The 115,343-nt window shown below is 59.8% G+C and carries 97 protein-coding genes, 4 tRNA genes and 3 pseudogenes (1 of these 104 running past the window's edge); 64 read left to right on the top strand and 40 right to left on the bottom strand.

Annotated features, from left to right (window positions below; translation table 11 throughout):
• The 5 genes from clpB to Q4B98_RS04200 form a co-directional block, all read left to right on the top strand.
• Nucleotides 1–1,714: the 3' portion of an ATP-dependent chaperone ClpB gene (gene clpB, locus Q4B98_RS04220; RefSeq protein WP_303195847.1), read on the top strand. 860 nt of this gene lie to the left of the window's left edge; only the last 1,714 of its 2,574 coding nucleotides appear in the window; its start codon lies off the left edge, out of view; the stop codon is at nt 1,712–1,714.
• Nucleotides 1,715–1,948: 234 nt separating this feature from the next.
• Nucleotides 1,949–3,376: an MFS transporter gene (locus Q4B98_RS04215; RefSeq protein WP_303196107.1), complete on the top strand. Its 1,428-nt coding sequence runs from the start codon at nt 1,949–1,951 to the stop codon at nt 3,374–3,376.
• Between the two features lie 99 nt (nt 3,377–3,475).
• Nucleotides 3,476–4,027 carry a glycine betaine ABC transporter substrate-binding protein gene (locus tag Q4B98_RS04210; RefSeq protein WP_303195846.1) on the top strand — a complete coding sequence of 184 codons (552 nt, stop codon included), beginning with the start codon at nt 3,476–3,478 and terminating at the stop codon, nt 4,025–4,027.
• An 11-nt stretch (nt 4,028–4,038) separates the two neighbouring features.
• Complete coding sequence (locus Q4B98_RS04205) at nt 4,039–4,842, top strand: spermidine synthase (RefSeq protein WP_303196106.1); 804 nt, start codon at nt 4,039–4,041, stop codon at nt 4,840–4,842.
• A 98-nt stretch (nt 4,843–4,940) separates the two neighbouring features.
• Nucleotides 4,941–5,426, top strand: a complete 486-nt coding sequence (locus Q4B98_RS04200; protein ID WP_303196105.1) for a hypothetical protein — start codon at nt 4,941–4,943, stop codon at nt 5,424–5,426.
• A gap of 120 nt (nt 5,427–5,546) precedes the next feature.
• On the opposite strand, the gene Q4B98_RS04195 is transcribed toward Q4B98_RS04200, so the two are convergent.
• Entirely contained in the window at nt 5,547–6,275 is a 729-nt protein-coding gene (locus Q4B98_RS04195) for a DedA family protein (protein WP_303195845.1), read from the bottom strand.
• 113 nt (nt 6,276–6,388) lie between these two features.
• On the opposite strand from Q4B98_RS04195, the gene Q4B98_RS04190 reads away from it, so the two are divergent.
• The 5 genes from Q4B98_RS04190 (at nt 6,389) to Q4B98_RS04170 (ending at nt 12,140) form a co-directional block, all read left to right on the top strand.
• A complete protein-coding gene (locus Q4B98_RS04190) occupies nt 6,389–6,985 on the top strand; it encodes a TrmH family RNA methyltransferase (RefSeq protein ID WP_303195843.1) in 597 nt (198 codons plus the stop codon).
• 140 nt (nt 6,986–7,125) lie between these two features.
• Nucleotides 7,126–7,602 carry a hypothetical protein gene (locus Q4B98_RS04185; protein WP_303196104.1) on the top strand — a complete coding sequence of 159 codons (477 nt, stop codon included), beginning with the start codon at nt 7,126–7,128 and terminating at the stop codon, nt 7,600–7,602.
• Nucleotides 7,603–7,711: 109 nt separating this feature from the next.
• On the top strand, nt 7,712–8,737 hold the full coding sequence (gene fbaA / locus Q4B98_RS04180; protein ID WP_303195841.1) for a class II fructose-bisphosphate aldolase: 1,026 nt from the start codon (nt 7,712–7,714) through the stop codon (nt 8,735–8,737).
• A 305-nt stretch (nt 8,738–9,042) separates the two neighbouring features.
• Nucleotides 9,043–10,401, top strand: coding sequence for an aerotaxis receptor Aer (locus tag Q4B98_RS04175; protein ID WP_303195840.1), 1,359 nt, complete (start codon nt 9,043–9,045; stop codon nt 10,399–10,401).
• A gap of 107 nt (nt 10,402–10,508) precedes the next feature.
• Nucleotides 10,509–12,140 (top strand): ABC transporter ATP-binding protein, encoded by a 1,632-nt coding sequence (locus Q4B98_RS04170; protein ID WP_303195839.1) that lies wholly within the window; start codon nt 10,509–10,511, stop codon nt 12,138–12,140.
• Nucleotides 12,141–12,371: 231 nt separating this feature from the next.
• On the opposite strand, the gene Q4B98_RS04165 is transcribed toward Q4B98_RS04170, so the two are convergent.
• From Q4B98_RS04165 to Q4B98_RS04160, 3 genes and pseudogenes are all read right to left on the bottom strand, one after another.
• The gene (locus Q4B98_RS04165) at nt 12,372–12,803 is read right to left on the bottom strand and encodes a hypothetical protein (RefSeq protein ID WP_303196103.1); all 432 of its coding nucleotides are present in this window, start codon (nt 12,801–12,803) and stop codon (nt 12,372–12,374) included.
• Nucleotides 12,751–13,152: pseudogene (locus Q4B98_RS10540) on the bottom strand (amidase domain-containing protein); the annotation flags it as partial. The pseudogene Q4B98_RS10540 and the gene Q4B98_RS04165, both read right to left, overlap by 53 nt.
• 60 nt (nt 13,153–13,212) lie before the next feature.
• Nucleotides 13,213–13,773 (bottom strand): hypothetical protein, encoded by a 561-nt coding sequence (locus Q4B98_RS04160; protein ID WP_303195837.1) that lies wholly within the window; start codon nt 13,771–13,773, stop codon nt 13,213–13,215.
• Nucleotides 13,774–14,244: 471 nt separating this feature from the next.
• Here Q4B98_RS04160 and Q4B98_RS04155 point away from each other — a divergent pair, with 471 nt between their 5' ends.
• The 4 genes from Q4B98_RS04155 to Q4B98_RS04140 are packed head-to-tail and all read left to right on the top strand — an operon-like array spanning nt 14,245 to nt 17,975.
• Entirely contained in the window at nt 14,245–15,738 is a 1,494-nt protein-coding gene (locus Q4B98_RS04155; RefSeq protein ID WP_303195835.1) for a methylmalonyl-CoA carboxytransferase subunit 5S, read from the top strand.
• Between the two features lie 15 nt (nt 15,739–15,753).
• Nucleotides 15,754–17,328 carry an acyl-CoA carboxylase subunit beta gene (locus tag Q4B98_RS04150; RefSeq protein WP_303195833.1) on the top strand — a complete coding sequence of 525 codons (1,575 nt, stop codon included), beginning with the start codon at nt 15,754–15,756 and terminating at the stop codon, nt 17,326–17,328.
• Nucleotides 17,329–17,354: 26 nt separating this feature from the next.
• Nucleotides 17,355–17,597 carry a hypothetical protein gene (locus Q4B98_RS04145; protein WP_303195831.1) on the top strand — a complete coding sequence of 81 codons (243 nt, stop codon included), beginning with the start codon at nt 17,355–17,357 and terminating at the stop codon, nt 17,595–17,597.
• A 15-nt stretch (nt 17,598–17,612) separates the two neighbouring features.
• Entirely contained in the window at nt 17,613–17,975 is a 363-nt protein-coding gene (locus Q4B98_RS04140; protein WP_303195829.1) for a biotin/lipoyl-containing protein, read from the top strand.
• A 178-nt stretch (nt 17,976–18,153) separates the two neighbouring features.
• Here Q4B98_RS04140 and Q4B98_RS04135 read toward each other — a convergent pair whose 3' ends face one another.
• The 4 genes and pseudogenes from Q4B98_RS04135 to Q4B98_RS04125 all read right to left on the bottom strand — a co-directional run bounded on the left by Q4B98_RS04135 (nt 18,154) and on the right by Q4B98_RS04125 (nt 22,220).
• A complete protein-coding gene (locus Q4B98_RS04135) occupies nt 18,154–18,507 on the bottom strand; it encodes a L,D-transpeptidase (protein ID WP_303196102.1) in 354 nt (117 codons plus the stop codon).
• An 846-nt stretch (nt 18,508–19,353) separates the two neighbouring features.
• Nucleotides 19,354–19,869: pseudogene (locus Q4B98_RS10535) on the bottom strand (SH3 domain-containing protein); the annotation flags it as partial.
• 170 nt (nt 19,870–20,039) lie between these two features.
• A complete protein-coding gene (typA, locus tag Q4B98_RS04130) occupies nt 20,040–21,902 on the bottom strand; it encodes a translational GTPase TypA (protein ID WP_303195826.1) in 1,863 nt (620 codons plus the stop codon).
• Between the two features lie 126 nt (nt 21,903–22,028).
• The gene (locus Q4B98_RS04125) at nt 22,029–22,220 is read right to left on the bottom strand and encodes a hypothetical protein (RefSeq protein WP_303195825.1); all 192 of its coding nucleotides are present in this window, start codon (nt 22,218–22,220) and stop codon (nt 22,029–22,031) included.
• Between the two features lie 100 nt (nt 22,221–22,320).
• Here Q4B98_RS04125 and Q4B98_RS04120 point away from each other — a divergent pair, with 100 nt between their 5' ends.
• From Q4B98_RS04120 to Q4B98_RS04080, 9 genes are all read left to right on the top strand, one after another.
• On the top strand, nt 22,321–22,833 hold the full coding sequence (locus Q4B98_RS04120; protein ID WP_303195822.1) for a DUF3151 family protein: 513 nt from the start codon (nt 22,321–22,323) through the stop codon (nt 22,831–22,833).
• A gap of 163 nt (nt 22,834–22,996) precedes the next feature.
• Entirely contained in the window at nt 22,997–24,634 is a 1,638-nt protein-coding gene (locus Q4B98_RS04115; protein ID WP_303195820.1) for an ABC transporter substrate-binding protein, read from the top strand.
• A 152-nt stretch (nt 24,635–24,786) separates the two neighbouring features.
• Nucleotides 24,787–25,752 carry an ABC transporter permease gene (locus Q4B98_RS04110; RefSeq protein ID WP_303195817.1) on the top strand — a complete coding sequence of 322 codons (966 nt, stop codon included), beginning with the start codon at nt 24,787–24,789 and terminating at the stop codon, nt 25,750–25,752.
• Nucleotide 25,753: 1 nt separating this feature from the next.
• The gene (locus tag Q4B98_RS04105) at nt 25,754–27,808 is read left to right on the top strand and encodes a dipeptide/oligopeptide/nickel ABC transporter permease/ATP-binding protein (RefSeq protein ID WP_303195814.1); all 2,055 of its coding nucleotides are present in this window, start codon (nt 25,754–25,756) and stop codon (nt 27,806–27,808) included.
• Nucleotides 27,805–28,644 (top strand): ATP-binding cassette domain-containing protein, encoded by an 840-nt coding sequence (locus Q4B98_RS04100; RefSeq protein ID WP_303195812.1) that lies wholly within the window; start codon nt 27,805–27,807, stop codon nt 28,642–28,644. Before Q4B98_RS04105 ends, Q4B98_RS04100 begins: the two co-directional genes overlap by 4 nt.
• Nucleotides 28,645–28,818: 174 nt before the next feature.
• Nucleotides 28,819–30,426: an MFS transporter gene (locus tag Q4B98_RS04095; protein ID WP_303195810.1), complete on the top strand. Its 1,608-nt coding sequence runs from the start codon at nt 28,819–28,821 to the stop codon at nt 30,424–30,426.
• Between the two features lie 11 nt (nt 30,427–30,437).
• The gene (locus tag Q4B98_RS04090) at nt 30,438–31,340 is read left to right on the top strand and encodes a DUF4862 family protein (RefSeq protein WP_303195807.1); all 903 of its coding nucleotides are present in this window, start codon (nt 30,438–30,440) and stop codon (nt 31,338–31,340) included.
• A gap of 35 nt (nt 31,341–31,375) precedes the next feature.
• Nucleotides 31,376–32,296, top strand: a complete 921-nt coding sequence (locus Q4B98_RS04085) for a dihydrodipicolinate synthase family protein (protein ID WP_303196101.1) — start codon at nt 31,376–31,378, stop codon at nt 32,294–32,296.
• Nucleotides 32,297–32,321: 25 nt separating this feature from the next.
• A complete protein-coding gene (locus Q4B98_RS04080) occupies nt 32,322–33,011 on the top strand; it encodes an N-acetylmannosamine-6-phosphate 2-epimerase (protein WP_303195794.1) in 690 nt (229 codons plus the stop codon).
• An 85-nt stretch (nt 33,012–33,096) separates the two neighbouring features.
• Here Q4B98_RS04080 and Q4B98_RS04075 read toward each other — a convergent pair whose 3' ends face one another.
• Nucleotides 33,097–33,327, bottom strand: coding sequence for a hypothetical protein (locus Q4B98_RS04075; protein ID WP_303195792.1), 231 nt, complete (start codon nt 33,325–33,327; stop codon nt 33,097–33,099).
• Entirely contained in the window at nt 33,324–34,064 is a 741-nt protein-coding gene (locus Q4B98_RS04070; protein WP_303196100.1) for a FadR/GntR family transcriptional regulator, read from the bottom strand. The genes Q4B98_RS04075 and Q4B98_RS04070 overlap by 4 nt, the downstream gene beginning before the upstream one ends.
• Nucleotides 34,065–34,180: 116 nt before the next feature.
• Between Q4B98_RS04070 and Q4B98_RS04065 the strand changes: the two genes are divergently transcribed.
• From Q4B98_RS04065 to purB, 4 genes are all read left to right on the top strand, one after another.
• Nucleotides 34,181–35,104 carry a GNAT family N-acetyltransferase gene (locus Q4B98_RS04065; protein ID WP_303195790.1) on the top strand — a complete coding sequence of 308 codons (924 nt, stop codon included), beginning with the start codon at nt 34,181–34,183 and terminating at the stop codon, nt 35,102–35,104.
• A gap of 137 nt (nt 35,105–35,241) precedes the next feature.
• A complete protein-coding gene (locus tag Q4B98_RS04060) occupies nt 35,242–36,540 on the top strand; it encodes an adenylosuccinate synthase (protein ID WP_303195788.1) in 1,299 nt (432 codons plus the stop codon).
• A 107-nt stretch (nt 36,541–36,647) separates the two neighbouring features.
• Complete coding sequence (gene purD / locus Q4B98_RS04055) at nt 36,648–37,967, top strand: phosphoribosylamine--glycine ligase (protein WP_303196099.1); 1,320 nt, start codon at nt 36,648–36,650, stop codon at nt 37,965–37,967.
• On the top strand, nt 37,964–39,397 hold the full coding sequence (purB, locus tag Q4B98_RS04050; RefSeq protein ID WP_303195786.1) for an adenylosuccinate lyase: 1,434 nt from the start codon (nt 37,964–37,966) through the stop codon (nt 39,395–39,397). The genes purD and purB overlap by 4 nt, the downstream gene beginning before the upstream one ends.
• A gap of 74 nt (nt 39,398–39,471) precedes the next feature.
• Here the strand turns inward: purB and Q4B98_RS04045 are convergent, their stop codons facing one another.
• The 3 genes from Q4B98_RS04045 to ahpC form a co-directional block, all read right to left on the bottom strand.
• Nucleotides 39,472–40,449 carry a hydrogen peroxide-inducible genes activator gene (locus Q4B98_RS04045; protein ID WP_303195784.1) on the bottom strand — a complete coding sequence of 326 codons (978 nt, stop codon included), beginning with the start codon at nt 40,447–40,449 and terminating at the stop codon, nt 39,472–39,474.
• Between the two features lie 6 nt (nt 40,450–40,455).
• Nucleotides 40,456–42,030 carry an alkyl hydroperoxide reductase subunit F gene (ahpF, locus tag Q4B98_RS04040; RefSeq protein WP_303195782.1) on the bottom strand — a complete coding sequence of 525 codons (1,575 nt, stop codon included), beginning with the start codon at nt 42,028–42,030 and terminating at the stop codon, nt 40,456–40,458.
• A gap of 89 nt (nt 42,031–42,119) precedes the next feature.
• Nucleotides 42,120–42,683 (bottom strand): alkyl hydroperoxide reductase subunit C, encoded by a 564-nt coding sequence (gene ahpC, locus Q4B98_RS04035; protein ID WP_303195780.1) that lies wholly within the window; start codon nt 42,681–42,683, stop codon nt 42,120–42,122.
• Between the two features lie 134 nt (nt 42,684–42,817).
• On the opposite strand from ahpC, the gene Q4B98_RS04030 reads away from it, so the two are divergent.
• Both Q4B98_RS04030 and purQ read left to right on the top strand, forming a co-directional pair.
• The gene (locus tag Q4B98_RS04030) at nt 42,818–44,125 is read left to right on the top strand and encodes a phosphoribosylaminoimidazolesuccinocarboxamide synthase (RefSeq protein ID WP_303195778.1); all 1,308 of its coding nucleotides are present in this window, start codon (nt 42,818–42,820) and stop codon (nt 44,123–44,125) included.
• A gap of 2 nt (nt 44,126–44,127) precedes the next feature.
• A complete protein-coding gene (purQ, locus tag Q4B98_RS04025; protein WP_303195777.1) occupies nt 44,128–44,802 on the top strand; it encodes a phosphoribosylformylglycinamidine synthase subunit PurQ in 675 nt (224 codons plus the stop codon).
• Between the two features lie 157 nt (nt 44,803–44,959).
• On the opposite strand, the gene Q4B98_RS04020 is transcribed toward purQ, so the two are convergent.
• Nucleotides 44,960–45,922, bottom strand: a complete 963-nt coding sequence (locus Q4B98_RS04020; RefSeq protein WP_303195776.1) for an N-acetylglucosamine kinase — start codon at nt 45,920–45,922, stop codon at nt 44,960–44,962.
• Nucleotides 45,923–45,934: 12 nt separating this feature from the next.
• On the opposite strand from Q4B98_RS04020, the gene Q4B98_RS04015 reads away from it, so the two are divergent.
• The 9 genes from Q4B98_RS04015 (at nt 45,935) to Q4B98_RS03975 (ending at nt 58,043) form a co-directional block, all read left to right on the top strand.
• Nucleotides 45,935–46,267: a hypothetical protein gene (locus tag Q4B98_RS04015; protein ID WP_303195774.1), complete on the top strand. Its 333-nt coding sequence runs from the start codon at nt 45,935–45,937 to the stop codon at nt 46,265–46,267.
• 148 nt (nt 46,268–46,415) lie between these two features.
• Nucleotides 46,416–48,950, top strand: coding sequence for an aminopeptidase N (pepN, locus tag Q4B98_RS04010; protein ID WP_303196098.1), 2,535 nt, complete (start codon nt 46,416–46,418; stop codon nt 48,948–48,950).
• Nucleotides 48,951–49,089: 139 nt separating this feature from the next.
• Entirely contained in the window at nt 49,090–51,348 is a 2,259-nt protein-coding gene (gene purL, locus Q4B98_RS04005; RefSeq protein WP_303195772.1) for a phosphoribosylformylglycinamidine synthase subunit PurL, read from the top strand.
• Nucleotides 51,349–51,394: 46 nt separating this feature from the next.
• Nucleotides 51,395–52,738: a dipeptidase gene (locus Q4B98_RS04000; protein ID WP_303195770.1), complete on the top strand. Its 1,344-nt coding sequence runs from the start codon at nt 51,395–51,397 to the stop codon at nt 52,736–52,738.
• Nucleotides 52,739–52,899: 161 nt separating this feature from the next.
• Nucleotides 52,900–54,135 (top strand): MFS transporter, encoded by a 1,236-nt coding sequence (locus Q4B98_RS03995; RefSeq protein WP_303196097.1) that lies wholly within the window; start codon nt 52,900–52,902, stop codon nt 54,133–54,135.
• Between the two features lie 55 nt (nt 54,136–54,190).
• Nucleotides 54,191–55,678 carry an amidophosphoribosyltransferase gene (purF, locus tag Q4B98_RS03990; protein ID WP_303195768.1) on the top strand — a complete coding sequence of 496 codons (1,488 nt, stop codon included), beginning with the start codon at nt 54,191–54,193 and terminating at the stop codon, nt 55,676–55,678.
• Nucleotides 55,675–56,742 (top strand): phosphoribosylformylglycinamidine cyclo-ligase, encoded by a 1,068-nt coding sequence (gene purM, locus Q4B98_RS03985; protein ID WP_303195766.1) that lies wholly within the window; start codon nt 55,675–55,677, stop codon nt 56,740–56,742. The genes purF and purM overlap by 4 nt, the downstream gene beginning before the upstream one ends.
• A 125-nt stretch (nt 56,743–56,867) precedes the next feature.
• Entirely contained in the window at nt 56,868–57,071 is a 204-nt protein-coding gene (locus tag Q4B98_RS03980) for a DUF3073 domain-containing protein (RefSeq protein ID WP_303195765.1), read from the top strand.
• 15 nt (nt 57,072–57,086) lie between these two features.
• Complete coding sequence (locus Q4B98_RS03975; RefSeq protein WP_303195764.1) at nt 57,087–58,043, top strand: alpha/beta hydrolase; 957 nt, start codon at nt 57,087–57,089, stop codon at nt 58,041–58,043.
• A 264-nt stretch (nt 58,044–58,307) separates the two neighbouring features.
• On the opposite strand, the gene Q4B98_RS03970 is transcribed toward Q4B98_RS03975, so the two are convergent.
• From Q4B98_RS03970 to Q4B98_RS03950, 4 genes and pseudogenes are all read right to left on the bottom strand, one after another.
• Nucleotides 58,308–58,381: transfer RNA gene (locus Q4B98_RS03970), tRNA-Phe, on the bottom strand.
• Nucleotides 58,382–58,442: 61 nt separating this feature from the next.
• A tRNA-Asp gene (locus tag Q4B98_RS03965) sits at nt 58,443–58,516 on the bottom strand.
• Nucleotides 58,517–58,780: 264 nt separating this feature from the next.
• A tRNA-Glu gene (locus Q4B98_RS03960) sits at nt 58,781–58,853 on the bottom strand.
• Between the two features lie 648 nt (nt 58,854–59,501).
• Nucleotides 59,502–60,455: pseudogene (locus Q4B98_RS03950) on the bottom strand (SH3 domain-containing protein); the annotation flags it as partial.
• A 458-nt stretch (nt 60,456–60,913) separates the two neighbouring features.
• Between Q4B98_RS03950 and Q4B98_RS03945 the strand changes: the two are divergent.
• Together Q4B98_RS03945 and Q4B98_RS03940 are read left to right on the top strand one after the other, a co-directional pair.
• A tRNA-Lys gene (locus Q4B98_RS03945) sits at nt 60,914–60,987 on the top strand.
• Nucleotides 60,988–61,134: 147 nt separating this feature from the next.
• Complete coding sequence (locus Q4B98_RS03940; protein ID WP_303195762.1) at nt 61,135–61,914, top strand: HAD-IIA family hydrolase; 780 nt, start codon at nt 61,135–61,137, stop codon at nt 61,912–61,914.
• Nucleotides 61,915–61,956: 42 nt separating this feature from the next.
• On the opposite strand, the gene Q4B98_RS03935 is transcribed toward Q4B98_RS03940, so the two are convergent.
• Entirely contained in the window at nt 61,957–63,459 is a 1,503-nt protein-coding gene (locus Q4B98_RS03935) for a patatin-like phospholipase family protein (RefSeq protein WP_303195760.1), read from the bottom strand.
• A gap of 71 nt (nt 63,460–63,530) precedes the next feature.
• Here Q4B98_RS03935 and Q4B98_RS03930 point away from each other — a divergent pair, with 71 nt between their 5' ends.
• Together Q4B98_RS03930 and Q4B98_RS03925 are read left to right on the top strand one after the other, a co-directional pair.
• Entirely contained in the window at nt 63,531–64,466 is a 936-nt protein-coding gene (locus Q4B98_RS03930) for a cation diffusion facilitator family transporter (protein WP_303195758.1), read from the top strand.
• A 111-nt stretch (nt 64,467–64,577) separates the two neighbouring features.
• Entirely contained in the window at nt 64,578–65,036 is a 459-nt protein-coding gene (locus Q4B98_RS03925) for a deaminase (RefSeq protein ID WP_303195755.1), read from the top strand.
• Between the two features lie 153 nt (nt 65,037–65,189).
• Here the strand turns inward: Q4B98_RS03925 and dhaM are convergent, their stop codons facing one another.
• From dhaM to Q4B98_RS03905, 4 genes are all read right to left on the bottom strand, one after another.
• The gene (gene dhaM, locus Q4B98_RS03920; RefSeq protein WP_303195753.1) at nt 65,190–65,615 is read right to left on the bottom strand and encodes a dihydroxyacetone kinase phosphoryl donor subunit DhaM; all 426 of its coding nucleotides are present in this window, start codon (nt 65,613–65,615) and stop codon (nt 65,190–65,192) included.
• Complete coding sequence (gene dhaL, locus Q4B98_RS03915) at nt 65,615–66,265, bottom strand: dihydroxyacetone kinase subunit DhaL (protein WP_303195751.1); 651 nt, start codon at nt 66,263–66,265, stop codon at nt 65,615–65,617. The genes dhaM and dhaL overlap by 1 nt, the downstream gene beginning before the upstream one ends.
• Nucleotides 66,253–67,254, bottom strand: a complete 1,002-nt coding sequence (gene dhaK, locus Q4B98_RS03910; RefSeq protein ID WP_303195750.1) for a dihydroxyacetone kinase subunit DhaK — start codon at nt 67,252–67,254, stop codon at nt 66,253–66,255. The genes dhaL and dhaK overlap by 13 nt, the downstream gene beginning before the upstream one ends.
• Nucleotides 67,255–67,327: 73 nt before the next feature.
• Nucleotides 67,328–68,605 carry an MFS transporter gene (locus Q4B98_RS03905; RefSeq protein ID WP_303196096.1) on the bottom strand — a complete coding sequence of 426 codons (1,278 nt, stop codon included), beginning with the start codon at nt 68,603–68,605 and terminating at the stop codon, nt 67,328–67,330.
• Nucleotides 68,606–68,820: 215 nt separating this feature from the next.
• On the opposite strand from Q4B98_RS03905, the gene Q4B98_RS03900 reads away from it, so the two are divergent.
• Nucleotides 68,821–69,702, top strand: a complete 882-nt coding sequence (locus Q4B98_RS03900; protein WP_303195748.1) for a 1,4-dihydroxy-2-naphthoate polyprenyltransferase — start codon at nt 68,821–68,823, stop codon at nt 69,700–69,702.
• Nucleotides 69,703–69,979: 277 nt separating this feature from the next.
• On the opposite strand, the gene Q4B98_RS03895 is transcribed toward Q4B98_RS03900, so the two are convergent.
• Together Q4B98_RS03895 and Q4B98_RS03890 are read right to left on the bottom strand one after the other, a co-directional pair.
• Entirely contained in the window at nt 69,980–71,734 is a 1,755-nt protein-coding gene (locus Q4B98_RS03895; protein WP_303195747.1) for a TM0106 family RecB-like putative nuclease, read from the bottom strand.
• A gap of 1 nt (nt 71,735) precedes the next feature.
• Complete coding sequence (locus tag Q4B98_RS03890) at nt 71,736–72,515, bottom strand: demethylmenaquinone methyltransferase (protein ID WP_303195745.1); 780 nt, start codon at nt 72,513–72,515, stop codon at nt 71,736–71,738.
• On the opposite strand from Q4B98_RS03890, the gene Q4B98_RS03885 reads away from it, so the two are divergent.
• On the top strand, nt 72,514–73,158 hold the full coding sequence (locus tag Q4B98_RS03885; RefSeq protein WP_303195743.1) for an ABC transporter ATP-binding protein: 645 nt from the start codon (nt 72,514–72,516) through the stop codon (nt 73,156–73,158). The genes Q4B98_RS03890 and Q4B98_RS03885 overlap by 2 nt on opposite strands.
• Entirely contained in the window at nt 73,155–74,876 is a 1,722-nt protein-coding gene (locus Q4B98_RS03880) for a DUF6297 family protein (protein ID WP_303195741.1), read from the top strand. Before Q4B98_RS03885 ends, Q4B98_RS03880 begins: the two co-directional genes overlap by 4 nt.
• A 127-nt stretch (nt 74,877–75,003) precedes the next feature.
• On the opposite strand, the gene Q4B98_RS03875 is transcribed toward Q4B98_RS03880, so the two are convergent.
• Nucleotides 75,004–76,191 (bottom strand): isochorismate synthase MenF, encoded by a 1,188-nt coding sequence (locus Q4B98_RS03875; RefSeq protein WP_303196095.1) that lies wholly within the window; start codon nt 76,189–76,191, stop codon nt 75,004–75,006.
• 234 nt (nt 76,192–76,425) lie between these two features.
• Here Q4B98_RS03875 and Q4B98_RS03870 point away from each other — a divergent pair, with 234 nt between their 5' ends.
• From Q4B98_RS03870 to Q4B98_RS03780, 19 genes are all read left to right on the top strand, one after another.
• Nucleotides 76,426–77,703 (top strand): NAD(P)/FAD-dependent oxidoreductase, encoded by a 1,278-nt coding sequence (locus Q4B98_RS03870; RefSeq protein ID WP_303196094.1) that lies wholly within the window; start codon nt 76,426–76,428, stop codon nt 77,701–77,703.
• Between the two features lie 96 nt (nt 77,704–77,799).
• The gene (locus Q4B98_RS03865) at nt 77,800–78,183 is read left to right on the top strand and encodes an NADH-quinone oxidoreductase subunit A (protein WP_303195739.1); all 384 of its coding nucleotides are present in this window, start codon (nt 77,800–77,802) and stop codon (nt 78,181–78,183) included.
• Between the two features lie 90 nt (nt 78,184–78,273).
• Nucleotides 78,274–78,831 carry an NADH-quinone oxidoreductase subunit B family protein gene (locus Q4B98_RS03860; protein ID WP_303195737.1) on the top strand — a complete coding sequence of 186 codons (558 nt, stop codon included), beginning with the start codon at nt 78,274–78,276 and terminating at the stop codon, nt 78,829–78,831.
• Nucleotides 78,828–79,658 carry an NADH-quinone oxidoreductase subunit C gene (locus tag Q4B98_RS03855; RefSeq protein WP_303195735.1) on the top strand — a complete coding sequence of 277 codons (831 nt, stop codon included), beginning with the start codon at nt 78,828–78,830 and terminating at the stop codon, nt 79,656–79,658. The genes Q4B98_RS03860 and Q4B98_RS03855 overlap by 4 nt, the downstream gene beginning before the upstream one ends.
• Nucleotides 79,658–80,959, top strand: a complete 1,302-nt coding sequence (locus tag Q4B98_RS03850) for an NADH-quinone oxidoreductase subunit D (protein WP_303195733.1) — start codon at nt 79,658–79,660, stop codon at nt 80,957–80,959. Before Q4B98_RS03855 ends, Q4B98_RS03850 begins: the two co-directional genes overlap by 1 nt.
• Nucleotides 80,956–81,741 (top strand): NADH-quinone oxidoreductase subunit NuoE, encoded by a 786-nt coding sequence (nuoE, locus tag Q4B98_RS03845; RefSeq protein WP_303195731.1) that lies wholly within the window; start codon nt 80,956–80,958, stop codon nt 81,739–81,741. Before Q4B98_RS03850 ends, nuoE begins: the two co-directional genes overlap by 4 nt.
• Complete coding sequence (nuoF, locus tag Q4B98_RS03840; protein ID WP_303195729.1) at nt 81,738–83,072, top strand: NADH-quinone oxidoreductase subunit NuoF; 1,335 nt, start codon at nt 81,738–81,740, stop codon at nt 83,070–83,072. Before nuoE ends, nuoF begins: the two co-directional genes overlap by 4 nt.
• On the top strand, nt 83,069–85,507 hold the full coding sequence (locus tag Q4B98_RS03835; RefSeq protein ID WP_303195727.1) for an NADH-quinone oxidoreductase subunit G: 2,439 nt from the start codon (nt 83,069–83,071) through the stop codon (nt 85,505–85,507). The genes nuoF and Q4B98_RS03835 overlap by 4 nt, the downstream gene beginning before the upstream one ends.
• Nucleotides 85,504–86,826, top strand: a complete 1,323-nt coding sequence (gene nuoH / locus Q4B98_RS03830) for an NADH-quinone oxidoreductase subunit NuoH (RefSeq protein WP_303195725.1) — start codon at nt 85,504–85,506, stop codon at nt 86,824–86,826. Before Q4B98_RS03835 ends, nuoH begins: the two co-directional genes overlap by 4 nt.
• Nucleotides 86,826–87,392 (top strand): NADH-quinone oxidoreductase subunit NuoI, encoded by a 567-nt coding sequence (gene nuoI, locus Q4B98_RS03825; RefSeq protein WP_303195724.1) that lies wholly within the window; start codon nt 86,826–86,828, stop codon nt 87,390–87,392. The genes nuoH and nuoI overlap by 1 nt, the downstream gene beginning before the upstream one ends.
• Nucleotides 87,392–88,246: an NADH-quinone oxidoreductase subunit J gene (locus Q4B98_RS03820; protein ID WP_303195722.1), complete on the top strand. Its 855-nt coding sequence runs from the start codon at nt 87,392–87,394 to the stop codon at nt 88,244–88,246. The genes nuoI and Q4B98_RS03820 overlap by 1 nt, the downstream gene beginning before the upstream one ends.
• Complete coding sequence (gene nuoK / locus Q4B98_RS03815) at nt 88,243–88,542, top strand: NADH-quinone oxidoreductase subunit NuoK (RefSeq protein WP_271417788.1); 300 nt, start codon at nt 88,243–88,245, stop codon at nt 88,540–88,542. Before Q4B98_RS03820 ends, nuoK begins: the two co-directional genes overlap by 4 nt.
• A gap of 10 nt (nt 88,543–88,552) precedes the next feature.
• Nucleotides 88,553–90,439 (top strand): NADH-quinone oxidoreductase subunit L, encoded by a 1,887-nt coding sequence (nuoL, locus tag Q4B98_RS03810; protein WP_303195719.1) that lies wholly within the window; start codon nt 88,553–88,555, stop codon nt 90,437–90,439.
• Nucleotides 90,440–90,456: 17 nt separating this feature from the next.
• Entirely contained in the window at nt 90,457–91,950 is a 1,494-nt protein-coding gene (locus Q4B98_RS03805; protein ID WP_303195717.1) for an NADH-quinone oxidoreductase subunit M, read from the top strand.
• A complete protein-coding gene (gene nuoN / locus Q4B98_RS03800) occupies nt 91,947–93,563 on the top strand; it encodes an NADH-quinone oxidoreductase subunit NuoN (protein WP_303195715.1) in 1,617 nt (538 codons plus the stop codon). Before Q4B98_RS03805 ends, nuoN begins: the two co-directional genes overlap by 4 nt.
• Nucleotides 93,564–93,751: 188 nt before the next feature.
• Entirely contained in the window at nt 93,752–94,726 is a 975-nt protein-coding gene (locus Q4B98_RS03795; protein WP_303195714.1) for a polyprenyl synthetase family protein, read from the top strand.
• Nucleotides 94,727–94,752: 26 nt separating this feature from the next.
• Entirely contained in the window at nt 94,753–95,529 is a 777-nt protein-coding gene (cobF, locus tag Q4B98_RS03790) for a precorrin-6A synthase (deacetylating) (protein ID WP_303195712.1), read from the top strand.
• Between the two features lie 72 nt (nt 95,530–95,601).
• Nucleotides 95,602–96,468, top strand: a complete 867-nt coding sequence (locus Q4B98_RS03785) for a CoA ester lyase (protein WP_303195711.1) — start codon at nt 95,602–95,604, stop codon at nt 96,466–96,468.
• Nucleotides 96,469–96,518: 50 nt separating this feature from the next.
• Nucleotides 96,519–97,085, top strand: a complete 567-nt coding sequence (locus Q4B98_RS03780; RefSeq protein WP_303195708.1) for an LURP-one-related/scramblase family protein — start codon at nt 96,519–96,521, stop codon at nt 97,083–97,085.
• 173 nt (nt 97,086–97,258) lie between these two features.
• Here the strand turns inward: Q4B98_RS03780 and Q4B98_RS03775 are convergent, their stop codons facing one another.
• From Q4B98_RS03775 to Q4B98_RS03715, 14 genes are all read right to left on the bottom strand, one after another.
• A complete protein-coding gene (locus Q4B98_RS03775) occupies nt 97,259–97,603 on the bottom strand; it encodes a hypothetical protein (RefSeq protein ID WP_303195707.1) in 345 nt (114 codons plus the stop codon).
• 175 nt (nt 97,604–97,778) lie between these two features.
• Nucleotides 97,779–98,084, bottom strand: coding sequence for a hypothetical protein (locus Q4B98_RS03770; RefSeq protein WP_303195705.1), 306 nt, complete (start codon nt 98,082–98,084; stop codon nt 97,779–97,781).
• A complete protein-coding gene (locus Q4B98_RS03765) occupies nt 98,081–99,475 on the bottom strand; it encodes an ABC transporter permease (RefSeq protein WP_368492302.1) in 1,395 nt (464 codons plus the stop codon). The genes Q4B98_RS03770 and Q4B98_RS03765 overlap by 4 nt, the downstream gene beginning before the upstream one ends.
• Before the next feature lie 106 nt (nt 99,476–99,581).
• Nucleotides 99,582–100,418 (bottom strand): ATP-binding cassette domain-containing protein, encoded by an 837-nt coding sequence (locus tag Q4B98_RS03760; protein WP_303195702.1) that lies wholly within the window; start codon nt 100,416–100,418, stop codon nt 99,582–99,584.
• Nucleotides 100,418–100,660 (bottom strand): hypothetical protein, encoded by a 243-nt coding sequence (locus Q4B98_RS03755; protein WP_303195701.1) that lies wholly within the window; start codon nt 100,658–100,660, stop codon nt 100,418–100,420. The genes Q4B98_RS03760 and Q4B98_RS03755 overlap by 1 nt, the downstream gene beginning before the upstream one ends.
• A 442-nt stretch (nt 100,661–101,102) precedes the next feature.
• Nucleotides 101,103–106,370 (bottom strand): G5 domain-containing protein, encoded by a 5,268-nt coding sequence (locus tag Q4B98_RS03750; RefSeq protein ID WP_303195699.1) that lies wholly within the window; start codon nt 106,368–106,370, stop codon nt 101,103–101,105.
• 741 nt (nt 106,371–107,111) lie between these two features.
• Entirely contained in the window at nt 107,112–109,091 is a 1,980-nt protein-coding gene (locus Q4B98_RS03745) for a M13 family metallopeptidase (RefSeq protein WP_303195697.1), read from the bottom strand.
• Between the two features lie 19 nt (nt 109,092–109,110).
• Entirely contained in the window at nt 109,111–109,710 is a 600-nt protein-coding gene (locus tag Q4B98_RS10530; protein WP_368492301.1) for a hypothetical protein, read from the bottom strand.
• Nucleotides 109,704–110,861, bottom strand: a complete 1,158-nt coding sequence (locus tag Q4B98_RS03740) for a hypothetical protein (RefSeq protein WP_368492312.1) — start codon at nt 110,859–110,861, stop codon at nt 109,704–109,706. The genes Q4B98_RS10530 and Q4B98_RS03740 overlap by 7 nt, the downstream gene beginning before the upstream one ends.
• Before the next feature lie 50 nt (nt 110,862–110,911).
• The gene (locus Q4B98_RS03735) at nt 110,912–111,649 is read right to left on the bottom strand and encodes an ATP-binding cassette domain-containing protein (RefSeq protein WP_303195695.1); all 738 of its coding nucleotides are present in this window, start codon (nt 111,647–111,649) and stop codon (nt 110,912–110,914) included.
• A 379-nt stretch (nt 111,650–112,028) separates the two neighbouring features.
• Entirely contained in the window at nt 112,029–112,292 is a 264-nt protein-coding gene (locus tag Q4B98_RS03730; protein ID WP_303195693.1) for a hypothetical protein, read from the bottom strand.
• Between the two features lie 335 nt (nt 112,293–112,627).
• Nucleotides 112,628–113,209, bottom strand: a complete 582-nt coding sequence (locus tag Q4B98_RS03725; protein ID WP_303195691.1) for a hypothetical protein — start codon at nt 113,207–113,209, stop codon at nt 112,628–112,630.
• A gap of 189 nt (nt 113,210–113,398) precedes the next feature.
• A complete protein-coding gene (locus tag Q4B98_RS03720) occupies nt 113,399–113,956 on the bottom strand; it encodes an adhesin (RefSeq protein WP_303195689.1) in 558 nt (185 codons plus the stop codon).
• A partial coding sequence (locus Q4B98_RS03715; RefSeq protein ID WP_303195687.1) for a PKD domain-containing protein occupies nt 113,953–115,343 on the bottom strand: 1,391 nt, incomplete at its 5' end. The genes Q4B98_RS03720 and Q4B98_RS03715, both read right to left, overlap by 4 nt.

Here is a 115,343-nt window from a genome sequence, read left to right as displayed (position 1 = left end):
AGCTTCCGGCGAAGGAGCGATGGACGCTGGAAATATGCTCAAGCCCATGCTGGCTCGAGGTGAGTTGCGGATGATCGGCGCTACTACCCTCGACGAGTATCGGGAACACATCGAGAAAGACCCCGCTCTGGAGCGTCGTTTCCAGCAGGTCTTCGTCGGTGAACCCTCGGTGGAGGACACCATCGCCATCCTGCGCGGTTTGCGGGAACGTTACGAGGCCCACCACAAGGTGCGCATTACCGACGGTGCGCTGGTCGCGGCTGCCAGTCTGTCGAACCGGTACATCACCGCTCGTCAGCTTCCTGACAAGGCTATTGACCTTATTGACGAGGCAGCGTCGCGACTCCGTATGGAAATTGACTCCTCCCCGGAGGAGATCGACACTCTGCGTCGTGAAGTTGACCGTATGAAGATGGAGATTTTTGCCGTCGAAAAGGAGGAAGACCCAGCCAGCAAGCAGCGTCTGGAGAGGCTGCGCGCCGAGATGGCCGACAAGGAGGAGACCTTGCGCGGGCTCGAGAACCGGTGGGAGGCTGAGAAAACCAGCCTCAACCAGGTCGGTGAGCTCAAAACTCGCATTGACCAGCTGCGTACCACGGCTGAGAAATACCAGCGTGAGGGGGACTTCGGGAAAGCCTCTGAGATTCTGTACGGCCAGATACCGGCCTTGGAGAAGGAAGCCGAGGCCGCTCACAAGGCGGAAGAAGAAACACCTCGGATGGTCTCGGAGGAGGTCGGCACCTCTGACATTGCTGAGGTCGTCTCCTCGTGGACAGGCATTCCAGTGGGTCGGATGATGCAGGGCGAGCAGGAGAAGTTGCTGCACATGGAGCAACGCCTTCACGAACGTCTCATTGGTCAAGATCGGGCCGTCAAGACGGTCTCGGACGCGGTGCGTCGCTCCAGGGCTGGTATCTCGGACCCGAATCGTCCCACTGGCTCCTTCCTGTTCCTTGGGCCTACTGGCGTCGGTAAAACCGAGCTGGCCAAGTCGCTGGCGGAGTTCCTCTTTGACGACGAAACTGCCATGGTCCGTATCGACATGAGTGAGTACATGGAAAAGCACTCTGTCTCGCGTCTGGTCGGTGCCCCTCCGGGCTACGTCGGGTACGAGGAAGGTGGCCAGCTCACGGAGGCCGTCCGGCGACGCCCGTATTCGGTCATCCTGCTCGACGAGGTGGAGAAGGCCCATCCGGACGTCTTCAACATCCTGCTGCAGGTCCTTGACGATGGCCGCCTCACCGATGGTCAGGGACGCACGGTTGACTTCCGCAACACCATCCTGGTGCTGACGAGCAACCTCGGTAGCCAATTCCTCTCGGACCCGAAACTCGACGACGACGCCAAACATGAAGGCGTGATGAATGCTGTGCGGGCGGCATTCCGTCCGGAGTTCCTCAACCGACTGGACGACGTCGTGATGTTCGACCCGTTGTCGCGCGAGGATTTGGCCCGGATCGTCGAGACGAACCTGGCCAAGTTGAACTCGAGGCTCGCTGATCGCAGGATCACCGTCGAGACCACTGCTGCTGCGAAGGAGTGGCTCGCGACCACGGGATTCGATCCGGTTTACGGTGCCCGACCGTTGCGTCGGTTGGTGCAGACGACCATCGAGGACCAGCTGGCTCGCAAGGTGCTTGCCGGTGAAGTCGTAGAAGGCGACACCGTCACCTTTGATGTTAATGAGGGCAAAGACGGAATCGTCATTCTCTAAAAGCGAACGGAGGGTTTTGGCCGCATTGTGGCGGTTTGAAGTGGCGTTGGTGATGTCGACCAACGCCACTTTTGTTATTTTTCACACGATTGTGTGCAAGGTGTGCGTATAGCCTGCTGAAGTCATTCCACCCCACAGGAGGACACCGTGCCCAAGGCCCCAACAGCTGATCGAACGATCACGTCACTCGTTCCAGCCCGCATTGATCGGCTGCCGTGGTCGAAATTTCACACCATGGTCATCGTTGGACTCGGAACGGCATGGATTCTCGACGGTATCGAGGTCCAAATTGTTGCAGCGAATGGCTTCGCTAAACCGCTGGGAATGTCGACGGCTGAGGTCACTGCGGCAGCCACCTTCTACCTTCTCGGCCAAGTGCTCGGCGCACTGTTTTTCGGCAAACTCACCGACCGCATTGGCCGCAAGAAACTGTTCACCCTGACTCTGCTGGTGTACTTGCTGGGGTCCGGTATCGCTGGGTTGTCCTTCTCAATGTGGTTCCTTTACCTGTTTCGTTTCATCGCCGGAGCAGGTATCGGCGGGGAGTACTCGGCGATCAACTCGGCCATCGATGAACTCATCCCGGCCCGCTATCGAGGCCGAGTGGACTTGGCCGTCAACGGCACCTACTGGGGCGGCGTCATGCTCGGTTCGGTGGCGACGATCTACCTGCTTGACCCAACCAAGGTCGCGGAGTTCTGGGGCTGGCGTATCGGCTTCTTCATTGGTCCGGTCCTCGGCATTGTGCTGATCTTCATCCGCAAGCACATCCCGGAGTCCCCGCGCTGGATGCTGTCTCACGGCTACGGCAACGAGGCCGAGGCCATCGTCTCGGGAATCGAGAAGGACGTTGAGGAATCCGGTCACCAGCTGGAGCCCGTCAGTGATGACCAGGCGATCACCCTGGAACCTGAGGTACGGCGTCAAGGGCACAGGAGCTTCGCACAGTGGTGGGCGGAGTTCAAGGAGGCCGGTTCACAGCTGTTCGAGGTTTTCATCAAGCGTTACTGGAAACGCACGGTGCTGGGCGTCACCCTCATGGTCACTCAGTCCTTCCTCTACAACGCCATTTTCTTCACCTACGAGATTGTGCTGTCGAAGTTCTATGCGGTGGCCAAGTCCGATGTCGGCTTGTACATGATCCCGTTCGCTGCCGGAAATCTGCTCGGCCCGCTGCTGTTGGGGCGATTTTTCGACACCATCGGTCGGCGCAAGATGATTTTTGCTACCTATGGCATTTCGGCGCTGGTCCTCGCCACCAGCGCTGTGCTCTTCCAGCGCGACGCTTTGACCCCGACAACCCACACGGTCTTCTGGTGCGTGGCCTTTTTCTTCGCCAGCGCCGGGGCGTCCTCGGCCTATCTGACGGTTTCGGAGATCTTCCCGTTGGAGGTACGCGGTCAGGCCATCAGCTACTTCTTCTCGATCGCTCAGATTGCCGGAGCCATCGCCCCGCTGATCTTTGGCAACCTCATTGGTGACGGGTCCACTCGTGGTCCGCTGGTCGTCGGATACTTCATGGGTGCCGGCATTATGCTCGTCGGTGGCCTGGTTGCTCTGGGTATGGGAGTTGACGCGGAGGGTAAGGGTCTGGAAGCCATTACGGATCCCCTCAGCCGGGAGCGTGCCAAGAAAACCGCTGCGGTTCACGAAGCGGCGTGAGCACCGCCTCATCGGCCCCACACGAGCGGCATACGCGAATTGGTCGGAGGCGGACCTGTGTCCGCGCAGATATGTGCGTTCCAAGCGCGTGAAAGGAGAATGATGTCGCACAAGACGGTGGCCGTGGCGTTCCTAGCGGGTTTTATCGGGCTGAGCGTGGCAGGGTGCTCGGGGACAGCAGGGTTCTACAACAGCAGTGAGGACGCTGCTAACGGGTCCCGTTCCTCGGGCAGCGAGGTGACCCCGGTAGCTCACGTCGGCGCGACCCCAGACCAGAAGTGGACCCATTGCACCCCTGGATCGCATTCCGGCGACATCACCGCCATGAAATCCGACGCAAAAACCCACCTGACCATCGGGGCCTACGACGCGTATCCGGTGCGCGACCTCGACGATCCCAAGAACGCCATCTCCAATGCCGAGCTGATATACAGTTTCGGTCGGCCTGGGTTCGAGAAGGATCATCCTAAGGCCGCCCAACTCGTCCGGAACCTTGCGGTCGACGATGAGCACTTGTCGAGTTTGGAGCACCTCATCGTCGAGACCACGGACAAGGGTGGGCAGCAGGACACTGCCATCGCGGCGTGGATGAAGGACAACGCCAGGTGGGTGGATGACTGGCAGGCCGGGAAGCTGGGGGATGATCGATGACGGGGGAACCGATGAACCGCCTCATCCCGGATAGGGACACCCCGGGGGCATGGATTGTGCGCGTCGGCGGGGCCGATCAGTCATGGATTGACCCAGACGATCCCACTCGTCTGGAGTTTGACTATATGCAACGTATCGCAGACCACCTCGACCTCCATCGCCCGTCGGGGGAGAGGATGCGGGTCATTCACCTCGGCGGGGCTGGAATGTGCTTGGCACGGTATGTGGCATTCACCCGTCCCACCAGTCCGCAAATCGTCTGTGAACCTGACGTCAAGCTCACCGAGGAAGTGCGTCTCAAAGCCCCGCTTCCGCCCCGTTCTGGAATCAAGGTGCGCCCCGTTGACGGACGCTCAGGAATCGCCGCAATGCGCAAGGATTTTGCTGACGTTGTGATTGTGGACGCCTTCGACGGTGCCAGAGTGCCCGCCGATCTCGTGACCGTCGAGTTTTTCACCGATGTTTTTCGCATTCTCCATGACGACGGAATCGTCGTGGCGAATCTGGCCGATTCGGCCCCGCTGATGTGGACCAAGAGGGTAGTCAGAGCTGCTGAAGACGTCTTTACCAACGTCTGCCTGGCCGCAGAATCGTCGACCCTCAAGGGGCGTCGCTACGGCAATATCATTCTGGCTGGCTCTAATGGACCGTTACACGAGCCGGAATTGACGAGACGGTGCAGCGGTGCCGCCTTCCCGTTCCGGCTCATCACAGGAGACGCTCTAGCGAAACTCCTCGCAGACGCCACGCCCTTCCGTGATGACGATGTTGAGCCTTCCCCCGGGCCTGCGGGGGGAGCGACGTTCTTCTCCTGAGACCATCACTCGTCGGAGCGGGATGACATCATGGAAATATGGCCACATCCAGTTCTGACAGTAACCCCCAGTACGGCCATCTGCCGCCGCTGCCAAATATGCCAACAGCAATTACGGTGGCGCGGGTCATCGTCATGGGGTTCTCGGCGCTGTGGGCACTCATCATCGGCGGATTGTGGGCGGCTGGACGCAGCGAGAGTCAGACGGGGTTTGGCCCGATCTTGACGACCTTCGCCCTGGGGATGGATTCGGGCAGGTGGGTGGAATACCTGCTTATCCCGCTGGCAGGTTGTGTCCTGACGATAACGATGGGTCGAGGCCACGCGATTGACCGTTACCTATTCACAGCCCTGTCCTTACTGTGGATGTGGAAGTTGTCTCGGGCCATCGCGCTCGTCGGGGGCTTGGACCTCATGGGAGTCATGGCGGTGGCAGTGGTGCTGGCAGCGGTGTGGAGCGGTCCAGTCAACTCGTGGGTGAGGGCCATCGCAGAACGCGACAAGATTATTGCCAACCCTCCGGAACAAGGCTGGCTGGAGACGGGACAGAGCCAGCCCTGGCAGACAACGGCTCGGGGCAGATGACTTGGTAGGCAGGTCATGTGGCCTGTGGCATGGGGAAGATGGCGTCGTAGGCAGGTGACGTGGAGCGATATGGGCTCGTGAGAGTCCGGGCAGCACGGCGCTGGCTAGCCTTGCCACGTATCACTTGACGCTGGAACGTTCTGCTGACTGAGGACGGCTGGCCTGACCCTTGCGACGAGCCTTGAGCCACTCGAAGAACATCGGCAGCACCGACACCACAATGATGAGGATCAGAGCCGCCTCGAAGTTGTTGCGGATGACGGGAATCTGTCCCAGGAAGTGCCCAGCCTGAACAGCGATGAGTACCCAGAGGACGCCGCCGACAGCCGTATAGGTGATGAAGTTACGGAAGTTCATCCGGCCCACACCAGCAATCATTGTCACGAAGGTACGGACAACTGGGACGAAGCGGGCGAGAATGAGGGCCACCGACCCGTGCTTGCGGAAGAAGTCGTGAGTGGTGTCAACGTGCTTGGGTGAAAACACCTTGCCCATGAACCCTTCTCGCTCCCGGAAGAGTTTGGGTCCGACCACGTATCCAATCCAGTAACCGCAGATATTTCCCGCGATGGCGCAGATGATGAGGACAAGGTTGACGATGATGAGGGTCGTCGTGGTAGAGCCGTAATGGATTAACGGCACGGAGGAGTTGACTCCCACGGCGGTGAACATTCCCAAGGCGAAGAGCAGAGAGTCTCCGGGCATGAAGAACACGGCTAGCCCGCATTCAGCGAAGACGATCAGCGCGACGATCCACAGTGCTGCCGCACCGGCCCCCTGGATGATGGCCTGTGGGTCCATCCAGGCGGGAGTGAGCAGGGCAGGGAGGGTCATAAGGAGACTCGGCATGGAGTCAAGACTATCTTTAGTTCGTGTGTGCCCCGACCAACGATGACCTCGTAGAGGCCCCCTCGCTGCAAATCCCTGGCCAGAAAACGACCACGGTCGTAGGTGTTGGGCCTATGCCCGAACCGTGGCCTGATGACCCGAGACTTGATCCAGAACTGTTGGCGTCAGGAGATCGACGCAATGTTGTTGATCGGTATCGGTATTGGACGATGGAGGCCATTGTCGCTGACCTCGATACGCAGCGCTGTCGGCTGCACGTGGCCATTCAGAATTGGGAGCACGATTTCAACATTGGTTCAGTGGTGCGCACTGCAAATGCCTTCAACGTTGCTGGCGTGCACATCTTGGGACGGCGGCGCTGGAATCGCCGCGGCGCAATGGTGACTGATCGGTACTTGCACGTTTACCACCACCCTGATGTCCCTACCTTCCTGACATGGCTCGATGAGCATGACGTCACCCCAGTTGGTGTGGACAACCTGCCTGGATCGGTGCCTTTGGAAACGGCACAGCTCCCGCAGGACTGCTGCTTGGTCTTCGGGTCAGAAGGGCCTGGGCTGACCAACGAGGTCGTCGCAGGGTGTGACCAATTGGTCGCTATCACGCAGTACGGATCGACGCGCTCGATGAATGCCGGAGCCGCTGCCGCAATCGCGATGTACGCCTGGACGACGCAGTGGCGCGACGCGCCAAAATCACCCACCGACTGATCGAGGAAACCAAGACCCCGTAGGCTCGTCCCATGAGCACACAACCCACCGAGGATTCGGCGCACCTGGTGGTGGCATTCAATCCAGTGCCCAGTGCTTCCCGGGTTGCCCACCATTACGCGACGAGGTTCCGTCTTGCGATACAGACTCTCGGGGTTGTCATCATCGGTGGTCTGCTGTGGGGGTTGACAGCTGACGCCTTTGAACTGTCAACCCTGATGTGGATGCTTGGCGCCTGGGTGGTGTTGTTTCTGGTGCTCTTCATCATCCAGAATCTTCGACTGCACGCTGCTCGTAAGGACCTCCTCGACGTCGGGGAAGGGCCTGCTCTCATCGTCGCTCCCGGTGGTTTGAGTCTGCGACGAATGCTGCGCGCCGGTGACGACGATTCCGCCGCGCCGGACATGGATGAGATCGGCTGGAATGACGTGGCATCCATCAAGGTGGGTGGGTCGTCCATCGGCTCGGGTCCTGGCCTCGTGGTCAATGGTCACGACGGCCGCCAATGGGAGGTTCCGCTGTCGTGGCTGGATCGTCCGCCAGCTGACATTGACGCCGCAGTTTCTACAGCCTCCAAGGGTCAGGTACGTGTCGAGCAGGTGGGGGCCGCAGAGTGAGGCGCGTTGCGCAACCCCGTTGAGCGCCCCGGGGGTCTGGACTGACATCACTGGACCGAATGGGGAAGAATAGGTCTCGTCATCGCGATTTCATAAAGGAAGGCGCAATATGCCCATCGCAACACCCGAGGTTTACGGCGAGATGATCGACCGCGCGAAGGAGAAGGGCTTCGCGTACCCGGCTATCAATGTGACCTCCTCCCAGACCCTCAACGCCGCTCTCCAGGGCTTCACCGAGGCTGGTTCCGACGGTATCGTCCAGATCTCCACCGGCGGCGCTGAGTACCTGTCGGGCCAGAAGGTCAAGGACATGGTTACCGGTGCAGTCGCTCTCGCCGAGTACGCCCACGTCGTCGCCAAGAAGTACCCGATCAACGTGGCTCTGCACACGGACCACTGCCAGAAGGAGAAGCTGGACAAGTACGTCAATCCGCTCATCGCTATCTCGCAGGAGCGCGTCGACAAGGGCCAGGACCCGCTGTTCAACTCCCATATGTGGGACGGTTCGGCTATCGAGGTCGAGGAGAACCTGAAGATTGCCGAGGAACTGCTTTCGCGTACCTCGAAGGCCAAGCTCATCCTCGAGATTGAGGTTGGCGCTGTTGGTGGCGAGGAAGACGGCGTTACCGGTGAGATCAACGAGAAGCTGTACACCACCGTTGCTGACGGTATGCGTACCCTTGAGGTTCTCGGCTTGGGCGAGAAGGGCCGCTACATCACCGCTCTCACCTTCGGCAACGTCCACGGTGCCTACAAGCCCGGCTACGTCAAGCTGCGTCCGCAGATCCTCAAGGAAATCCAGGACGAGTGCGGCAAGAAGTACGGCAAGGACAAGCCGTTCGACCTCGTCTTCCACGGTGGTTCCGGCTCGACCGCGCAGGAAATCGCCGACGCGGTGTCCTACGGCGTCATCAAGATGAACGTTGACACCGACACCCAGTACGCGTTCTCCCGTCCGGTCGTCGACCATATGTTCTCCAACTACAACGGCATGTTGAAGATCGACGGTGAGGTCGGCAACAAGAAGATGTACGACCCGCGTTCGTGGGGCAAGAAGGCCGAGGCCGGCATGGCGGCTCGCGTCGTCGAGGCTTGTGAGCGTCTCGGCTCGAAGGGCACCGCGCTCAACGCCTGAGTTCAAGAATCCCGGCCAGTCCCGTGCAGCGGGTTGGCCGGGATTTTGACGTCATCGGTGTGACGGGTGGGGGCGCTGGCATACGGACGCCATTCCAGTCTGCGAACTGCGTATCAGTGGGTCCTGAAGACCGTCGTCAGGGGTTTTACTGCCGTTTTTGGTTGGGCGGCCCTCGCCGTCAAGTTGACAGCGTGTCTCTTTTGGATGACTATTCGCGGGGGACGTTCTTTGGCCGTTGGTATGTAGCTGGTGAGATGGCGGAGGCTTCCTTGAACGACACAGAGACACACTTATCAAGGAGGGCCATGTCTCGACCTGAACCGACCGGGGAGAACCGCGTCGTCCAGCCGGAAGAGATCTTCTTCTCTACCACTGACTCCAGAGGGGTCATCGAGAAAGCCAACTCTGTCTTCGTGGACATCTCCCGGTACTCCTGGGACGACCTCATCGGAGCGCCTCATAACATCATTCGTCACCCGATGATGCCCGGCGCAGCCTTCCTCGCCATGTGGACGACGATTCAAAGCGGGCAGCCATTCTGCGCCTATGTCCATAATCTCGCTGCTGACGGCGCGACCTATACGGTACTGGCCACCATCGTGCCGTTGGGAGAGGGATACCTGTCGGTGCGCGTTACCCCGCAGGTCCCTGAGATGCTTCAGGCTGCCGAGACCGTGTACCAGGCGGGTCGTGACGCCGAGTGGATAGCCGGGGAACACGGATGTGGCGCGCCGGAACGGGCTCGCCGTGGTCTGGATGCGGTCCAGACTGCCTTGGAGCAGTCGGGATACCCCGATTATGGGTCTTTCATGCGCAAGGCGTTGGTTCAGGAGGTGGCGGTACGCCGCCAGCAGCACCACGCGTCTCACGGCATGGCGGACGATACGGCTTTGGGACAGCTGTCGAACCAAGTGAATCGGGCACGTGAGCTGGTTGAGACGTGGTTGAGTACTTTCGACGGCCTGAGCGATCTGTCGGCCAAGGCCGGTCGAACCGCGCGCACCCTGCGTGAGGCCATGACTGAATCGCAGCGCACTGCTGACGCCATTACTGATTCTCGGGAAGCCACTGAGGTGTCACTGAAGCCTTTGGTGACCGTCCTTGGCTTGTGGACTCGAATGGACGCTGAGATAGAACCGCTGGTCACTGGGGTAGTGGCCGATCTTGACGCTATGGCCATCAGTGCGGATCTTACGAGTTTCAGGTTGGCTGTGGCTTACATCCAGGTCGAGTCGACCCACAGTTTTGTTTCCGAGCTGTGGGCCAAGGTGGATGGCTGGGAACATGCTCTGCCGGCCATTAATGACCTTTCCCGGGCCGTCGAGGAAGCCATGGTGGAGGCGAACCGTCGCCTCGACGAGGTACGAGATTTGGCCGACCGTGCCGCTTCTCGTATTCAAGAGCTGGCGGACCTGATGGCGATGCCAACCGCCTTGCTCACTAGCTGGCAGCAGATGGCCAGTCAACGGGAGTTGTCGGCTGGGGTGGCTGATCTTGTTCCCCGGGTGGAGGAGCAAATCGGTGCCAGTCGAGCGATGGCCGCTGAACTGACCGATGTCGTCGGTGGTTTGCACAAGCTCATGGACGCTTCGAGTAAGGAGTTGAACGTTTCGGTGCTGGCTGAAATCCGGCGTCTCAGTGCCGCAGTAGCGGCTGGCAACTGACGATCGTCTTTAGGGTGGGGCGGGCCGTCGCCAAGCGCAGACGGCAGCTTTGCGAGGGCTTGTCTTGGCCGATTTATCAGGGGTGCAAGGACCGCTAGGGAAAACGCATGAAGCATGGCAAGCACCGAGACTCGTTTGTGAGACCTGTTTTTCGCTCGGCGGCACCGTATGCTGTTGTGGCTGTCATCAGTGGGATTCTGGAAGCGGTGTTTTTGGCATGGCAGCCGGGGATAATCCAGGAGTTTGTTGACTCACTCGCATCAAATGCTATATACCCTTCCGTGATCTATAAGTACCTTGGCTCTGTCGCCGGTATACTGGTTTTTGAACTAGCTTATCAATGCGCTATGGTTTCGTATAAAAGCCGGGCGATTCGAGAGCTGCGAGACCAGGTTATAAGATCGAAATGCGAGTCATTTCGTGGCGCTCAAACAGATACCCAAGTTGCTCAGACGACTGCGATCATTACCAATGACGTCCCGATTATATATAGTGAGTACTTTCAGCAGATTATTGTAATCTCGATATGTCTGGCAAAAGTGGTAGCTTTCGCTACTGCCTTGATAACGCTCGGGTGGCAGTATCTTCTGGTAGTAGTCGTTATGGCAATGCTTGCGCTCGTGGTACCCATGGTGTTCAAGAAGCACATATCAGCTGCGAGAACTGGGTCTTTGAGAACGACGCGCGACTATGTATCGTCTGCGAGTGAGTACCTTTCTGGGCTATTCTTACTGAGAATATACGGCCAACATCAAAAATGGTTTTCTCGCCTTTCAAAAAGCAATGATATAGCGACGAGGGTAGAGGCTCATCATGGTTATATCATGGCCCATTCGAATGTAACAGTAGGCGCTATTCAGTTTGGTGGCCGAATTGCTCTTCTCGTCGTTGGTGCAATATTGGTCCAGTCCCAGCGTGGCACTATTGGAGGTTTGGTGGCGTCATTTCAGTTGGCCGACCTCTTCGTTCAGCCACTGCTCTCCTTGGTGAATGCAATTATCGTTTTTACAGGCGGTGTCAGCGCCGTCAAGTCTCTGGCTCGTGGCCACCGCTTGGGGTCAGCCGTTTATAACGAGGGGATTCCAAATTCTGCAAGTAGTCATGCGGATAAGGTCCCGGCTAACAGCGTCGGAAAGATTCTGGTGAAATCAGGTACAGTAACGTGTTCGGACGGTCATGAGATTCCTATTCCCGAGGTGGTATTCGATACGAGGCTCAAGACCCATCTGCGTGGCCCCAATGGATCAGGGAAATCGACGGTGCTGAAAATCCTCTCCAGGCAGCTGGATTATGCTCCAGGTTTCGAGTTAGACGGTGTTCAGGCAACACAGGAAGACCTTGTACCGTGGCTGTACGGAGTTGCGTTAGTGCCGCAGTATCCAGTGCTGTTCACTGCTTCGCTGCGTGAAAACATCACATTGGGGCGATCTATTCCCGACGCTCAGGTGATGGAGGTGCTACAGGTTGTTAGGGGAACAAGTCCGTCGATGCTCAACGAGTCGCTAGACAAGATCCTCGACCCAGAAGCCATGTCGGGTGGAGAGCGGCAGCGTGTTGCGCTCGCGCGTGCGTTGGCCGGAAACCCCTCGTTTTTGCTACTCGACGAACCGCTATCAATGGTAGACGTCGCCAGTCGACGTACGATTCTTCAGCGCCTTATGGCTGATCGTCGTTTCGGCATGTTGTATATCAGTCACGACGAGACGGGTGTCACTGCGGATGCCGTCGTCTCGATGTGACGGTGTCTTTTGTTGTCTTTCCGTTCCGTACAGGTGAACACGGGTGGACACCGTGGTTGTGAACGGTGGATGAGTGGCGCTTCGAGCCTGAGGGTTTCGCGCTTGGGAGTGATGACGGGTGGTGCTGGGAAACCCGGCCTACGGCATCACGGTCGCTGAAGGATGTCGGGGGATTCAGACACTTATCCATTCTTGTCCATGAAGAACCAGTATTGGCCGGAATCCATGCGGTTATCGATGCGATGGCAATGCTGGGAGCGGAGTATTGTTGGCCCGCACTGTTGCGTTCCAGTCAACGAGCCACTTTCCATCAACGGGAGTCATGATGACGGACAGGATTGGTTCTGCTGTAGAACGTGAATAGATATCAACTGAGCCTGTGGGAAGAGGCCCCTCGGAAAGAAGGATTCCTTCGTTTGTTTCAGCTTTGTCATCGTGGTAGGCCTTGAAAATGGCTCGGCCCCACTCTTCGGCTTTCTTGGAATGATTATCCCAGCCGGTATTGGGTGCGACGAGGTCCTGAACGCGGTCGTTGTCAATAGTGTCAGGGGTTGAAATGGCCTGGGCGAAGTAGGCTGCTATAGTGACCTCACTTGGCTGGAGTTCGTCATCATGATGCTGCAGTAGAAGGGTGGCTCCAATTCCGGCAGCAGCGGCTACTATGGCACACACAAGATGCGTTGAAACAGTTTTGATGTTCATTGATATCTCCAACTAGTGGCTGTTTTCCGCTTCTTCCTGTGACAATCATGCTATGATACCATGCGCTCTGGTATCCGTATTGAACGACGTTTCCGTGCCACATGTCATAGTAGTGTGATGCGAGCCGAGTCCGTTTATTTGCTAATGCAAATGATCGGAATTTTCCGACGTTGACCCATGATGCTGAGTTGTACCGAGGCCATTTAAGGTAGAACCACGATCTATCTGTATTTTTCCATGCTAGGTTTCCGGTGTATCCCCAACCAGATGCCTTCATGCATTGAGAGACGAAGTTTGTGCAGTCTCCGCCCCGCCCGGAGCCATCAAAGCGGCGATAGGCGCTGTTGTAGTGTGACCAGTATTTGTTGGCTTATGCGGCTGCTTTGAAACGGCCTGATTTGCCAGCTGATCTTTCGCTTAGCTCCGGATTGGTTCGCGCCTCCATCTCGTAAAGTTCAGCAGCCGACGGTGTTGGATCGGGGAGTTCGCCGCGGTGGATGTCTTTTTGAGGTGTAAGGGTGGCTTGGTAAAGAGTTTTTGGCAAGGTGTTGATGTCATCGGCTGAGGGGATGATGATGTTGTGGATCTGAGGCCCGTCGAGCGTCAGGATGACGGGAATAGTATCGGCCCAGGTGTGATTGTCATCAATGGCGTAACGGAGAGTGAGATTGACTATTTGGAAACGGCCTTGGCGGGTAGCAGTATTTTGACTTCCCGTAAGGACGACTTCGTTGAGTCCAAGAAACTGTCCCAGCGCATCCGGGGCCTCAGTGCCAATCGATGCTTGGGTGGATGCATAGTCGTTAAGTGATTGTCTTGCTTTAGCCCCGAGTGGCACATCTCTGGCGAGACGATCGATAGCTGCTACGCACCCTTGAATGGCTGAAGTGTCATTCGTCGTGCCAAACGAGCTGTGCCTAATATCACTCATCGCTTCGGTAATGGCCTCGGCGTAGTCGGATGGCCTCGGGAGTGGTTCCTTCGGCGGTGTCCTGGGAACGGGGCTAGCGGCGGCGTTTGCGGCATGAGTGGTAGCTATTGAGGTGGCTGCCGTTAGGGCGAGGAAGGTTCTTCTGCGCAGGGCCATCGTTTTCCCCTAAAGGAGTTCGTCCTCCATGGGTAATACGTAAGGTTAGCATAACCTATGCTTGCATACCAAGTGTCAAACAGTGCTATTGATATTCGGCAACGACGATAAAAGCGGTGTGAGAGCTGTTTCCATGCGGGTCTACGGACGGGACAAGGGAATGAGGCACACGGTCTCAGCCAGAGTTACATGATGTTGCAGACGGTTTCATCCAGAGATACCCACAACGGGCAAGTGGTCAGTTGAACACGGTTCAAGCTTGAAAAAGAGGCCCACCTGCCCCAAACCTTGTCGACAAGTGGAATCATGGACTCCATGAGTCCGCGAAAGATTGGCGTTACCGAGCTCGTGCTCCGCGACGCGCATCAGAGCCTGCTTGCCACCCGCATGGCCATGGAAGACATGGTCGATGCCTGTGCCGACATTGATGCGGCAGGTTTCTGGTCCGTTGAGTGCTGGGGTGGAGCTACCTTCGATTCCTGTATCCGATTCCTCAACGAAGACCCGTGGGAACGTCTGCGCACCTTCCGTAAGCTGCTGCCGAACTCCCGGCTGCAGATGTTGCTGCGTGGTCAGAACCTCCTGGGCTACCGCCACTACAACGATGAGGTCGTCGACAAGTTCGTCGAGAAGTCTGCTGAAAACGGCATGGACGTGTTCCGTGTTTTCGACGCTCTGAATGACCCACGTAACCTTGAGCACGCTATGGCGGCCGTCAAAAGGAGCGGCAAGCACGCTCAGGGCACCATCTGCTACACCACCTCCCCGATTCACACCCCGGAGAGCTTCATCAAGCAGGCTGATCGCCTGATCGATATGGGCGCTGATTCGATCGCCTTCAAGGACATGGCGGCCCTCCTCAAGCCTCAGCCCGCCTTCGATATCATCAAGGGCATCAAGGAGAACCATCCCGACGTGCAGATCAATCTGCACTGCCACTCCACCACGGGTGTCACCCTGGTTACCCTGCAGAAGGCAATTGAGGCTGGTGTCGACGTCGTTGACACTGCTATCTCCTCCATGTCGCTCGGTCCGGGCCACAACCCAACTGAGTCCCTCGTCGAGATGCTCGAGGGCACCGAGTACACCACCGATCTCGACATGGATCGCCTCATCAAGATCCGCGATCACTTTAAGAAGGTCCGTCCGAAGTACAAGAAGTTCGAGTCGAAGACGCTGGTCAACACCAACATCTTCCAGTCCCAGATTCCGGGCGGAATGCTCTCCAACATGGAGTCCCAGCTTGCGGCCCAGGGCGCTGCTGATCGCATGGATGAGGTCATGAAGGAGGTGCCGCGCGTCCGTAAGGATGCCGGTTACCCGCCTCTGGTCACCCCGTCGTCCCAGATCGTCGGTACCCAGGCCGTGTTCAATGTCCTGATGGGCAATGGGGAGTACAAGAACCTCACCGCAGAATTTGCTGACCTCATGCTCGGTTACTACGGCAAGCCGATTGGGGAGCTGAACCCCGACATCGTAGAGATGGCCAAGAAGCAGACCGGCAAGGAGCCGATCGACTGCCGTCCAGCCGATCTGCTCGATCCTGAATGGGATGAGCTGGTTGAGCAGGCCAAGGGTCTTGAGGGCTTCAACGGTACCGATGAGGATGTTCTCACCAACGCCCTGTTCCCGGGAGTTGCCCCGAAGTTCTTCAAGGAGCGCCCGGAGGGTCCGAAGAGCGTCGCGATGACCGAGGCACAGCTCAAGGCTGAGAAGGAAGGTACCGGCGCTGCCGGGATCGCTGGACCGGTCAACTACAACGTGACGGTCGGTGGCAACAGCCACCAGGTGACCGTCGAGCCTGCGTGAGGATGATCGCCAACTATGGCTGAGAAGAAACCAATCAAGCTGGCCAACACCATGGTCGGCCGCGTCGAGCAGCTTGCTGACGAGCGCCACAAGGTGGAACTCGGAGGCGGCGAGGCTCGACTTCAGAAGCAGCGTGACAAGGGTAAGCAAACCGCTCGTGAGCGTATCGAGCATTTGGTTGACGCCTACTCCTTCGACGAGGTAGGTGCGTTCCGTAAGCATCGCACCACCCTCTTTGGCATGGACAAGGCGGAGGTTCCCGCTGACGGTGTTGTCACCGGTCGTGCGACCATTCACGGTCGTCCGGTACACGTCGCCTCTCAGGACTTCAGCGTCATGGGTGGTTCCGCCGGTGAGACCCAGTCCACCAAGGTCGTCGAGACGATGGAGCAGGCCTTGGTGACCGGTACTCCGTTCCTGTTCTTCTACGACTCGGGTGGTGCTCGAATCCAAGAAGGCATCGACTCGCTGTCCGGTTACGGCAAGATGTTTTATGAAAACGTCAAGCTGTCGGGCGTCGTACCGCAGATTGCCATCATCGCCGGCCCGTGCGCTGGCGGCGCCTCCTACTCCCCGGCATTGACCGACTTCATCATCATGACGAAGAAGGCCCATATGTTCATCACGGGTCCCGGAGTCATCAAGTCGGTCACTGGTGAGGAGGTCACCGCTGATGATCTGGGCGGTGCCGACGCACATATGTCGACCTCCGGCAATATTCATTTCGTGGCTGAAGATGACGACGCCGCAGTGCTCATTGCGCAGAAGTTGCTGAGCTTCCTGCCGCAGAACAACACTGAGGACGCCCAGATCAGCAATCCCAACAATGATGTTTCCCCGCAGCCTGAGCTGCGCGACATCGTTCCGCTCGATGGCAAGAAGGGCTACGACGTCCGCGACGTCATCGCCAAGATCGTCGACTGGGGTGACTATCTGGAGGTGAAGGCTGGTTGGGCGACCAACATCGTCACCGCTTTCGCTCGAGTCAACGGTCGTACCGTCGGTATTGTGGCCAACCAGCCGAAGGTTATGTCGGGATGCCTCGATATCAACGCCTCTGACAAGGCTGCCGAGTTCATCACGTTCTGCGACTCGTTCAACATTCCGTTGGTGCAGTTGGTTGACGTCCCCGGCTTCCTGCCCGGTGTTCAGCAGGAGTACGGCGGCATTATTCGTCACGGTGCGAAGATGCTCTACGCCTACTCTGAGGCGACTGTCCCGAAGATCACCGTGGTACTGCGCAAGGCATACGGTGGCTCCTACCTGGCCATGTGTAACCGGGATCTGGGTGCCGACGCCGTCTATGCCTGGCCGAGCGCTGAGATTGCGGTGATGGGCGCTGATGGCGCTGCCAACGTCATCTTCCGTCGTGAGATCAAGAACTCCGAGGACCCCGCAGCCACTCGCGCTGCCAAGATCGAGGAGTACCGCAACGCCTTCAACACGCCCTATGTGGCAGCCGCCCGTGGACAGGTTGATGACGTGATCGATCCCGCCGACACTCGTCGCAAGATCACCGCCGCACTGGAGATCTACGCCACCAAGCGTCAGTCCCGTCCGGCCAAGAAGCATGGCGTCATGCCGTGCTGAGTGAAGAAGGCTGATGGGAGGACAAGATGAGTGAGAAGAATGAACTCGTCATTGAGACGCTGAATAAGCGACTCGCGGCGCTGGAGGCCGAGGTTTCCCGGCTCAAGAAGGCCAGCAAGGATGTTCCTGAGGACGTTCTTGCCGTCATCTGCGCCGCCGTTTCGGCTTACCTGGGCAACGACGGAAAGGTTCAGGCCGTCCGTTTCGCCCCGAGTGAGACCTGGGTCCGTCAGGGACGCAGGGCTCAGCAGAACCATTCGATTCGTTGACCTGGAGAAACTGATATGAAGCTCAAGGTGACCGTCAATGGCGTCGCTTACGACGTTGACGTTGACGTTGACAAGACCCCTAATGCGCCAATGGCACCGATCCTCTTCGGAGGCGGTTCCGGAGGCCCGATGAAGGCGTCCGGCGGTGGTGCCGGTAAGGCTGGAGAGGGTGAAGTTCCCGCTCCGCTGGCTGGCACCGTTGCCAAGATCCTCGTGGCCGAGGGTGATGCCGTGAAGGCTGGTCAGGTGCTCCTGACCCTGGAGGCCATGAAGATGGAGACCGAGATCAATGCCCCGGCGGATGGAACCGTTAAGGGCATCCTGGTGGCTGTCGGTGACGCCGTTCAGGGTGGTCAGGGCCTGGTGGCTCTGGGCTGAACCCCGAGGACACTGATATAAGAACCACAGTGGCGCTGCACTTTCGGGTGCGGTGCCACTGTTGTGTGTCATGGGATTGGGTTTTGTGGGCCATTCACAAGACATCCAGCAGTGCCAGACCACCTTGCTACGCGAAACGGCCCGCCTCTATACAGAGACGGGCCATTCGTAATCTAGATCACTTGTAGACGACGACCTTACGACCGATGGGGGTCTTATTCCACAGCCACTTCAGACCAGTCATGTTCCGGATATTGATGCAGCCGTGTGAGGCACCATTCCACCCATCACGGGCGAAGCCCGACGAATAGTGGATTGCCTCGCCAGCGTGGAAGAACATCGAGTACGGCATTGGAGAACCGAACTGTCCCGATATGTGGTCCTTGTCTTTTTTGTACACGGTGTGGACGCCCTCGGTGGTGGGATTAGTGGTGCTTCCGAACCGAGCGTCCAAGGTGAGGACAATGCGTCCGTTTTCAACCATCCATAGCTTGCGCTGGTTCTTGGATGCGCAGATCACGGTTCCCTTCATGCAGCGGCTGTCAAGACGAGCACCCGAGTTGTCAATCGGGAGACCCACCGGCGCTGCGACGGGAGTGGAGGACAGCGCTGAGGCCGGGAACCAGCTCTGGGTCTTGTTGTTGACGAAGATCGGCATCCAGCCATTCTGATTTGGGCCGCGACGAACCATGGCGGTTGTGGCTTTTGTTTTTCCCATGGAGCGGTAGGAGTTCGAGGCTCCGGTGCGCAGGTCAGCCGCGACATAAACCCATTGGGTGACGGGATGGTAGGTGCTGACTGTGTTGGCGGGAAGCCAGCCTTGGACGTTTTTGTATAGAACGGGAGTCCAGCCGTTGAGGTCGGGTCCGCGGCGTGTCAGGGCTTGGGTGGAATCGGTGCGGCCCATGGAGCGGTAGGAGGTGGCGGCGCCGGTTCGTAGGTTGGAGGACAGGTATACCCACATTGTTTGTGGGCGGGTAGTAGTGAGGGTATTGGCTGGTAGCCAGCCCTGCTTGCCCTGGTAGAAAACTGGAACCCAGCCGTCGCTGCGGTTCGGGCCGCGACGAACCATGGCGGTCGTGGCTTTTGTTTTTCCCATGGAGCGGTAGGAGTTCGAGGCTCCGGTGCGCAGGTCAGCCGCGACATAAACCCATTGGGTGACGGGATGGTAGGTGCTGACTGTGTTGGCGGGAAGCCAGCCTTGGACGTTTTTGTATAGAACGGGAGTCCAGCCGTTGAGGTCGGGTCCGCGGCGTGTCAGGGCTTGGGTGGAATCGGTGCGGCCCATGGAGCGGTAGGAGGTGGCGGCGCCGGTTCGTAGGTCGGAGGACAGGTATACCCACATTGTTTGTGGGCGGGTAGTAGTGAGGGTATTGGTGGGGACCCAGGCATTCGTGTTTCCGTGGCGAATCGGGGTCCATCCGTTGCGCTCTTCTCCGTGGATAACGACCTGAGTGGTGGCCTTGATCGTTCCCATGGAGCGGAAGCTGGTGGAGGCTCCGGTGCGCAGCTGCGTGGCGATGTAGATCCATGCAGTTTTATTGATCTGGGCGCGCTGAGCGCTCACGGAAGGTGTCGTCGAGGGCGTCGACTCGGTAGACGCTTCCCGGGTGACTCGTGCGCTCCGGGTTTCTTCTTGGACGGCCGAAGCGGTCGTCTCGGCAGAGGGGGTTGTCTTAAGTGCGGGGCTTTCCGCTGTGGCGGCAGGAGTCTTTCCTGGGGCGGCAGAGGCCTTAGAGACAGTTGGGGTCTCAGAGGCGGCATTGGCTGACTCAAGCTGTGATGAGGACTCCGTAGCGGGGGGAGTGGGTTCTGCGTGAGCGGTATCGACGGCTCCGACGGACAAGGACACAACCAGTGCGGCTGCCAGTCCGGCAGTGCGGGAAGTCTGCATAGGTGAAACGCCTTTCAAGGATACGGCGGCAACATGCTACGCCGGTTTGTTAATGCCGCTAATGTGGGTCTCCGGTATCCCCTGGAGGCGAGGTTCCTCAGCGGTGTTTTTGTCACGAGATAACGATGGCGCCGTAACTGCCGAATCGCGGCGTCACCGAAACGTCATCATCAACTGGTCTTTGCGCGGATGCGAGCTTTAGCGCGTTCGTGGGCATTGAGTTCGGTCTTGCGAATGCGAACCACATCTGGGGTGACCTCAAGACACTCATCCTCCCGGCAGAACTCAAGCTGCTGCTCCATGGAGAGCCTGGTGGCCGGAATGAGGCGCTCCAGTTCATCACCGGTGGAAGAACGCACATTGGTGAGGTGCTTTTCCTTGGTTGGATTGACATCCATGTCGTCGGGGCGAGAGTTCTCTCCGACGACCATGCCCTCGTAGGTTTCATCACCGGGAGAGACAAACATCGTGCCACGCTCCTGCAGGTTGAACAGAGCATAGGAAGTGACGATTCCCTGACGGTCGGCGACCATCGAGCCAGTCTGACGGGTGCGCAGCTCGCCTACCCAAGGTTGGAAGCCCTCGAGGATCTGATTCATGATCCCTTGGCCGCGGGTCTGGGTGAGGAATTCAGTGCGGAAGCCGATGAGGCCGCGAGCTGGCACCACGAACTCCATGCGTACCCATCCGGAACCATGGTTGACCATGTGCATCATCTGACCCTTGCGCAGGCCCATCATTTGGGTGACGGCACCCATGAACTCCTCCGGGGAGTCGATGGTGACGCGCTCAAAGGGTTCATGCAGCTTGCCATTAATCATCTTGGTGACGACTTGCGGCTTGCCGACGGTCAGCTCGAACCCCTCACGACGCATTTGCTCGACGAGGATAGCCAGTTGTAGCTCACCGCGACCCTGAACCTCCCACATATCCGGACGATCGGTATCTGCCACCTTGATGGACACATTGCCGATAAGTTCCTGATCGAGCCGGGCCTTGAGGAGGCGGGCGGTGAGTTTGTCGCCGGAACGACCCGAGAGCGGCGAGGTGTTGATACCAATGGTCATGGACATCGACGGCTCGTCGACATGGATGAGGGGCAGCGGATCGGGGTTCTCTGGATCCGAGAGGGTTTCGCCGATGGTGATGTCAGGAATGCCGGCAATGGCGACGATGTCGCCCGGTCCGGCCTTCTCGGCGGGGACACGCTCGAGGGCTTCGGTCATAAGCAGCTCGGACAGCTTGACGTTCTGAACTGAACCATCGCGCTTGCACCAGGCCACCGTCTGCCCCTTCCGGATCTCACCAGAGACGATTCGGCACAGGGCCAGACGACCGAGGTACGGAGAGGCGTCCAGGTTGGTGACGTGGGCGCGCAGCACCCCGCCCTCTTCGTAGCTGGGGGCCGGGATGTTCTCAAGAATGCAGTCGAACAGCGGCTGAAGGTCGGGGGAATCGGGCATTTCGCCGTCACCGGGCTTGTTGAGGGAGGCTCGTCCGGCCTTGGCAGAGGCGTAGACAACCGGGACGTCAAGTAGGGAAGCGTCGTCATCGTCGGAAAGATCCATGAACAGGTCGTAGGTCTCTTCGACAACCTCGTCTATGCGAGCGTCGGAACGGTCGACCTTGTTGAGGACAAGGATAAGCGGGAGTTTCTTGGCCAGGGCCTTGCGCAGCACGAACCGGGTTTGGGGGAGGGGCCCCTCAGAGGCGTCGACAAGGAGGATAACCCCGTCGACCATTTCGAGACCGCGCTCGACTTCGCCGCCGAAGTCAGCGTGTCCGGGGGTGTCAATGATATTGAGGGTGATTTCCTCGCCATCGCTCATGACGTGCTTGACGGCGGTGTTCTTGGCGAGAATGGTGATACCTTTTTCGCGCTCAAGGTCCATCGAGTCCATGACGCGCTTCTCGACCTCGGCACCCTCGCGGAAGGCTCCCGACTGCCACAACATCGCGTCGACCAGGGTGGTCTTTCCATGGTCAACGTGGGCCACGATGGCGATGTTGCGCAGATCTTTGCGTACGGGCATGCAGAACTCCGGTTCAGATCGAGGATGGGGACACCGCGACGAGGCCGCGGGATGTCGGCAGGCGCAAACGCGCCATCGTGAAGTGTAGGTCAGGGCAGGGGTGACGTGCGAATGAGCGAGTCAGCGTCATATTCCGAAGCGCTGACGCGGCATTCCCAAGTGCTGACGTGGTGGTTGGTCTCCCGATTTCTCGGCGGCAGTGTGATTGCCGTCGCACCACTGAGCGGGTGGGACCTGTGCCTTGACCTGGGCGATGTGTTCGCCGCACCCGGCCCAGGTCGTCTTGCCGCAGACGTCACACCTGACAGGTCGGCACATGATGGTGATCCTTTCGTGAGACGGAACAAGTTTATGTCACATGGTGGTTGCGGCTGGCCTGAAGAAGCGCTGTCGCGGGTTTGGCCTTAGGCTTGGGAGTATGGCTGAGGAGCAGAACACCGATCTGACCGCTGAGATCGAGGAGCAGGATTATGGCGTGCGCCTGCCGCCGGACCCAGCTATTCGCAAACTCGCCAAGCGAGGACGCGACGAGTTCATGGCGGTCGTCAAGGAGAATCCGTCCTCGACGCTGTGTTGGGCCTTACTGGCTGAGGGGTCGCTGCTGAGTAATACCGATGCTGCCGACGTTGCTGCGTATGCCTATGCCCGTACCGGCCGTGATCTTGGTCTCGAGCAGCTTCGGGAGGCTGGTTGGGATGGCGAGGGACCCGTGGATTGGGGATATCTGCCGAACCAGGGGGTGTTCCGTTGCTTACACGCTCTCGCGATGGCTGCAGAACGGCTGGGATTCGGCGACGAGTCTGATGACGCCGACACCCTGCTGAGGGAACTGAGCGACGAGGCTTGGCGGGCACTGCGTGGCGACGATGTGCCCTCCGACAGAGCTGTAGACGTCGAGGTTGATGAGGGAGAATTCGATCATCAGGAGTGAGGGCGCTGCGCCGACTGCTCCGCAGACGCCCTTGTCAGGAAGCCGATGGTTGGCAATCTCGCTCAAGTTGGCGAACGGTGTTTCCGGTGGGGCTGAATGTGTGTTAAATTACCGGTAGTCGGACATCCAATGTCGGATGTCCCTACACATGGAGGCTTCGACGATGACCACTCCCATGGGCAGTAAGTTTGACCGCCGCGGATTCATGAAGTTGACCGGCAGCATTGCGATGGCTGCTGGTCTTACCGCCAGTCTATCGGCATGTGGCGGAGACAACCCGAACAAGAAGACCAGCCCTGGTGGTGGTGGAGCGTCGAGTGCGGCAGGAAATAGTAACGGGACAATTACCGCCGCCATTTCCTACGAACTAGGTACTTCTGGTTATGACCCCATGACGACGAGTGCAGCACTGACTGTGGCTGTCAACTGGCACACATTTGAGGGTCTTTATGAGGTTGAGCCGACCGAGCCAACCAAGGTTTACGCTGCTTTGGCCGCCGATGATAAGCCAAAGAAGATCGATGATAAAACCTACGAGGTCACGTTGCGTGATGGGGCAGCTTTCTCGGACGGAAGCAAGCTCACCGCAGAAGATGTGGTCTACAGCTTTGAGCGGGTCATGGACCCCAAGAACAATTCAATGTACAACCAGTTCATTGGGTTCGTCATCGATTCAGTCACGAAGAAAGATGACTCTACTGTCGTCATCAAGCTGAAGTTCCCGTTCGAGGAATTGTTGGCGAACCGTCTGGCGACTATCAAGATTGTTCCTAAGGCGATTGTCGAGAAGGATCAGAAGAAGTTTGATTTCAATCCCGTCGGCAGCGGTCCGTGGAAGATGACTGCCAATGGCGCTGGCGGCACCGTGAAGTTCGAGAAGAACGAGCACTACAACGGGCCTCGTCCAGCCAAGGCTGCCAAGATGGTCTGGAACATCATGCCGGACCCCGACGCCCGGACCAATGCGCTCACCTCTGGAACTGTCCAGGCTATTGACGCTCTGCCGTACACCAAGATCCCCACTGTGAAGTCCAACGGATTCGAGCAGTACTCGGAGCAGGGATTCGGGCTGGCCTTCGTGATGTTCAACGGTTCGGCCAAAAACCCGTTTAGCAACCTCAAGAACCGTCAGGCCTTTATGTACGCGATGGACATTGAGAAAGCCTGCAAAGTTGCGATGTCCGGGCAGGCCACCCCGGCATCCTGCTTCGTCCAGCAGGGTCATCCCGCATATCAGAAGGCCAAAGTCGTCTATAAACGCGACCTCGAGAAGGCGAAGGCCCTGTTCAACGAGACGGGATTGAAGAAGTTCCGCGTTATCGGCACCGACCACGATTGGATGAAATCCGTCGAATCGATCATCGTTGATTCCGTGCAAGAGGCCGGAGTCACTATCGAGTTTTCTCAGCGGCAATCAGCAGATGCGTACAACGAGATTACCGATAAGCCGGATGCCTACGACGTCTTCCTCGCTCCCGGTGACCCCTCCACCTTTGGTTCTGACGCCGACCTCCTGATGCGCTGGTGGTTTGTCGGGGATGTGTGGGACTCCCGTATGCATTGGAAGGGTCAGCCTGCTCAAAAGAAGTTCACCGAAACTCTCGAAAAGGCTGCCCAGGCCGTTGGTGATGAGCAGATGAAGGGATGGCATGAGTGCTTCGACATCCTTTCCGAGGAGATTCCGCTTTACCCACTCTTCCACCGCAAAGCTCCGTCAGCATGGGATGGCAAGACTCTGATTGGATTCAAGCCAATTTCCCTGACTGGACTCGATTTTCTTGATGTCGGTACCACTAAGTGAGTGGTGCTGTCTGACCGTGAGGGTGGTTTGCTGAGAGGTATCGACGCCACTATTAGGTGCTCCCGATACCTTTCGGCAACCCCCTCGAGGCGGCGTGGCTCCACTAGGTCACGTCTCTATTAATTTTGCTTTCAACCTTGGGAGAAGCACTGATGTCTAATCTCCTTCGAGTCATCGGGAAGAGATTGATCGCTTTGCCGATCATGGTGCTCGGTGTCGTCCTGCTTGTCTTCATTGTCATGTCGTTTTCACCGCGTGATCCCGCGATCATGGCATTGGGCGAGTCGGCTAGTCCAGAAGCCTTAGAGGAGTACCGCGAGTTAAATGGGCTCAACTCGCCGCTGATTGTGCGCTACGGACGATTCCTGGCCGGAATGGTGCATGGCGACCTCGGTACGAGTGCAGGCGGCACTCCGGTTATCGATATGGTGAGTCGGGCTTTTCCCATCACCCTGCAGCTGACAGCCTGGGCGTTGCTCCTGGCGGTCATCATCTCCCTGATTCTGGGAGTCATCGCAGCCCTGTATCGGGATCGCTGGCCCGATCAGGTCATCCGCGTCATCTCGATCGCGAGCTTGGCAATAGCCTCCTTCTGGCTCGCCATCCTCTTGGTTCAGGCATTCGGTGACATCCCAGGCGGCAGCGGTGCCTTCCCGGCCGTCGTCTCGTCGTGGATACCGTTGTCAGAGAACCCGGCGGCCTACTTCAACTCCATTGCCCTACCCGTCATCTCGTTGGCGATCCCAGTGAGCGGCTCGCTGACGCGGGTGGTGCGCACCTCCGTTGTTGAGGAGCTCGACAAGGATTATGTGCGAACTGCCATCGGCTCAGGGATTCCTTACCGCACCGTGGTCGCCCGCAATGTGTTGCGTAACGCCCTCATCAACCCGCTGACAGTCATTGGCCTCAAGTTTGGTTATGCCATGGGCGGCGCAGTGGTCGTCGAGATCATTTTCAACATCAAAGCGATGGGTCAGTTGATTTTGGACGGAGTGAACCGAAACGACGTCTTCCTGGTTCAGGGCGTCACCCTCACCGTTGCCATTGCCTTTATCGTCATCAACATCGTGGTCGATCTGCTGTACGTGCTGGTCAACCCGAGGATCAGGAGTGTGTGATATGCGTCGCAATCTCACTCGTCGCCTTGAGCGCCCCGGTCTGCGGTTCGGTCGGTTGTCGGTCAGCTCTCGCATCTGCTTGGTCATCCTGGCGCTCGTCGCCCTCGCTGCGATTTTCGCTCCCGTGCTGGCGCAGTACAGCCCCACTCAGACCGGCGTCTCGGAGCCAACCGTTGTAGACGGTGTCGGTTTCCCATTCCATGCCCCCAACGGGGATTTCTGGTTCGGCACCGACAACTCGGGTCGCGACATCTTCTCCAGGGTGCTCTACGGAGCTAGAGGATCGCTGGTTATTGGTCTGGGGGCGGTTGTGCTGGCCTTGGCCGTCGCAGCGGTTCTCGGGTCGATTGCTGCAACTTCCGGCAAGGTTGTCTCGGAAGTCCTCATGAGGATCATGGACATCATCATGAGTTTCCCAGGAATTGCCCTGGCAGCGGTCTTTGTGTCGGTGTTCTCCCAATCCCTGCCCTCGATCCCGCTGTTGATTATTACCATCGCATTCCTTTATGTTCCACAGCTCACCCGTGTCGTTCGCGCCAATGTGCTGGAACAGTATGGCGAGGACTACGTGGCCGCAGCTCGGGTGATGGGAGCGCCCACCTGGTGGATCATCATCAAGCAGGTGGCCCGCAACGCCATCGCCCCTGTACTGGTGTTCGCAGCTGTGCTGGTCGCTGACGCGATCGTCTTCGAGGCGTCACTGTCCTTCATCAATGCCGGAATCAAACCGCCGTCTCCGTCGTGGGGCAACATCCTTTCTGACGGCAAGGCCATCATCTCCTCGGGAGCTTGGTGGGCGACTTTCTTCCCCGGCGTCATGATTCTCATCACGGTTCTGTGCCTGAACGTTCTTTCCGAGGGACTCACCGATGCCATGGTTGCCCCTCCGCCCCGCGTCCGCATCGCGGACCCGGCCGAGGAAGTCGCTGGCGATAAGGCCGCTGCCGATGTCGCTGCGGTCGACGAGGATGACAATGCAGATTCGATGTCGATTCACGTCATTCAAGGCGGTTCTGAAGCCGACTTGGAGGCTCGGTTGGCACAGCTTCATCGCTCCGAGATCGCTCGTTCTGACCGATTGGTACTTCCCGCTGATCTCGCGGCTTCAAAGCCGGTGCTGGAGGTCAAGGATCTTTCCATCGCGTTCCCGCAGGCTCATGGAGACGTCGACATCGTGGACCAAGTGTCCTTCTCGGTACGTCCGGGGGAGACGATGGGATTGGTTGGTGAGTCTGGCTGCGGTAAATCAATTAGCTCCTTTGCCATCATGGGGCTGCTTCCAAAGAGCGCCGACATTCGTGGCTCGATTCTTTTCGATGGTCAGGAGCTGCTGACCATGAATCCCAAGCAGCGCAACTCCCTGCGTGGCCATGAGATGAGCATGATCTATCAGGACGCCCTTAGCGCTTTGAACCCCTCGATGCTTGTTCGATCCCAGCTGGCCCAGTTGACCAAGCGTGGCGGTACTCGTAGTGCCGAGGATCTGCTGGAGTTGGTTGGTTTGGACCCGGTGCGCACCTTGAGGTCCTACCCACACGAGCTGTCGGGCGGGCAGCGTCAGCGCGTGCTCATTGCGATGGCTTTGACTCGTGACCCCCAGCTCCTCATTGCCGACGAGCCGACGACGGCTTTGGACGTCACCGTTCAGCAACAGGTGGTGGAGCTGCTCAAGCGGCTGCAGGACGAACTGGGTTTTGCCATGGTCTTCGTGTCTCATGACCTGGCTCTAGTGGCCCAGCTGGCCCATCGCATAACAGTGATGTATGCCGGTCAGGTTGTCGAGACGGGAACGACCACCGAGGTGATGTCTGATCCTCGCCATGAGTACACCCGTGGCCTGCTGGGGTCGGTGCTTTCCATTGAGGCGAGTCAGGGACGTTTGCATCAGGTTCCCGGTGTGGTGCCGTCGCCATCTGAATTCGTGGCAGGAGACCGGTTCTCACCGCGATCTTCTCATCCGGAGATTGGACGAGACGTCAAAGCCACCATGACAACCGTGTCCGGAACTACCCATTCGTGGGCGCACCATCCTGAGGCCGAGGAGGCGCTTCGATGAGCCACACAATAAGTCCCCGTAGAGCTGAGACAGACAAAGCTGAAACAGACACCCCGGTCATCGAGCTTCGCGACGTCACGATGATTCATCGGGCGCGCGGCGGGAAACTCTTCCACCCGACCAAGGTGGTTGCCATGGACAAGGTGAACCTCTCGGTTTACCGAGGCAAAACGCTTGGAATTGTTGGCGAGTCGGGCTGCGGCAAGTCGACGACGGCGCGTGTGATGGTAGGTCTGCAGGTACCGACCTCCGGTGAGGTGCTCTTCAAGGGCAAACCACTGGGTCGACACGCCCGTGATCGTAAGGCCCTTGGTCGGGCGGTTTCGGTGGTCTTTCAGGACCCGGCGACTGCTCTTAACCCGAGGCTTCCGATCCGACAGGTGCTGATGGATCCCCTGAATGTCCATGACATTGGGACCAAGTCCGATCGTGAGGAGGCGGTGCGTGATCTGCTTGGCATGGTTGGTCTGCCTTCCTCAGTGATGAACGTGTTGCCACGACAGATTTCCGGTGGTCAGCGGCAGCGCGTTGCGGTTGCCCGTGCCCTTGCCTTGGGTCCGGATGTCATTGTCGCGGATGAGCCAACTTCTGCCCTGGACGTGTCGGTGAGGGCCCAGATCCTCAACCTTTTCGACGACTTGCAGGAGAGACTCGGCTTGGGATTGGTTTTCATCTCTCACGATATGAATACGGTCCGCCATATTTCCGACAGGATCGCCGTGATGAATTCTGGGAGAATCTTGGAAATCGCGGACACCGAGGAGATTTTCAACAACCCGAAGGACCCTTACACGAAGAAATTGTTGAGCGCAGTTCCGTCTTTGTTGGTGAACTAAGTTGCACAGGCCGGTGGTGTCAACGCCGGTAGTGTCACGGCAAGATCGTGCTGGGCACTGCCGGCGTCGGCGTAAACGGCTTGACAACGGGATACGGTCGGTTCATCCTGGACATAGGACATCGGATGTCCAATGTTAACGGTAGGTTTCTGACCGATCAATGGAGATGAACGTATGAGTAATGTCGAAGCCACGACAGTCAAGAGGTCATGGCGTGACGAGCTGACCGGCACGCAGTGGAAGTCCTTCTGGGCCGCATGGATTGGGTATTTGCTCGACGGATTCGACTTCGTGATGATCACTCTGGTGCTCACAGAAGTCGGGCGGACCTTCCATGTCGGCGCGGCGCTGACGGCTACGTTGGTTTCTGCTGCCTTCATTGCCCGGTGGTTCGGAGGTTTACTGCTGGGGGCCATTGGTGATCGCGTAGGCCGCAAGGAGGCCATGGTCCTGTCGATCCTGCTGTATGCGGGTGGGTCGGTCGTCTGCGCGATTGCGCCGGCCTTCTGGGTCATCTTCCTCGCTCGGGTCTGTATCGGCATGGGCATGGCTGGTGAGTATGGTTCCTCGGCCACCTACGTCATTGAGTCGTGGCCCGTGCGTCTACGTAACAAGGCCTCGGGATTCCTCATTTCCGGATACTCGATCGGCGCGGGTGTAACAGCTCAGGTGTATGCCCTGATTGAGCACCTCACCCGGGGGACTTCTGCTGAGCCGTATACCTGGCGAATCCTTTTTGCCCTCGGCATTATTCCGATCGTATTGGCGCTGTGGCTGCGGCGTGCCCTGCCGGAGGCTTCTGATTTCGCAAAGATGCGTGAGGAACAGGAAGCGCGAGCGGCGGCCGGTGAAACCGTCGAGAAGACCGACATGTTCACGATCTTGTTCGCGCGCACCCCGAAGCGCAGCGTCGTCAATATCGTGCTTGCTCTGGCTGCCTTCGGAAGCCTCATCGTTATCTACCTCTTTGACAGTAAAGTTTCTGGCTTCGTCCTCGCTCTACTGTGGATCGTTGTCGCAGCAGTCATGGTGAGTTTCATGGTCCAGTTCGAGGGACCACGGTGGCCCACCGGTGTCGCAGTGATGATTACGGTGTTCGTCGCCTTCCTCTATTCGTGGCCGTTGCAGGCCCTGCTGCCGACCTACTACCGCCAGACTTTGGGACTGGCTAGCGACACTGCGTCGAACCTGGTGACGGCGACCTCCTTCGGTGCTGCCGCCGGTTGCATTATGGCAGGGTTCATCGGCGACAAGTTTGGTACCCGTAAGGCTTATTGGACGTCCCTGCTTATCTCAGAGGTTCTCGTCCTGCCGGTGTTCCTCATCAGCCGTGACATGGTGCATTCCTCGGTAGCATGGATTGTGCTGCTCGGCGTCTTCATCTTCGTCCAGCAGATGTTCGGACAGGGTATCGCTGGGTTGTTGCCCAAGTTCATTTCAAACTACTTCCCAGTTGAGAAGAGGGCCGCTGGTTTGGGCTTCTCGTACAACGTCGGTGCTCTCGGCGGTGCCATTGCCCCGGTCCTCGGTATCTCTTTGGCAGGTGATCCGGCAACCGGCGTCGGTGGCGTCTTGCCGTCCAGCTGGGGTCTGGGATGGACCCTGTTCATTCTGTCCTTCGCTTTCACCGCAGTAATCATCATTCTGATCGGGATCAATTTCCCGTACCGAATGCAGAAGCTGTTCGGTCCCGGTCATGTCCGTTCTGCCGACCGGATGGATCAGGCGGATGACGAGTTTGCTCCATCGGACAACCCCGACGTCGGCACGGCGTCTAAATGAGGAGACCAGGGATGAGTATTCCAACGATTGTGGGAGCCTACGCCGCTATGCCGCAGGCGGTTGCTGAGCGGGAGGCATTCTATCGCGGTTTGGCCGACACTGGGTGGGTCGACGGGATCGAGATTCCGTATCGCGATGGACTCGACGCCGACCCGCGATGGCTGGCAGACCAACTGCGCGACCGGTTCACCGACTGTGCCGTGACGGCCATTCCGGGGACGATGGGACATCTGGCTGACGATCCAGAATTTGGGCTTGCCTCGCCTGATGAGGGGGGACGCCAGCGAGCGATGGCGTGGATCGCGGGCTTGGTCGACGATGTGCGCTCCCTGCACACGATGGTCGGTCACCGGGTGGTTCGCTTCGTCGAGATCCACTCGGCACCCAGTAATCACGCCGAACCGACCGCGCTCAAGGCCTCTCTTGCTGAGCTGTCCACCGTGTTCGACGACGCTGGACTGATTCCCGTCCTCGAACACTGCGACGCTACCGGCGGAGTCGGCCCGGGGGAGAAGGAATTCCTCAGCCTCGATGACGAGATCACCGCCATTTCTGGCAGTGACGTCCGGGTGACTATCAATTGGGGGCGCAGTGTTGTCGAGTCCCATGACCCAAATCTGCCAACTCGCCACGTCGCTCGCCTTGTCGATGCCGGTCTGCTGGGCGGAGTGATGGTTTCGGGAGCCGGCCCCGCCGCCACCCAGTACGGGCCAGCCTGGGGAGACGCCCATCTGCCGCTAAAAGATGACGAGTCCACCAGCCTGCTGACGACCGAACTCGTCGGTGCCTTCATATCTGCCGCCCACGGCCAGCAGTCCTATCAAGGCATCAAGATCCAGACCCCTGCGCACGCCAGTGTTGAGCAGCGGTTGGCCACGATCACCACTATTCACGACGCCATGGTCTCTGCGTGACGTCGGCTCTGAGATAACTAGGAAAGGACAACATGATGACCACCAAATTCCACGGAGTCATTCCTCCTGTCGTCACCCCGCTGACGACCGATCGCAAACTTGACGTGCCATCGTATGAAAGGCTCATTAATCGTCTTATTGAGCAGGGTGTGAACGGCCTTTTCGTCCTCGGATCGTCCTCTGAGGTCGCTTATCTTGACGACGAATCTCGTGGGCGAGTCTTGGCTGAGGCCAAGCGGATTAACGACGGCCGAGTCCCACTGTTGGCTGGGGTTATTGACACCGAAACCCAGCGCGTCATCAGCCACATTCGCCAGGCTGAAGAGATTGGCGTTGACGCCGTCGTCGCCACCGCGCCTTTCTACGCGGTTACCGGACTGACCGAGGTCGAAAACCACTTCCGGGCGCTGCATGAGGCCACCTCGTTGCCGGTGTTTGTCTACGACATTCCGATATGCGTACACATCAAGGTCCCCGTGGACCTCATGATGAAACTGGGCCGCGAAGGGATTATCGCCGGCTGCAAGGACTCCTCTGGAGATGACGTTTCCTTCCGTCGTCTTGCCATGGCCAACCGAGCCGCCGGTTCCCCGCTGTCGCTGTTCACTGGACACGAGGTTGTCGTCGACGGCGCGTATATGTCGGGCGCTGACGGCGTCGTCCCTGGGCTGGGCAACGTCGACGCGACGAACTACGTCGCTATGTACAAGGCATACCGCAAGGGAGATTGGGAAACCGTCCGTACTGAGCAGGACAAGGCTGCCGCGCTGATGGAAATCGTGAACGCACCTCAGGGTGTCGTCGGCCCGGCTGCCGGTGTGGGTGCGTTCAAGACGGCGTTGCAGCTTCTCGGCGTCATCGAGACCAACACGATGAGCGTGCCCATGCCGACTCTGACAGGCGAAAATGTCGAGAGAGTGGCCGAGGTGCTGCGTCGTGTCGGCTTGCTGGCGTGAATCCTCGAGGTGAGGAGGACCAAAGATGAGTGAATTCACCACCAAGATCATCGCCTCCATGGCGGGAGGACTCGTGGTCTCGTGTCAGGCTTACCCGGGAGAACCCTTGCGTCACCCGGAGACCATGGCCCAGATGGCGGCCGCTGTTGAGGCTGGGGGAGCAGTCGCGGTGCGTGCCCAGGGACTCTCTGACGTTTCCGCTGTGAAGGGGCGCGTCAGTGTGCCCGTGATCGGTATCTGGAAGGAGGGTGAGGAAGGCATCTATATCACCCCGACTCTTCGTCACGCGCGGTGCGTGGCAGCTGCCGGTGCTGACGTCATTGCTCTCGATGGCACCCGCCGTAAGCGCGCTGACGGGCTGAGCCTGGCCCAGACCATTGCGGGACTCAAGGAGGAGTACGACGTCGTCGTGATGGCTGACTGCGGGTCGGTCGATGACGGTCTTGCCGCAGCTGAGGCCGGAGCTGACCTCATTGGCACGACGCTATGCGGCTACACCGGTGAGCGTCCCAAGACCGACGGGCCTGATTACGAGGTCATCGAGACTCTCGTCAAGCAGCTCGACGGCAACCGTCCCGTGATTGCCGAGGGACGTATCCATACCCCCGAGCAGGCTCGACGGGCGATAGATCTAGGTGCCCATGCCGTCGTGGTGGGAACTGCGATTACTCACCCGACCTCGATCACGGGCTGGTTCCGCGACGCTCTGAAATGATCGACGAAGGGGCGTCCTGTCGTGTTTTCAGGACGCCCCTTGTGTGATTCGTGGCGAGAATGTGATGGTGCCCGGCTGCTCCTCCTCAGGAACAATCGGGCACTGATGTCATCGAGGAGTGAACCACGGAGTCGTCAACACCGAGTGCGTCCTCGGCATCAAGGACTCGGGACTCGCCGTCGACCGAGACGCTGCCGAAGAGGCGACCGCCAGTGACCTCGACCTCGATGGAGTCGTTGATCGCCGATGCTGGACCGTCAAGCTCCAGTACCGGTACAAGGCGAGATGTAGGAGTCATTGAGATCTTCTCGATCATGCGTCGCGATTATCGCCTGCCCTGCCAAGTCGCTCCCGGATAGCACCAAAGTGATTCCACATGGCCTCACGGCTGGCCTCGGGATCGTTGCCGACAACGCAGTCAGCGATGAGGTCGTGGTCGGCACGGGTAGCAGTGACGGTGTTGGCTGGCGGCAGTCGGAGACCAGCGAGGTTGAGGGAATCCCAAAACACGTCGATGAGTTCGCGGGCCAGCTGATTCTCCACTCCGGCGTAGAGCGTTCGGTGGAATTGTCGATCCGCCGCCGTAGAGTCCTTGGGATTGTCCATTCGCGCCGCCAGGGTGTGCAGTTCGCGACCGGTTTCCTCGCTGACAAGACCGGTCACCTGGGCTACCAGCGAGCATTCCAGGAGTGCGCGAACCTCGACCATTTCCCGCAGCCCCGTGAAGTGCTTGTTCCCGGCAACATCGGTGCTGATTTGCTTGGCGCTGCGATAGACGAGTCCTGGGCGAATCGTCGACGCGGAGGCCGTCGAGAGGTAGGTGCCTAAACCGCGTCGGACCTCCAGGATTCCCAGGGCACGCAATTCGCGCACCGCTTCTCTGACGGTACCTCGGGCCATTCCAAATTGAGTCGCCAAATCTTGCTCGATCGGAATGGGATCTCCTGGGGCTAGCTCCGAGGAAAGAATCCACTCAAACATCCGTTGGGCTGCCGGGTTGAGGTTATCGGCCAGGTGGACAGCATTGTTCGGATCTGACATGGCATTAATTATCTCATGATGAGCATGATCGCGACACTGGAAACCCCCTACCTGACGAAGGTTTGCACAAGGCGGGACAATAGGAGACACAGCGACGTCAAAGACGCCGCCCGACCCAGGAGCACGACATGAGTGAACACGTTGTTTTCCGCGACATGCGTCCCGAAGACGTCAAGGTGATTACCTTCGGTGAGCCAGGTTCCTTAATTGATCGGGTTGATCGTCCCGACGTCGTTGCCCGGGTCGCCCGCTACGAGAACCGCATTGTTGGATACGCAGTTTCTTGGCTTGCGGTGGTCCACCGCACCCGTCGCTTCATCGACGTCGAGATTCATCCGGATTCTCGTGAGCGCCGGATCGGCACCCGGCTGGTGCGCCAGATCCAGCAGAGAGTGGAGCGTCCATTGGCAACGAAGGCTATTGCCGGTTCTGACGCCGAGAACTTCATCCTCTCCCTGGGTGGCGAAGTTTACGCATCCTGCCCGCCTTTCGAGCTTCCGCGTCGTCACTTCGGCCGTGCCATCGAGTCCCTCGCGAAGGTCAGCCGTGGGCCGGGCGGAGCCATTTCGGGCGCTGCGTTGGCCCCTGGTGTGCTTGAGGCGTTGTGGGAACAGATCTACGTGTGGCTGCACGATTCGTGGTCACCGGTCGATGACAGTGAGGCAGCACACGAGGCGCTGCGTCAGGAACTCGAGGACCTTGACGCTGAAGCGACCCGGGTCGCCCTCATCGACGGCCAGCCGGCAGCGGTCGCCTTTGTTTTCGTCGATGAGAACCCAACCGTGGTCGCCGAGACTGTGCAGCCTGATACTCCTGATGGTGACGCCGCCGTCGCCTCAGCGATGTCGTCGGTCATCAGCTGGGCCGATGACGCTGGCTACAAGCGGGTCAACTTCGACGGGCATCGTGAGGACCCGCACTTTGGTCCGCTGGCCTCTCGCCTGCCCCTCGAGGGGGCGAGCCTCAACCTGCTGGAGATTCCGGTCCTGCCTGCCGAAAGTGACGACCGTGGCGAAGCAGCTAGTGGTGAAGGCGGTGCGACTGTCGCCTAATGAGGCTCAAGGCGGGCAGTACTCCCCGGGTCCTGGTCGGATGCCGGTGATGTCATAGCAGCCACGTAAAATGTGCCAGGCTGCGGAGCGGCAGGTGCCCTGGCAGCCGGAGACAACCCGCACACGGGTGCGAGGAAATGGAGGAACAGATGCCTGGAATCGTCGTCATGGGTACCCAGTGGGGTGACGAGGGCAAGGGCAAGGCGACTGACCAGATGTCCGAGCGCGTTGATTACTGCGTGCGGTATTCGGGAGGCAATAACGCTGGACACACCGTCGTTGTCGGTGACGAGAAGTTCTTCATGCATCTTCTGCCCTCTGGTGTTCTCAACCCGAATTCCACTGCGGTCATCGGCAATGGTGTCGTCCTCAACCTCGACGTGCTGGCGGACGAAATCGATACGCTGCGCAGTCGCGGTATCGACATCCCGCACCCTCTTATCAGCGCCAATGCGCACCTCATCACCCCCTACCACCAGACCCTTGACAAGGTAACTGAGCGTTTCCTCGGAAAACGCCGTATCGGCACGACGGGTCGTGGTATCGGGCCGGCCTACTCCGACAAGATCAACCGGATGGGAATCCGGGTCCAGGACCTGTTCGACGAGTCGATCCTGCGTCAGAAGGTGGAGGCCTCCCTGGATCAGAAGAATCAGATTCTGGTAAAGATCTACAACCGGCGTTCCATTGATCCGGAGCGGGTTGCAGATGGTCTGCTGGCCCATGCCGAACGTATCCGTCCGTATGTTGTCGACGTTGCCCGGGTGCTCAACAAAGGCCTGGACGAGGGCAAAGTCGTACTGTTCGAGGGAGCTCAGGCCCATCACCTCGACGTCGACCACGGCACGTATCCCTACGTCACCTCGTCGAACCCGATTGCCGCAGGTGCCTGCACGGGGTCGGGTGTCGGGCCGACGCGCATTGATCGCATTGTCGGCATTGCCAAGGCCTACACCACCCGAGTCGGCGAGGGTCCCTTCCCGACCGAGCTGTTCGATGAGGACGGCGAGCGGTTGCGCAGCGAGGGTGGCGAGTACGGTGTGACGACCAAGCGCCCGCGTCGCTGCGGCTGGTTTGACGCCCTTGTGGTGCAGCAGGCCGTCATGATTAACTCGGTGACGGACTTGTTCCTGACCAAGCTCGACGTGTTGTCCGGCTGGGATCGTATCCCGGTGTGCGTGGGATACGACATTGACGGCGAGCGCACCGACATCATGCCCGTCACCCAGTCTGATCTGCACCATGCCAAGCCGGTCTATGAGTTCATGGACGGCTGGAGCGAAGACATCTCGAAGGCCCGTTCCTTCGATGAGTTGCCACGCAACTGCCAGGCTTATGTGCGGCGTCTTGAGGAACTGGTCGGTACCCGGATTTCCGGTATCGGTGTCGGCCCAGGCCGTGACCAGTCCATCATGCTCAACGACCTCATCGACTGAGATGTGACGACGCTGTGCCCCGTTCTGATCGCAAGGTCGGACGGGGCCGCGTGAGACCGACCGGGAAACGGTCGGAGGCACCCTCTACTCTTGAGGTCGTGCCCAGCATTGTTCTCGTTCTCGGATCTGGTGGTCGCGAGCACGCCCTCGCCTTGGCGTGTCAGCGTGACCCACAGGTTGCCGCCGTCCATGCCGCTCCCGGTAACCCCGGTACGGCGTCTTTCGCCACCAACCATCCCGTCGACCCATGTGACAAAGAAGCCGTCGTCGCTCTGGCGCGCGAGATAGCAGCTGATCTGGTCGTTGTCGGCCCGGAAGCCCCGCTGGTCGCCGGGGTGGCAGACGCCCTGCGTGAAGCCGGTATAGATTGCTTTGGCCCGAGTGCGCAGGCGGCTCGACTGGAAGGGTCCAAAGCCTTCGCCAAAGAAGTCATGGCCTCTGCCGGGGTTCCCACCGCCGATTCTCGCTCCTGCCGGGATCTCGATTCGGTGGCAGCAGCCCTCGACGAATTCGGAGTTCCCTACGTCGTCAAGGATGACGGCCTGGCAGGCGGCAAAGGAGTTGTCGTCACCGAAGATCGTGACGCAGCTGTGGCCCATGCCGAACACTGCCTCAACTCCGGTCACCAGGTGGTCATCGAGGAGTACCTCGACGGCCCCGAGGTGAGTCTTTTCGCAATCTGTGACGGCGAGCGCGCTCTTCCCATGCAGCCGGCTCAAGACTTCAAGCGGGTCGGAAACGGCGGAACCGGCCCTAATACCGGAGGAATGGGCGCATACACGCCTTTACCATGGGCGCCCGAGAACCTTGTCGAAACGGTGTCGAACACGGTGATTTCCCCGACGCTGGCAGCTATGCGAGATCGCGGCACCCCATTCATCGGCTTGCTGTACGTGGGATTGGCCCTGACCTCCGACGGTCCGAAGGTTGTCGAGTTCAACGTCCGCTTCGGTGACCCGGAAACTGAGCCGCTGCTCAGCATGGTGGAATCCCCGCTGGCGCACATTATGCAGGCGGCTGCCCGGGGAGATCTGTCTGGAGTCGAGGGGCTGCGATTCCGTCGCGGAGCTGCTGTTGGAGTCGTGATGGCCAGTGAGGGGTATCCGGCCTCGCCGGTGAAGGGACGCCGAGTCGTTGCTCCAGTTGACGATGAGGACGTTCTGCACGCCGGAACTCGTGTTGAAGGGGACGGGCTAGTTACCAGTGGCGGTCGTGTCCTCGTCGTGCTTGGCCATGGCGAGACGCTTGCTGGCGCGCGTACCGATGCCTACAGCAGGGTCGAGCAGCTTGAGGTGAGCGGTGGATTCCATCGCACAGACATTGCCCTGCGAGCAGCTGAGCTCGAGGCCGTCGATGAAATGACCGATGAACTCGCGCCGCAACTCGAGAACAATTCCAGCAACTCGACCGCCGGGGAGAACTCATGAGCGTTCCTAACATCCTTGCCACCCGTTATGCCTCTGCGGCGATGCGCTCCATCTGGACGCCGGAGAACAAGATTCGCGCCGAACGCAGGCTGTGGCTGGTCGTCCTCGAAGCTCAGGCAGATCTTGGGGTGAGTTTCGGGGGTGACGACCCCGAGGAGGTGTTGGCCGACTACCGGGCTGTCCTCGATGACGTCGACCTGGACTCCATTGCCGAGCGTGAAGCCGTGACCCGGCACGACGTCAAGGCGCGAATCGAGGAGTTCAACGCCCTAGCCGGTCATGAGCACATCCACAAGGGCATGACGAGCCGCGACCTTACCGAGAACATCGAACAGATGCAGGTGCTGGAGTCGCTGAAGCTGGTGCGTGACAAGATGGTCGCCACCTTGAACCAGCTCGCTCGACTGGCAGCCCAGTACTCCGATCAGCCGATCGCCGGACGATCCCACAACGTTGCCGCCCAGGTGACGACTCTGGGCAAGAGATTCGCAACCGCCATCGACGAGATGTTGGTGGCATGGGAGCACGTCAATGAGCTCATCGAGCGTTACCCGGCGCGCGGTATCAAGGGGCCTATGGGAACTTCCCAGGATATGCTCGACCTCCTTGGGGGCGATGCGTCAAAGCTTGACGACCTCGAGCGGCGGGTTGCCGATCATCTGGGCTTTAACCAGGTGTTGACGTCGACTGGTCAGATCTACCCGAGGTCCCTGGATTTCGAGGTCATCTCGGCGTTGGTGCAGGTGCTTTCGGGTCCGTCGAACTTAGCGACGTCGATTCGTCTGATGGCGGGTAATGAGCTTGTCACCGAGGGATTCAAGCCTGGCCAGGTTGGGTCCTCGGCAATGCCGCACAAGATGAATGCTCGTTCCTGTGAGCGTGTCAATGGTTTCCTCGTCGTTCTGCGCGGGTATCTGGCCATGGCCACTGGCCTTGCTGGGGTGCAGTGGAATGAGGGTGACGTCTCCTGCTCGGTGGTGCGGCGCGTCGCTTTGCCGGATTCCTTCTATGCCATTGACGGAGCTTTCGAGACCTTCCTGACGATTCTCGGCGATTTCGGGGCTTTCCCCGCAGTCATCGAGGCTGAACTTGAGCGCTACCTGCCATTCCTGACGACAACGAAGGTCTTGATGGCGTGCGTGCGGGCCGGAGTTGGTCGTGAAGACGCCCATGAGGCCATCAAGGAGCACGCGGTGGCCGTCGCCTTGGAGATGCGCGAGACCGGTCAGACGGAGAATGATCTGTTCGCTCGTCTGGCTGCTGACCCGCGTATTCCGCTGACCAAGGAGCAGCTGCGCGGTCTGGTCTCCTCCCCGCTGGACCTCACAGGTGGAGCACAGGACCAGGTTGAGGCACTGTGCGCCAAGGTTGAAGACATCGTGCGGGAATATCCGGAGGCTGCCAGCTACCTGCCTGGTCTCGTGTTGTGACGACTGGCTCATTGAGCTGGCCCCAGTGAGCCAGTTCTGCTACGGCTCGTAGCTTCAGTGCTAAGACGCGAGCGTTACGGAAGCGGCATTCGGAGGTCGGACTGTGCTCCCAGCCCGTGAGAGCACGATGTCGCCCCATCGACGCCCAGCGGTTCCACGATGTCGCCAGGCAGAGTGCGCAGGATGTTGACCAGGGCCAGAACCGATGGCCGCGTCATGGCGGTAGGCCTGCCGCACACCACGATGTCGCGGTGAGGCCGGGGTTGGGTGAATTCCCGGATGACGATACGGGGGTCCTGCGGGGTGGGGGCCGAGACTGCGCTGCGAGGCATAAGCGTTCGTCCTGCGCCCACCGAGACCAGCTCGCGAATCGTCGCGAGAGATCCTACTGACAGAGCGTCCGGTGGCCCCGGGTGCGATGGACTGCACACCTCGAGCACCTGGTCGCGTAAGCAGTGCCCTTCGGACATCAAGATCAGCCCATCGGTGGAGACCTCATGGGGATCGATCGGCCCCTTCTCGCGGGCCAACTCATCGTCGGCCCCCGTCACCAACAGAAACTCCTCCCGAAAAACCGGAATTGCCGTCAGCGTCTCGTCCTGGACAGGAGCAGCGACCACCGCGACATCGAGGTCTCCTTGATGGACGGCCTCCAGCAGCTGCGCCGTGCGTTGTTCGACGACATGGATGCTGACCCTCGGTTGGTGCTGGTCGAAGCGGGCAATAACGCGAGGCAAGAGGAACGGCCCCAGGGTCGGGAAGACACCAACCGTGAGCTGCCGGGTCGTCCGGTCGTACTCCTCGGTGGCCAATGTTCGAATGTCATCGGCCAGCGCCAGCATTTCGCGAGCAGTCTGGGTAATACGCTCGCCCACTGGAGTCATTTCGATACGCCGTCCCACCCTGACGGCCAGCGGCACGCCGAGCTCATTCTCAAGCCGGTGGATTTGAGTCGACAGGGTTGGTTGGCTGACGCCGCACGACGCCGCCGCTCGACCGAAGTGGTGTTCTTCGGCCAAGGCGACGAGGTATCTCAGATCGCGAAGATTCACGCAAACTCAGTCCTGTGCGGGGTTCTGACGAATGAGGTGGTCAAAAGCCCCGAGAGCCGCAGTCGCCCCGGCCCCCATTGAGATGATGATCTGCTTGTAGGGCTGGGTGGTGCAGTCTCCGGCCGCGAACACGCCAGGCACCGATGTCGTACCGCGCTCGTCGATGACAATCTCACCACGTTCGGTGCGCTCTACGGCACCGTCGAGCCACTCGGTGTTGGGCAACAGACCAATCTGGACGAAAACCCCAGCCAGTTCGATACTCCTGATCTCACCGCTGATGCGGTCCTCGTACTCCAGCCCGGTCACCTTGGAGCCGTCTCCCAAGATTCGCGTAGTGCGGGCCGAGGTGATGACGTCGACATTCGGCAGGGATGTGAGGGTACGCAGCAGCACGTCGTCGGCCTTGAGGACGTCGAGGAATTCAACGACGGTCACGTGGTCGACGACCCCGGCCAGGTCGATTGCCGCCTCAATGCCGGAATTTCCACCCCCGACGACGGCAACCTTCCTGCCTTTGAACAGTGGCCCGTCGCAGTGAGGGCAGTAGGTCACGCCCTTGGTGCGGTACTCCTCCTCGCCTGGTACGCCGAGGTTGCGCCAGCGTGCGCCAGTCGCGATGACGACCGAGCGGGCGCGAAGATCTCCGTCGGTCAGATGTACCGTTGTCATGCCATCGGTGGTTTCCAGGCCACTCGCATTTTGCCGCTCAACGACGTCAATGTTGTAGTCATTGACGTGGGTGCGTAGGGCGTCAGCCAGTTTGGGTCCGGTGGTGTGAGGCACCGAGATGAGGTTGTCGATGGCCTCGGTGTCGAGGACTTGGCCGCCGATTCGGGACCCAACCATGGCGGTGCGAATACCTTTGCGGGCGGCATAGATAGCAGCTGCAGCACCAGCCGGGCCAGCGCCGACAACGAGTACGTCGTAGGGATCGCGTTCGGACAAGTTCTCCTTGGCTCCCTGAGCCGCGTTGGCGTCAAGACGTTCCAAGATCTCGGCCATGTCCATACGGCCCGACCCCCAGTCTTCACCGTCCAGGTAGATGGCCGGCACCGAGGCGATTCCCTTGGCCTCCACCTCGTCGGTGTGGGTGCCGCCATCGACGGCAGTGTGGTGGATGTTCGGGTTGAGGACGGCCATCGCGTTGAGGGCCTGAACTACCGTCGGGCAGTTCTGGCAGGTCAAGGACATATAGGTGACAAAGTGGTGCTCACCCTTGACGGCGCGCACGGCGTCGATGAGAGCCGCGTCCTCCTTGACGGGGTGACCGCCAACCTGGAGCAAGGCCAGCACCAGGGAAGTGAACTCGTGTCCCATCGGCAGACCGGCGAAGCGGATGTCGATCTGGGAACCGGGGCGGGTGATGGCGAAAGAAGGAGTGCGGTCGTTGTCGACGGGTTCACCGACGCTCACCTTGTCCGACAGTGCGGCGATCTCGGCGAGTAGCTCGTTCATCTGCGATGACTTTGACGACTTCGTGGCGTCATTCCCCCGGTAGGGAGAGGGCACCAGGACGACGGGTTCGCGCACCATCTCGAGGTAGCTCTTGAGCTGAGTGGTCAGGGCGTTGTCAAGCATGATTCTCCTGAGTGGGGGATGTGGACGGGCCGGTCCGGGGACCCGTCGCAGGGACGATGACCCCTGCGACAGGTGCTCGGGTCGGAGCCTCAGATCTTGCCGACGAGATCGATCGACGGTGCGAGGGTGTCAGCCCCCTCTTCCCACTTGGCGGGGCAGACCTCGCCCGGGTGGGTGTAGATGTACTGGGCGGCCTTGACCTTGCGGACCAGCTCGGTAGCGTTGCGGCCAATTCCCTCGGCGGTCAGCTCATAGAACTGGATGACGCCGTCCGGATCGACGAGGAAGGTAGCGCGGTCGGCCTGCCCAGCGCCCACTCGCTCGACGTCGAAGTTGCGGGTCAGCTGGAGGTTCGGGTCGCCGATCATCGTGTAGTTGACCTTGCCGACGGTGTCGGAGTCGGAGTGCCAGGCCTTGTGGACGAAATGCGAGTCGGTGGACACCGAGAACACCTCGACGCCCATAGCCTGCAGCTCCTCGTAGTGGTCAGCGAGATCGCCCAGCTCGGTGGGGCAGACGAAGGTGAAGTCACCGGGGTAGAAGAAGAAGATGGCCCACTTGCCGTTGATGTCGGCGTCGGAAACCTCAATGAACTCCCCATTGCGGAAGGCGTTCGACGTGAAAGGGAGGATCTTGGTGTTGATGAGACTCATGTGAGTCCTCTCTGGTCGACGACGTGATAGTTAAACCCTATCACGGGGTGATTCACTATAGCCAATGCCTATTATCCACCTGAATCCGGCCACTCAACATCGTCGAGGGGCAACAACCGTGGCATTATGCTGCCATGGTCACTCCGCACCTCGATCTCCCGTTGCTCGCTGAGGGTAAGGTCCGTCGTCTCTATCGTCTTCCCGATCAGCCGGGCCACCTTCTCATGGTTGCTACTGACCGAATCAGCGCTTACGACCACGTTCTGACTCCGGGCGTTCCTGGCAAGGGAGCCATCCTGACGAATATGTCGCTGTGGTGGTTTGACCAGCTGGCCGACATCGTTGACAACCACCTCGTTAGTCTGGATGTCCCCGCTGAGGTTGCTGGACGAGCGATGATCGTCGAGGAGCTGGAGATGTTCCCCGTCGAATGTGTGGTGCGCGGGTATCTCACCGGCTCCGGCTGGGCGGAATACCAGCGCAATCAGGCGGTGTGCGGAATTCGACTGCCCGAGGGGCTGCAGGACGGCTCTCGGCTTGAGGACCCCATCTTCACGCCTGCCTCCAAGGCTCCCCAGGGTGAACATGACGAGAACATTGATTACCTGCACCTGGTGAAGCTTGTCGGTTCCGAGAACGCCGCGCGGCTGCGTGATCTTTCGCTGCGGATCTATCAACGCGCCGAGAAGATCGCCCGTGAGCGCGGCATTATCCTTGCTGACACCAAGTTCGAATTCGGTCGGCGTGCCGACGGCACTATCGTCCTTGCCGACGAAGTTCTCACCCCTGACTCCTCACGGTTCTGGGATGAGGAGACCTGGCAGCCAGGTAAGGGCGCTGACTCCTTTGACAAGCAATACGTCCGGGACTGGCTGACCCAGCAGTCCGGGTGGGATCGCACTAGCGACACCGAACCCCCGGCTCTGCCTCCGGAGGTCGTCGAGGCCACCAGCCGTCGCTACGAGGAAGCCTGGGCACGTCTGACCGGCGAGCAGATTCCTGAGACATTCAACGCTCCTGATACTGGGCAGGAGGTAGCTGATACCGGGCAGGAGGCAGCCGTTAGGTCCGAGGGTGATACTGCTGAGGATGTGATTTCGGCTTCCGCTGCTGACGTTCCTGGCACTGCTGACGTTCCCGACACTCCTGGCGCAGCCGGCGTTCCCGACGAGCCTGATCTCCATGGTGCCGATAGGATTGCTGGCATGTCACATGTAGTGGTGGAGGTCATGCCTAAGCCGGAGATCCTCGATCCCCAGGGCAAGGCCATCACGTCGGTGCTCGCTCGGCTTGGCCATAATGGTCTGACGGTGCGTCAGGGCAAGCGGTTCGAGATCACCGGCGAGGGTCTGGAGGACCGTCTCGACGAAATCCGCCAGGTCGCCTCCGATCTGTTGGCCAACACCGTCATTGAGTCCTTCGACGTGCGCGTGGAGGACTGACGATGGCACGTATCGGAGTCGTCACCTTCCCCGGAACCCTTGACGATCAGGATGCCGCGAGGGCGGTGCGCCTTGCCGGGGCTGAACCCGTATCGCTGTGGTACGCCTCAACCGATTTGGCCGGGGTCGACGCCGTGATTCTCCCGGGTGGTTTCTCCTACGGTGACTACCTGCGCGCCGGTGCCTTGGCTGCGGCCTCACCGGTGATGTCGTCCATCCGCCGAGCAGTGGACGCTGGGCTGCCAGTGCTCGGTATCTGCAATGGATTCCAGGTGCTCTGTGAGTCGCACTTGTTGCCCGGCACCCTGATGCGCAACGAGAAGCGACGTTTCCACTGTTCAGTACAGCAGCTGCAGGTGGCTAGCGTCGACACCGTATGGACTTGCGCCTTTCGACCCAGCCAGCGCATTCACATCGCGGCCAAGCACGGTGAGGGCAACTATGTTGCTGACGATGCAACCTTGGCGGCGTTGGAAGCTAATAAGCAGGTTGTCTTTCGTTACACCGTTAACCCGAATGGTTCGGTCCACGACATCGCTGGTATCACCAATGAGGCGGGAAATGTCGTCGGTTTAATGCCCCATCCGGAGCATTCCGTCGAGGAACTCACCGGCGCTGGTACTGACGGGCTGGGGTTCTTCCGGTCGTTGCTGGCTTTCTTGGCGGCTCAGCTGTAAGTCTCTCCAGACGGTCGGTGAGAGGCACTCGTCGGTACCTAAGCCCTCGGTCGTCACTGCGATTGCTCGTGACTCAGGTTGCTACTGTGCAAGTCGGTTGTTATTGCGCAAGCCGGTTGTGACTGCGCAAGCAGGTCGCTACTGAGCGAGACGGTCGTTATTGAGCAATGTGGATGCGGTGACTGAGCGGGGAATCTGGGCTGACGGTTGTCAGTGCTGCGGCCCCGTCGAGGCCTTCTCCCAGAGGTTTGATGATACGCGCTCCCGGCATCGCCACGGAGATCTCCTCGACAATCGCTGCATGGATGAGCTGGGACCTCATGACGCCACCTAGCAGGCCAACAGCGGGGCTGTCCGAGTCAGTCAGATGGGTCTGACGCAGGCCCGTGACGGTCGAATGGGCGAGCTCGTGAGCGGCGCGTACGCAGATACCACGAGCGACGTGATCGCCCTCCTCGGCGGCAGCGGTGACCTTGGCAGAGTAGGCGGCAATATGTGAGACCATGAGTGGGTCTGCGTGGAGTTCCAGGTAAGCAGACTCGATGTCGTCGAAGTCACCGCCAATAGTGTCACTGAGGATGGTTTGTTCGCCGCGACCGTCATGTGCTCGCATGACGGCGTCGAGGGCATGACGGCCCAGCCAGAAGGCCGATCCGGCGTCGCCAATGACGTAACCCCAGCCATCGACGCGGGCGACATTGTGGTGGCCGACGGCGAGGGTAATGACGCCGGTTCCCGATGCCGTCACCACACCGAGCTGATCGCCCAAGGCACCGAGGTAAGAGGTAACGGAGTCATGGGCCAGCAGTACCCGGGCGGCACCGTAGGGTTTGAGGGCTTCCAGGATGGAAACAGGATCTTCATCGTCGCGGGCTCCCGACGACCCAATGGCCACCGTGCAGTCGGAACCGATGACCTCAGGGTGGGCCGTCACAACGTCAGCCATGACTGTCGCAAACTGTCGGGCGAGGGGGATGGCAGTACGTACGCCGGATGAAGTGACCATCCAACCCTGGCCCCAAGGACCCGGTTCGCAGCGGACACGGGTGCTGGATTGTCCGGCATCGACGGCGAGGACGGGACCGGTGGGGGTGGAATCGCTTCGCGTGACATCACTCATGGGTCTAAGAGTATGGGGAGAACTGACGTCATGGTCATCGGGGACCGAGATCGCGTGGGAGACGAGGACGGTCAGGTAGTTCGATCAGACGCAGTGGGCATGAGTTTCGACCGGAAGGGGTTCACTCACGGTGGGCGTGCTACCGGGTGCGTCGGCGGGATTGACGGCGGGGTTGATGTCGCCCGCCGCTGGCCAGTTGCGCCACGTTTGTACACCTGCGTCGTGCAAACGTGGCGCAACTGCACAAAATTGGCGCAGCTGCCACTGGAGTGTTCGGTTTCTGGCGCAACTGCGCAAATCTGGCGCAACTACCACTGGGACGTCCAGATTTGGCGCAAGTTCTGACGCAAAGCGTGGGGTTGGGTCGTGACGAGACACCGAAACACAGGCCTGCGGATTCAGGTCGTGCTGGCGAACAGGTCAACTCCTACGGTCCGCTGTGCTCGTTACCGGCGCATTGCCCATTCCACCAACTACCCTGGAAGCCGTGAGCATGAATCTGACCCGCGAGGAAGCCCGTCACCGGTCCGAGATCATCAAGGTCGAGCGGTACCACGTCCGCATTGACGTGCGGGGAGCCGACGCTGATGGGGCTACCCACTTCGCCTCCAACACTAGGTTGCGATTCTCCTCCAAGGAGTCTGATACCTTCGTGGACCTGCTTGACGCCGACATCGAATCGGTGATCGTCAACGGTGAGGAGGTCGAACCGGAGTACGACGGCTCGCGCATTCAGCTCCACGGGCTGCGCACCCACCGCAAGAACCTCGTCATCGTCACCGCCAAACTGCCTTACCAGCACACCGGTCAGGGGTTACACAGGTTCGTTGACCCAGCCGACGGCAAGGTCTATCTCTACACCCACTTTGAGGCCGCCGATTCCCGACGTATGTACACCGTCTTTGAGCAACCTGACCTTAAAGCCAAAGTCGACTTCGACGTCGTGGCTCCAAAGGGATGGCGAGTCGTCTCCAACCAAGTCCATGAGGATTCCAGGGAGGAGGAAGACGGTATCCTGCACGACTTCGCCCTCACACCACGGATGTCGACCTACCTCACCGCCATCGCCGCTGGACCATACGTCCGATTCGAGGATGAGTGGCACTGTCGCGACGGTTCAGAGTCCGTCCAGCTAGGAATCCTCGCCCGCGCTTCGCTGGCCAAGTACGTGGACTACAAGGCGATCTTCAAGATCACCAAGCAGGGACTAGCCTTCTACCACGACGCCTTCGGCTACCCGTATCCGTGGGGCAAGTACGACCAGATCTTTGTTCCTGAGTACAACCTTGGTGCGATGGAGAATCCGGGACTGGTGACCTTCACTGAGGACTACATTCACCGTGGCCCGGCTACTCGATCCGAGCTTGCCGGGCGTGCCAACACCATCCTTCACGAGATGGCACATATGTGGTTCGGTGATCTCGTCACCCCGAAGTGGTGGGACGACCTGTGGCTAAAAGAGTCTTTCGCCGAATACATGGGCGCTCACGCTTCGGTCAACGCCACCGAATACCGCGAGGCGTGGACGAATTTCGCCGTCGGTCGCAAGGCTTGGGCCTACACTGCGGACCAGCAGTCGACCACCCACCCGATTGTCGCCGATATCGTCGACTTGGAGGCCGCACGCCAGAACTTCGACGGCATTACCTACGCCAAGGGCGCGTCTGTACTCAAACAGCTTGTTGCTCACGTCGGCGTCGACAAGTTCTTCAGCGCGGCCCGTCACTACTTCCGAGAGCTGGCCTTTTCGTCAGCCACCCTCGACGACCTCATTCGCCATCTGGAGAAGGCGTGTGGTCGGGACTTGACCTCGTGGGTGGACGCCTGGCTCAAGACCGCCGGCCCCGACGTCCTGCTGCCAGAACTCACCGCTGACGACGGTGTTGTCCAGGAACTCGCGGTGGTGCGTGATTCTGTTGACGTGCGTACCGGTCGTGACGTCAGCCGTCCCCACACCCTGCGCGTCGGTCTGTACTCCCTGCGGGGAGACGATCTGGTGCGCACCGACCTCATTGATGTGACCTTGTCCTCGCCGCGTACTCCGGTGCGCGAGGCAGTTGGAAAGCCCGTTCCGGACCTTGTCCTCATCAACGACGACGACTTCACCTACGCCAAGGTGCGTCTGGGGGCCACTGGTACTCAGACCGTGCTCGCGCACCTGTCTGGATTGTCGAACCCGCTGGCCCGCGCCCTGGTGTGGTCCATGCTGTGGAACGCTGTTCGCGACGCCAAACTCAAGGTTCAGGACTACCTCGACGCCGCCGCCTTGCACGGCCCCAAGGAGACCGAGCCGGCCATCCTCACCACTGTCTTGCAACAGCTGCGGTCGGCTGTGGAGACCTATCTGCCCGATTCCGCCCGTGACACCGCGCGTCGGACCGAGGCTGCCCGGGCTTGGCAGGGTCTTGACGGGGCTGAGCCTGGCAGCGATCTGCAGCGCATTTGGGTTCGCCACGCGCTGGCCCTCTCAGCAGCTGATCCGCAGTCGGCTGATCGAGTTCGTGACCTGCTCGACGGCAACGTCGCGGGTCTGGTCGTCGATCCTGAGCTGAGATGGCAGGCGTGGATGGCCCTGGCGGCCCTTGGTCAAGCCAGCGTCGAGGACCTGAATGCTGAGCTGGAGCGTGACCACACCAAGACCGGTGTCGCTCACCACATGGCTGCCCTGACAGCCCGCCCCGACGACGATGCTAAGCAGCAGGCGTACCGGCGCTTGCGCACTCCTGGCGAGTTGTCCAATGAGCACTGCTTGGCTCTGATCGAGGGTCTGCGCACCCCGCTGGGAACCCAGACCTTTGCCGGTCTCAATGGCTCCTACTTTGACGACCTCGAACAGATCTGGCAGGAGTTCCCGATCGAGATGGCCCAGCGTCTGGTCGTCGGGTTGTTCCCGGATGGCGATGTCGCAGAGAAGGCTGATCGGTGGTTGGCGGATCATCCGTCGGCCTCGGGTGGCTTGGCGCGGATGGTCAAGGAGCGTCGTGACGCGGCTGCTCGTGCCGAGACTGCCCGCCACTACAACAGCTGATGGAAGGTTGCTCAGTGGCGAATCGTCCGGCGTTGCGACAACGACGGGACGGTTGACGGGGGTACGTGCTGAAGTTCTCAAGGTGTGTGGCATACGTGGTTGGGCGGCAATGGCGTCAGTAAACGGCTAGATTTGTCCTGTGGCAGACACAGTTGAGAACGCCGTCAGCACTCCCGACGTCGAACAGCCATGGGCTGAATTGGGGTTGTCGGCCGACGAGTACCAGCACATCCGGGAGATTCTGGGACGCCGCCCGACCGGCGGTGAGCTCGCCATGTACTCAGTGATGTGGTCCGAGCACTGCTCGTACAAGTCGTCGAAGAAGTACCTGCGACGTTTCGGTGACCTGCCTCAGCGCACGCCACTCGGTCCGTTGCTGGCAGGCATCGGAGACAACGCCGGTGTCGTGGACATCGGCAATGGGTTGGCTGTCACTTTCAAGGCGGAGTCTCACAACCACCCGTCCTATGTCGAACCTCACCAAGGCGCAGCGACCGGAGTTGGCGGCATTGTTCGCGACATCATGGCCATGGGTGCTCGGCCGATCGGTGTTATGAATGCGCTGGCCTTCGGACCCCTCGACCGCCCTGATACTGCCCGAGTACTGCCCGGTGTCGTCTCCGGCATTGCCGACTACGGTAACTGCTTAGGCCTGCCGACGATCGGCGGCCAAACCCTCTTCGACCCCACCTACTACGGAAATCCGCTGGTCAACGCGCTGTGCGTCGGTGTGCTTCGCCACGAAGATCTGCAATTCGCGAAAGCGTCCGGCGTCGGTAATCTCGTCATCCTCTTCGGTGCTGCCACCGGTGGCGACGGTATCGGCGGCGCGTCGATTCTGGCCTCCGAGTCTTTTGCCGCTGGCGGTGAGTCCAAGCGACCCAGCGTCCAGGTGGGTGACCCCTTCATGGAGAAGCTGCTCATCGAATGCACCCTTGACCTGTTCAACGCCGGTGTCGTCGAGGCCCTGCAGGACTTCGGTGCGGCTGGAATCTCGTGTGCCACCTCCGAACTCGCCAGTGCCGGTGACGGGGGTATGCACATCGAACTTGATCGCGTTCCGCTGCGAGACCCGAACCTCGCCCCCGAGGAAATCCTCATGAGCGAGTCCCAAGAGCGGATGGCCGCCGTGGTGCGTCCGGACCAGCTCGACAAGTTCATGGAGATCTGCGAACACTGGGGAGTGGCTGCCACCGTCATTGGTGAGGTCACTGACACTGGTCGTCTCCACGTTGATTGGCATGGTGAGCGGATTGTTGACGTTGATCCGCACACTGTCGCCCATGACGGGCCGGTCCTCGATATGCCGTCGGCTCGCCCGTGGTGGATCGACGAACTCAATGGGAATGACGCCAACAGCCTTCCGCGTGACAACTCAGGGGAGGGACTGGCAGGCGCTCTGCTGGCTCTGGTCGGTTCCCCCCACCTGTGTGACCGTTCCTGGATCACCGACCAGTACGACCGTTTTGTGCGCGGCAACACGGTGCTGGCCCAGCCCAATGACGCCGGCATGATTCGGGTTGACGAGGAGACCAACCTCGGAATCGCACTGTCGGTGGACGCCAATGGCCGCCAAACCACCCTCAACCCCTACCTGGGGGCCCAGTTGGCGCTGTGCGAGGCCTATCGCAACGTCGCCGTCAGCGGGGCTACCCCGGTGGCCGTCACCGACTGCCTCAACTACGGCTCCCCCTACGATCCCGACGTCATGTGGCAGTTTGACGAGACTGTCCTTGGTCTGGTCGACGGCTGCCGTGAACTCGGAGTGCCGGTCACCGGCGGCAACGTCTCACTGCACAACCGCACTGGTGACGAGTCCATCCGGCCTACTCCGTTGGTCGGGGTGCTCGGTGTCATCGACGACGTCCGCACCCGTATCCCCTCAGCTTTCGGTCACGACGGTGACGCCATCCTGCTGCTCGGGGTCACGAAGTGTGAGTTTGGCGGATCGGTCTACGACGACGTCATCCACGCCGGACATCTAGGTGGTATGCCGCCTATGCCCAACCTGCCTGCCGAGAAGGCCTTGGCCGCAGTCATGGGGGAGGCCGCCAAGCGCGGTCTGCTATCCAGCGCCCACGACCTGTCTGACGGCGGCTTGTCTCAGGCCCTCGTGGAGAGTTCTCTGTTGGGCGGGCTAGGGGTGTCGATCACCCTGCCCGAGGGAGAACCCTCGGTGGTGCTGTTCTCGGAGTCTCCGGCTCGCGCCATCGTCTCGCTGTCTGGTGCCGACTACCGGGAATTCACCGATCTGTGTCAGGAGCACGGCGTGCCGGTTGTCCGCATTGGCGAGGTCATCGATCACGGCAAGTTGGAGGTCAACGGACTGTTCAGTCTGTCCCTCGATGAGATCGACCGCACCTGGCGCAAGCCGATTCCGGCTGCCATGGGGGAGTGACCCCTTGACCGTGATCGTGACGGGTTGTGGGCCGTAGACTCTCAGTATGGATCTTTCGCGTGTTCTCCATGATCTGTCCGCCAAAGTGGATGCTGGTTTCGACGGTGCCGTCGAGCAGCTGACTCGTCACGTCGCGGTGCCGTCGATCAGTTCGCAAAACCCCGACGATGTGAGGTCCGGAGCCGAATTCGTCGCGGCTGCCGCTAAGGAGGCTGGCGCGGCTGAGGTCAACGTCATCACTGAGAACGACGGCCTGCCTGCAGTCATCGCCCATTGGCCGGCCCCCGAGGGCAAACCTACTGTTCTGCTGTACTCCCACGGCGACGTCCAGCCCACCGGCAACCTGGACGAATGGCATACTGACCCCTTCGTCGCCACCACTAAGGGTGAGCGTCTCTTCGGTCGCGGCACTGCAGACGACAAAGGCGGCGTGGCAGCTCATCTGGCTGCAATTCGTGCCTTCGACGGCAAGCCTCCGGTCGGCGTCACCCTGTTCGTTGAGGGTGAGGAGGAGATTGGCTCTCCGTCGATGGAAGCCATTATCGCCAATCACAAGGAGGAATTGTCCGCTGACGTCATCGTTATCGCGGATTCTGTCAACTGGACCCAGGGGGTGCCTTCCCTGACAACCACCCTGCGCGGTGTCGTTGACTGTGTTGTGGAGGTTTCCACCCTTGACCATGCCCTGCACTCCGGCCAGTTCGGCGGAATCGTCCCGGACGCCTTGACGACGCTGTGCCGTCTCATTGCCACACTGCACGACGAGACCGGTGAGGTGACCGTCGACGGGCTGAAAGGGTTTGCCGGACCGCAGCTGGACTACCCGGAGGATCGACTGCGTGAGGAGACGGCTGTTCTCGATGGAGTGCAGTGGGTTGGTCAAGGACGCGCCGTCGAGAAGATGTGGACCAAGCCGTCGGTTACCGTCGTTGCTATCGACGCCACTCCGGTCAAGGACGCCATCAATGTCCTGCCTGCGAGTGCCCGCGCCAAGATCAGCTTGCGCGTTGCCCCTGGTCAAGACGCCGGTGAGGCCATGGAGGCCCTCGTCAAACATTTGGAGTCTCATGTCGAGTTCGGTGCCCACATCACAGTGACTCCTGGCCAGCTTGGTCAGCCCGGAATCGTTCCCTTCACCGGTGACAAGGCCGAGGTCGCCAACGAGGCCTTCAAGCTGGCTTGGGGGCGGGAGCCAGTGGAAATGGGTACCGGCGGTGCCATCCCGCTGGTGACTGACTTGCAGAATGCCTTCCCACAGGCCACTGTCCTGGTGACAGCCGTCACTGACCCGCAGTCACGTATGCACGGCATTGACGAGTCCTTGCACCTGGGAGACTTCCGTCGGGCTATCCTCACCGAAGCTCTCATGCTTGCCGGCTTGGCCGAGTGAGTCCCAAGTTCCACTGAAAGACGTTCCCGCGTAGAGTGATCCTGCCTCCGGTTGTTCCGGTAGGCAGGGTCCGGGACGTCTGGTACGAGGAACGATCACCGGGGCCCGCGTCAGAAGGGTGGGCAGACGCGGACAGGTACGTGTCCCCGTCATCGAGAGGTCTGTCCATGTCCTCTGTGAGCTATCGAACGCTGTTTTCCTTACCAGGCGGCACATTTGTCACCGTCTCGGCCATGGCTCGGTTACCCCTGGCCATGAGCCAGCTGGGCACTCTGCTGCTTGTTTCCAGCCCACAGGTGTCCGGGCGTCTGGGGCCTGGTGGGGTGGCTGCCGGGATTGTCGCACTGGCCATCGCTGTCGGGTCTCCCTTCTTCGGTGCCCTGACCGACCGTCACGGTCAGCGCACGGTGTTGTTGGTGCAGTCCCTGGTCGGTGGTATCGCCCTCATCGCCGAAGGAGTGGCAGCTGCAGTGGGAGCCGCATGGCCGCTGGTGGCCGTCATCGGTGGCATTGCGGGGTTTTTCCTACCTCAGATCGGCACTATGGCAAGGGTCCGCTGGCGAGCCATGGGGGCGGCGAATCCCGGGATCGAGGCGGGGGTGCTCGAGACCTCCTTCGCCTGGGAGGGGGCCATTGACGAGGCCTCCTTTGCGATTGGACCGGCCTTGGTCGGAATCCTCGCGGTGCTGGCTGGTCCGGTCCCAGGCCTCATCGTGGCAGGTGTCATGTTATTGGTGCTGGGCAGCTGGTTCGCGGTGGACCCGACGTCAAAGCTCGTCGAGACTCATCGGGATAGGACGAATCAGCGCGGGACACCATCAGGGCGGCTGGATTCCGGCCCGTTGTTGACCCCCGGGGTGTTGGCCACCTGTGTCGGCATGATCTTGATGGGCATGGTTTTCGGGTCGGTCCAAACGGGGACGACCAGTCTTGCCACACAGGCAGGACGACCGGGTCTGGCGGGTCTGCTGCACGCCCTGCTGTCGGTCGGCAGCGCGGCGGCCGGGCTGGCCTTGCCAAGACTGGCGCGTCGTTTGGGTCTGGTGTCGAGATGGAAGCTTTTCGCCGTGGGACTGGCAGTATTCGCAACCCCGCTGCTCGTCGTCAATCATCTTGGGCCGCTGGTTCCCGCCTTGATTGTCCTCGGTATGGCCGCTGCGCCCTACATGATTACCCTCTACAGCGTTGCGGAACGCTCGGCTTCAGCCGGACGAATCGGGACCGTGATGACGCTCATGGCTGCGATGACAAGCCTCGGATATGCCTTCGGGACGACGATGGCCGGACGTCTTGCCGACTGGGGAGGTGCCACCCCGGCATACGCGGTGACCTTCGGTGTTGGCGTGGCCGCAACCATGTTGGCCCTCTCGGTGGCCCGAAAGGTCACTCCGGCCTGAACCGTCACGCACCGTTCCAAACGCGCCTTCGGCCGGTCTGCGATACCGTTGGCTTGTGCCGCGCGCAGACGGAAAGCTCACTGCAGACCTCAACCCCCAGGACCACGGACCCCAGGACGCTTGTGGCGTCATCGGGATCTACGCTCCCGGTGAAGAGGTGTCCAAACTCACCTATTTCGGTATGTATGCCCTGCAACACCGAGGCCAGGAATCGGCTGGCATGGCGGTGTCAGACGGTCGCCGAATGATGGTTTTCAAGGACATGGGGTTGGTGTCCCAGGTCTTTGACGAGGCCACCCTCAACTCCCTGCGGGGACACATGGCCGTCGGCCACACGCGTTATTCGACGACGGGGGCGAGTGTGTGGGACAACGCTCAGCCGACGTTCCGTTCCCGTCAGGGCGGCGGTGGTCTGGCTCTGGCACACAACGGCAACCTCACGAATACCGACTCCCTTGAGGCCCTCATCGCCGAGCGTGCCCCCAATGCCGATATTCCGCACAAGGACCGGATGGATTCCAGCAACGACACTTCGCTGGTGACCGCCTTGATGGCGACCTACGACGGCACCCTTGAAGAGGTCGCGGCCCAGGTGCTGCCTCATCTGAAGGGGGCTTTCAGTCTCGTCTTCATGGACGACCACACCCTGTGTGCCGCCCGGGACCCGCAAGGTATCAGGCCGCTCGTGCTGGGGAGGCTGTCGAGCGGATGGGTGGTCGCCTCAGAGACCGCCGCCATCGACATCGTTGGGGGCACCTTCGTCCGTGAGGTCGAGCCTGGCGAGATGATCGCCATTGACGACGCTGGCCTTCGCACCAGTCGATTCGCCGAAGCACGTCCCAAGGGTTGTATCTTCGAGTACGTTTACTTGGCCCGCCCCGATACCGTCATTGCTGGACGACGTATCCACAATGTCCGCGTCAAAATCGGCAAGATTCTGGCCCAGGAACACCCCGTCGACGCCGATCTCGTCATTCCGGTGCCAGAATCGGGCACTCCAGCTGCCATCGGATATGCCGATGAATCCGGTATTCCCTACGGCATGGGGCTGGTGAAGAACTCATACGTGGGCAGAACCTTCATCCAGCCCTCTCAAACGCTGCGGAACCTCGGTATTCGTCTCAAACTCAACCCGCTGCGTGACGTCATCGAGGGACGGCGCATTGTCGTCGTCGACGATTCCATCGTGCGTGGCAACACCCAGCGTCAGTTGGTGCGAATGCTGCGAGAGGCTGGTGCCGCCGAGGTACACGTGCGCATTTCCTCCCCGCCGGTGGAATGGCCCTGTTTCTACGGCATTGACTTTGCCACCCGGGCCCAGCTCATCGCTCCCGGCCTGGACGTTGAGGACATCTGCCGTTCGATTGGCGCTGATTCTCTGGGCTACGTCAGTTTGGATGGTCTCATCCGAGCCACTCACGTCGAGGCCGACAATCTCTGCCGGGCTTGTTTTGACGGCGTTTATCCGGTGCAGGTGCCAGCGTCCGCCCGAGACGTTGTCGCCGACGCCACCCATACCGATCCCGATGAGGAGAAGCAGTGAGTAACGAGTCCGCATACGCCCGCGCCGGGGTCGATATTGAAGCCGGTGAACGTGCCGTCGACCTCATGAAAGCCCACGTGGCAGCCACTCGTCGACCAGAGGTTCTGGGTGGGCTAGGCGGCTTCGCAGGTTTCTTCGACGCCTCAGCACTGCGGGCATACCGTCATCCGGTGCTGGCTACCTCCACCGACGGTGTTGGTACCAAGGTCGCCATTGCGCAGGCCATGGACGTCCACGACACCATCGGTTTCGATCTGGTCGGCATGTTGGTCGACGACCTCGTGGTGGTGGGGGCGGAGCCATGGTTTGTCACTGACTACATCGCATGTGGTCACGTGGATCCTGACCGGATTGCCAATGTGGTCAAGGGCGTTGCTGCTGCTTGTGCCAAGGCGGGCTGCTCCCTTCTCGGGGGTGAGACGGCGGAGCACCCTGGTCTGTTGGCCCACGACGAGTACGACGTGGCTGGAGCGACGACGGGGGCTGTCGAGTATGACGAGATCCTCGGCCCCCAGCGGGTTCAGGAGGGGGACGCGCTGCTGGCAGTTGCATCGTCAGGCCTGCATTCCAACGGTTACTCCTTGGTACGCAAAGTGTTGCTGGCTGACGCCGGTTGGACTCTCGACCGTCATATCGACGAGCTGGGGCGCACCCTCGGCGAGGAGTTGCTGGAACCCACCACGGTTTACGCCTCCGATTTGTTGGCCCTGGTACGTCAGGTCGAGGTTCACGCCATGAGCCATATCACCGGCGGGGGATTGGTCAACAATCTCGCTCGCGTCATTCCCGACGATCTGGTGGCCACCGTTGACCGCTCGACGTGGACTCCTGCCCCAATCTTTAACCTCGTCCAGCAGGTGGGCGATGTCTCACAACGTGACATCGAGGCAACCCTCAACATGGGTGTCGGAATGGTCGTCGTCATTCCAGAAGCGAACATCTCCGAGGGGATCGAAGTCCTAGCTCAGCGCGGTCTTTCCGCATGGCAATGCGGTTGTGTTTCCCATCGTGGCGGGGTCAACGACCCAGGGGCAGTGCTGGTTTCAAACCATCCTTGTCGCTAGGCCGACGAGGCGGTGCCGGTTCACTTTTTGGCACCATGGTCATCGCTCGGGTAGCCTGTGTCTTACGACAGTTGATGATTTTGGGCGGCAAAGCCGCTACTGATGAAGCGAGGGGGTCGACCCATATGGGGCGCGGCCGTGCAAAGGCGAAACAGACCAAGGTTGCCCGCGATTTGAAGTATCGCTCGGTGAACATGGATCTCGAGTCACTGGAGCGAGAGCTAAGAGGTGGCAAGCGTCAGCAGGAGGATTCTCATGGCGAGGATGGCCTGTCTGACGAGTACGCCGATATCGCCGAGAAGTACGCCCACTACGGCGAGGACGAATGAGCCGGTAATGCGGCCATGAGGTGGCTCAGCGACCCTCTGATCGACGGGTTTGAATACGCCCGGATTGGTCTTCCACATGCAGCCAAGGCCGCCGGTGACCCCGACGGACTCCTGACTGCCAGTGTGGTGCGTCGTCATGAGCCACGTCATCGCCGTGCCATGCTCTACGTCCACGGTTGGTCAGACTGCTTCTTCCAGGCTCATCTTGCCGAGGCAGTGGAGAGCTGGGGATATGACTTCCTCGGTCTCGATCTGCGTCGGTACGGACGAAATCTTGTCCCTGGCCAGATGGCTGGCTGGGTGCGCGATCTTGCCGAGTATGACGAGGAAATTGGCGCAGCTGTGTCATTGCTGCGCGCTGACCACGATTCGGTGACGATCATGGGTCACTCCACCGGGGGGCTCACGGCGCCGTTGTGGGTGTCACGTAACCCAGGACGGGTCAACGGGGTGATTCTCAACTCCCCGTGGATTGATCTGCAAGGGTCATTCTTGACGCGGGCGCTGGCTGGGCCGCTGGCTCGGTCAGTGCGTATCGCGGAACCCACCACGGTTTTGCCGATTCCGTCGCGCGACAACTTCGGTCATTCCATCCGTCGCGAGTTCGGTGGGGAATGGGACGTTCCTGAGGTTAAGGACCCGTCATGGGCGCCATTCGTCACTCGTGCCGGCTGGTTGGCTGCCATCCTTGACGGCCATCAGAAGGTGGCTCAAGGGCTTCACATCGACGTCCCGGTGCTGGTGCTCATTTCCGACCGCAGCGATCTTTCTGCGACCTGGAAGCCGTCGATGAAGTCCGCCGACACTGTTCTCGACGTCGAGAGGCTGGCCCGTGCCTCGGTCAATCTGGGGAGTCATCTCACCCTGATCCGTATTCGGGGCGGACTGCACGATTTGGTGCTGTCTGCGCCGTCAGTGCGTGCCACCGTTTTTGCACAGATGGAGCGGTGGGTAGGCGCGTATCTAGCGTGACCTCTCATCGCGGCTTTGGGGGCGGTTACGACACGTTCCTGTCCTGACCGGTGTAGCTTTACTGCGGCGTACCGAGGGTTGAGAGCCGTGAGGCCGAGTTGAGGCCGTGATAGGCGGTTGGAGCTGCCTACGACGCGGCGGTGAAGTCCCAGGGGTAACCGTACTGGTGAGCTGTACAGGTGAACCGTACAAGAGATCTAGCAAATAGCAGTAGGAATCAGGACGGGGCCGTCAGGCCCTGGTGAATCGCAGGAATTTCTGAGGTGGCCGGGACCGGGGTCGAACCGGTGACCTTTCACTTTTCAGGCGAACGCTACTACCAGCTGAGCTACCCGGCCAACGTGTCCATGTAAAGGTCTCATGAACACGAAAGCGGTGATGCCCTCATCACCGCCTCAGCGACCCCGATGGGACTTGAACCCACGACCTCCGCCGTGACAGGGCGGCGCGCTAACCAACTGCGCTACGGGGCCTTGGCTCTTTCGAGCTTTGACCGCTGCCTCAGGCAGCTCGAAAAATATAGCAAGGTTTTGGGGTGTAAGGGAAATCGAGTCCAGGCTTGGCATTCAAAGACCTGCTGACTAGGGAGTTTAGCTTTTTTGAAGACGCTGGGTGGCAGACTCTTGTGTTCACCTCAAGCGAACAGGGTACGGATGGTGGCGAGGGTCTCACGCGAAATAGCCGCCGCAGGACATGAAAAGATCCCGTACCGGACTGGGTACGGGATCTTCGTGACGTATCCCGGACGGGATTCGAACCCGCGTTGCCGCCTTGAAAGGGCGGTGTCCTAGGCCTCTGGACGACCGGGACTCGACGAAGGCACATCAGTGATGGCGATCAGTCGAACTGGGCCATCATATCCGGGTGGTGCCGTTCGCAGGAAATCCTGGGGGTTCAGGTGGCTCGGAGCGGCCTTGTAGCGGCGGATTTTGGGGGTAGAGGAGGAGATCGGGCGGGAACCTGCTCGCTCCCGCCCGATCGTCACGTCAAGGAATTATCGGCTCATCAGTCCGATATCGAGGTGATGTGGACGTGATCCATGTGGTTGGCAGTGTCGCCGCCACGATCCTCCATGGGCCGCCATCCCTCGCTGTCACGGGACACGTTCCAGATCTTCTGGTGGAAGATGATGTACTGCACGCCAAGCTCATCGGCGTGGGCTTTGTAGTAGTTGGCGATCTTGTAGCCGAGGTCCTGGTTGCTCTTGTAGTGCGGGAGCATGAGGTCGACGGCGTGGCCGGACGGATGGTCCGGGTAGGGATCTGAGCGCACACCGTAGATCGTCGAGATCTGTGGGAAGTGCCGCACGACGTCGTTGACGATGCGCACCGAGCTGGGCCGAAGGCCGATGAGACCTTGGGAATCGCCCTTAATGAGGCGGCTCCATGAATTAGGGATCGACTTAAGAGAGCCGGTGGACGCCGTGTTGCTTCTGGCCTTGGAGGTGCTCAGGTATTGGTTGGAGGCCCACAGGGTGTGGCCTTTGTAGGTGATTTGGGTCCATCCGGAGGTGGTGCGTCCGGTGGTTGTGAGGGCTGTGCCTTTGGGGGCGGTGGTGTAGATGGCGGCGCTGGTTGAGGAGCCTTTGCGTAGGTTGAGGTTGGCGGTGGTGTAGACGGTCTTGGTGTGGGTCTTCTTGGCGCTGCTGGTGGCCTTGGAGGTGCTGAGGTATTGGTTGGAGGCCCACAGGGTGTGGCCTTTGTAGGTGATTTGGGTCCATCCGGAGGTGGTGCGTCCGGTGGTTGTGAGGGCTGTGCCTTTGGGGGCGGTGGTGTAGATGGCGGCGCTGGTTGAGGAGCCTTTGCGTAGGTTGAGGTTGGCGGTGGTGTAGACGGTCTTGGTTTGGGTCTTCTTGGCGCTGGTCGTGCCGCCGGAGGTGCTGAGGTAGCGGGACGCTACCCAGCGGTGCGCGCCGTTGTAGACCACCTGACTGAATCCCTGGGAGGTCTGGCCAGTGAGGCTGACCTTCTGACCAGGGCTGAGTAGGCCCACTTTGGCGGAGTTGACCGAGTGCCCGGCTCGCACGTTGACGTAGGTCGTCGCCTGAGCGATACCGACCGACGACTGTGACGCCGAGGACGAAGAGGAACTCGACGCCGAAGAGCGCAACACCACTGAGGACAGGTAGTGGCGGTCGATGTAGCCGGTCTTTCCACGGTAGGAGACGGGCACCCAGCCGTTAACCGGAAGGCCAATCTGATTGAGTTGCTGACCCCTATCGAGGACGCCGAGGATCGTGGAACCCGGTTTTGCCTGCGCCCTGATGTTGACAGCGGTGCGAGCAGACACCCGAGCGGTTACTGAATTCTGGGAGGCTTGTGCCTGGGAGATGAACATTTGACTTCCGCCGATGGCGAGACCAGCGGTGGCCAAGGTCGCGACCCCGGCTCGAAGTGGGCGCACTACACCCATGGAACTGACTCCTTCCGGCGTGTGGACCCGCCTCGGTACGAGGAACTCCTAGCTCTTCCCCGGATCCGTCCACCGACCCAACTAGGAACTCCTCTCGTGACAAGGGCAATTCAAGGCGGTGAAATCGTCTTAGTCCACTCGCGCGGACTGTTTGCGTTGTCAACGTCAATGCGACACGCCGACAAAAGGCTGAGAATCTCAAAGTTGTTATTTGGTATTCAAAAAGATTACTAATGCCACCCTAAACGGCTTTGGCTAGGTATGATTCCATTGGTATTGAATGAGGTCTGGGAGGTTGGCGTCGTCTCGAAGAGGAGTCTGAGAGTTTTTTGCCAACTCTGAAGTAGTGGTTGACGTTTGGAGCAGCCATCGTCGTAGAAACGGTGTTGGACAGAAGTGGATGTCGCGGTTGCTCGCTCGATGTCGCACTGTCATGAGTGCTTCGCTACACTGAAGGGGCCCCCGTAGCTCAGGTGGTTAGAGCAGCGGACTTTTAATCCGCGGGTCCTGGGTTCGAGTCCCAGTGGGGGCACTTGGTTACGAAACCGGCGAGATGCCGATGGATTGCCGGTGGATTGCCGGTGGATATCGTGCCGCACTGGTGGATTTCGAGTGCACAGAGGTTCTCTTTGCCCAAGGCTGACCTCGCGTAGGCTTAGGCAAAGATAGTCTTGGTCGTATGAGAGATCCCGCAGACATCGAGTGCTGGCTGACCGACATGGACGGCGTGCTCGTCCACGAGAACCATGAGGTGCCTGGTGCCAGCGATCTCATTAATCGATGGGTCGACACCTCGAAGCGGTTCCTGGTCCTGACCAACAACTCGATCTTCACCCCGCGTGACCTTGCCGCCCGGATGCAGACCTCCGGCTTGACGGTGCCCGAGGACAACATCTGGACCTCCGCTCTTGCAACCGCGCATTTCCTGGCTGACCAGCAACCCGGCGCACGTCTCTACGTCATTGGTGAAGCCGGTTTGACGACGGCCCTGCACGAGGCCGGATTCATCCTCACCGACACCGACCCTGATTACGTCGTCCTCGGTGAGACTCGTACCTACTCCTTCGAGGCCATCACCAAGGCCGTCCGATTCATTGTTGACGGGGCACGCTTCATCTGCACCAACCCCGATGCCACTGGTCCGAGCAAGGAGGGGCCGCTGCCCGCGACGGGTGCTGTCGCGTCGATGATCGAGGCTGCCTCGAAACACAAGCCGTACATCGTCGGAAAGCCGAACCCGATGATGTTTCGTTCCGCGTTGAACCGCATTGAGGCTCATTCCGAGACGACCGCCATGATCGGTGATCGAATGGATACCGACATGGTTGCCGGTATGGAGGCTGGCCTGCTGACTGTTCTAGTGCTTTCGGGTATTACCAAGCGTGAGGACGTCAACCAGTACCCCTACCGTCCGAACATTATTCTCGATTCGGTGGCGGACCTTCGCGATCTTCTGTGAGATCTGACGCCGCGACGGCGGTAAACCCTTCGCCGCCGGGATTTACACCTGCCAGGGGATGACGACGTTCTCGGGAGCTGCCGGGTGCCCATGGCCCTCCAACACCCGTCCCCACCTTTCAATACCCTCGGGAGCTAGGTCATCGGACATCCGAGCCGCGACGTCACGCAGATGATCTTTGACCTGCTGCATTTCGTCCATCTCGTCGCGGGTGGCCTCCTGTTTGAGCCACGCCTGCTCCAACTCCCAACCGCGCATCCGGGTGCGAACCGCGTCCTTGATGAGCTCGTGGTCGTCAGAACTGGCCTTGACGTGCTTCTCGGCCGAGCACATCCAGCCGTAATCGCGGTTAATGCGCAGCAAGCCAGGATCAACGGTCATGGAGTCGTGAACGGAGATTTCCGGGCCAATGACGACCGCACCGGCATTGAGGGCATAGGCCACCTCGTCTCGCTCGGTCTCGTCGGTCAGAATCGACACCGATCTGGTCACCAGGTCAAGCATGTTGCGCGAGCCGAAATCAGACTTTCTGCTCGCTCCCTGTGGCGAACAGGTGATGACATACGGGTTCGTGACGCCGAGATGACCAATCGCCATCTCAGCGGGCACGTTTTCCCGCAGGCCGCCGTCAACGTAGTGCTCCCCGTCAAGGTCGACCGGCCGGAACACCCCTGGAATTGAGCACGACGCGAGTACTCCACGGGAGACATCGAAGGTCGAGGAACCAATGGGGTTATTGTCCCGGTCGACGAGCTCGCCGGATTCAGTCATGTAGCGCAATTCCCCGGATTCCAGCGCAACCGTGGCAATCCGGACCGAAACCCCGGAGGTCGCCAGCAATTCGGACTTGAAGAAGTCTCGATCGAGCAGTTTCGCCAGGATGGGGCCAGCCCGGTAGGTTGACGCTGACGTCTCGGCCCCCCGCACGATGGTGGAAATGTCCCCACCATCCAGACTTAGCCGAGACAAGGCAGACAACAATTGCAGGACGACCCCTGGCGTCCAGGAATCGGTGGAAATGGGGTCGTCGCGGGTGGCGATCTCCAAGGTCCGCGCCTGGCCGGTGAGACGGTCGTCGTCACGGCCAGCAACTGGTTCTGTGGGGTCGGGGACCTTCGTCTGTTCTTCACCTCGGTGGAAGGGCAGGCTCAGCCACGGACGCGAGCTCTTCGACTTGGTTGCCTCCCGATTGAGCAGGGACATCCATTCCGGGCCCTTCTCCAACAATCTGGCAAACCACGCCCGGGGTGTGAACATATCGGACTGGTCGGTCATCGCCAGCCACATTGTCTCCAACTGGCGCAATGCGACCGCCTGCTTGGCCGGGTCGGCCCACTGGGCCAGGGTACAGGCCACGATCGATCCGGCTGAGGTGGCTGCCATTGCGGTGGGTGCGATACCAACGACGTCGTAGAGGTGCCGCAGTGCCCCCATCTGAAAGGAGGCCTTCGACCCGCCGCCAGCAAGGACAAGACCCTGCCGAGGGGTTCGGCTTCCGAGTCCGAATGCGAGGGTGGGAATGCCGAGCCATGAGGGAAGTTCCATGCCTCGATCCTAAGGGTGGCAGCCAGCCGCTACGGTTCGAACTGTCGCCGACAAGCTGGGACAATGGTTCAGTGACGACAATTTCTGACATTTCCCAGGTGCCGCCTCGGCACCAGCCACCGGAAGATCTCAGTCGTTTCGCATGGCTGTCGATCGCCGCTGCCACCGTCACAATCTTGTTGAAAACTCTCGCTTGGCGTATCACCGGGTCAGTCGGGCTGCTGTCAGACGCTGCGGAATCCCTCGTCAATCTCGTCGCCGCGATCCTCGCGTTGGTCGCCCTCAAGGTCTCGATTCGCCCGCCGGACAAAAATCATCACTTCGGACACTCGAAGGCAGAGTATTTTTCCGCTGGCGCCGAGGGCATGATGATTTTCATCGCAGCTGCCGTCATCATCTACACCGCGATTCAGCGATTCCTCACTCCACGTCCCATCGAATCAGTGGGGATTGGCTTGCTGGTCTCAGTGCTGGCCTCGGTCGTCAACGGCCTGGTCTCGTGGGTGCTGCTCAAGAATGGTCGTCGGCGTCGCTCCATGACCCTCATCGCCGATGGAAAACACCTGCTGACCGATGTATGGACCTCGGTCGGAGTCCTGGCGGGGGTTGGGCTGGTGTGGCTGACCGGTTGGCAGCGTCTCGACCCGATCGTTGCTTTCGCAGTAGGCGTGAACGTCCTCGTTACCGGGGCCAAGCTGGTCGGACAATCCGGCACGGCTCTGCTCGACGTGTCCTTGCCTCAGGAGGACAACCAGGCAATTCGGGCTTTTTTGGACGCCCATTCCAACGACCACATCAGATTCCATGCGGTGCGTACTCGGGAAGCCGGGTACCGACGCTTTCTTGAGTTCCACATGCTCGTGCCGGGGTCATGGACGGTCAAACAAGGCCATGACGCCATGGAGGATCTTATTGACGAGATCCTCGGGGAATGGCCTGAAATGCGGGTCACCGCTCACCTGGAACCGATCGAGGATCCTCGGTCCTATGAGGACATGGACGTCTGACTCCGCTGTGGTAGGCCATGACTAGGGTCGGTCATGTAGGTCCGCACGCGATGGTGTATGTCCGCGCACGATGGCAGAAGCCGGATGGTAACCGAGAGAAAGGAGCCTGACATGGCCGAGGTTAACGGCAAGGTTGTGACGGTGCCCGATTGGGACGAGTACTTCCTGGGCATAGCTGAGGCCGTCGCGGCCCGAGCCAAATGCACCCGGCGTCGCGTGGGTGCCCTCCTCGTCCATGAACACCGGATCATCGCCACCGGCTACAACGGTGCCGCTCCCGGACGTCCAGACTGTCTGGAGGGAGCCTGCCCGCGCGGTCGGTTGGGGTACGGGGAGGTGCCGGCCTTCTCTGACTACGATGTTCCCGGCTCCCCGGGATTCTGCATCGCTATTCATGCCGAGGTGAATGCCCTGCTCTTCGCCACTCGTGACACCCCCGGCGCGACGGCCTATGTCACCGACAAACCGTGCCCAGGATGTCGAAAAGCGCTCGCGGCTGCGGGAGTGGTGCGGGCGGTGTGGCCTGATGGTGAACTCAACCAAAACGGTTTGGTCGACTGGGAGTTGTGACGGCGCGGTCACATGCAGATGGTCTTCGGGTTACGGTCTTCGGGCTGCGCCCACGAGCTGGCGTCCCAGGCACGCTCGCGCGATGTCACACAGCACTGACGTGAGCACCACACAGCGGTGCCCGGTGGAGACGGAGGCCACCGTCAGAACAATTCAGTCGCTGGAAAGCTGGGAGATCTTCGGCTCGAGAGCCCTCTCCGCTTCGGCGGCGACGGTCTCCAGGTCGGCTCCCGTTGACGCCATAATGGCTGCGACAACAGCTCCCTCGACCAGTGGGGCGGTGGAAATCTTCACCTTGCTGGCAATCTGAGGATCGAGGAATTCCAGGGCCATCTCGGCTGACAGAATTGCCGACCCCAAATCGACCAGCACCAGGATTCCGTCACAACCACTCATTTTCTCGATGGCGGCGCTTACCGCAGCTGCGTCGGTTCCCAAGGTGGTGTCATCGAGACCGGCGGCAACCTCAATGCGTGGAGTATCTGGGCCGGGCAGCATTTGGGAAGCCAGCTCTGCCGCAGCTTGTCCCAGCGATCGGCTGTGGGAGACGATGACGATTCCCTGATTCGGCTCGCCCATCATCGTGCTTTCGACAGGCAGCGTGCGGCGGATTCCACCAGCAGGGCCATCGAGGTGGCTCCCGGGTCCTGGTGGCCCCTGCTTCTTTCGCCCAGATAGGACGCCCTGCCACGTCGGGCCACCAGCTCAATAGTTGCGTCGCGGCCTTGATTGGCAGCCTCGGTTGCCTTGGCAAGGGCGTCGGCGGCAGAACCACTGTCGGCGGCAACCTTCTTGGCGGCGTCGACGGCAGGGGACAGCGCGTCGACCATAGTCTTGTCGCCGACCTCAGCCTTACCGCGCGCCACAATGCCAGCCAGACCGGCGTCAAGGGCGTCAGCGACCAGCTGAGCAGTGAGTTCGCCGTCAGTTTTGATGACCGTCGAGAGACGCAGGAAGAAGGTGCCATATAGGGGGCCAGAAGCACCACCGACGGTGCTGACCAGTGTCATCCCCGCCTTCTTGAGTAATTCGGCGGCAGAGCCGAAGGACCCTGGGTCGAGTGCGGCAACTGCGGTCATTCCGCGCGCCATATTCGATCCGTGGTCTGCGTCGCCGATCTGGCGGTCCAAGTCAGTGAGTTCGTTCGCGTGTTCCGAGATGACCGCCGAGTAGTCCTTGAGCCATTCGGAAACGGTCGCGGCAGAAATTTCAGACATCAGCATCCCCATCGAAGTCCGGGAGTCTCCACTGGGGCATCCCACAGCGTCAGGAGATCGTCGTCAGCAGAGAGCAAGGTCAAAGAACATCCTGCCATCTCTAGGCTTGTGATGTGGTTACCGACCAGGGTACGGGCGACTTTAACTCCCTTGCCAGCGAGGATTTTTGCCACCTCTCCCCACACTAGGTACTGCTCGATGAGAGGTGTTCCGCCCATACCGTTGAGCATTGCGATAACGGGGGCTGTGGTGAAGTCGCGGTCGGCCAGGATCGGCTCGACGATCTGTCCAGCGACCTCAGCAGCCGTCCCCAGCTTGATGGTCTCTCGACCGGGTTCGCCGTGGATACCGACACCGGATTCCATCTCATCCTCGCCGAGGTCGAAGGTGGGTTTGCCGGCAGCCGGGACGGTGCAGGATGTCAGCGCCACGCCAAACGAGCGGCCACCGTCGTTGACACGCTTGGCGAGCTCAAGGAGGGCGTCCAGGTCGCGCTTTTCCTCGGCGGCGGCACCGAGGATTTTCTCAGCCAGAACCGTCAGGCCCACACCGCGGCGGCCTGCGGTGTACAGGGAGTCATTGACAGCGACATCGTCAGCAATGACGACTGACTCCACGCGGGTGCCAGTATCCATCGAGGCCATCTCAGCGGCCATATCGAAGTTCATGACGTCACCGGTGTAGTTCTTGACGATGTGGAGCACGCCGGCACCGGCGTCGACGGCTTTGGTGGCTTCGGTGATCTGGTCGGGGACCGGTGAGGTGAATACCTCGCCGCAGCAGGCAGCGTCCAGCATCCCGCGACCAACGTAGCCGGAGTGCAGCGGTTCGTGGCCCGATCCGCCACCGGAGACCAGCCCAACCTTCCCGGGCACCGGGCCACTGGCTCGCAGCACAATCCGATGGTCAAGATCAACTTTGAGAGAATTTAGGTGGGCGGCCGCCACGCCACGCAGGGAGTCAACGACGACATCCTCAACAGCATTGATGAGTTTCTTCATAGCACCAAGTGAACCATCCTGGGTCCGAATATCCAGAGCGGGTCGGCTAAATGGCGCTGGTGCTATGGCTGACTCACTTTGTCTGCTGGACGTAGTCGATCGTCACTTTGCCACGCACCTGGCGGAGCCACGGCGCGCGCTTGGAGGGATCGAATACCACCCGGATCTTGTCATTGTGCATGATGACGGCGGTGATGACGACGAAGGTGATGCCGAGGCTGATGGCTCCGAAAGCGACCGTGGCGCGCGGTCCGATGACGTTGCCGATCCATCCGACGATGGGGGAGACGAACGGGGTGCCGCCCATCACCAGGGTCGCCCACAGGCTCATGACACGTCCGCGCATTTGCGGGGTAACTGAGGTTTGCACCATGGCGTTGGCGGTGATGAGGGTCGAGATGGTTCCCCATCCCACAAAGATCTTGAACACGGCGAAGACACCGTAGTTCGGGGCCAGGGCAGATATCGTCATGCTGACGGCGTAGACCAGCATGGCCAGCTCGACCCAGCGCAGCCGAGGCTTGCGTCGAGCGGCCCCCAGAGCGGCAGTCATCGAACCGACGCCCATGAGAGAACCAAGCAGACCGTACTCACCAGGCCCCTTCCCGAAGGCCTGGGTCGCCATCACGGCGTCAGAAATGTTGAAGTTGACGCCGAAGGTGCCCATCATGAACCCGATCGTCAACAAGATGACGAGATCTGGACGACGCTTGACGTAACGGAGACCGTCGCGTACTCGGGTCTTCTCTGCGGGCCGTGGGGATGTGTAAAGCCGCTCAGCCTTGAGAAGGAGCAGGGTGGTGATGAACCCGATGAAGCAGACGACGTTGATCGCCATCACCCAGCCGACGCCAACAGCGGCGATGAGCAGCCCACCGAGTCCAGGTCCGAGCAGGCGTGCTCCGTTGAAGGAGGCTGAGTTGAGGCTGACTGCGTTGGGCAGGTTCTTCTGCGGGACGAGTTCCGAGACGAAGGCCTGGGTTGCTGGGCTGTAGAAGGCACTGGCAGTGCCATCAATGGCCGAGATAACGAAGACCATCCACAGCTGAACGGCCCCGGTCAGAACGAGGGTCGACAGGATCGTCGCGTCGATGGCCAGGATGATCTGTGCGGTCACCATGATTCGGCGCTTGGATACCCGGTCAGCCAGTGCCCCGGCCCACGGGGTGATGATGAACATGGGGGCGAAGTTCACGGCCATCAGCCAGCCCAGCACGGCCGCATTCCCGTTGGTGAGAATCATGAGCACGAGCCATGATTGAGCGGTGCGGGCCATCCACTGGCCCATGTTCGTCATGATGGTGCCCGAGAAGTAAATCCGATAGTTCGGAACTGCCAGGCTGGCGAACATGGTTCTCACGGATAGAACTCCTATCAAGGTGGACGGTGGTGCGGGCCACTTGCGATTATCTACCTTTCCCGCCGGTTGTGCAGATGTGGGGTTGACTGTGCAGGGGGTGACTATCCACGAGGGCGATATGGTCGCTTGTGGTGCATAACCGACATGGGGTGGTGCGACCGACACAGGTCAGCACCCCTCTTCACCGTCAACCCCAGGAGTTGTCCATGGCCACAGCAGCCGAATGGCTTGAGGGCGCGCGCCCTCGCACCCTCCCCACTGCGATTGCACCGGTGCTGGCCGGAACCGCAATCGCCATCGCTACCGGCACGGTGCGCTGGGGACTGGCGTTGCTGTGCCTGGTGGTGGCCCTCGGGCTGGTTATTGGGGTGAACTTCGCCAATGACTACTCTGACGGTATCCGTGGCTCCGATGGTCAGGACCGGGTTGGTCCGCTGCGGCTGGTCGGGTCCGGGGTCGCTGAGCCCTCCCACGTCAAGGCTGCAGCTTTCGGGTGTTTCGGTGTTTCGGCGGTGGCCGGTCTCGTCATCACTATCATCACCGGGCACTGGTGGTTCATCATCGTGGGTCTGGCCTGCATTCTTGCGGCCTGGTTCTACACCGGTGGGTCCCATCCCTACGGCTACGCCGGGCTGGGGGAGATCTTCGTCTTCATCTTCTTCGGGCTGGTGGCCGTCGGCGGCACGGTGTACGTCCAGACGGACCATGTCGGTGTTGCTGGCTGGGTGACGGCCTGCCTCATTGGTGCGATGGCCTGCGCAGTGCTGGTGGCCAACAATCTGCGCGACATCGACGGCGACCGTGTGAGCGGCAAGCACACTCTGGCCACCAAACTTGGTCATCAGGGGACGCGAATTCTCTACCTCGTGTTGGTGGCCCTGGCGTGCGCTGGCGTCATCGTCGTTGCGGCGTTGACGACATGGTGGGTCTTGCTCGGCCTCATCATGGCGATAATGCTCGTCTCGCCGGTCAGAGCCATGGTCAGCAAAGCTACCGGAATGGCATTGGTGCCGGCCCTCAAGAACACTGGTCTGGCCGAGTTAGTGTGCTCGATCGGGCTCTTGGTGGGGGTCCTCATCTCACATTGATACCGAACCGTTCCAATCTCTTGTGGTCGGCCTTCGAACTTGAGGCCTGCAAAGCCAGTAGCTCAGCGTAGATTCCGCCGGATACCGCCAGCTCGGCTGGGGTCCCGATTTCGTCGACCCGCCCAGCGACGTGTCAACAAAACGGTATCCCTTTACCTCGGCAGGATCATCTTTTGTCTGAGCTAACGCGGACGGCAGCAGCCCCGTGCCGAGACGTAATTTCGTCATACCGTGACGCAATTCCGCTATGCCAAGACATCTGGAGCGAGGCAGCGGGTCAGGCTTGCCCGGAGAACTCCTCGGCGATCCAACGGCGAACAGCCAAGGTGGCTTTCACATCGTCCTCGTTGTACTCCAGGACTCGAGTCTTGGAAGACTGGCGAACCTGCGGGTCAGGGTCATGGACAGCCATATCCCACCAGGTTTGGGAGTTGAGGCCGCCTGGGTCCGGGTCTCGCCAGGAGAACCCGGCGCCAGCGGTGGCGACGACCTTGAGACCGATCCCCTTGACGCCAAAGAAATGGGCTTTGACAGTGGTGAAGAGGTCGACGAAGCACCCCGAGTCCAGCAGACGACGCACCGCGTTTCGGGTTTGTTCGTCAGAGCAAACGCGGCCGAAGTGGCGCAGGTGGGCGATCTCGTATTCCGAGTAGTGGACGACGATCGTCTCCGGGTGGGCAGACACGATCTTGTCGAGCCACCTGATAGCCCGACTGGCCAGCTTGTTCTCGTCATCGTCATCCATGTCGGAGAACTCGCTGAAGGCGACGTAATAGGGCTCGTCTCCGGTCGTCGAATCGAGCAGGTGCTCAGGATCGCTGACCTCAAAACCCCACAGGTACACCTGGTCATGCGCGGAGGTTTCAATGTCGAAGTCGATCTCCAGCCGGGAGGAAGGCACGTCGATGGGTCCTTCGTCGTTGCGTTCCAGCAGCACTCCCTCGCGAATCAGGCGAGCGCGCCGGGCGGCGGCTCGGAGCCTCTGCTCAGGACGTGGGCGGTGCTGGACTTCGGGCAGGTAGATCGGCAGTAACTCCGTCAGGTCTGCGTCAGCCAGATCATCGACGGTGGCCACGCCGAGCCGACGTAACGTCGAAATCTCCCGGACGTCCAGGGGAGCCTTGGAAATACGCAGTGACAGGTCGTCGTCGTCAAGACGTGGTTCGCAAACCGACCACCATTGACACGATTCGCACTCATGGACCACGATCGGGGTGACCATGGGTTCGCCGCCAGCCTTGGAATGCTCGGCTACCGATACCCGGAAGGTGTGCTCGTGGTCGTAGCGGTCCAACACGCTACGCCGACGCCATCGCGAGGCTGCCGAGCGCGAGAAGGTGCGAATGAATTTGTGGTCGAGATCGAGCCACGAGACGGCCAGGTCACCATTCAAGATCCCGATTTCATCATGGCCGACCAGACCCACGAGGCGACGATGGTTCGGGCACTCGTCAGGGGTGGCGACCACTCCTAGATCCTCCAAGAGCCGCCAGTAATGAGCAGTCTGGATGAGGGCACGCTCCTGGCTGGCACGGAAGGTCTGGTCCAGAGACATCCGGGCGTGACGAGGGTCCGGGTCGTCGAGTGGGGACACCCACGTGAACTCTGCCAGAGTGTGGTGGCTTTCCAACACCAGGTAATCCTTGACGATGACCGGCAGATAGCCAGGTCCGCCGTCGGCACGCTTACCGGCCAGCACCAAGGCGTCAGGGGAGCCGGTGCGGTGACCTTGGGGAGACGACGGTAGTTGGGGGCACACGATAACGGGTGCGCCTGCGTCCATGGCTCGGCGGGTGGCGGCCCGGCGGGCGGTCGCACTGGATGTCGCCGAACGTAGATCGACGGCCTCGCGGACGGCGGCCAGGGCGTCACAGATGGTCATCAGGTGAGCTTCGGCTCCCGCGAAGAACTCGTCGTCACGCGGGTTTCCGACGGGCTCAGCAAGGGCTGGGTCGAAGGCGTTCTGGGTCTTTACCGGACAGCTGCTAGCTGCCCAAGCGTCGAGGAGGACTGGAGAAGAAGGACCCCTCACCTCAGGCCATCTCCTTCCCGTCGCTGCCTTTCCAGCCCCGGTGCAGGGCGACGACTCCGCCACAGATATTGCGCCACGCGATGGCCTGCCAGCCAGCCGCAGCCATCATGTCGGCGAGGTGAGGCTGGTCGGGCCAGGCAAGAATTGACTCGGCCAAGTAGTCGTAGGCATCACGATTCGAGGAGGCCAGCTTTGCCATAGCTGGAATCGCTGCCAACAGATACTTGGTGTAGACATGGCGGAATGGTGCCCACGTGGGGTACGAGAACTCGCAGACGACGATCCGTCCGCCCGGTTTTGTGACGCGCAGCATCTCGCGCAGTGCCTGGTGCGGGTCTTCGACGTTACGCAAACCGTAAGAAATCGTCACGGCGTCGAAGGAGTCGTCAGCATAGGGCAGGCAGGTGGCGTCTCCGGCGACAAAGTGCAGATGGGGCTGACGTTGTTTTCCGACGGCCAGCATTCCGGTGGAGATATCAGTGGGGTAGACCTGCGCTCCGTGGGCAGCGAACGTCGCCGACGACGTGCCCGTTCCTGCTGCCAGGTCGAGGATGACCTGGCCGGGCTCAGGCTCTACTGCCTCGACGACGAGGTCGCGCCAGGTGTCGACCGCCCCCAACGTCATGATTTGGTTCATGACGTCATAGCGCTTCGCCACTGCGTCGAACATGGAAGCGACATCGGCGCGGTGCTTGTCAAGGGTGGCTCGGGTCGTCAACACGCGCCCAGTCTTCCACACGGTTTGGGGTCGGCCTTGACGGTGCGGGAGAATATGAACCATGGCATCCCGCTCCACCGTCCTTGTGGCCAAGGACATTTCGAAATCTTATGGTGATCGCACCATCGTCGACCATCTGTCCCTGACCGTTCACGAGAAAGAGGCCGTCGCGCTCACCGGTCGCAACGGTGCTGGCAAGTCGACGGTATTGAGAATGTTGGTGGGGGCGGATCGTCCCAGCTCTGGCACAGTTGAAGTGCTCGGCAAGAGAGTCTCCGAGACGGATCCCGAGTTTCGCCGCAACGTTGCCACGGTCATCGACGACCTTGACTTCTTCCCCGATCTGTCGGTGGTTGAGCACCTTGATTTGCTGGCTCGTGCTCATGGGCTCGTTGACGCCGACGCTCTCGTTGACGAAGTGCTCGAGGAGGTTCAGCTCGTTCCGCAGTCTGGCCAGCTGCCCGGCACCTTGTCCTCTGGCCAGCGGCGCCGTCTCGGCCTTGCCACAGCCTTGGTGCGTCCGCGCAAGCTCCTGGTTCTCGACGAGCCGGAGGCCCGGCTCGACGTCGAAGGTGTCGCCTGGCTTGGCAAGAGGCTGCGCGAGGAGATGAATCATGGTCTGGCGATTGTCATGGCCAGCCACGAGCCGGCCCTCGTCGAGGCTCTCGGCGCTCGCGTTGTGGAGCTGGGAGGCCCGCGCGGATGAGCCGACGTACCAGCAAACACTCCAAGCCTCGTCCCAAGCATCCAAAACCGGTTGAGACGACGGTGGTCGTCCCTGACCCGGAGCTGGTCATTACCCATCGTCCCGACGAGTTTTTCGCAGGCCAGGCTGATGAGCGTCAGCTTTCCCTCCTCATGGGTGACTGGCGTAAGGGCCGAACGACAAGGAACATCTGGCAGGCCATTGGCGACGCCTACGTACTCATCTTTTCCCTGGTCGTCGTGCTCGCGATGATTATCAGCCTCATCGTGCAGGCCCAGGGCCAGGCGTCTGGATGTACCTCGACTGGATGTCAGACGGCTCGAGGTCTGTTGCCTTGGGCCGCGCTGGCAGGTGTGCTGGCCTTTGCTCTGGCCACTGCCCGGGTTTTTGGCCCGGTGCTTGCCTCTGCAGCTGAGGGTTTCTGGCTGATGGATGCGCCGATCAACCGGGCCCGGTTCCTGACCAAACGTCTGGGGGCGGCGGTCCTCGTCGCCGTCGTTGCAGGTGCTGTCTTGGGTGCGTTGGTGGCTGCCCTGACTGGCGCGTCTGGTACGGCCATCATTGCTTGGACTCTCGCGACCGCGTTGGGGGCGGCAGGTGTCGTCTCTTTCGCAGCCGCCGAACAGGGAGCGGAACGTACTGCTCCGGTCAAGGTGGTTGAGGCGCTGGCTGCAGTGGCCGGTGTGGCGGTTTTGCTGGGAGTCATTGCTACCGCGTCGGGCTGGTATGCGGTACCGATGTCGAGTGACGCCAACCTGGCCTCCGCCTGGGCTGTCGCCGGTGGTGGGGCGGTGCTTCTGGTCATTTCTTACATCATTGCCAGGCTCCGTCTCAATCGGATCCGACGAGCTCGTCTTATGGCCGGAGGTTCTCTGGCATCCGGTATGCAGGGCGCCGCCTTTGCTCTGGATTTCGCGCTTATTCGCGACATCCTGCAGGAGCGTGAGGCCGTTGAACGCGGTCAGGTGCGGGCCACTCGTGGGCGTGGCAAAGGGCTGAGCGCACTGGTGTGGCGCGACGTGCAGCGGCTCATGCGTTTCCCCAAACCGGTGCTCATTCTCATCGTGACGGCTGTGGTGCCGTACGCCGTATCGGCCTTGGGGTTTGGGGCGCTGACTGTTCCAGTTTCGGCTCTGGTGCTTGTGGCGGCCCTGGTTCCGCTCTTTACCAGCCTGCGCGTGCTGACACGCACCAAGGGGTTGGTGCGCTGCCTGCCCTTCACAACGAGCCAGGTCATCACGGCGGCTTCGGTGGTGCCCGCTGTGGCGGCGGCGATCTGGGCGATTGCGGTCATCCCGGCTTTCCATGGCGTCGGTTCGGCGACGTCGAGGCCATGGGGGCAGGCGATTATGTACGGCCTGGTGACGGCTGCCGCCGGTCTGGCCGGTGCCATTCGCTGGGTCAGCGCCAAACCGGCTGATTACTCCTCGCCGATGGTTGCTACCCAGGCTGGTGCTATGCCACCGGGGCTGTTGTTCAACCTTATTCGTGGCTTCGACATGGTTGCCCTCGTCACCTTTCCGGTGGTGCTCGGATGGTCGCCGTGGATTTCGGTGACCATTGCCATCGTCGTCTTCGGATTCTTGCGTATGGGAGGTATGAACCAGCAGGATCTGGCGGAGATGCGTGAGGAGTCGCAGCGTCAGTTGGCCGAGGCCCGCCAGCAGGCTCGCGGTGGCAAGGTCGAGAAGAAGGTCATCGAGCGCAAGCGTCGTTAGAGAAAGACACACGCTGCGAAGCCGGGGGGTACATCAGTGCTGGAGAAGTGCTGTGTGCGGCCCTAGATGTTGCGGTTCATGAGGGTGTTGACGCTGCCGGGGTGACGAAAGGGGCAGGCTTTAGGTCTCAGGATTGTGACGGGCTGTTCGTCTCGATCGGGAAGACGTCGAGGAGGGTTTTGAGGCGCTCCTCGGCTTCGGATGACAAGATGTCAGCGTCGTCGTCGTAACCGATGGGGTGCCCGGAGAAGATGTGGACCAGGGAGGGGTCGGTGCCGTCGATCTGACCACCTCGACAATCGGTGACCCACTGGCCATTACCCAAGGAGTCAACCCATCCGGTCGGCCCAGAGACGCGACCACGATCAAGATGTTCAATCTCAGCGAGGACGCATTGTGCCTGGCGCAGCGGAAGGCCGGTGACAAACGCTGGCGGGCACAAAGCGTCGACGAGGGTCAGGCATGATCCTTGGCCAGGGCTGTGGACTCCGGTGACATCGGTGACGAGGTAGTTGGAGATCTCGCTGAATACAGCCCCCGGGCAGTCGGGGACGTGGAGGGTGTCACAGAACTGTCTCAGGCGCTCGCAAGTGCGTTCCACGATTTCGGCATGGTAAGTAGCCAACGGACCCCTATTCTGCATTGCAGCCAGCAGAGCCTCGTGGTTCTCGTCGACAGCGGGAGAGTGGGTCAGGACTCGAGAACTCACCAAGTTCTTACTGACCCCCACAGTGAGCTTCGAGGTGATGCCGATAGATCCTGCGACGAGATAGGTGTACGCGTTGGGGAACTGGCGATGAAGTGTCTCGACAATCCAACGCGGATCTACCGGAGATGTTGCCTTGGCCTCGACGTCGCGCATGAGAACGATCTGTTCAAGGCTGTCAGGACCCATGATGTCTTGGACCTGCCGGGCGATGTGACGCCAGTTATCCGCAGTGACGACGCCGTCTTGTATCGTGATCGCGCTGGGGGGTCGGGGCACGCTCTGTTGACGGGGTGGATCGTCATCGATGGACCCCCAGGACAGCTGCGTTAGCCAGGAGTAGCCGGGCCAGCGGCCGATGATCGTCGTGGGAAGGATCATGACCGAGCGTGACGACGAGCGGTCGGGATCAAAGGCGAAGGATCCAAAAGCGACGGGTCCGGTGGCCTCTGCTCCCGGCATCTCGGTCTCGTGTTCAAGATCGTCGCACAGCGCCTCCCACCAAACGTCGGCGGCAGTAGGGGAGTCGGTCTCGAAACGGGTGAGTTCCCCCAGACCGACCATGCCGTAATCGTGGTGCAGGAAGCACACCGAATTGTTGGGCGTCATGTAGTTCTCGAGTGGTCCGGGGTCCGGAATCGAGACGGTGCGGGCGCGCAGGCGCGAGGAGCCTGGATTGAGGATCACCTTTGCAGGATAACCGAGGGGGTGTTATGCAGTAGGTGCTGTCCACGGCGGGTCGAGGTGTATTGCTCTCCCCGGCCAGGGACTGACTTCTGTCGCCAACCCCACCGTCTAGACTCGCCCATGCATATCGCCGAGATCCCGGCGTCATTTCCTGCTATAGGAGGGGCCTACGTGACGAGCCAGATCGAGTCCGACGTCGTCGTGGTCGGTGCTGGGCCTGGTGGCTCAGCCGCCGCTACGCACCTTGCTCGCAGGGGGCTGCACGTCACCTTGTTGGAGAAGGCGACCTTTCCCCGTGACAAGGTTTGTGGTGACGGACTTACTCCTCGTGCGGTGAAGCAGCTTATCCGGCTGGGTATTGACGTCTCCGAGGAAGCTGGCTGGAAGCACACCGAGGGACTGCGAATCCACGGCGGACGTATCGCTCCGTTCGTTCTTCCCTGGCCTGAGCTGGCCGATTACCCGAATTTCGGCATGGTGTGCCGACGTACGATCCTAGACGAGCGTCTGGCCCGTCATGCCGAGTCCCAAGGCGTCACCTTGGTCGAAGGGGCCAACGTCACCGAACCTATCCTTGGCCCTCGCGGCCGTATCCGGGGCGTTCGGACTTCCGATGACCGGGTGTACTGCGCGCCGGTCGTTGTTGCGGCTGACGGTAACTCGTCTCGCCTCGGCTTGGCGATGGGACTTCACAAGCGCGATGACCGTCCCATGGGCGTGGCGGTGCGTGCCTACTACCGCTCCCCGCTGTCTGAGGCACCCCATCTGGAGAGTTGGCTGGAGCTGTGGGATGGCGCCGCGCACCAGTCCGACCTGCTGCCTGGATACGGTTGGGCCTTCCCCGAGGGCGATGGAACAGTCAACATCGGTTTGGGGATGCTCAATTCTTCTGCCGCATTCGGCCACACCGATTACCGCTCTCTCATGAAGCGCTGGCTGTTCCACATGCCAGCCGAGTGGACCCTTGACGAGGAGCACCGGGAAGGGCCGATCCGAGGAGCTGCGCTGCCGATGGCATTCAACCGTCAACCGCACTATCTCAATGGCTTGTTGTTGGTAGGGGACTCCGGCGGTATGGTCAACCCCTTCAACGGGGAGGGGATCGATTACGCCCTGGAAGCCGGCGAGATGGCCGCTGACGCCATCGCGGAGGCCCATTACCGAGGTCACGGCACTCCGGCCGCAGAGAAGGCGCTGCAAGGATACCCACGCGCGCTTCAGCAGCACTTCGGTGGCTACTACCGTCTCGGGACGATCTTCGTCCGACTCATCGGCGATCCCCGAGTCATGAAGATCTGCACGACCTACGGCCTTCCGCGTCGTCGACTCATGCGGTTCGTCAACAAATTGTTGGCAAATCTCACAGATTCCAAGGGCGGAGACCTGGATGATCGTATTATCAGGACCCTGACGAGGATTGCCCCGTCGGTGTGAGTCCAATCACCCTCGCCTGCCACCTGACGACGCATTATCGCAACTTAGGTCACCCAAAGTACCCGAATGTAAGTGTGAGTCGTAAGGTCAGAGCGAATGGTGCAGACCAAAGGTGGTGAGATGAACGGATACGCCCCCCTGGTGGGGATGATCATCCTGGGTGCGGTCTTCGTGCTCGCGACTATCACAGTCAACGTCCTTCTTGCAGTGAAGCGACCCAACCGCGCCAAGCACGAAATCTACGAATGCGGCATTGAGCCGACGCCACAGCCAGCTGGTGGCGGGAAGTTCCCCGTCAAGTTCTTCGTCGTCGCAATGCTCTACATTGTCTTCGATATCGACATCATGTTCCTGTACCCGTGGGCCGTCGATTTCGACCATCTCGGTGTCTTTGCCCTGGTGGAGATGGTGCTGTTCGTCGCGATGGTGTTCATCCCTTACCTCTACATCCGCCGCCGTGGCGGCCTGGATTGGACCTGATCTACCGCTGCGGCTTGCAGGCCGCGTTGAACTAACGTTCGAGCGGCCCGCTGCCGCGTCAGTCAACGTCTGAAAGGAAGGACGCACCAGATGGCTGAGTACGACGCCGATGTCCCAGCTGGAATCGTGATGACCTCGATGGAGGCCATTGTCGGGTGGCTGCGCAAGACCTCGTTCTGGCCCCTGACGATGGGCCTGGCCTGCTGCGCCATCGAGATGATCTCCTACGGCGGCCCGCGTGCCGACGCCGCCCGCTGGGGCCATGAGGTGTTCCGTGCCTCCCCCCGTCAGGCTGATCTCATGATTGTTTCGGGTCGCGTGAGTCAGAAGATGGCTCCGGTGGTCCGCCAGCTCTACGACCAAATGCCTGAGCCTAAGTGGGTTATCTCGATGGGCGCATGCGCGTCGTCGGGCGGTATCTTCAACAACTATGCCGTCATTCAGGGTTGTGACCACATCGTCCCGGTGGACGTCTACCTGCCAGGCTGCCCGCCCACCCCGGACATGCTCATCGACGCCATCTTCAAGATTCGTGAGCAGATTCAGCACTGGCCGCTGATGGGCCATATGTCCGAAGTTGAGGCTGCCAAGGAGAAGCGGGCCCTCGAGACCCCGACCACCCTCGAGCAGAAGGGGCTCATGCGATGAGTGACAAGCCGACTCCGCGCGGTGCCGCCGGCGGCTCGGACTCCGGGGACCGTATCCCCGACGGCCGCAATTTCCTCGACGCCAGCCATCCAGACCAGGCTCACACCCCGGCCAAGGGGAGGCGGTGGACCCAGGAGGATCGTCGGATCGACACCCGTAAGGGTATGTGGGGGGCAACCTCCGGTCCCGGCGATACCTCTGGCTATGGCGGTATCGTCCGCACCGTCGAGATTCCCGGCAGCTCGGAACGTCCTTACGGCGGCTGGTTTGACGAAGTGGCTGACCGGATGGAGGAGCTGGTCCCAGACTTCTCTGATGGGTTGACCCTTGTCGATCGCGGCGAAATCACGTTTTTTGTCCGTCCCGAGAAGCTGCTGGATCTGGTCAAAGTGCTGCGTGATGACGAGGCCTTGCGATTTGAGAGCTGTTCTTGTCTGACGTGTGTGCACTACCCGCACATGAAGGGTCGTGAAATGCATGTCGTCTACGACCTGCTGTCGATGACCCATAACCGTCGTATCCGTCTCGAAGTTGCGCTGGCCGATCCGGGACAGGAGGACGTGGTACGTACCGGTCGCAGTGACGTTGACTCGCTGCCACACGTCCCCAGCATTGTGTCGGTCTACCCGCACGTGGACTTCCAGGAGCGTGAGGCTTGGGACATGTTCGGAGTCATCTTCGACGGTCACCCGGCTCTTACTCGCATCCTGATGCCCGACGATTGGGTCGGTCACCCGCAGCGTAAGGACTATCCGCTCGGTGGTATCCCGATCGAGTACAAGGGTGCTGTCGTACCACCGCCGGACCAGCGCAGGAGCTACAACTGATGAGCGAGAACCACGAGTACTTGTCCCAGGGCGGCGACTGGGCCCAGATCGTCGACGAGGCTGCCGAGCGTGGCGACGAGACCGTCGTCGTCAACTTTGGGCCGTCTCACCCATCCACTCACGGCGTCATGAGGCTCATTATTGAGCTGGATGGCGAGTCGGTGACCGACTTGCGTGTTGGTATCGGCTTCCTTCACACCGGTATCGAGAAGAATATGGAGTTCCGCACCTGGACCCAGGGTGTGGCTTTCATGACGCGATGTAACTACGTCGCGAACTTCTTCAACGAGCTGGTGTACTGCCTTGCTGTCGAGAAGCTGTTGGGTATTACCGACGACATCCCGGAGCGCGCGAAGGTCCTGCGCGTGATGATTACCGAACTCAACCGCATTTCTTCTCACCTCATTGCAGTGGGTACTGGCGGTCTGGAACTCGGGGCCTCCTCGGTGGCCGAGGTTGGTTTGAGGGAGCGCGAGATCATCCTGGAGTTCAACCAGGCCGTCACCGGTCTGCGGATGAACAACGCCTGGATTCGTCCGGGTGGCGTCGCTAGCGATTTGCCTGAGACCGGGTTGGACCAGCTGCGCGACCTCATCAAGCGTATGGAGAAGTACCTTCCCGAGATCGGTCTGTTCTGCAACGAGAACCCGATCTTCAAGGCCCGTACCAAGGACATCGGTTACGCCGACCTGTCCACATGCATGGCCTTGGGCGTCACAGGTCCGGCCCTGCGCGCTACCGGCCTGCCGTGGGATCTGCGCAAGACACAGCCCTACTGCGGCTACGAGACCTACGACTTTGACGTCGCGACCTGGGATACCTGCGACTGTTACGGACGGTTCCGTATTCGCCTGGAGGAGATGGACCAGTCGGTGCGTATCCTCAAGCAGTGTCTCAAGCGCCTCGAGGACACCCAGGGCGATCGTCACATGGTGGAGGACCCGCACATTGCTTGGCCTGCGGAGCTGGCTCTGGGGCCGGACGGTCAGGGTAATTCCAACGAGCATATTCGCCACATCATGGGCGAGTCGATGGAGGCCCTCATCCACCACTTCAAGATTGTCACTGAGGGGTTCCGGGTGCCTGCGGGCCAGGTCTATCAGGCCATCGAGGGTGCCGGCGGTGAGCTCGGATGCCACCTCGTCTCGGACGGTGGTGTGCGTCCCTACCGCTCCCACTTGCGTGACCCCGGATTCGTCAATGTGCAGTCTCTGCCCGCCCTGTGCGAGGGTGGAATGCTTTCCGACGTGGTGCCGTCCTTGGCATCCCTGGACCCCGTCATGGGAGGAGTCGACCGATGAGCGATCGCGAACCCGTCAATTTGGGATACCCCTACGTCGAGTCCTTCCACTCGGACTTCTCGGGGAGCGGGGGAGTCGATCAGTCCGACCGTTCGACCAATATCGACGAACACACCATTGAGGAAATGCGCCAGATTGCCGCGCGCTACCCCGATCCGCGCTCGGCTCTGTTGCCGATCTTGCACCTGGTGCAGTCGGTGGATGGGCGGATTTCCCCGGTAGGCGTTGAGACGGCGGCTGAGGTGCTGGGTATTACGACTGCTCAGGTTTCCGGAGTTGCGACCTTCTACACCATGTACAAGAAGCACCCGGCTGGCCAGCACCACATTGGTGTGTGTACCACCGCGCTGTGCGCCGTCATGGGTGGCGAGGAGGTGCTCGCCCGGGTGGAGAAGAAGCTCGGTATCAAGGAGGGCGAGACAACTCCTGACGGCAAGTTCTCCCTGGAACGTCTGGAGTGCAACGCCGCCTGCGACTTCGCCCCGATCATGATGGTGAACTGGGAGTACATGGACAATATGACCCCGGTACGCGCCGAGGAAATCCTTGACGCTCTGGCTCGCGACGAAGAGGTTCACTCCACCCGAGGTGCGAAGATCACCAGTTGGCGCGAGGCAGAGCGCGTTCTCGCCGGTTTCCCCGATGGACGCGCCGATGAGGGTCCGAGCGCTGGTGAGGCGTCCCTGCGGGGTGTGCGACTGGCCAAGCAGAACGGCTGGAAGGCACCAGATCCGAACGACCTGCCCGCTCCTGCTGAGCCTGTGGAGGAGGAGAAGAAGTGACCGATCCACTAACCCCGGTTCTGTCGGCCAACTGGGATGATGAGCGCAGCTGGAAGCTGCTCAACTATGAGCGCCGGGGCGGCTACACCGGGCTTCGTAAGGCTTTGACGATGCAGCCCGATGACGTCGTCTCGCTGGTTAAGGACGCCAACTTGCGTGGCCGTGGCGGTGCTGGATTCCCCACCGGTGTGAAGTGGTCCTTCGTGCCCAAGGACAACCCGAATCCGACCTACTTGGTCGTCAACGGTGATGAGTCTGAGCCGGGCACCTGCAAGGACATGCCGCTCATGATGGCTTCCCCGCACACTCTCGTCGAGGGAGTCATCATTTCTGCCTACGCTATTAAGGCGAAGGCGGCATTCATCTACATTCGCGGCGAGGTGCTGCACGTCATCCGACGTGTTCAGCAGGCAGTGCGCGAGGCCTACTCGGCTGGATATATCGGCAAGAACATTCTCGGTTCCGGCTATGACCTTGATGTCGTTGTTCATGCTGGCGCTGGCGCCTACATCTGTGGTGAGGAGACGGCCCTGCTTGACTCCTTGGAGGGACGTCGTGGTCAGCCTCGTCTGCGTCCCCCGTTCCCGGCTGTTGCTGGTCTGTACGCCAGCCCGACGGTCATCAACAACGTTGAGTCGATCTCGACGGTGCCGTCGATCTTGCGTAACGGCAAGGAATGGTTTAAGTCGATGGGCACCGAGAAGTCCGACGGGTTCACCATTTACTCGCTGTCTGGCCATGTGGCCCATCCGGGCCAGTATGAGGCCCCGATGGGCACGACTTTGCGTCAGCTGCTCGACATCTCCGGGGGTATGCGTGAGGGCCACGAGTTGAAGTTCTTCACCCCGGGTGGTTCCTCAACGCCGTTGCTGACGCCAGATGACTTGGACACCCCACTCGACTACGAGGGGATGATGGGGGCCAAGTCGATGTTGGGTACCAAGGCCTTGCAGTGCTTTGACGAGACGACCTCGGTGGTTCGCGTCACGCTGCGCTGGCTGGAGTTCTACAAGCACGAGTCCTGTGGAAAGTGCACCCCGTGTCGTGAGGGCACCTGGTGGGTTGTCCAGCTGCTGCGTCGCATTGAGGCGGGCGAAGGCCAGGAGGGTGACGTCGACAAGCTGCTCAATATCGTCGACAACATCGGCGGTCGTTCCTTCTGTGCGCTGGCTGACGGTGCTGTGGGCTGTGTGCGTGGAGCCGTCGGTCACTTCCGCGACGAGTTTGAAGCTGGGTGCCGTGGTATTCCGGCGTGGGAGTACCTGCCGTACGAGCGCAGCTCAATCTTCACCGACGCTGACCGCCGAGTCCTGGAAGGGGCTGGAGCATGAGCCAGAACAAACCCGTCGAGCTTGTCACCTGCACCATCGATGGTCAGCAGGTGAGTGTCCCCAAGGGAACCCTCATCATTCGTGCCGCCGAGTCCATCGGCACCGCTATTCCGAGGTTCTGCGACCACCCGCTGCTCGACCCAGCCGGTGCCTGTCGTGAGTGTCTCGTCGAGATTCCCGACGCTGGCAACGGGCGTGGTTTCCCCAAGCCGCAGCCGTCATGCACCATGCCGGTAGCTGAGGGAATGATCGTCAAGACTCAGGTCAGCTCCGAGATGGCTCGCAAGGCCCAGGAGGGGATGCTGGAGTTTCTCCTCATCAACCATCCGTTGGACTGCCCGATCTGTGACAAGGGCGGCGAATGCCCGCTGCAGAACCAGGCGATGGCCAACGGACGCGGGGAGTCCCGCTACGGCGGGGTCAAGCGCACCTATCCCAAGCCGATCAACATTTCGGCCCAGGTGTTGCTGGATCGCGAACGGTGCGTGTTGTGCCAGCGCTGCACCAGGTTCGCCGATCAGATTGCTGGTGATCCTTTCATCAATCTGCAAGAGCGCGGTGCCGTTTCCCAGATTGGGGCCTACCAGGGCGACGACTTCAACTCCTACTTCTCGGGCAACGTCATTCAGATTTGCCCGGTGGGTGCCCTCACTAGCTCCGAATACCGCTTCCGTTCGCGTCCGTTCGATCTCGTTTCGACAGTAACGACCTGCGAGCACTGTGCGGCTGGATGTCAGCTGCGCACCGACCACCGCCACTACGAAGTCAAGCGCCGCAACGCCGGCAACCTGCCGGAGGTCAATGAGGAATGGAACTGTGACAAGGGCCGGTTCGCCTTCCGCTATGGCCGTGGCGATGATCGAGTGACCACCCCGTTGGTTCGCCGTAACGGAGTCTTGGAGAAGGCGTCGTGGGCTGAAGCCCTGCAGACGGCAGCCGCCGGACTCAAGAAAGCTGGTACCAACGTCGGCGTCCTCACCGGTGGACGTCTGCCGGTCGAAACTTGCCTGGCATGGTCACGGTTCGCACGTGTCGTTCTCGGCACCAACAACGTTGACTTCCGTTCTCGTCCGCACTCCGCTGAGGAGGCGTCGTTCCTGGCAGCCACAGTCGCCGGGCGCAGCCTCGAAGAGTCGGTGACCTACGCCGATCTGGAAAACGCGTCGCGCGTCGTCCTGGTGGATCTCGAACCTGAGGACGAATGCCCGATGATCTTCCTTCGACTGCGCAAGGCGTGGCGACGCAAGAGGGTTGCCATTACGGCAGTCGGAACCCACCTGTCCAATGGTTCGGCAAAGATGGGGGCCGAGCTGGCTCGCTGCCTGCCTGGCCAGGAACCCGAGGTCGTGAAGCAGCTGGTCGCTGACGGCACGATCGGTGAGGGAACCATCGTGTTGGTGGGGGAGAGGGCCGCCACCCGACCCGGAACTCTCTCGGCCATTGTTGCTCTCGACTCGACGGTTCGCGTCGCCTGGGTGCCTCGCCGTGCCGGTGAGATCGGGGCGATCGAGGCTGGCTTGCTGCCGCAGCTGCTGCCGGGCGGACGTTTCGTTGACGACGCCAAGGCTCGCGTGGACATTGCGGCTGCCTGGGGTGTCGATAACCTTCCCAGCGATCCTGGTCTTGATACCGCCGGAATGCTCTCTGCTGCCCGAGACGGCAAACTGTCGGCATTGGTCGTGTCCGGAGTGGAGCTGGCTGACCTGCCTGACCCAACCGGAGCCCGTGAGGCTGTTGAAAGCTGCGGGTTCGTGGTGTCGCTGGAACAGCGGTTCTCCGAGGTTGCGGAGCGGGCTGACGTGGTGTTGCCAGTCTGCTTGCTCGAAGAGACCTCAGGGACTTTCCTCAACTGGGAGCACCGCCCCGGTCGAGTGCGAGTGGTCAACAAGCAGGCCGCCACCCCGATGAACGAGATCCGCGTTCTCGACGCCTTGAGTTCGCAGCTTGGCTCGGTGTCCGGGCTGGCCACCGTCGCCCAGGCCCACAAGGCTTGGCGCGACCTTGGGCAGTGGCAGGGCAACCACCCCAAGATGGAGTCCACGACTCCTGTTGTGCCGCAGGCCCCCATGGTCGAGCCAGGAAATGTTGGTCGCGTGCTAGAGACGTGGCGGCAGTTGTTGGAGGGATCGGCGAGCCTGACGGGTGCCGACTCCTTGGTTGCAACCGCCCCGGCCCCCGTCGCGGTTATCAATCCGCTGACAGCCGATCAGTTGGGTGTGGCCAACGGAGACCTGATCGACGTTTCCGGACCCATCAATCTGCGACTTCCGGTCAAGATCGACGCAACGATGTCGGCCGAGGCGGTGTGGGTGCCGTCCTTGCGCGGTCATTCTCTCTCCCCGCAAAGCCGCACCACAGTCCCCGACGCTCCCGGAACCTATGTCTCGCTGAGCGCCGTTGAATCTGATACTTCCCGAGAGGCAGGTGTGGCATGAGTCCCCTCGAGGCCACCATTGACCCGGTGTGGCTCATAATCGTCAAGGTCGTCGTCCTCTTTGTGATCCTGCTGGCGTGGACCATCTTCAATGTGTGGTTTGAACGCCGAGTGCTGGCCAAGATGCAGAACCGTATCGGTCCGATCATGAACTCGGCGTGGGCCGGTGGTGTGTTCCAGGCTGTCGGTGACGGTTTGAAGCTCATCTTCAAAGAGATGGTCACCCCCAAGGGGGCCGACAAGATTGTCTTCAACTTGGCGCCGGTGATCGCGGGTATCGCCTGCTTCGCGTCCTGGTCGGTCATTCCGCTTGGTGGCGAGGTGTCGATCTTCGGTCACACCACCAGGCTGCAGATCACTGACGTTCCGGTCGCCGTGTTGTTCATTCTTGCGGTGGCGTCCATCGGTATTTACGGCGTCGTGCTGGCCGGCTGGTCGTCGGCAGGCACCTACTCCTTGCTCGGATCGCTGCGTTCCAGCGCCCAGATGATCTCCTACGAGGTCGCCATGGGTCTGTCCCTGGTAACGGTGTTTATCTTCTCGGGTTCCATGTCGACGTCCGAGATCGTCGAGTCCCAAGCCAGTCACCTGACCATCGGAGGATTCGACACCCACATAGCTGGGCACTATTGGCTGCTGCTCATCCCGAGCTTCATCATTTACGTCATCACGATGTTCGGTGAGTCCAACCGCCTACCGTTCGACTTGCCAGAGTGCGAGTCGGAGCTTGTCAGCGGTTACATCACGGAGTACTCCGGATTCCCCTACGGCATGTACTTCCTGGCGGAGTACATCAACATGGCCACCCTCTCGGCTGTCTGCACCACCTTGTTCCTTGGTGGTTACCGGGCCCCGTGGCCGCTCAACTACTTCGGTGTCATCGACTCCGGATGGTGGGGTCTGCTGTGGTTCTTCCTGAAGACCCAGCTCGTCATCTTCTTCTTCGTGTGGGTACGGGCGGCCATCCCGAGGTTCCGCTACGACCACTTCATGGATTTGGGCTGGAAGGTCCTCATTCCGGTGTCGTTGGGATGGGTTCTGCTGGTCGCCGCCTGGCGCACCGTCCTCAACGAGGGATGGGGCCGCAACCCAATATTCATGATCGTTGTTGGGATTATCGTGGCCGCCCTGCTCGTCTGGGCGTTCACAGGAGACAAGGAAGAACCCAAGACCGAGGTGGCTACTGACGAACCCTTTGACGCCTTTGCAGGCGGTTATCCGGTGCCGCCATTGCCACATCAGGTTGAGGCTCCGTTGGCCGGGGCCGCAGTGGCCACGACGGTAGCGCGACGAGACCACGACGAGAACGGAGGTCTGTGATGGGAGCCTGGACAGGATTCGGGATCACCTTCGAAACGATGTTCCGTAAGCCCTTCACCCAGGGATACCCGGAGAAGGGCAAAGAAAAGCCCATGCCGCCGCGTATGCATGGCCGTCACCAGCTCAATCGCTGGCCCGATGGGCTTGAGAAGTGCGTGGGATGTGAGCTGTGCGCCTGGGCGTGCCCGGCAGACGCTATCTACGTCGAGGGCGCCGACAACACCGATGAGGAGCGTTACTCACCCGGTGAGCGTTACGGTCGTGTCTACGAGATCAACTACCTGCGCTGCATTCTGTGTGGAATGTGTATCGAGGCTTGCCCGACTCGTGCTTTGACGATGACCAACGATTTCAAGTTGGCCGACACCACTCGTGCCAAGCACATCTGGACCAAAGATGAGCTGCTCGCTCCGCTCAAGGAGGGTATGGAGCAGCCGCCGCACCCGCGCCGTCTGGGAGACGACGAGGACGACTACTTCAATGGCCTGCCTCCTTCTGGCCAGGACGATGTGCGAACCGGTCCGGCCACCGGAGCTGACGAGCACAAGGACAAGGGGGCAGCCTGATGACTGCGTCCCTGCTTCCCATGAGCGCACTCGTCCCGATGGTGACGGCGTCTCAATGGGCCTTCTGGCTGCTTGCCCCGATCATGGTGTTGGCCGCCTTGGTGATGGTCTTCGCCAAGAAGCCCGTTCACTCGGCCCTGTCCCTGGCCATCGTCATGATCTGTCTGGCCGTTCAATACGCCAGCCAAGAGGCGCCTTTCCTGTTTGTGGTGCAGATCATCGTCTACACCGGCGCCATCCTGATGCTCTTCCTCTTCGTCGTCATGCTCGTTGGTGTCGACTCGACTGACTCTCTCAAGGAGACTCTCAAGGGCCACAAGGTTGCGGCGATCATCGCCGCGCTGGCATTCGTGGCGCTGCTGATCTTTGCTGTCGGCAATGCCGTGACCACCGGCGTCATTGGCACTGACCAGCCGATAGGTCTGAGCGAGGCGAATGCGGCTGGCGGTGACAACGTCAAGTCGATAGCCGAGTTGATCTTCACGAAGTACGTGATCGTCTTCGAAGCCACGTCGGCCCTGCTCATCACTGCGGCCGTCGGCACCATGGTGCTGGCCCACGGCGAGGCCGACAAGAAGAAGTCCCAGCGTGAGAGGATCACCGACCGTATGACGGCTTATGCCGAGCACGGTACCCACCCCGGCGCTCGTCCCAACTCCGGTGTCTACGCCCGCACCAACCAGATCGGTGCTCCGGCCTTGCTGCCTGATGGCACAGTCGCCCAAGACTCGATCTCGGGGACGTTGGCCACTCGCGGTGCCATTATCGACGCCGGCGAGTTGAAAGCTCCGACCCATCGGGCCTTCGCTTCGATCAGTGCCGCCCGTCACGAGGCACAAGGAGAACTTGAATGAATCCGAACGACTACCTGGTGCTCTCGGCGATTCTGTTCGCCATCGGCATTTTGGGCTTCCTGACGAGGCGTAACGCCCTGGTGGCTTTCATGTCCGTGGAGTTGATGCTCAATGCCGCAAACCTTGCGCTGGTGACCTTCTCACACGTGTACGGCTCACTCGATGGACAGGTCGGGGCCTTCTTCGTGATGATCGTGGCGGCTGCCGAGGTGGTTGTCGGGCTGGCGATCATCGTCACCATTTTCCGTTCCCGTCGCACCACTTCGGTGGACGACACCAACCTGCTGAAGTTCTGAAGGAGGTACCGTGACTGTCCTGGAAACCGGCCTGTTCAACATGGCCTGGCTCATGATCGCGGTGCCGCTGGTCGTCTCCGCACTGCTGCTGGTGCTTGGGCGCCGCAGCGACGCCTGGGGGCATCTGTTGGCCACTGTGGCCCCGATTGTCTCCTTCGTCATCGGGTTGATCCTCTTCATCGACCTGCTTGGCCGCGATGCCGCGTCGCGCGCTGTTGAGGTGGGGGTCTACCAGTTCATTGATGTCGGATCGTGGGATTTGCGTGTCGGCCTGCTGGTCGATCAGCTGTCCATTCTGTTTGTTCTGCTGATTACCTTTGTGGGTTCCCTGATTCACATCTATGCGATCGGGTACATGGCCCACGACACCGACCGGCGTCGTTTCTTCGCCTACCTCAACCTCTTCATCGCAGCGATGTTGACGCTGGTGCTGGCTGACAACTACTTCATTCTGTTCGTCGGGTGGGAAGGCGTCGGCTTGGCGTCGTACCTGCTTATTGGCTTCTGGTTCGGTCGCCCGACCGCTGCCCGCGCGGGCAACAAGGCCTTCATCATGAACCGGATCGGTGATCTCGGTTTGACGATGGCGATCTTCACCATGCTTGCCCAGTTCGGCAGCGTGCGTTTCGACGACGTATCGGCTAAGGCCTCGGGGCTGACGCCAACCTGGGCTACCCTGCTCGGCTTCATGCTGTTGCTGGCCGCCTGTGGTAAGTCGGCCCAGGTGCCATTGCAAGCGTGGTTGCTCGACGCCATGGAAGGCCCAACCCCAGTTTCGGCCCTCATCCACGCCGCCACGATGGTTACCGCCGGTGTCTACTTGGTGGTGCGGTCCCATGCCATCTATGCCGAGACGGGTGCAGCCTCCCTGGCCGTCGCCATCGTCGGTACCGTCACTCTGCTGTTCGGTGCGTGGATCGGTTCGGCGAAGAAGGACATCAAGAAGGTCCTCGCCGGATCGACGATGAGCCAGATCGGCTACATGATGTTGGCCGCAGGTCTCGGCCCAGCCGGTGCTGCCTTGGCGATCTTCCACCTGCTCACCCACGGGTTCTTCAAGGCCAATATGTTCCTGGGAGCTGGATCGGTCATGCATGGCACCGACGACGACACCGATATGTACCACTTCGGTGCGCTGCGAAAGGTCATGCCCGTCACCTTCTGGACTTTCGCCTGCGGTTACCTGGCCATCATTGGTATCCCCGGCACCTCGGGGTACTTCTCCAAGGATCACATCATTGAAGCCGCCTTCGACAAGGGTGCGGTCTTCGGGGTGCTGGCCCTTATTGGTGCTGGCATTACCGCCTACTACATGACGCGCCTGATGGTCTTGACCTTCCTGGGGTCCAAGCGGTGGCGTGAGGACGTTCATCCGCACGAGTCCCCGGCGGTCATGACGATCCCGTTGATCGTGCTCGCCATCCTGTCGATCTTCGCAGGTGCCTTCATGAACAATTGGATCGGCGACTGGTTGGCACCGGCGACCGGTGCCGAGGTCGAGCACGTCGGTCTGTTGCACATGGGTCCGATCGGAATCATCACCCTTGTCGTTGTCGTTATCGGTATCTTGGCCGGCTGGTTGCTCAACCGTCACGATGTGCCGAGCGAGGAGCCCGCCACTCGAAATCCGTTGCTGATCGCTGGTCGTCACGATGTCTACGGGGACGCTTTCAACGACGTGGTCGTTGTGAAGCCCGGACGCTGGCTGGCCGGTGGAGTTGGGGGCTTCGACCGCGCAGTCGTTGACGGTCTGGTCAACGGTTCGGGTTCGGTCACCACGGCCTGTTCCCAGATCATCCGCAAGGTCCAAAACGGTTATGTGCGTAGCTACGGCCTCATGATGGTTGTTGGCGTGCTGGTCGTCGGACTCGTCGTCGTCCTGGGCCGGATGGCCTGAGGGCAGGAGGAGCTGACATGTCTTTCCCGATCCTCACCGTGATCGCCCTGCTGCCGATCGTCGGCGGCATCATCACCATGATGGTGCGTGGGGCTGCGGCTCGAGTCACCGGTATGGTGTTCTCCCTGGTGACCCTGGTGCTGGGCGTTTACGCCTTCATCATCGGAGTCAACGGCACTGATCTGTCTGAGACCCATCGCTGGATTCGCGCCATCGGTGCGTGGTATGCCTTGGGTGGCGATGGCCTGTCCTTGACGATGATCCTGCTGGTCGTCATCCTCGTTCCGGTCGTGCTGCTCGCTGAGTGGCACGTGGGCGAGGACGAAACGGCTCGCTGGTCAACTGGAGCGTTCTTCGGCTTGGCCCTCATGCTTGAGGGGCTGGCGATTTTCTGCTTCGCCGCCACCGACGTGCTGCTGTTTTACCTCATGTTCGAGGCCACCCTCATCCCGATGTACTTCCTCATCGCCGGGTGGGGAGGTCCACGACGCGGTCGCGCCGCCATGAAGTTCCTGCTGTACTCGCTGGCCGGTGGTCTGGTCATGCTGTTCGCCGTCATCGGCGTCGGTGTCCACGGTGGCTCCTTCCTGCTGAGCGATCTTGCCAAGGTGGACTTTTCCGGGGCGATTGGCAAGCAGCTGTTCGTCGGATTCTTCATCGCCTTTGCGATCAAGGCCCCGATGGTCCCGGTACATACCTGGCTGCCTGACACCGCCGAACAGGCCACCGCAGGGACGTCATCTCTGCTCGTTGGTCTGCTTGACAAGATTGGCACCTTCGGAATGTTGAGGCTGTGCTTGGGACTTTTCCCGGCCGCCTCTGATTGGGCCACCCCGTTCGTGCTCACGCTGGCGCTTATCTCGGTACTGTGGGGTGCCATGATGGCCGCCACGTCGAGCGACCTCATGAGGTTCGTCTCCTACACCTCGGTGAGCCACTTCGGTTTCATGGTTATCGGTATCTTTGCCCTGACGACAACGTCGATCACCGGTTCCATCTTCTATATGTTCAACCACGGCTTCTCCACTGCCGCACTGTTCCTGGTGCTGGGATTCCTGGTGCGCCGTGGTGGGACGGCGAAGGTCGACGCTTACGGCGGTGTTCAGAAGGTCGCTCCGGTGCTTGCCGGAATCTTCCTGTTCTCCGGGTTGGCGACCCTCTCGCTGCCGGGCACCGGAAACTTCGTCAGCGAGTTCATGGCTCTGGCTGGTGCCTGGTCGCGTCATCCGATCTACGTCGCCATCTCCACCATCGGCATGGTGCTGGCTGCGGTTTACGTCCTGGTGACCTACCGACGAACCATGACCGGCCCGGTGCAGGGAGCTTCCGAGAAGGTAGGCGACCTCAATGGCCGGGAGAAGCTGGTACTCGCCCCGCTCATCATTTTGTTGCTGGTGTTCGGCTTCTTCCCAAGGCCGATGTTGCACGCCATTGAACCGGCGGCCACTGCAACCATGACTCAGGTTCACGCCACCGATCCGGCACCCGTTGTCAAGGAGGGCCTCAAGTGAATCCCGTCCTGTTGATTTCCGCGCTCGGGTCTTTCGCACCCCTTGACATTGCGGCTCCGTACATCGAGTACGGCCCGCTGACGCCGGTGTTCGCTCTGATGGCTGGTGCGTGTTTGGCGGTCCTCGTGGAGGCTTTTGTGCCCCGCTCAGGTCGCCGCGTCACCCAGATCGTCCTGACGGTCGTCGCCCTCGCGGTGGCCATCGCCTCGACGGTGACCACCCTGGTCAAGGGAACCCGGATCGTCGCCGGTCAGGGAACCTTGGCCCTCGACGGCCCGACTCTGGCCACCTGGGTGGTTCTGCTGGTGACGAGCCTGGGAGCCGTCGTGCTTTTCGCAGAGCGAGTTGGCGGCACCCAGACAGCGTTCGTGGCGAGTGCCTCGTCGGTGCCTGGTTCTCCGCTGGAGGCCAAGGCCGATCAAGAACATCGTGAGCACACTGAGGTTTACCCGCTGCTGATGTTCGCGGTGCTGGGCATGATGTGCTTCGCCGCGTCTGACGACCTCATCATGATGTTCGTAGCCCTGGAGATCTTCTCCCTGCCGCTTTACCTGCTGTCGGGGATGTCTCGTCGCCGTCGGCTGCTGTCTCAGGAAGCCGCACTGAAGTACTTCCTGCTTGGCGCGTTGTCGTCGGCCTTGTTCCTCTATGGCATTGTCCTGCTGTACGGCTGCGCAGGAAGTTTCAAACTGGGTGCCATCGCAACAGCGGGTGTCACTCAGGTGGGTTCATCGCGGCTCATCGTTGCCGGCATGGTGCTGGTTGCCGTCGGACTGTTGTTCAAAGTGGGTGCGGTTCCGTTCGCCTCCTGGACTCCTGACGTCTACACCGGTGCCCCGACTCCCGTCAGCGGCTGGATGGCAGTCGCCACCAAGCTTGTCGCCCTCATTGGTCTCATGCGCGTGCTGTACGTCGGCTTGGGTGCTATGAGGTGGGATTGGCAGATCATCCTCGCAGTGGTCTCCGTAGCCTCGATGGCACTTGGTGCCGTTGTTGGTTTGGTTCAGACCGACATGAAGCGTCTGCTGGCGTACTCCGCGATCGCGCACGCCGGGTTCGTGCTGGTGGGAGTCATCGGTGCCTGGACGATACAGACCGGGATGACCCCAGACCAGACGGGTTCGGTGTCCTCGGTGCTGGTCTACATGACAGCCTACGGTCTGTCTTCGATTGGTTTCTGGCTGCTCATCCTCATGGTGCGCCGGGCAGGCGGCGAGTCGACGGAAATCGACTCCTGGGCAGGTCTGGGGCGCAAGCACCCGTGGTTTGGTGTTCTCGTCGTCATCTTCGTGCTGAGCTTCGCAGGTATCCCGCTGACGGCTGGATTCACCGGCAAGCTGGTGGTCTTCTTGGCCGGATGGCGTGGCGGATACGCCTGGCTGGTACTGGTGGGGGTGTTGTTCTCCCTCGTGGCAGCGGCTTTCTACCTGCGTGTCATCGTCGTGGTCTTCTTCCGTAACCCGAAGGAGGAGGACGATCCCGTCGAGATTGCCGAGCCGTCCATTGCGGGATGGATCACCCTCATCATCTGCGCGGTCCTGACCGTTGTCCTGGGTGTTGCTCCGCAGCCCGTTCTCGACCTGTTCAACCAGGCAAGTACTTTCCTGCGCTGAGTCGTTCATGAGGCCGGGGCCGTTGTCCGAGAGGTCGCGGTCCCGGCTTCGTCCACGTTTCGAGTGCGACAACCATGTCCCGGCAAGACGAGAGGCCCGCCCAACCAGTAATGTGGAATATGACCGTGTCGTGTCCAGATGGCGGCCCGACGAGCACCGAGTACACGCTCGGGCGGAAGAGGAGAACCGTGTCGTACAGCGCCAGCAGTGAGTTCACCGATCTGGTGAGCGCCAAACTTGCCCTCGTCGAGGACGAGCTGGGTCGTCAAGCCGGCGCCGACACACCGTTCGTCACCGAAGCAGCAAACCACATCATTTCTGCTGGCGGCAAGCGATTCCGGCCACTTTTGGTGGTGTTGTGCTCCCAATTCGGTGACGACGTTGACGACGCCGACCTGGTGCGTGCTGCGGTTGTCATGGAGCTGACTCACGTCGCGTCCCTTTACCACGATGACGTCATGGACGAGGCCGCCAAGCGTCGCGGCGCTCCCTCGGCCAACCTGCGCTGGGGAAACTCGGTGGCCATCATGGTCGGCGACTACCTTTTTTCGCGCGCCTCCTTGGCAGTGGCCGAGCTGGGCGTTGACTTTGTGCGATTGCAGGCTCATACCTTCTCGCGCCTAGTGCAGGGCCAGATCGCCGAGACTCGCGGACCCTCTGAGGGAGAGGACCCACTTGCTCACTACCTCAAGGTCGTGGCCGACAAAACGGGGTCCCTGATAGCGGCCTCCGCAGTTTTTGGCGCGATGGTCTCCCACGCGTCCCCGGAGATCGTGGCTGCGCTGGAGAGATTTGGCGAGGACATTGGGGAGGTTTTTCAGCTCGCTGACGACCTCATCGACATCACGTCGACGCAAACTGGCAAGACCCCGGGCACGGATTTGCGCGAGAGAGTTCCGACGTTGCCGACTCTCATGCTGCGTGCCTCCAAGGACCCAGCCGACAGCGAGCTCAAGACAATGCTCGACGCTGATCTGTCCGACGACGCACTGCTGGCTGATGTGCTCGCGAAGCTGCGCACCAACCACGTCATAGCGGAGGCACGCGCCGAGATTCAGCGTCGCGCCGATCGCGCCCGGGACGACGTTGCCCCCCTGCCCGATGGGGACGCCAAACAGGCTCTCATGGCCCTGTGTGACGAGGTTGTGTCTCGCTCGTCCTAGGGCCGAAATCACCATCAGGAGGACAGGTGTCTCGCTATCTCGACCTCATCGGTATCGGACCCGGAAACCCGGACTGGTTGACTCTGGCTGCCGTCGATGCCATACAGCACCTTGACGTGCTCTTCGTCGTCCTCAAAGAACATGATGTGGACGACCTCGTGGAGTTTCGCCGTGAGGTGCTTCGGCGATACCGTCCACACACCGATGGGTTGCGGATCGTTGAGCTGCAGGACCCGCCGCGCCCCTGGAAGAGCGCCAAGAATTATCCGGAAGCCGTCGCCCGGTGGCGTCGTCAGCGTCTCGATCAGTGGACCCATGCCGTTGCGGACAATCTTTCTGAGGGTCAGCGTGGTGGATTCCTGGTGTGGGGTGACCCGGGCCTGTTCGAGTCGACCCTGGCCATCGTCAAGAAACTCATCGCCGCTGTTGACGCCGATGGGGGAGTGCCCATTGAACTCACCGTCATTCCTGGAATCTCAAGCTCCCTGTCGCTGGCCTCGCGCCACCAGATTCCGCTGAATCGTCAGGGTCGCCCGCTGCAGATCTCCCCGGCCCGCCTGCTGGCCGACGGTATGCCGGAGGGAGTTGACGACGTGATTGTCATGTTGGATGGACGCCAAACCTTCAGTCTGATCGATCCCACCGGCATTGACATCTACTGGGCTGCCTATATCGGCACCCCCGATGAGATTCTCATCAGTGGTGACCTGGCGGAGGTCCGAGACGAGATTCTTGCCGCCCGCGCTGACGCTGAGAAACGTCTGGGGTGGGTTTTCGACACCTACTTGCTGCGCCGCCGCTGAGCGGGTACTAGCTCGGGTGAGGATTGTCGCGCCGACGCGCGAAATCTGTCGAGTGTGCGGCAGGATGGGCACATGGATAGTTCATTGCGTCCCCGTCGTTCCGTTCTGTTCATGCCCGGTGCCAATGCTAGGGCGTTGGAAAAAGCTCGCAGTATCGACTGCGACGGCATCATCATTGATCTAGAGGACGCTGTGGCACCCGACCTCAAGGTCGAGGCTCGGGAGCGTGCCGCTGGTGTCGTCAAGGCGCATCCGTACGGATACCGGGAGGTCGCTATCCGCGTTAACGGAATGGATACCGAGTGGTACCACGAGGACATCAGGGCTGCCGTCGCTGCCGGTCCCGACGCCATTGCCGTCCCCAAGGTCGGCTCTGCTAAGCAGGTGCGGGCCATTGTCGCGGACATGGAGGCTGCGGGCGCTGGGGAAGACATGATGTTGTGGGCCATGATCGAGACGCCGCGCGCGGTGATTGACTGCGTGGGGATTGCTGAGGCCTCCGACCGTCTGAGCGTGCTCATTATGGGCACCAATGACCTCACCAAGGAGTTACGCGCTTCCCACGTCCCCGGTCGAGCTCCGGTGACGACTGCCCTCCAGATGTGCATTCTGGCCGCTCGCGCCGCTGGGGTCGTCATTCTGGACGGGGTATACAACGACGTGCGAGACGTCGAGGGGTTCACCGCTCAGTGTCGGGAAGCTCAGATCATGGGGTTCGACGGTAAAACCCTCATCCATCCGGGTCAGGTAGCCCCGGCCAATGAGGTTTTTGCGCCTGACGCTGCCGAGGTCGAGGAGGCTCGCGGAATTATCGACGCATGGGAGAACGGGAACGGTTCGGGGGTCGTCACGTACCAGGGCCGGATGATCGAGAATCTCCATGTTGACACCGCACGCCGTGCGCTGGCTATGGCCGAGGCGATCGAGGCACGCGGGTGATTGGTAGTCGTGGGACAGTTATTGCGTCATGCTCCCGTACCATGTAGCCCATGGGGCTGCTTACCTACGACACACTCTTGATGCGGCAGGTGGCGTCCGTCCTTGCCAACGATTTTTCGATACTCGGGCCGGACGGGCAGCCAGTAGGACAGGTCAAGACCGTAGGGCACCTGCTCAAACGCCTGGTGATGGGTAATCGGGAACTCGATGTCTGCGAGTTGGACGGCGCTTTGGTGCTCAAGGTTGTGGATCGTGTCACTATGGGACGCGACCGAATGTCGATTGTTGGCCCCGACGGCTCCGAGATCGCCGAGCTGGTTCAGGAAATCACGTTATTCAAGCCCAAGGTTTCGATACACATGGCCTCGGGGGAGAGCTTGGTGCTGCGTGGGAACCTGTGGGAGCGAGACTTCACGGTTGCAGGAGAGGCCGGCGGTCTCGCTACCGCGTCGCGGCATTTCGGCTCGGTGATGGACATGTTCATCGAACGGGATCTTTACGCGCTGAGTTTTACACCGGGTGCCGCGCCTGAGTATCGCGCTGCGATTATTGGCGCATTGATCGGGTTCGACCTGATGAGAGCCAAGCAGCAGCCGGGGTTTCCGTGGTCGTCGTGAGCCGAGACCCGACAGGCACTCCCACGTATGTTGGGGCCAGACTCGCCCGGCGTGCAGAGCTGTGATCTGCGACATCGTGACGCAACTGCACGAACTCGGCGCACGTCACAATAGATGGTGCAACTGAAACACTTCGGGAGAGCGGCTCGCGGGGTGGCTCGCGCGCGGGAGCCTCAGCTCAACTGACCTCGTTTCGTCAATTCGAACAGTACGGTCAGGCCATCAGTAGAGGGCGGTATGAGGAAGAGGATGTGGCCAAGGCACAGCCACCCAATCGCCTGCACGGTACCGCTCATAGCGGCAGGGAGAAGAGGCCGGATCAGTAGGACGACGCAACCCACAACAGCCGGACCCAGCGGACCCGCAGCCGCGTTGAGTGCCGCCGCGCGAGGGCTTGGGGTGTTGCGGACGAGTAGGGAGATGCGCAATGGCGTCATCTCCCAGCGCACCAAGGTGCCGGGACTCGTCGCACGCAGCGACAGCCAATGGCAGAACTCATGGAGGAAGTAGGAACCCATGCCTCCCAACACCAAAATTGCCAGTAGTTTCACGAACAGTGATGTGTCGGAACCGCTGGCCGCGCAGACAGCCCATCCGAGGACGAGGATGGCTGCCGGGACACATCCAGTGATAACGACGTGGTTCAGTAGTGGCCGCAGACTCAGGTGTCGAGGAGCGCACCACCACGCAGACTCACTGGATGAGTGTCGCACGATAGGCCTTGAGACGCAGGTAGATGAATGAGACGACGAGGGTGAAGACGAAGATCACGGCTGTGACAATGCCCAGCCTGGGTAGGGAAGCTACACCCATCGTCGCATCAACGTTTCCCTGTGCATTGGGGGAAGCTCGGAAGTACACCGAGCCAAACAGGCCGGTGCGGTAGGCCGACTCCTCATGCACCGAGAACATGAGGACGAGGATGGTGCCGACCGCTAAGGCCAGTGTCGCAATGATCGAAATGACGAGACTTGTCAGGTACACCTTGAGGTTTTTCATCGGGCAGCCTTTCGATGATCGGCAATGGTGAGAATGCTGTGGATAATGAGGAGAATTGCGGTGAGAATGCCCAGCACGATGGTTATCGCGTTGGGGAGACGGAGAATCCCGCAGAAGACGATGAGCACCGTCGCGATAATGAGGACGATCGCACCCCCGAGCAGGATCGACAGCGGATTGTCGTCGCGTGCTGGGACGAAGATCCCAACACCCGTCGTGACCAGAGCCGATCCGCACACCCCGGCAGCGGCGATTACCGTCGATACGAGTGGCTGGCCGGCGATCACGTCGATCACCACGGCCACCACAAGCATGGGGAACATGAAGAAGCCCAGTGCCACGATCAGTCTGAGGTAGAAGCGGGAGGCAGAAAGACGCGGCTCAAGAGCGCGAAACGTCGGGGCGAGGGTGGCGTACTGGAAGAAGCCTCCAATGGTCATGGGCTCCACGCCCCACACCGATGACGGACCGGCGACACGAGTCGCCAACAGCACGACGAATCCCAGCGAAAGGATGGCCGCCTGGACGCTGTAGCGGCTGCGAAACAGGGCGCGGAACTGAGGTGCCAAACGATTGAAGCGATGGCTGAGGTCGACAACTGAGAGCTTCACAAATCGACGCCGGACCTCTAGCGGTGATGTCGGCAGCACCGTGATTGGCAACAGACTCAGTATGAGTAGAAAGGCGAAGGAGCCTATCGTCGCCGCAGTGCCGCACCGAAGATGAATGTCATGAAAAAGAAGGGTCCAGACCGCGAACGGCTGTGGTGAAGAGGTGATCGCGGACAGCAGCGAGGGCGTTGCGCGCCACAAGGCAAGCACGACAAAAAACACCACCACGGCGAGAAGCGGCTGTCTGGCATGGCGTAACGGGGTGTGCGCGAGGGCCAGATCGCAGCACCGCTGGGCGTATTCAAGGACCGTGTATGTCGCCATCGCCGGCATGACCACGCACGTCATGAATCCGGGCAAGACGGAAACACCGAAGTTCACCAGGGTAGAGGTGCTGGTGGCGAACATTCCGATGACGACGAGGAGCAGGGTGGTCGCTGCGTCGAGGACGCTCACGGCACGCTGGCGCTCCCGGTTCGTGACGGGAAAGTTGTGTGTGATGGCCATCATGGTGCCGGCGTCAGCCATAAGTACCTTGACGATGAGGAAGGCAACTGCGGTCCACAACACCGACGACAACGAGTTGACTGTCACGACGAGGTCCAGGACGGATTCGTCACCGCCGAAGCCGTGCGTAAGAAAGGTGGCCAGAGCAGTCGTGGTGATGAGGAACAGGATGACGCATACGAGGACGCCGAGACGAGCTGCGCGTGACTTGAGGACCCCTTTTCCTACCACGACCCGCACTAGGTAGTCGCCCATGAGACGTACGATGGTCAAGGTCCGCGTGAGGTTTCTGCAGACATCTTTCGGCCCGACGGTGCCAGGACTTGTCTGTAGTCGGTGGTGGGTGGGCAGGTTGCCCTGCGACCCAGCTATCTGGGTGTTAGGCATCGTCATGATCTTCCAGGCCCATGTATCCGACGATGAGATCGCGGATCGTCGCATGGCGGGCACGTAACTGCTCGACGCTGGAGAACTCGACGAGGTTACCGTAGTCGAGCATGGCGACATGGGTTGCGCAGCGGTCCAGCATGGCGAAGTCGTGGCTGCAGATGATCTGGCTTCCCCCCTGCTTGATGTGGTCGGATAGCGCACGTTCAATCGTCATCTGGGCTTCGATGTCGATGCCGTTGAGGGACTCGTCGATGATGATGACAGGGGTGCGTGCGAGGAGGGCTGCGGCGATCTGGGTCTTCTTGAGCATTCCGTGCGAGTAGCTCTCCATGAGGTCGACATGACGACCTGCCATTCCCAGACGCTCAAAAATGTCAGCGATCGTTTCTCGCAGCCGCCCGTTGTCCAGGGGAGACGGGGACCTCAGGGACAGGGCGTACGAGATGAACTCCGCCCCGGTGAGGAATTGCGGCAGGTGGTCGTTGTCGGCGCAGTAAGAGATCGCGCGGCACGCTTCCCGGGAGCCGCACGGGTGCCCCAGAACACGGGTTGTCGCGGTCCTCGGGGCTGTAAGGATTCCCTGCAGAATCTTGCACAAAGTGGATTTCCCCGATCCATTCGGTCCGATGACCGCAAGACAGGAGCTGCGGGGCACCGAGATGTCGAGATGGTTAAGGATAGGTCGATCGGCGTACTGAAAATCCAGGTTCTTGACATCAATGACGGTCTCACGCCGGTCACACTGCCCCGTGGACAGCGCTGTGGTCGCGGGTGCCGGCCCCCCTCGCGAGGAGGGGAGCCGGTCGGCTTTGTGGAATGAAGCCATCAGCGCACACACTCCATGGATACCGAAACCCCGTATTTCACCCACTTCCAGTGACCGGTGAACTTCCCGTGCTGGTAGGCGACGCACCAGAGGGCCATTCCGGCAAGGAGGGTTGCTCCCAGCCCAATTATCACAGCGACGAAGACAACAAACCATGCGTCGTGGCGCACGAGAGCAGAATCGAACTTGTTCTTGAGGATCTCAGATGTGGACTGTAAGGCGAGGACGTGTGATTCGGACATATGTAACATCTCTTTCCTTATGTGAAAACGGATTATCAGGTGCTGCCGTGGCCACGGACGTTTACACCGTAACCTACGTGAGGGTCATATTCGGTGCTAAAAAAGAATAGGAATAGTTCATTATTCGCAAAATAATCCGATTTTTGAAAGTGAGGGGTTAACCGAGCCTTCGCAGTTGAGCGGGTGGGTTGTTGATGGCGTGGCGGCGTTGAGGTAGTGGTTGAGGTTGTGCCGACCGGCTACAGGTGTAGCTGCGCATGACGTCAGGGTCGCTGCCGGAAACCGACTGATTCACGCCCCATCTACGCCCATCGTTTGCGATGAGCAACAAGAAACGGTGGCCGGGAGAATGCATGTCGATGCAAACTTCCGGCCACCGTCAACAGACATTAAGTGAGGTTATGCCTTTACCTCATGCCTGATTATTCCCTGGGAATGTATGTCAGGCATCCTTGCGGTGCCATAGCATGAGCAATCCTCCTAGCCCAATAAGCGAGACTGCAAATATGCCGAACCCGCGTGCTTGACTGGAACCTGTACGTGGCAATGCTTGAGGTACATCTGAACTGCCAGAACCCGCGTTTCCGGCAGGATTTGTCCTACCGGCAGGAACGCCGCCATCGTGCGTATCGGAGCTGCCAGGGTGATCGCATATGCACGGCTTTTCCTTAGTGCCCACGCGTACAACCTGATCGTTCCCTTTGACGAGGGTTACCCATTTGCCGCCACCGTCTTTGTTGCCCACGAACTGCATCACGGTATCTTTACCCTGCTGATCGATGCGGGTTTCGCCTGGGTCAAGGCTTTCATCGTACACAAAACGAGTGGTGAAAGCTTCGACCTTCACTTCATCGTTTAGCGGACGCTCACCGCCCACACGTACAATGCGTTCCACAGGTTCTTTGAGTACCTTTTCGGTGATGTCGGGATCACTTAAAGTGCCGTCTTTGTATGTGACGCTCGTGCTTACCTCACGCAAGCCATCCTGACCTTCTTGGTCGACCACTATTTGGCCAGGGCGAAGAGCCGGATCAAAGATGATCTTCGTGGAGTAAGGAATGTCGAGACGCTTGGTAGATTGTTTGGTCGATTCAACATCGGGGCCGACCTCAAAAATCTCCTTGACGGCTTGCCGTGTAGTTTTATGCTCAGGCTCAGAAAGTGAAATCTTGCCATGCTCGTCAACAGTTATGGTGACGTTATAGGCTTCCTCGCCGGGCTGACCCTTTTGAACTACTCTGACCTCGCCTGGTTTGAGATCCGGGTTGTAGCGGTATTCAGCCTCATACGGAATGGGCTTCGTCCAACTATATTCTTGATCTCCTGGTGTGATCTGCGAAGAGACCCGAATCTTATGTGGCTTGGGTTCTTTTGTTATCTGCCACTTGCCATCAACTTTTACCTTTTCCCCGATCTCGCCGTCTTGATCGGTCTCAATAGAGCCTGGAGGTAACGTGTCATCGTATTCGATCTCCACATTGTAGTCGATAAACTGTGTGTCGGAGAGCGGGCTAAATGGTGCCTTGGTAGTACGCTGAGCCCCGCCTTGATAAGTAGCCGTTACCGGTACTTCGAAAGCGATCATCTTCTCGGCGTCTTTCGGCGCGACAGCAGTCACTTCACCGGTAGCCTTGTCGATCGTAATCGTCCAGCCTTCAGGAGCCTCGTTTTTAAGCCAGTCCGCATCAATTGCGTAGGTCACGCCCCCCGCAGGTGCGTCTTTGGGAACAGTGACGGTGGACTTTTGGGTAGCACCTGTCTCAACCACAATTTGCTTGTAGCTTGGCGTACCAAAGGTTTGCACCACGGGAGTGTACGTGGCACTGACATCGCTGCGCTTGCCATCGAAGGTTGCCCACACCGTTACCGGTTTTGCCGTGCCCACGAATTCAGGTTCAGGGGTAAACGTCACCTCACCGGTAGCTGGGTCAATAACGTATGTTCCTTCGCCAGCCACCGTCAATGTGCCGTCTTTAGCGCCATCGAGTTCAAATCCGAGCTTCCATTCTTGAGGAACCTTGGAGATGTTCGGGAACATTTCCTCAATACTCAAGCCGTAATCTCCCGCATCCTTATCGGATGATTTTTGCACCGCACCCTGTGTAGAGGTAGTTAGAGCGTCTTGAGTAGCCACACTCGGGTACACAAACACAACCTGTCCGGGAATACTCGCCTCAATACCGTTGCTGTTCTTCGCCAGATAGTTCAGCTCGGTGGGCTGCCCCACGAAGCCTTTCTCCGGTGTGAATGTGAACACCACCTCGCGGGTATCCTCAGTACCTGCGGCCGGAGCTTGGCCTTTCAGCTCTACTCTCCATGTACCTTCACCGGGCACGGTGAGCGTCTTGCCATCTGCGGAGACGGTTCCTGGTACCGGTGTTTCTTTGCCATTCTGCAGGATCGTCTTCGTGCTTGGCAGAAGCTTCACGCTTTCTTTGTCAACCGTGAAGTGTTCCGTCTTCCACTCATCGAGCTCAAACTTCGATGAGGTGGGTGCGCCGAGCGTATCTTGAACCTGGCGATCGCTTGGCAGCTCTATGCGTGCCGGGAAATAGAATGGCGTGTACTGGGTGCGCAACTCAGAGCTGAGACCATCTGTGGTAATAACAGCAGTGGGGGCTGTACCCAAGAACTCTGGATTTGGCTTGAAAGTCACAATACCCGATACGGGATCGATCGTATAGGTACCGGCCTCCATTTCGTTGCCATCTTGGTCGTGGCCACGCACAGTAAGAGTTTCTACCTGTTTGTCTCCATCCAGAAGATAGAACTTCACCGGTGAATCTGCCTTGCCATACCACTTATCTGGCACGGTGGGGAACATTTCGTGCGGCTCGAGACCCGCGTCTTGCGTGTCGTCATCGGTGGAGTACTGAGTAAGACCTTGCTCAGCCGAGGTGGTGGCAGGAATAGCGGTCGGTTGCGGATAGGCAATCGTCACTTGTCCGCCTGTGACTGTCAGGCCTGTCTCCTTGTTCTTACCATCGTATGACACCGGTGTGGGTGATTGGTTGAATCCAACCTCTGGGGTAAAGGTAAACTCACCCGTTTGTGGGTTAATCTCCCACGTTCCTTCACCAGCCACCTTCTTGGTACGACTGCCATCTGGGAAGGTTGCAGACGCGGGGTCAATATTGTAGCCGTTATCCTGATAGCTGGGCGTAACGGAATCCGGATCGCCCACCTTCTTCGCCTGATGGAACGCGTTAGGCAATACGCCGCCATCTTTGGTGATGAAGGGTGTATAGGTGGTGGTTACCGAGACCTCTTTACCGTTTTCATCTTTCAAACCAGTGACGGAAAGAGTCACCGGATTTGCCTTGCCGTAATAGTTGGATTCCGGCGTAAAGGTGACGCGACCCGTCTTGGTATCAATCGTGTAGGTACCTTGCTTGTCCACCGTCACTGAATCAGTAGGTTTACCTTGGGCGTCGAGCAGCTTAACCTGGAGCGGCCCGCCGTTGTTCGTAAACCATGCCGGATCGAGATCTGGGAACATCTCATCGCGAGTTGCACCGTTGTCGGAAGCACCGGAATCATCCGAGTGCTGGACCGTGTTTTGAGGGCCAACCGTAGTAGAGGGAACGGCCACCAAGCCACCGTAAACTACTCCCACCTCAGCAGCCGAGGCATAGGTGCCGCTCTTGTTCTTGGCGGTGTACAGCTGCGGGTCGGGATCTCCAGCAAATCCCGGAACGGGCGTAAAGGTGAACGTACCGGTGTCGTCAATGGTCCACGTGCCTTGCCCCTTGACTTCACGTTTCTTGAGAGGCTGTGTCGGCAGGGAACCGTCGTCATTCAAGAAGGTGACCGACGTGATATCCAGCGCCTCCAAACCGTCCGGCTGGTCATAATCAGGGGTCAAATGTATCGCTTTCCCCAAAGCGCCAGCTGCAAACTCAGGGCGCACGACCACAGAAGATTTGGTCACGGTCGGTGTATAGATGGCGATGGGAGAACCGGTTTGATTATTTTTGTTGGTGTACCCAGAAGCAATTTCGATATATACGCTCTTCGCGGTTCCATAGAAAGTCGCTTCAGGGGTGAACGTCACTTTGCCGGTTTTGGGGTCAATGGTGTATGTTCCCTGGCCGTCGACAACGACTTTGCCCTGCTTATCTGCGCCTCGGAGCTTGTAGGTGAAACCACCGTACCAGTCGTCTGGGATATTGCGGAACATCGCCTTTGTGTTAGCGAAACCGGCATCATCGGCGTCTTTGTCGAACGAACTCTGCGGCTTCCCTTGGGGGCCTGTGGTGTTCGCATACAATCCTGACGCGTCAGAATAGGTGTAGGTCACCTTTCCGGTGCCATATTTGGCGTCATCATCATCGCCATCGTCTGTGGTGACGACGCCAGCTTCATTTTTGGCTTTGTACCACACCGGCGTGGGATGCCCTGCAAAACCCTTATCTGGGGTGAACGTAATGGCACCTGTTCGGGAATCGATCGTCCAGGTTCCTTCCCCAGCCACTTTCTTCGTGGTGACGGGGGTCGCGGGGTACTCAGAGTTCTCACCATCCACGAAGCTGAGAGTGCTGACATCAATCGCTGGGTCCCCGCCATCTTGGGAAAGGTTAGGGATCTGAGTGATGGGGCCACCCATTTTGCCAAACGCTTCAAGGTTGGGCACCTCAGGATGCAATGCCTTCACTGTGGGTTTGTAGAATGCCTCTACCCAACTGCGCCGCGCATCTTTTTCCGGAAGCTTGTAGGCCTCGATTTCTGGGGTAAATCCCATTTCCCCGTCAGAGATATCTTGCGCCATTGACGCTGTGTTGACGATGCGTACGCCTTCCAGCTGTTGGCCGTAACTGTCTTGGGGGAAGTCTTTGTCTGGAGTAAAGGTGACCTGGCCGGTATCCTGATTTATCTTGTAGGTGCCATGGTCCTTCTTCAGCTCTTGGACAGCTGTTGCGTCTGGATCGCCGCTCGGGTCCGTAATACCGTACTTATAGTTTAAAGTGACGGTAGATCCGTTATTTTTTTGCAGTCGAAACAGCGATGGTCCTTTGGTTGGATTCTGCTGGTCCGCACCGAGATAACCCTCGGAATGGTAGGTACTAGGGTAAGCTTTCTCTGCTGCTTTTGTCGCCAAGGAAATAATACTGGTTTTTTTATTAGCAGTGACATTCAGCGGGAGCGGCGGAGTGGGGCCGATGTAGTCAGCCTTGGGGGTGAACGTCGAGGTAAACTCGATCTCCATTCCGGGCGACAGGGGGTCGCTACTCCGTTGAAGCGTGGTCGGTAAGCTCCATGTCCCAAGATCACCCATGGTGACGGTGGGTTCCGATACACCAGTAGCCAGCGGCGACATCTTGGTGTAGTCGACACCTTCGTAGTAGTAGGTAGCCTGGCTGTTTTCGAACTCGTAGCGGAACTTAATACCGTCAAACAGTCCAGGAATGTCTCCGGTATCGAAGGTATGACCATTCTGCCAGCCGTCGATCTTCGCTGTTGGATCGCCATTGCCAAAGGCTTGAGAAACGAGAACGGCGATGTCGAATTGGAACGGGTTCGGATCAGTTTTGACATTCGATGAGTCCCACTTCACCTCAGCAACCGCCGTGTTAGCTTTCGGCACATAGTCATTTTGTATTGTGCCTTTGGTTACACCCTCAACAGGTGCCACTTTGTCGTCTTTTAGATTAGTCGCAGGATTGCCATCAGCGGCTGCTTTCCACGAGTCGCTGGAAGACGTAATCGTCACATCGGCGTACGCGATTTGAGAAATACCGTATATGCCGGAACTGAATGTCAATGTGAGTGCTGCAATGGCAGCTATGCCACGTGCGGGATGTATCTTTCGGGAGTTTTCACCCCCTCCATAGTGTCTTATCTTTATGTTGGATGCTCTAAAAAAGTCACCCTTAGAACCCATAGTAAGTACCGCCTGATGTCTCTGGAGTGGTCTCGGGTATTGGGTCCGGTTGGACCGTGATTCTTCCTTTCGTTCGCATAGCTTAGGTGACGCGTTTCGGGGAGGCTCGGGGGGGGGTAGTTATTGAAGCTGGCGCAATGCGCGTATGGCGGGTGCGAATGACGTAAAGCTGTTATGTACGCGAGGCATTTTGAGCAAGTCGCAATTATATCTGGCTGTGTTCTCTAAAAGTGCTACGATTATGGCTGTCGTGATCGTTTATTTTTGCCGAGCGGGCTGTCGCCGCAGTTTCTCCTGGGCGCACGGGTGCAAGGCGGATCGCATAGTCGGTTTGGACGTGCGTGTCGGCACCAAGGCTGCCGCTACCTGCAAGCCGAGGCCGGTCAGACGGTGGAAGGTCGTCAGTTTCCACCGTCTTATCACGACCACTGCGCCGGGGAGAGCCACGTACCGGCTGTCACGAGTTGCAGAAAAACGTTGTGCAACGTTCGTCCGGAGTGCTCCTCATACAATTAAGCTCACGAGAGTCTGGTAGCGATGTGGTGTGGTGCAAACTGCCTTGTAAGACCGTCACCAGATGGTGACTCGCTTCTCGGGAGCTAACCACATGGGGTCGTCCTCGGTGATACCAAACGCGTCATGGAATGCGTCAATATTGCGGACGATCTGGTTGCAGCGGAACTCGTTGGGGGAGTGCGGGTCGATGACGATCAGGCGACGAGCAGCCTCATCCCGCATGACGCCGCGCCAGATCGACGCGTAGGACAGGAAGAAGCGTTGTTGCCAGGTCAAGCCGTCGACCGGCTCAGGTTCGTTGCCGTTGAAGGAGATCTGAAGGGCTTTGAAGGCGATTCCCGCTCCGCCAAGGTCGCCGATGTTCTCCCCGATCGTCAGTTCTCCATTGACGTGTGGGCCGTCAGGGCCGAGCTGGAGAGGAATCAACTCGTTGTATTGGGCGATAAGGCCCTTGGTGCGCTCCTCGAAGGCGGTACGATCCTCGGCAGTCCACCAATCACGCAGCAGGCCCTTGCCGTCACAGGTGGACCCCTGGTCGTCGAAACCATGACCGATTTCGTGGCCGATGACGGTACCGATCCCACCGTAGTTGACGGCGTCGTCGACGTCCGGGTCGAAAAATGGCGGCTGCAAGATTGCGGCCGGGAAAACGATCTCGTTGCGCAGCGGGTGATAGTAGGCGTTAACCGTCTGCGGGAACATCATCCACTCGTCCGGATCAACCGGCTTACCGAGTTTCTCGATGGTGTAGTCGACGATGAAGGAGGAGACGTCCTGTACCGCGTCGACGAGGTTGCCCTCACCCACCTGTAGACCGGAGAAGTCACGCCAAGAATCCGGGTACCCGATCTTCGGACGGAAGTTCGCGAGTTTCTTCAAAGCCTCCTTGCGGGTGTCCTCACCCATCCATTCCAGCTGGCTGATGGACTCCCGATAGGCTGCCAGGATATTGGCGACGAGCTCGTCCATCCGCTGTTTGGAGGCAGGCGGGAAGTGACGGGCGACGTACATCTTGCCGATGGCTTCACCCATGGCCGACTGGACGAAATCAACAGCTCGTTTCCAGCGCGGGCGCAGCGTCACAGTGCCGTTAAGGGTGCGGCCATAAAAGTCAAAGTTGCGTTCCACGAAGTCAGAACTGAGGAATTGTGAGTAGGAGCGAATGACCTGCCACGTGGCCCAGATACGCCACTGCTCAATGCGCTCGTCAGCCAGCAGGGTCTCCACGCCGTCGAAGAAGGACGGTTGGGCGATATTGAGGGTCGCAACGACCTTCATGGGGATATTGGCGTTGCTACGCCAGGTGTCCAGGTGGAGGCCAGGGTGGGCTTTGTCGACATCGGTGAAGGTGACGGGGTTGTAGGCGGCTTGCAGATCACGGCAGCGGACCCGGTCCCAGTGGTGCGAGGCGATTTCGGTCTCCAGGTCCATGACGGTTCGAGCGGCCTGCGCGGCGTCAGGAATACCGGCCAGCTCGAAGGAGGCTTGAATGTGACGGACATAGCCATCGCGAATCTTGGCCTTGTCCTCGTCTCGGTAATAGGACTCGTCTGAAAGCCCGATGCCGCCCTGGCCGATCCACAGCAGCTTGCGGGTCGGGTCGCCAGGGTCGGATTCATCCTCGGTCTCAAAAAGCCCAGAAATGCCACGTCTCGCGGCTTTGCCGAGGAAAGCCATGAGATCGGCGATGCTGGAGATGGCGTCGATCTCGGCAAAAAGGGGACGCAGCGGCTCGGCCCCGGCCTTCTCGACAGCATCGACATCCATATAGCGACGGTAGAGCTCCACGGCGACCTCCACCTCGTGCTCGGTGGCTTCCTCGCGAATGTCGTCTCCCTTGCCGGAGGCCAGGTCTTCAAGGATCTGGTGGACGGCTTTTCGGGACTCGTCATCGAGGTGGTAGAACGGCCCGTCGGCGGGTCTGTCTTCGGGGATGACGGCTTGGGCGATCCACGTGCCGTTCACGTGCCGGTAGAAGTCCTGGCAGGCGGGGGTCTCCGGGTCGAGGCCACTGAAAAGCGAGATTGACGTCATGACCCCAGGCTAGCCGGGGTTACATCGCCCGACGTGCCCTGGCGAGCGAGAGGAAGATTCCGAGAAGACAGAGAGTCCCTGCCATGATTGCCGATAGTGCGTCCGTTCGGTCTTTGATTGGCCATGACCACCGTGCTGTATAGCTTTCCGTTCGTCCTAGCAAAAGGCTCGCTAGAACCCAGGTGACTGCAGGGATAGCAGACAACTTCTTAATTCCGATGGCGTGCGAAAGGAGGGTGAGTCCAGCCAATCCAATGATGTTGCGAGTTGAAATCATCCCTAGCGGAAGATTCGCCGACCAGGATAAGACTGCGAAAAGCACCGCAGGCGTCATGGATAGGAGGCAATCTGCGTATGCGATCCGACGTACAGACCCGAGTTCTGCTCTTGGGTCGCGACGCGAGAGACACCAACCTTGTACAACGACCACCAAAAGCGGTATCACAGCAGCATTGGAAACTTCAACGCCTTTCCATGACAGCAGTGGAGGAAGGGAAATCATGATGTCTGATGTAAACGCAATGAGGATGCAACAAACGGCGGTGATTGCAAAAAGAGTCCCCAGCGATCGGTTCCGCGCCCAGGCTCTCCACCCCAGCGCTATATGTTCCTTCAGCATTTCCGGAGTCGCAATCGATAATCTTCGACTATGGTGACCTGATCCTCAATGGACAGTCGATCCATAGACGTCAGCCATTTGTGAGTTTCAGGGGAAAAATCAAGACCCGTCATTGCGATGCCCGAGTGTTTCGTGAGCCAGGCAACGACACGCTCCTGAATGTCGAGAACCCAGACGTCAACGTCGTCATTGCCATCTTGGCAGGGGGCGACGGCCAAGCCCGAAGCAACACTTAGAACCGTGTCGGAGCGCAAGTGAGGAAGTGTTGTTTCAGATGTCGACCACCACACAGTGTCTCGAGTTGACGTCCCCGTTCCCTGCCTATATTCCTTGGGAACCTGAATACCGGCGGATCGCCATGCCGTGTCGGCATCTCGTATCATGGGGGCGAACAGCTCAAGATCGTGTGATTCCCACGCACACACGGTTGGAGCTTTGTCGCTCAGGCAGATTTGCGGTCCGGTGCGAGGAACCGCGGGAAACGGACCCACTCCTTTGACGATGTTGAAACTGAGGAGAGCAGACGCGACCAATCCAATAATTAAGGTCAAGGTCACGATGCTCCGTGAGAGAAAGCTTCTGACAATACCGGCCACAACTGAGACGATGAGGATCCCGACCGCCATCGCTATTCCGGCGGTGAGGACTCTCGGGTTCAACATCTCGCCCACATTGCAGCAGTCGGTGTAGTCGCCAAATAGATACCTCAGTTCCAACACGGGAACCGCTGGGCCATACACGACGAGTATGAAGGGGAGAATGAGCGCGGTTGGTGCCGACAACGCCAGGGGCCACGACATCCCGATGACCGCACCGAAGACACCCCATGCGAGCATCCAGATGATGCCGATGACTGCCATGCGTATGACTTGGTCTCCAGATGCAGGGATGAGAACCGAAACTCCCACGGCCAGGGCTGATGGAAGGACAGCTAAGGACCACCAGGGGAGGATGATCCACAGTCGAGACCTTCCGGTCGGTTTAGCCAGGACCTGACCGTCGGTGAACCTTCGAAGTTCTAAACAAGCGCTGAGAGCCACAGGCCCTGCCACCATCATGAATGCGTGAAGCACAATCGCCGACTGGCCGATGCCAGACGTCACCGAGAAATAAGGAAAAGCTGAGATCCCGTAGCACCACAGCAAAATCATGAGGGGTAACAGGCGAAGGCCATAGGAGCGTCGGAGAAGAAGTTTCCACGTCATCGCGACATCCCCGCTCGTCCCACGACCTCAAGGAATGCTTCCTCGGCCGCGTGTGGAGAGTTTCCGCCACGCTCGAGGAAATCATGAGTGGTGCCATCGTAGACGATGCGTCCCCTATCGAGAACAACGACTCTGGTGTACATAGAGTCGATCTCAAAAGTGTCGTGAGTTGACACGACAAGATTCCGAGTACTGCTGAGGCGAGTGAGCAAATCCCGGAAGACGTGCCTTTGTGCCGGGTCTAGACCGGCCGTTGGCTCATCGAGCATGACGATTGGCTGATTGCCCGCCAAAGCTTGGGCTAAACCAACTCGGCGTAATTGCCCACCGGAGAGTCGATGGGGCGTATCTGTCAGGTGATCGTCTAGCTGGACCGCCTTCAATGCTGTAATCGCTCGTTTCTCGCTCTCGGAGGAGCTGCATCCGGCAAGCCAGGCTGAATATGCCACCTGCTCAACGACCCTGAAACCAGGAATTGGCGTGATCTGCTGTGGCATCAAGGACACGGCAGACCGCGGGGCGACCCCTGTGTCCACAGTGATTGACCCCGCCGAGGGCTTGAGCTCACCCGCGCACAGTCGCAGCAAGGTGGTCTTTCCTGCACCGTTGAGTCCTAAGAGGACGGTAGGGCCTTCGGTATTTCCCAGGGTCAGATCTAATCCGGTAAAAAGCGGGGGGTTTCGTCGAGAATAGGAGAAACGAATTCCCCTCAGGTTCAGGGTCTGGTTCACCATCGGAGATGTGGATATTCGCGTTACCATCTGGATTTTCGATTCACCCAACGAGGGGAGGTGTGGTAACAAGGCACACGAGCGTCAGTGCTATGCCTATAAGCGTTCGATTCTTCATGCAACTGATCCTCATAGATTGGTCTTTCGACAGCCTGAAAAGTCAGCGGACTCAATATGCCCGACGGGATTCGTTGCTGTCAAGGAGTCGTACTTCGCCGGCCCTGCAGACCGGTTCTCTCGGTTAGCGGGGTCCCATCCGAAGAGTTGCGTCGTCGGGGCTGGGCGAGATTGCTCCCCGTGGGTCCGATGGTGATTCCTCGCTGTTACTAGTCTGCAGGTGCGCTTTTGGTGGCCAAGAAAAGCAACGTATGAAGATACAAGCTCAGGAAAAACCAAAACCTATGAATAGAGACATTAGGATGATTGTCATGGCGGTCATAACTGGGATGATTCTGTGGTTTGTGTCGTCACTGTTCGCTCGTATGGCACCGATGGCCCAGCCAAAGAGGAGGAACGGGATCAGGAATAATAGGTACAGAAAACGTGCCTTGACGCTGAACGCTTCGTCATCAGGTATCTTCATGGCGCCTTGGGTTGCCATGAAAAGGTATAAAAGGATTTCTGTGGTGATCCAATCCAGTGTCATTGTGGCAGCCTAAAGCACCTTGATGTCACGTTGTTGTGTTGACAGCGGCCTGTGCGAGTCGATCGCAGATTTACACAGGCTATCAAGCTATCCACCGAGGGAAAACAACAATCCGATGAAGGTCATCCTTCCCCATTGTGGAAAGTCAGTCGTCATCATCATGCCGAGCAGCCGAGCAGCAGGAACGCGAGCACCCAGACAACCTCGATGATGAGGCTGTTACGAGGTGCGTGACGGTACTGAGAAGGTGTTGCATGGGCGGTGTATCCGTTCTCCGCATTGTTGGGATTTGGTGTGTCTTGGCGTTGGAAAACTAGCGCATTTCGAGGGTTTCTTTAAAACTCGAAATAGAATAATATACTTAAAAACCAGCTAACCGCGAACCAGGCTGCTGTGGAAAGGTACAGACCGAGAGCGATCCAGGCACTCATTTTTGGGATTACCGAGTGACGATCACTCGGAGTATTGAGCCTAGCAATACTGAGCGACCATCCGGTAATGGGAAACACGAATAGAGGGGCTATAAGCATAACAAAAGCCTTGCCGCTAAGGGCGTCATTATGTGGTATGGCAAAAGTCCGGGTGTCCGCAACAAGAGTATAATAAGTGACTGACATAAGTACCCCGAACGTGGTTGCCATGACAATGCCGACCGTCTTGACTTTGCGTTTCTTTTTCTCTGGAGTTGTGCAGACGTAGGCTGTTCTGCCCCATAAGCCGGTTATCCATCCAAGTCCAGGTAGCGTCAGGGCAATAAAAGCCATCTTGATGTTCCGCGAATACCCGCCCATCGGAAACAAGAAAGGTAGTAAAAACTCAATCGTCCAGAGCACGCCAGCGATGGCACCGATGATGAGGCCGTTGAGGGGTGCGCGACGGTACTGCTTCCTGGTTGTGCTGTTGTGGGTGACCATCATTGTCTTTCCTAGAGGGGCTGGCGGTGTTAAGTCTTGGTCTGGATCTCGCTGCTTACTGAGCGGATGTCTGGTAATAGGAGCACTGTGGTCACTGTGGCAAGAAGAACTCCCTGAAACTAGTGTCGCCGTTAAGAATCTTACCCGCGAGGCCGCATCCACCGACACATCTCACCGAAACAGTGTAGAGGATCAAGAATGAAAGGATAAGAACATTGCCACAGTCAAGAAAACGTCATACCATACCACCGCGGCTATGAAAAGTATGACCACTGAAGCAATGCTCATACTAAGAATGAAAGGGGCTTTACTGTTCTTGAGTCTGATTCCGATATCACTGAGGATCAGCCCGGCACAAGGAAACACTAATAACGAAAACGGGTGTACTGCTGCCTTTATGTATAAGAGAATGTCCTGGCGTTCAAAAATCAATTTAGTCGAGAACATGAGAATGTTAGCAAAAGTCGCCATGACAACACCTATGATTTGGGTTTTGAGTATCCGTTTCTTCGGGTCATCGCACGCGTACGTCTTCTGTTCCCATAAGCCTGTGAGCCACCCAATTAGAGGGAAAATGAACGACATGGTGAATATGGCGGGGTACTCCTCGGAAGGGATAACCTGCGTTTCACGCACATGAAGTATCGCGAATACCGTAGGCCAGACAAATCCGACGATGGCACCGATGATGAGGCCGTTGAGGGGTGCGCGACGGTACTGCTTCCTGGTTGTGCTGTTGTGGGTGGTCATCTCGGTGCCTTCGTGGTGGTGTGGGTGTCGCAGGCGTCTCCTACGCCATTATGGTCGGAGTCAACTTGCTCCGGGTTAGCGATGGTGGGGCAATTATCCCGGGCATCGGGGACACCATCACCATCACGGGTCACCTCGATGGGGAAGGTGAGAGTGTCACTGCTACCCGTGCTATCGGTGATGCGTAGGTGTGCCCGATACTTTCCCAGCTGCTTTAAGGTGCGGGTGATTCCAGGTGTGGCACTATCAATCTCGTAGTGTTCATCACCGTCAAGGTCCCACTGCCAACGCTGAATGCGTCCGATCGAGGTGTAGGACGAGGAGGCGTCTAACTCGAGGGGTTCACCTGCACGCACCAGGTTTTGCCCAATTACGTCAGGGCGCATCCGCACCCCAGGCACCGTCTCCAACTGGTCGAGGGGAACCCCACTACCAGCCACCGCGCCCACGCTTCGTGTCGCGGCTCTGGCTGACAGGATCACATTGTGAACCATCTCCGCAATCTGTTCATGGCCAATCACATTTGGATGGTAAAAATTCGGACGGTACTCTGAAGAAGCCGATACTTTATCTGCATAAGTTTTCCCGTCGTCTCCGCGTTTTCCTGCCGTTTCGAAAACGCCGTTGATCCACCGATACGGGTTCTGGTGCGAAGTAATAAATGGGTAAGGTTCATGAGTGTTAAACAAGCTGGTAGTAGGGGCGTAGGTCACCTGGAGAACATGAGATGTGTTCCAGGCCTTGATCGTGGCAGCCTGCCTGGCGCGGAATTCATCCTCGGCGGCGCGTACCTGAGTGGAAGGTACGTCACTTCCCAGGACGTCACGGTCTGCGGGGACAAGGTAGGGGTAGCCGATCAGGACAACACGGGTATGAGCTGGATCCGTCAGCCGATGTTGGATATGCGACAACAATGTCACCGTGTCGGCCATTGTGGCATCAAGCTTCGTGCGTGCTGCGTCAACAGAGTCGTCGCACTTAGTTGATGCCCAAACCCTTTCTAGGAAGCACTTCATGATGACGTCAGCGAAGTCGAGGTCGTTGCCTCCTGCTGTCATGAGTATCACTCCGGTGTGTGGATCCATGGAATCAGCCTGGCTGACGAGGTTGTGGTCTCCGTCAATGATGTGGGCACCACTCCACGCACGTACATCCGTCTGAACCGTCGTATCCGGCCCAAACTCTTGATTCAACTGCTTGGTCAACACCGAGCCATAATTCTTGGGGCTGCGATACGACCCATCAGCCGGATACCCATCTTTCAGCGTGCCGTTGCCTGCCGAATACGAATCGCCCAGCACAGTGATCTTCACCAGTGTGCGTTGAGGGTTAGGGGTTGTTGGGGTGGTTTTGCAGGAGGGTGTTCCTGTGGGGGTTTTGCCGGACC

Origin of the sequence: Cutibacterium sp. (genome assembly GCF_030525615.1) — a bacterium.
Lineage (GTDB): Bacteria > Actinomycetota > Actinomycetes > Propionibacteriales > Propionibacteriaceae > Cutibacterium.
This window is presented reverse-complemented; position numbering and strand designations above follow the sequence as displayed.

Coding starts and splice junctions, on each gene's coding strand:
- Q4B98_RS04210 (WP_303195846.1), top strand. CDS start 3,476: ATGATGTCGCACAAGACGGTGGCCGTGGCGTTCCTAGCGGGTTTTATC.
- Q4B98_RS03740 (WP_368492312.1), bottom strand. CDS start 110,861: ATGATTTTGCTGTGGTGCTACGGGATCTCAGCTTTTCCTTATTTCTCG.
- Q4B98_RS04075 (WP_303195792.1), bottom strand. CDS start 33,327: ATGATCGAGAAGATCTCAATGACTCCTACATCTCGCCTTGTACCGGTA.
- ahpF (WP_303195782.1), bottom strand. CDS start 42,030: ATGCTTGACAACGCCCTGACCACTCAGCTCAAGAGCTACCTCGAGATG.
- Q4B98_RS04135 (WP_303196102.1), bottom strand. CDS start 18,507: ATGAAGGGAACCGTGATCTGCGCATCCAAGAACCAGCGCAAGCTATGG.
- Q4B98_RS04105 (WP_303195814.1), top strand. CDS start 25,754: ATGCGTCGCAATCTCACTCGTCGCCTTGAGCGCCCCGGTCTGCGGTTC.
- Q4B98_RS03865 (WP_303195739.1), top strand. CDS start 77,800: ATGGTGCAGACCAAAGGTGGTGAGATGAACGGATACGCCCCCCTGGTG.
- Q4B98_RS03770 (WP_303195705.1), bottom strand. CDS start 98,084: ATGAAAAACCTCAAGGTGTACCTGACAAGTCTCGTCATTTCGATCATT.
- dhaM (WP_303195753.1), bottom strand. CDS start 65,615: ATGGGCGAGCCGAATCAGGGAATCGTCATCGTCTCCCACAGCCGATCG.
- Q4B98_RS04125 (WP_303195825.1), bottom strand. CDS start 22,220: ATGTGCCGACCTGTCAGGTGTGACGTCTGCGGCAAGACGACCTGGGCC.
- dhaK (WP_303195750.1), bottom strand. CDS start 67,254: ATGAAGAAACTCATCAATGCTGTTGAGGATGTCGTCGTTGACTCCCTG.
- Q4B98_RS04095 (WP_303195810.1), top strand. CDS start 28,819: ATGAGTAATGTCGAAGCCACGACAGTCAAGAGGTCATGGCGTGACGAG.
- Q4B98_RS04215 (WP_303196107.1), top strand. CDS start 1,949: ATGGTCATCGTTGGACTCGGAACGGCATGGATTCTCGACGGTATCGAG.
- Q4B98_RS04145 (WP_303195831.1), top strand. CDS start 17,355: ATGAGTGAGAAGAATGAACTCGTCATTGAGACGCTGAATAAGCGACTC.
- Q4B98_RS03755 (WP_303195701.1), bottom strand. CDS start 100,660: ATGTCCGAATCACACGTCCTCGCCTTACAGTCCACATCTGAGATCCTC.
- Q4B98_RS03785 (WP_303195711.1), top strand. CDS start 95,602: ATGGATAGTTCATTGCGTCCCCGTCGTTCCGTTCTGTTCATGCCCGGT.
- typA (WP_303195826.1), bottom strand. CDS start 21,902: ATGCCCGTACGCAAAGATCTGCGCAACATCGCCATCGTGGCCCACGTT.
- Q4B98_RS03735 (WP_303195695.1), bottom strand. CDS start 111,649: ATGGTGAACCAGACCCTGAACCTGAGGGGAATTCGTTTCTCCTATTCT.
- Q4B98_RS03905 (WP_303196096.1), bottom strand. CDS start 68,605: ATGTTCGCCAGCCTGGCAGTTCCGAACTATCGGATTTACTTCTCGGGC.
- purQ (WP_303195777.1), top strand. CDS start 44,128: ATGGCACGTATCGGAGTCGTCACCTTCCCCGGAACCCTTGACGATCAG.
- Q4B98_RS04060 (WP_303195788.1), top strand. CDS start 35,242: ATGGAGGAACAGATGCCTGGAATCGTCGTCATGGGTACCCAGTGGGGT.
- Q4B98_RS03885 (WP_303195743.1), top strand. CDS start 72,514: ATGGCATCCCGCTCCACCGTCCTTGTGGCCAAGGACATTTCGAAATCT.
- dhaL (WP_303195751.1), bottom strand. CDS start 66,265: ATGGGGATGCTGATGTCTGAAATTTCTGCCGCGACCGTTTCCGAATGG.
- Q4B98_RS04190 (WP_303195843.1), top strand. CDS start 6,389: ATGCCCGAACCGTGGCCTGATGACCCGAGACTTGATCCAGAACTGTTG.
- Q4B98_RS04030 (WP_303195778.1), top strand. CDS start 42,818: ATGGTCACTCCGCACCTCGATCTCCCGTTGCTCGCTGAGGGTAAGGTC.
- Q4B98_RS04085 (WP_303196101.1), top strand. CDS start 31,376: ATGACCACCAAATTCCACGGAGTCATTCCTCCTGTCGTCACCCCGCTG.
- Q4B98_RS03745 (WP_303195697.1), bottom strand. CDS start 109,091: ATGACGTCAATCTCGCTTTTCAGTGGCCTCGACCCGGAGACCCCCGCC.
- Q4B98_RS03860 (WP_303195737.1), top strand. CDS start 78,274: ATGGCTGAGTACGACGCCGATGTCCCAGCTGGAATCGTGATGACCTCG.
- Q4B98_RS03760 (WP_303195702.1), bottom strand. CDS start 100,418: ATGGCTTCATTCCACAAAGCCGACCGGCTCCCCTCCTCGCGAGGGGGG.
- Q4B98_RS03900 (WP_303195748.1), top strand. CDS start 68,821: ATGGCCACAGCAGCCGAATGGCTTGAGGGCGCGCGCCCTCGCACCCTC.
- Q4B98_RS03780 (WP_303195708.1), top strand. CDS start 96,519: ATGGGGCTGCTTACCTACGACACACTCTTGATGCGGCAGGTGGCGTCC.
- Q4B98_RS04160 (WP_303195837.1), bottom strand. CDS start 13,773: ATGAGTGATATTAGGCACAGCTCGTTTGGCACGACGAATGACACTTCA.
- nuoI (WP_303195724.1), top strand. CDS start 86,826: ATGGGAGCCTGGACAGGATTCGGGATCACCTTCGAAACGATGTTCCGT.
- Q4B98_RS04155 (WP_303195835.1), top strand. CDS start 14,245: ATGAGTCCGCGAAAGATTGGCGTTACCGAGCTCGTGCTCCGCGACGCG.
- ahpC (WP_303195780.1), bottom strand. CDS start 42,683: ATGAGTCTCATCAACACCAAGATCCTCCCTTTCACGTCGAACGCCTTC.
- Q4B98_RS04140 (WP_303195829.1), top strand. CDS start 17,613: ATGAAGCTCAAGGTGACCGTCAATGGCGTCGCTTACGACGTTGACGTT.
- Q4B98_RS04020 (WP_303195776.1), bottom strand. CDS start 45,922: ATGAGTGATGTCACGCGAAGCGATTCCACCCCCACCGGTCCCGTCCTC.
- nuoE (WP_303195731.1), top strand. CDS start 80,956: ATGAGCGATCGCGAACCCGTCAATTTGGGATACCCCTACGTCGAGTCC.
- Q4B98_RS03775 (WP_303195707.1), bottom strand. CDS start 97,603: ATGGGTTCCTACTTCCTCCATGAGTTCTGCCATTGGCTGTCGCTGCGT.
- Q4B98_RS04195 (WP_303195845.1), bottom strand. CDS start 6,275: ATGCCGAGTCTCCTTATGACCCTCCCTGCCCTGCTCACTCCCGCCTGG.
- Q4B98_RS04200 (WP_303196105.1), top strand. CDS start 4,941: ATGCCAACAGCAATTACGGTGGCGCGGGTCATCGTCATGGGGTTCTCG.
- Q4B98_RS10530 (WP_368492301.1), bottom strand. CDS start 109,710: ATGCTGAAGGAACATATAGCGCTGGGGTGGAGAGCCTGGGCGCGGAAC.
- Q4B98_RS03725 (WP_303195691.1), bottom strand. CDS start 113,209: ATGATGGTCACCCACAACAGCACAACCAGGAAGCAGTACCGTCGCGCA.
- Q4B98_RS03975 (WP_303195764.1), top strand. CDS start 57,087: ATGAGGTGGCTCAGCGACCCTCTGATCGACGGGTTTGAATACGCCCGG.
- Q4B98_RS03925 (WP_303195755.1), top strand. CDS start 64,578: ATGGCCGAGGTTAACGGCAAGGTTGTGACGGTGCCCGATTGGGACGAG.
- Q4B98_RS03805 (WP_303195717.1), top strand. CDS start 90,457: ATGTCTTTCCCGATCCTCACCGTGATCGCCCTGCTGCCGATCGTCGGC.
- Q4B98_RS03820 (WP_303195722.1), top strand. CDS start 87,392: ATGACTGCGTCCCTGCTTCCCATGAGCGCACTCGTCCCGATGGTGACG.
- Q4B98_RS04080 (WP_303195794.1), top strand. CDS start 32,322: ATGAGTGAATTCACCACCAAGATCATCGCCTCCATGGCGGGAGGACTC.
- Q4B98_RS03880 (WP_303195741.1), top strand. CDS start 73,155: ATGAGCCGACGTACCAGCAAACACTCCAAGCCTCGTCCCAAGCATCCA.
- fbaA (WP_303195841.1), top strand. CDS start 7,712: ATGCCCATCGCAACACCCGAGGTTTACGGCGAGATGATCGACCGCGCG.
- Q4B98_RS03940 (WP_303195762.1), top strand. CDS start 61,135: ATGAGAGATCCCGCAGACATCGAGTGCTGGCTGACCGACATGGACGGC.
- Q4B98_RS04150 (WP_303195833.1), top strand. CDS start 15,754: ATGGCTGAGAAGAAACCAATCAAGCTGGCCAACACCATGGTCGGCCGC.
- nuoH (WP_303195725.1), top strand. CDS start 85,504: ATGAGTCCCCTCGAGGCCACCATTGACCCGGTGTGGCTCATAATCGTC.
- Q4B98_RS04065 (WP_303195790.1), top strand. CDS start 34,181: ATGAGTGAACACGTTGTTTTCCGCGACATGCGTCCCGAAGACGTCAAG.
- Q4B98_RS04000 (WP_303195770.1), top strand. CDS start 51,395: ATGGATCTTTCGCGTGTTCTCCATGATCTGTCCGCCAAAGTGGATGCT.
- Q4B98_RS03835 (WP_303195727.1), top strand. CDS start 83,069: ATGAGCCAGAACAAACCCGTCGAGCTTGTCACCTGCACCATCGATGGT.
- Q4B98_RS03730 (WP_303195693.1), bottom strand. CDS start 112,292: ATGACACTGGATTGGATCACCACAGAAATCCTTTTATACCTTTTCATG.
- Q4B98_RS03720 (WP_303195689.1), bottom strand. CDS start 113,956: ATGACCACCCACAACAGCACAACCAGGAAGCAGTACCGTCGCGCACCC.
- pepN (WP_303196098.1), top strand. CDS start 46,416: ATGAATCTGACCCGCGAGGAAGCCCGTCACCGGTCCGAGATCATCAAG.
- Q4B98_RS04015 (WP_303195774.1), top strand. CDS start 45,935: ATGGGGAGAACTGACGTCATGGTCATCGGGGACCGAGATCGCGTGGGA.
- Q4B98_RS03935 (WP_303195760.1), bottom strand. CDS start 63,459: ATGGAACTTCCCTCATGGCTCGGCATTCCCACCCTCGCATTCGGACTC.
- Q4B98_RS03980 (WP_303195765.1), top strand. CDS start 56,868: ATGGGGCGCGGCCGTGCAAAGGCGAAACAGACCAAGGTTGCCCGCGAT.
- nuoK (WP_271417788.1), top strand. CDS start 88,243: ATGAATCCGAACGACTACCTGGTGCTCTCGGCGATTCTGTTCGCCATC.
- Q4B98_RS03850 (WP_303195733.1), top strand. CDS start 79,658: ATGAGCGAGAACCACGAGTACTTGTCCCAGGGCGGCGACTGGGCCCAG.
- Q4B98_RS04110 (WP_303195817.1), top strand. CDS start 24,787: ATGTCTAATCTCCTTCGAGTCATCGGGAAGAGATTGATCGCTTTGCCG.
- Q4B98_RS03875 (WP_303196095.1), bottom strand. CDS start 76,191: ATGACGCCCAACAATTCGGTGTGCTTCCTGCACCACGATTACGGCATG.
- Q4B98_RS04100 (WP_303195812.1), top strand. CDS start 27,805: ATGAGCCACACAATAAGTCCCCGTAGAGCTGAGACAGACAAAGCTGAA.
- Q4B98_RS03890 (WP_303195745.1), bottom strand. CDS start 72,515: ATGGTTCATATTCTCCCGCACCGTCAAGGCCGACCCCAAACCGTGTGG.
- Q4B98_RS04170 (WP_303195839.1), top strand. CDS start 10,509: ATGAAGCATGGCAAGCACCGAGACTCGTTTGTGAGACCTGTTTTTCGC.
- Q4B98_RS04175 (WP_303195840.1), top strand. CDS start 9,043: ATGTCTCGACCTGAACCGACCGGGGAGAACCGCGTCGTCCAGCCGGAA.
- Q4B98_RS04205 (WP_303196106.1), top strand. CDS start 4,039: ATGAACCGCCTCATCCCGGATAGGGACACCCCGGGGGCATGGATTGTG.
- Q4B98_RS04090 (WP_303195807.1), top strand. CDS start 30,438: ATGAGTATTCCAACGATTGTGGGAGCCTACGCCGCTATGCCGCAGGCG.
- Q4B98_RS04120 (WP_303195822.1), top strand. CDS start 22,321: ATGGCTGAGGAGCAGAACACCGATCTGACCGCTGAGATCGAGGAGCAG.
- purB (WP_303195786.1), top strand. CDS start 37,964: ATGAGCGTTCCTAACATCCTTGCCACCCGTTATGCCTCTGCGGCGATG.
- Q4B98_RS03855 (WP_303195735.1), top strand. CDS start 78,828: ATGAGTGACAAGCCGACTCCGCGCGGTGCCGCCGGCGGCTCGGACTCC.
- Q4B98_RS04115 (WP_303195820.1), top strand. CDS start 22,997: ATGACCACTCCCATGGGCAGTAAGTTTGACCGCCGCGGATTCATGAAG.